This is a genomic window from Levilactobacillus paucivorans (assembly GCF_001437125.1).
Classification (GTDB): Bacteria; Bacillota; Bacilli; order Lactobacillales; family Lactobacillaceae; genus Levilactobacillus; species Levilactobacillus paucivorans.
Window position 1 is genome coordinate 1 of record NZ_JQCA01000024.1, and the last position, 86,562, is coordinate 86,562.

The window sequence follows — 86,562 nt, forward strand, 5'->3', positions numbered from 1 at the left end:
ACCACTTCTAAGAATAGATTCTTAGTGTTGCACTTGATTTGACAATTGAGGCTTTTAAAAAAAGTCAACAATCTCACAAAAAAATTGGTTCCTCAGCGAGGAACCAATTCTTGCTATTTGTTCATCAAACTCATGGTAATTAAGCGATACCGCTGATCCTCATTGATCGTTGAAGTATGTTTGTGCTTACCGTATTTAAGCGTAACCTTTAGCCGCCCCTTAATCGTGACTTTCTGAATCTTGGTCACGACTAACTTGGTATTCGGATTCAGGAGATACTCGTATTCCCCATCATATTCGGAGATTGGATCCAGATACGCCCCGTGGTAGCCGGCCGGCATATTAATCTTCAATAAATCTTTCGACATAAAGTCAGTTCCCACGGACTTACTCAGCGTGGTCGAGGCAAAACCTGGATCCCGGTAAACGGCTCCCGGCTTTAACTTCTTTCCTCCTAGCGACAGATTCACAATCCAGTCCGAGGTGCCGCGGTAGACAGTCATCGGTTGCTTGAGTTTAAACGTCTTGAGAGCCGCTCTCAGGTCCTTAACGCGTTGCCGCGACTTAGTGGTGGACCGCTTCTTAGGCTTCCGTAGAACGTTGTTAATGGCGTCTGAGCCCTCCCCGGTATAGCGACCGAGTACCTTGTGTTGCCGCTTACTGAGTGTCTTATACCACTTGCGAGACTGCCGATTCAGGTTCTTTCTCACCTGCTTGGAAACCGTGATTTTCTGGGTGCTGTAGGTAACTGCGGCTAAGTTGTTCACCCACAAGGGCTCGTTACTATCGCCCACCGCAACCTTAGTGTGGCCCTCACGATGACTCATGATCGTCAACGCTGTATTCTTGGGAATTGTGACCACCTCATCGGTGGTGGCCGATCGGGCGTTAACATCTCGGTCTGTCACAACCTGCGTGGTTCCCGGCGTAGTCGTTTGACTCGTCCGGTCAGTAATTGTGTAAACCTTAGATTTAGCGCTGGCTGTCTCTACTCCTAGGACACCACCGCCTAAGGTGAGGCCCACCATAGTTAAGGCCACAAAGCGTTTGTATGTATTCACTTCTAACTCCTCCTCCGAACCCCCCACTTCTTGCAACGTTTCAGCCACTTGAAGTTAAATTAAGTATACCACCATCGGGCTTGGGTTAAACGGTTTAATCCATCATTATTTAAGCCTGTCTTAAGGCCTTGCGGACAACGTTACAGATGGTTTGACTGGCGTTACAAAAATAAGGAACTGTACCGGTTTGGTACGGTTCCTTTGTATTTACATTGTCGAAACGTGTGAAAAAGGGCAGTCAGCTCCGCTTAACACTGATAGTCAAATAATCCAAGCCCGAGATTATCCGACTATCACCGTTAATGCTCACTGACTAACCGCCCTTTTTCACACTCTTCTACTAATAAAGTCCAACAACCTTGCCATAACCAAAAAGTTCTCGGCTGGAATCGGGAAGTCTGCCACGTCTTGGGCCGTTTGGTTGAGAACCGATCCCCGGACGTAGTCGCCATCGTTGACGACCATGGTGTAGACGTTGTCCTCCATGACCTCGAGGTGGAACTGGAGACCGATGACGTTGCCATTGACCAGTAACCCCTGATTATCGATCTGGTCACTTTCAAATAATCGAATTGCACCAGCTGGGAGGTCAAAACGGTCTTGGTGCCAGTGAAGCACGGTCAGACTCTTGGGAATACCCGGAATCACCGTCGTCAAGCGTCTGACTGGCGCCCAACCGACTTCCTTTGCTGGGGCCGGACTGACCTTGGCTCCCATAAGCTTGGCAATCTGTTGGGCCCCAAAACAGGCGCCAAAGATCGGCTTGTGGGCGGCCATCATCTGTCGCATCAGCTCGCGTTCCGCGGCAATCCAAGGTGCCGAATCATTGGGACTGATCGGCCCACCTAAGACGACCAGCAAATCAGTTTCATCCACCGTTGGTAACTTCCCGTGTTGCGCTGGATGGTAGACGAAGACCTTGTGTCCCCGGTCGTGAGCCCAGATTCGAATCGCACCGGGACCTTCCTCCGGTGTGTGTTGCAAAATATTGACGCGCATGGCACTCACATCCCTCCAAATGAATCGACCGGATTGTACCACTTGAAACTGGCCACTGCTTCTCACCGGGCTTCGTTTGATTGGTCACCCACTCTACTCTGAACAGGAAAATCAAATTTCCAACATAAAGCGCTTGCAAAAAGTAAGCCTTTTGCTTAACGTTAGAGGTGTTGTTATTTCTATATTAAAGGATGGTATTGATTTATGGACTATCTCCTTCTTTTACGAGGGATCAACGTCGGCGGTCATCACCGCGTGCCGATGGCTCAGCTCAGAGACCAACTCACCGCAACGGGCTTCACGAATGTCCGTTCCTATATCAACAGTGGCAATCTCTTTGTCACCAGTATGGAACCATTTGTGACTTGTGCGGCCAAAATCCAGGCATTACTGGCCACCGAATTCGATTTTCCGATCGACTTTCGCTTGATCAGCCGCCCGGAATTTCTGGCCGATCTGGGCTTGGCTCCGAACTGGTGGGGAGCCGACCCCGCATTGCGTCACAACGCCTTGTTCAAGCTCAATACTTACGAACCCAGCAACGACAACTGGCTAACCGAGCATGTCACCAGTGACTACGACCGAATACTTATAACGCCCAATCTGATTTTTTGGACGTCCACCCTCAAGGTTCATTTCAGCCGGTCATTTTATAGCAAGATTCTCGGGACTCCCCTGTATCGCCAGACCAGTGCCCGTAACTTCAATACCACAACGAAACTCAAAAAAATTTTGGAGGAATTCTCATGATTAGAAATTTAGTTCACGATCCAGCTCGCTTACAAACGCAGTCGACCCCCGCTACCGAACTCGATGGCCAAGTGGTGACTGACCTTCTCGATACCCTGAAGGCCCACAGTGTCAATGGTATTGGTATGGCTGCCAACATGATTGGGGTCAACAAGCGCATCATCGTGATTAACCTGGGGATGATTCCAATTGCCATGCTCAACCCACAGATCGTTAAGATTTCCGGTGAATTCAAGACTGAGGAAGGTTGCCTGTCACTCAAGGGAACTCGGCCAACGACGCGGTACAAAGCCATTACCGTTCGCTTCATGGACCAGAACTTCAAGCCTCACGAACAGGTCTTTGCCGGTCTGGTCGCCCAAGCCATTCAACATGAGGTTGACCACTGTAATGGAATTTTGATCTAGGAGATCTTGCCATGACTGAAGAAGAAAAGATGTTGGCCGGCAAGCTCTACGACCCGACTGACGCCAAACTAACCGCGCGCCTGCACTACGCGCATCACTTATCCCAGGAGTACAGCCAAACCTTTGATGATGAATCTGATAAACGGGAAGCCATTCTGGAAAAACTACTCCCTAATCGGAAACCTGGCATGTACTTGCAAGGACCAATCTTCTTCGACTATGGGTGTTACACCACCTTTGGCGAGAACTTCTATGCCAACGCTAATTTTACGGTGTTGGACTGCGGCCCCGTCACTATCGGCAATAGCTGCTGGTTCGGTCCTAATGTCACGTTGGTCACCCCGATGCATCCTCTCCGCTACCAAGATCGCAACGCCCGCTATCGTGCAGACGGCAGCAAATACAACCTTGAGTACGACCGGCCAATCACCATTGGCGACAACTGCTGGTTTGGCAGTAACGTGACCGTGATCGGCGGTGTGACCATTGGGAGTGGCTGTGTCATCGGTGCCGGCAGCGTCGTCACCAAGGACATCCCTGACAACTCACTTGCCGTCGGGAATCCGTGCCACGTCTTGCGAACCATTACTGAAGAAGACGCCATCAATTTCCATCAGGAACTTCTCTAAGGTCGATTGAGCCAACCCGGAGAATCCACGACGCTGTATCGTGTTATCATAAGAGCATCGGAAAGGTAGATGAGCAGTATGACTCATCGTTCAAAAAAATGGCTGAAATGGTTCTTGCCAACACTTGTCTTACTTCTATTGCTTCTCACGTTTACACCATTTGTGCCCAGTAATGCTGTCAGACTGTGCATTCTGAAAAATGGTCATCCATTTGCGGCGCTTTTGTCCGGTCCCAGTAAACTCTCTAAATCAGAAATTAAGGATTACAGCGGGAGTAAGCGGCAACAGCACTATCAAATCAATGTGCCCTTCCCTACAGATAGCGCGGACGTCGACGTGTTAGTTGTCCGTAAGGTTGCTAAGAACCATTTCTACAATAAGTATCTTGCGACGCCTTCCTACGCGCTGGGGCCATAAAGTTAGGGATAAAACTGAACTCTTTGTTCCATAAATTGAACCCTCAAAGTTGGATTTTTTCCAACCTTGAGGGCTCAATTTTTTTGCCTGTAAGATCAGCTAGGCTAACTACCGATGCCGCCACCAAAGCCGATACCCACCCCAAACAATCAGTCCTAAATCTAGCATCATCAAAATCGCCCAGAGCCAAAGAAAATCCGCCATCAGTGGGGAACGCTGCGTCTGCCAAAGGTCGATGGCCATCCCAATCACGAGGCAGCCATTGATAGCCAGCCCCCACTCCTTGGTCCGACGGTGTTTAGCCAAAGCTGTGACCCCAATCACCACCAGAATGGTAGCGACAAGCCACAGGTCGCGTGGCCGCCACGTCAATTCCAAGTCAAGATCCGTAGTGGTTGGCATCATCGACATCAACCACAGAAAATACAGACTCGTGAGCGCACTCAACATCGGCACATACCGGTAGAGCTTCTGCATGGCCCTCACCTCCCGTTTTGACTTCACCCGTACTGTAGGACGGTTAGAACTGAAAGGTAAACAAAAGCGGCTCGACTTACCCCCAATGGTAATTCGAGCCGCTTTACTGTCTTCATCTTGATTGCTTTTAAGCCAGGGCTTCCTTCAAAGCCGCCTCGAAAAGTGGTTTTGGCCGAGCGCCAACCAACCGGTTGATGACCTGGCCATCCTTCTTAATTAAGAACGTTGGAATTCCCTGAACTTGGAACTGACTGGCGATCTGCTTGTCATGGTCGATGTTGATCGACGTAAACGTCACCTTGTCCTTGAAGTCTTCACTCTCGGAAAGCTTCCGTAAAATCGGATCCATCATCTTACAAGGTGGACACCAGTCGGCGCGAAAGTCGACCACGGTGACCCCAGTATTCGTTTCTTTTTCAAAGTCCTGGTCGTGGATTTCCTTAATCATGCTCATTCTCCTCTAGACTCCCCATAGGGATTATTTAGGGTCGCCACCCTCGGCTAAGAGCGAATCCAACCCTCTGTTAAATTCATAAAAAATTTCAGTGGCGACCTTTGATGTTCTCAATATACCCCAATAGGTATAACGGAGCAACCTTTTTGCTTCTATTGGCAAATATGATCGATCCAGTCAAAGAGGCCTGGCAGGTCGTAATCCCCGTCGTGTGGCCGTCCCCAAGGAAATGCTAGGTCAACATCTCGGCCCTGATTTTTAAGTAACGTTGCCAGAATAAAGGGAATCGCAAATGAGGTCTCTCGGTCGGAGGCCCCATGCCGAATCCGCCAATGTTGGGCAACCTGACTTTGGTTGGTCTGTAAATAACTCACCGGATTGACCGCGGCAACGAGATCCGGATCGGCCTGTCGCGCCGCTACGGTGCTGTGTTTCTGAGCAAACGATGTAAAGTGTCCGGCCGCAAACAACCGGCTCCCAAACAGACTGGTCTCCGGACTACTGAGGTCCAAAGCGTCAAACGCCGGAACCGATTTCTGTCGTGTAAGCCCCCTGAGGTATTGTCGCCAATCTAACTGCGTCACATAGCCGGCCTGAATCGTCAACCCTCGTTGGGTAGTCACATCATCTCCGGCATCTAAGGCCTGCTGGGCCGACCACTTAAGTTCATTGATAATGGCTTGCTGGAAAGGCCCCTGTCCTTGCTCATCTAACGTCAATGGCGCTTTCTGGTCGTTCTGTAAATGAAGCGAATTGACATAAGCTGGAAAGGTGGCCTTCACCTGGTCCGATAATGCCTGTTCCTTGGCGGTAAGCTTGCCAGCCACCGGCGTCACCTGCATACGATCCCCTACTCGCGTAAGCTGTTGGCTGTGCCAGGTGTTCAGACCGTTGAACTGCCATTCATAAGCCGCATCGGCATGTTCTAAGTCAGAGATTGGGCAGTAGGTCGATACGGCAAAAACATCATCGGTAGCCGGCACCGCACCGAGTTCCGCTAAGGGGGTCGCAAAGAAGTCGGCGTTGCCACTAGCCCCCGCTAACGCCGAGGCGGCCCCACCGGCACTGGTTCCGTTGGTGATGATCTTTTCGGTATCACCGGGAATCCAGCCGGCATTGAACTTCACGTAACGAATGGCGGCCTTCAGATCCACAATAAATGCCGGAGCCTTGCCAACGAATTCGCCCCCATTCTGCGTCGTTCGCCCACGAACACCGGCGGAAACCACGACATACCCGCGGGCTAACGCCTGGAGAATCGTTGCGCCGCGGCTAAATGGTGCCGAGTTGCCTGGAAAATCTCGGGGTCCCGGCAAGTAGCCCCCCACGGTATTGGGCATGAAGATGGGGGCCGTGACTCGACTGTAGCCGTTAACCCGACCCTGATTAAAGTATGGCTCCGGCACAAAGACATTGAGTCGCTGCTCCTCCGCGACAGGCATCATCAGATAGTCCAGATCTAAAAAAGCCCGGTATGTGACCCGTCGACCACTCACCACCACCGTTTGGCGTTCAAATTTCTTTTCGTTAAACCGCAAGGGTGTCATTGCCACTCCTCCATTTCACAACTCTTTCCCCTAACCATAGTGGAAATATTGAGCCAGGGCAATCATTTTGATGGGCCATCTTTACCGACTGTTGCTGATGTTGCCCCTGAATGGTTATTCCCCTAATCGCTTGTGAATTTTCAGAGTCACTTTCATTGTTGCAAACGCTATCATTCAGTAGAATGGGAACCATAATTTCACAAGTATTCGAAAATCTACTCAATGAAAGTGAGCCATCATCATGCAGAATTTAACCCGCCATATTTCATTTCCGCGGCTCCTGATTCTGGGGGCCTCAAGTGTCATTGGAAGTAGTTGGATTTATACCAATGGGATTTTTTTCTCCAAGTACGGCGCTGGGGGCGAAATCTTCGGCTTTGTTCTGGCCATGGCCATCACCGTCCTAGCTTCGCTGGCCTTCGCCGAGCTCTCCTCAATCTTTCCTCGAAGTGGCGGACCCGTCGTCTACAGCTACCTGGCCTTTGGTAAACGTTGGGGCTTTGCGACCGGCTGGGCCATTCTCGGAGCTTACCTGAGTGCCCTATCGTTCTACGTCACCGCCAGTAGCATGCTCCTGGCCACCATCTGGCCGCAGATCAGCCAAGGCCCGGGCTACACAATTGCCGGGGCCCACGTCTCGCTGATGGAACTCGCAATTGGCGTCGCCTTCACCCTTTTTATCTTCGCCCTCAATATCCGGGGAACCCGCCTCACCGCTGGCGTTCAAGCCGTGTTGTTCGGCGGTCTTGTCATCTTGGGTGGCGCCCTCATCGTGACCGGCTTCTCCCAAGGGAGTCCGAAGAACTTCTGGCCAGCCTTCGCCACCGGCAGTGACCCCCTGTTAAATATCGTGCGATTCGTGCTCCCCGCCATGACCTTCTTAACCGGTTGGGAAGTCGTCACCATCCTGGCAGAAGAGGCTGACATGCCACCGGCTAAAATTGGGAAGGCCGTGGTTGGGGCCATCGTCCTCGCCGCCAGCTACTACATCATCGTCCTCCTTGCCAGTGCCTGGGTTTATCCTTGGCAGAAGACGGCGACTTTCGAAATGGGGTCGATTACGGCATTTACGAAGGCCGGCTTCCCGCTACTGGGGCAAGCCGCCTTCCTCATTGCCTTTCTGGGACTCTTTACCAGCTTCATCGGCCTCTTCACCGCAGCGCCTCGGCTGATTCTCTCGCTGGCCCGGGCCGGCCTCTTACCACCGCGATTCGCTCGTTTGAGCGAAAAACATGGAACGCCTCTCAACGCCACGGTTCTCGTGCTCCTCTTCGCCATCGGTTTCGGGTGGTTGGGGAAAGGTGCCATGACCTACTTCCTCGATCTCGGGGGCTTCTTCGTGGCGATGGCTTGGGCTATCACGGCGATGTCCCTGTGGCGTATCCGCCGTGACTACCCCGACCTCAACGGTGGCTTTCGTCTACATCGCCTGTGGCCCAGTATGCTCGGTGGCTTCCTCGCGGTGGTTATTGCCATTGGGACCCTGTATCCCAAGTCTCCGGTCGCTCTGGCCTGGCCCACGGAATACATCATGCTGGCCGTCTGGATTGGACTTGGCCTACTCTTCTATTGGCTAGGACGTTCGGAACATCAAGACAACGACACGGCCTTGCATCACCTGCTGGGTGACAAGGAGTATCAACGATTGGCAGAAGTTAAGCGTCAGGATAGAAAGGATGACGACTAAGCTTTGACCACATATGTAAAGCTGTTTAATCCTAAACATTGTGATCCTAAATTTTAGTCGTCCAGACAAAAATCGATAGACACTGACAACTACTAGTCAACGTCTATCGATTTTTCTACTGGATCTATATAGAAAAGACCAGTTTAAGCAGGCGGAGATCAGAGATTCCTACTGTAGAATGCTTAGAACCCATTCCATCCAAGCCCGCACGGTACTGACGCGCCGATTGATCGTGGTGGCATTGAGATCGGGAATATTGGCCTGCATCACTCGACGAATTTCGTCCAGCTCCAACCGTTGGTCATTGGCCATCGTGGCTTCAAAGATCAGTTTAAACGTGCGATGTGCCAACAACTGTTTCAAGAGTAACTGGTTTCGCTGATCACCGTTGGGTAACGTCCGGACGTGCTGACCAAGATCGGTTAACGTGAACTGGTGGGCAACCTTCGTGGCCAGTCCCAGGTACACGAGGGCGTTTCCGTAGTAGTCCCCCTGCCGCGCATTTAATCCTAATTCAGCGGCCAATTCTGGGCCAGTCAGGGGTGTTTCCAGGCTTGCCAGGCTACCCAAGACCCGACTAAAACTGTTGGCTTGCGGATAAATACCTTGCTCAGGTGAATTGGGACTCTGCGCCGCAATCTCCCGCGCCACCGCCACCGGCGTCCCCCAGGTTGTATTCAGGACAAAGTTCACCTGGCGCACCTCGCGAATACTCGAGTAGTTCATGGGATCCGTGAATTCATAAATATGAAAGGCATAGACCTGATCCACATAAGTAAAGTAGATCGGAACGACCGTCTTACCTGTTTGTAAGCTCTGATAGAGTCGATAAGGATAATACAACTGGCGAATCATGAAGTCTTGTGGCAACTTGCGTTTGGCTTCAATGACCGCTAGTTTATCCTGATTCTCGTAACCGGCATCAATTTCCACCTGACTGTTAGCGACCGCAAAATCGAACTGCTGACCCTTGGTTGTCGCAATCTGATAGGTTAAATGCCCGCTTTTAACTCGTCCCGTCAGGGTGTCCACCGCCGCCGGATCACCCGGCTGACGGTCCAGAACGTCATCGATCATCCCCGACGCCTGGGCCACATTCAACGCCATACTCTCTGAGGTGATCGGAAAGTGGTCAAATGAATGAACGAAATTAGGCAACTGTTTCAAAATTGGCCGCAACTCCCGATGGACCAAAGGTTGGTAGGCCTTGAATGGACCAATCTTGTAAGTTCCCCGACTGTCTGGCAGAATGGCCAGCTTATGGGCCTGAAAAATCTGGGGTAAACTGCTCGACCAGTCATACTTGGTGACCAACAGTGGTTCATAGAATTCCTTGATCTGATTGGCCGTAATTTCAAAGATGCCGTCACGTTCGATGGCCGCCAAGATATCGTACTTGGCAAATAATTGTTCCCAGACACGGTCGCGAATGTTTTCCTTGGCCATTGTGGTCCTTCCCCTCCGAAGTTAAGTTAGGTCTATTTTACCAAATCACCTGCTGGCCGCGCGCCTTTTACAGAAATAGTATTGGTCTTTTAGAGTCGTTTTCTTTATACTTGAGACAATATGCTTCAAGACAGTTATGGAAGGACCTGACCACATGGCCGAAAAAATCGAAAATCCAATTCAAATCACGCCAATCATCAAGTGGGCGGGCGGTAAGAAACGCCTAGCACCCACCATCGAGGCCCTCACCACCCAACAGGTCGCCTTCGAAAATATCGACACCTACGTTGAACCCTTTTCCGGGGGCGCCGCCTTCTTTCTCTACCTGGCAACGCGCTATCGCTTCAAGCATCAGGTTATCATGGACGTAAACGCCGAGCTTATCAACCTCTACACTCAGGTCAGAGACCACCTGGCAGACCTCATCGCCGAACTTGGGAAGCTGGAGACGGCGTATAACACACTCCCTGAAGACGATGACTTTACCGCCAAGAAGGCCTACTTCTATGACATGCGGACGACCTTCAACAATGGCATTACCCAGTCGGTGACGGACGAAGCCGTGACCGAGATTCCCACGCTGGTTCGTCAAGCCGCCCTGTTCGTCTTTCTCAACAAGACCGACTTTAATGGCCTCTACCGAGTCAACGCCAAAGGCACCTTCAACGTGCCCTTCGGCCGTCGGAAGATCGTCTCATTGGTCGACCAAACCAACCTACAAAACTTCAGCGATCTCTTACAGAATACGACAATTTTACAAGGTGATTACCATCAGTCCCAGCAATTTGCTGGCGACCGCACCTTCTTCTACTTTGATCCCCCCTATCGGCCCCTCACGGATTCGGCTAGCTTCACCAGCTATACCAAATCCAGTTTCAACGATGATGCCCAGGTGGCCCTGGCCGACTTCACCCACGTGTTAGCCGCGGCTGGCGCTCACTTTGCCCTCAGTAACTCGGACCCCCACCAGAGTGATCCGACCGATGATTTCTTCGATACCCTTTATCAAGATTTCACGATCAATCGTCTCACGGCGGCTCGCATGATTTCAGCACGCAGCAAGGGCCGTGGCAATGTTTCCGAACTGTTGATCGTTCACTAAGACAGGAGGCCTACGTATGACCCTCATCACCGATTATATTGACCAGGCACCGGCCGAGACGCAGCCACAACTCACGGCGATGTATCAGTTATTGAAAGGCCTCTTGCCCGACGCCACCGAGAAGTTCAGTTATGGCATGCCAGCATTTGCCCTGAAGAAGCCTGTGGTTTACTTTGCGGCGATGAAACACCATCTGGGATTCTATCCCACGCCGGGACCTATTGAGGCGTTCGAAGACGATCTGCTGGGCCACTACAAGTATTCCAAAGGCGCGGTACAATTTGCCTACGACCAGCCACTTCCGGTCGACCTTATTACGAAAATGGTGAAATTCCGATTGGATGAAATGTCGGATTAATGGGCTATTGGTCGCCTACGGCTGTCAGGAATTCCGCCTGCTGTGGGGACGCTTCAGCCCTTTGGGCTTCTCGCTCGATTTGAAGCCTCGTCAGAAACACGAGTCTTCAAAGTCGCCCAGAATGTAAGGCCGAGACAAACCACTCGGTCTAACATTCTCACCACGGCCGGCTCCACCCCTGGCCTCCTCCGGCTAAGACTGTCGGTTTAATACAACATAACCCAACCATTCTCAAAACATTAAAAAGTGTCGAACAACTATCTCTAAGGTAATTGTTCGACACTTTTCATTTGTTAGCTAAACTTCAAATTGATCATAATTGCGAAACCCAATAACTGAATGACACCTATCAACACTAAACGCTAATGTCAGCCGCAGGGCTGGTGAAAATGAGCCCAGCCGTGGGAGTTCCCTTAGTGACGGTCTGTGTCGCTTAGGGAACTGCTAGGTTTGAGACGCGTCAGAGGCTCGAACCTAAGCGTGGAGACCGCTCTTTGGCTCCGCGCGTGCGCCCACAGCGTTCCGGCCTCATTTTCACCAGCCCGGAGGCGCTGCCAACGATCTATCTGTTTTTAGTCTTCGCTACCCATTAACCGAGCTACAAAGGCTGCCAGAATAGCGCCAACTTCGGGTGCGACAATGTAGAGCCACAGGTGTGACAAGGCGCTCCCACCAGCAAAGATGGCTGGGCCAAATGACCGTGCTGGGTTCAAAGAACCACCAGTCAGGTTCAAGGCCACAATGATCAGAAAGGCCAAGGTAATCCCAATCGTCAAACCGGCAAAGTCACCATTACCATGACGGTCGCTGGTAACATTTAAGATGACCATCAAAAAGAGGAACGTGACCAAAGTCTCGACAACGAAGGCTAACCCCGTCGAGATCTTCGGAAAGTCCGTCTGGCCTAATTGCGTGGTTGCTAAGCCCAAACCGCCCACAAAGAGTCGCATGCAAGCTGAAGCCACCGTAGCCCCTAAGAACTGAGCGACGATGTAACCCGCGGCATCACGGCCGTCAATCCGGCGATTAATCAACATAGCTGTCGTAACGGCTGGGTTGAAATGCCCACCCGAGATGCCACCGAAGGCATAAGCCGAGATCGTAATCGCTAACCCGAAGGCCAACCCAATTGTCAGGGTATTTCCGGCGGCCACTGTCACGGCTCCGGTTCCCAAGAACACCAACATGAAAGTGCCCATAAATTCTGCTGCATATTTTTGCATCATAAGTCCTCCCATCAATTTCACTATTATACAAATCCTATTATAGAATAATCCGACACGTATGGGACTAATTATGATGAAATTTATAAACAGGCCGTGACGCCTTTTTAAGTAAAATGCCCGTCAAATCAGGACTTGTTACCCCTTACTAATTTCGATAAAGTTCACTCACCGTCTAAGCAGGAGCGTCTGACTGGCTCTCGACGGGGGCAGTGACAATCGCGGTAATCGCTGCCGTAATTCCCTTGACATCGTCGGCCAAGGACAGCGAAGGCTGACCATTCTTGCCAACCACCTGACTAGGCAAGAATGGAATATGAAGAAAACCGGCCCGTAACTCCGGAAATTCCGTCGCCCGCAAATACTGAACCCGATACATCAGGTCGTTGCAGACGTAGGTTCCCGCAGTCGTCGAGAGCTGAGACGGAATTCCTGCCGCTCGAATGGCGTGAACCATCGCTTTCACTGGTAATTGCGTGAAATAGGCCGCCGCCCCGGTCGGTTCAATCAGTTCGTCTGTCGGCTGGTAACCCGCATTGTCTGCGATACGGCCATCGGCGAGATTAATCGCCACACGTTCCGGCGTTAAGCCAAGTCGACCGCCAGCCTGACCAATACTGAGCACCACATCGGGATGTTCTGTTTCAATGGCTGACCGTACGACCGTCGCACAACGTTTGAACTCAGTCGGTACCACCAATGGCACGATCTGAGCACCTGCAATCGTGGCTGGTAGACGCTTGACCGCAGACATCGCTGGATTAGTGGTCTCCCCACCAAAGGGATCGAAGCCCGTAACTAAAATTTTCATAATCCCAACCTCCTCGACCTAAAATTAGGTTTATTATACGCCAATCTCACGCTGAGATGCCCCCATAATCTATGCTTACACAGATGTTATGAAAAAGACGTTTCTGGACAGCGCGCCCGTCACATGATATGATAAATCTCTTTGATTGTGGAACACGCACGTTTCGTTTTTGTAAATCTAACCACTCTAAGCGATAGAAAGGCGGCACTTAACTTATGCCCTTAACGCAACTCAATCTTGGCTCCGAACTCGGCGTCGAAATTTTACATCACCGTTGGTACGCCCTGGTCCTCTACCAACTCACCGAAGACCCCACTGAATTCATGGACCTGCGCCAATCAATCCGCGGGATCTCCACGTTTAACCTCTTTACAACCCTCCACAAACTGGAAGACTGGGACCTCGTCGACGCCTTTGAAGACGACAATTACCACTACCAGCTTACCAGCAACGGCGCTATGTTTCACCGTATTCTCCACGACTTCGAGTCCTGGGGAAATCATGAACTGACTAACAATTTAGCTATCTAACCATTTGGAGCCTTCTTGAGAAAGCTCTTTTTTATTACGATCATCATGAAAACGGCGTCCTTATTAGCTTTTCAATGATGAATATTGAGAAATAAAACGGAACGTAATAGTTTCGTATGGTTTCCGTATTGCTTTGCCTAAGCCTGCTGACAAGGGGATCAAACTCCCTTATGATAGTCATGTAACAGCTATGAAAACGCACCTCAACTTTGAAAGGTAGGTTATTTTCATGAAAAACAGACATCGTCATTGGGCCCGTAAAGCGGCCACGGCACTTTCTCTGGTTGCCGTCACCTTACCCCTGGTTACGACCGTAACCACGGCTCACGCCAGCCACAAGGCTAAGCAGCCCGACCTCGCCAAGCTCATCGCTCCGCATAAGGCTGGCTACGGCTACTTCGTCGACAAATATCAACAAAACACTGGCGACTTCACGACCCCCACGACCAACCCCGTGATCGGCCTGGTTGACGAATTCTCTACATATTGGACCCACCATCAAGAACCGCTCAACAAGCCCCTGCTCGACCTCAACATTGAAAAGTCCGCGGCGATTACCCGTAACCGGACTGCTGTCGACGCCGAACGGTCATTTCTGACCGACCAACGGGATAACCGTTACGCCGTCATCCAAGCCCTCGGGCCTTACGCGCCAGCATTTATCCGCAATGCCAACGCGCAAACCGAAACAGATTCGATGCCAAGTGAGCCACTTCCCGTTGGCTTCAAGAAGAAGCACGTTGAATGGGCGTCCGCAACGTCAACGTTAGGCCCCGTCGTTCAATTAATGAACCTCACCAAACAGATGCCTTACTCTGGAACCAACACCGTCAAGCACTACTACGAGTTCGTCCGGCCATATCGGATCAGCCCTTCAGTCTTACCATTACCGGCCTTAAAGAACAGTATGGCAACCGCCGCTAAGGACTCCTACGACTTCCCAAGTGGCCATACCACTGGTGGCTTTGAAAGTGGTCTGTCCCTGGCCTACGCCTTCCCAGAACGGTTCCAAGAACTCGCCACGCGTTCTTCTGAAGTCGGCTACGACCGCGTTATTGCCGGCCGCCACTCACCACTCGCCGTCATGGGTGGCCGTATGGTTGGTTCAGCCATTACCGCCGCAACACTTTACGACCACAATAACCAATCGCTCATGAAGGATGCCTTAGCAGCCGCTCATTCCAGTGCCTTATTAGGGAGCAAAGACACCTCCGTTCACGATGATTACGGTGACTACGAAACCAACCGTGCCGCCTACCGTTACCGGATGACTTACGGCTTTGACCAAACTGGTGACACTCACCAAGAAATGCGCGTTCCTAAGGGCGCTGAGACGCTCCTGGGTAGTCGTCTGCCTTACCTGAGTGCCAACCAACGTCGGGCCGTCATCTTCACGACAGGGATGCCTTCTGGCTATCCTGTGATGGACGACGCCGAGGGTTGGGGTCGAATCGACCTCTTCTCCGCAGCCAATGGTTACGGGGCCTTCCTCACCAACACCAAGGTCACCATGGATGCCAAGAAGGGTGGCTTCAACACCAAAGATAACTGGCGTAACAAGATCACCGGTGCCGGCAAGTTCACCAAGGCTGGAACTGGTGCCCTGACGCTGAGTGGGGCCAACCGCTACACCGGTGGAACGGTCGTTCAAGGCGGGACACTCCAACTCGCTAACAAGTCGGCCTTCGGAACTGGTAACGTACAACTTAAGAAGGGAACCATTACCCTTTCTGCCAAAACGGTTGCCGTCAAAGGTCGATTCGAAACTGCCAAGGCTGGTAAGCTGACGATGAGTCGTGCCGGTCATCTGACGGTTAAGAAGAACGCCAAATTCAACGGTACCCTGAAGTTAACTAAGGGTGACCTGAAGAAGGGTGCCAAATTAATCACCTACAAGCAACACAGTGGCAAGTTCCGTCACGTTTCCGGCCTGCCTAAGGGTTGGCACGTCGTTTACACGAAGCATGCGCTTAAATTAGCTAAGTAGCCTTAGCTACTAGAAAGGGTTGGAATCAATTACTGATTCCAGCCCTTTTTGGCGTTCTTATGAGATTGTGAGAATAGCACTTATTCCTTGAATTGAATCTTGACGTAGTCGCGGTACAGCGGCAATTTGTCCATCAATTCTTGATGGTTCCCATTTCCACTAACGTGACCATTTTCGATAAAGTAAATGTTGTCGGCATCCACGATAGTACTCAGTCGATGCGCGATAATCAAGGTTGTCCGCCCCTTCATCAACTCGCCGAGTGCCTGTTGAACCATGGCTTCGGATTCGGAATCCAGGCTGGCCGTGGCTTCATCCAAGAGGAGAATCTTAGGATCGCGGAGGAAGGCGCGAGCAATCGCCAAACGTTGGCGTTGCCCTCCACTGACCTTGACCCCACGTTCACCAACCTGGGTGTCCAGACCAGCTGACATGTTGTGCACAAACTCATCGGCTGACGCTAATTTCAAGACGTGCCACAGCTCGTCATCTGAATAGCTGCGATCGGCGCCGTAGGTCAAGTTGTGACGAATGGTTCCCGCCATAATTGCGGAATCCTGACTGACATAACCAATCTGGGAGCGCCAATCGCTGAGGTTAAAGTCGTTAACGTCCTCGCCACCAATCGTCACTCGACCATTCTGTGGGCGATAGTAACGTTCGATAAGGCCGAAGATCGTAGACTTCCCACCGCCAGAAGGTCCGGCAAAGGCCACCACCGTATTCGGTTCTGCGGTGAAGTTCACATCGTGGAGGACCGGTTGCCCGTCATCCTCATAGGCAAAGTCCACGTGTTCCATGGCTAAGGCCTGATCGGTAACGGATTGGGTTGGTCCTTGTGCCAATAATTCTTCCGGTTCGGCCAACAGTTCACGAACGCGAGCCGTTGAGCCACTAGCCTTCGCCGTATCGGTGAAGAACCGCGCCAACGTCCCCGCGGGTCCAATGATTTGGAACAGATACATCAGGAATGAGAACATCATGCCTAGACTCATAGTCCCGGCAGAAACTCGTACGGCCGCGTAAGCCAAGACCCCCACGAAGACGGCCAACATGCTCGCGGTCATGGCTGGACCGGCAATAGAGTCGTAGATGGCTTCCTTGAGGCCAATCTGATACAAATCCTGAATTTGGGCGGAACCCGTTTGTGTTTCGTAATGTTCGGCGTTGGAAGACTTCACCAAGCGAATCTCACTCAGCGTTTCATCGGTCTGCCCACTGAAGGTGGCCATGGCATCTTGCCGTTGCCGACCAATCTTCCGAGATTTAATCATGATTGGAAACATGACTAACATCACCAGTGGTACCGCGACAAACATGATCATCGTCATCCGCCAGTCCATCAGGAGCATGATGACCAAGGCCCCTGCCAACTGTAGCAACGACGTAACCATTTGCGGAAACGAGTTGGCCAAGAGATTCTTGATTTGCATGGTGTCGTTGACCAGTCGAGAAGTCATCTCACCCGTCTTGACGTTGTCAAAATAACTCACACGGAGCCGGATTAACTTCTGCCACAGCGTTTCTCGTAAACGGGCCACGACATTTTCACCGAAGAATCCCAGTAAGGCCCCTGACCCGGCACTGACTAGGGCACTCACAATAAATAACGCGATAACCATAATCAATAGCGGCTGGTTCATCGCATGTCCCAGCCCGTTAATCAAGGACTGGGCTAACTTTGGCACGGCCAGTTGCGCGCCGGTCGCCAGCATCCCTAGGAATAGACCTACCCACAGTTGCCAGTACTTCGGCTTGGTTTGGCGAATCAACGCCAAGAAGCCCTTAAAATCAAATTTCTCTGCGGACCGTTTCCCAGCGGTCCGCGGTGTTGCTAATCTGTGTTCCATCTCTTATGCCTCCGGTGAATCAAAATTAGAAGCGGGGGCGGCCCATCCCATGGTGGGGCCAGCCGTGTCCGCGTTGCATGAAGTCATCCCAATCCAGATCAGCAATCTGGTGATTTAACTTCGTTAGTAGTTCTTCAAGTTGTGTCTGTTCGGCCGCCGTTAAGCCGCCAAATAATTGATCGGCGACTTCATGGCTACGCTCGTCATATTGGGCAAATAAATCGCGTCCACGGTCACTCAAACGAACGATCACGGCCCGCTTATCCGTGGCACTCGGCACGCGTTCAACGAATCCGGCGTCCACCAACCGGCTGATCGTGGCGCTGACCGAACTGGGACGAATGTCCAAAATCTCAGCAATCTCCGCGTTAGTCAAGCCATCTGGCGATTGGGCCAAAATCTTTAGCAGGCGTCCTTGTCCCCGATGACCGCCCCGGCCACCCATTCCAGGATGTGGACCGACTGCCATTAGGAACATGCGATTTGTCATCAATTTCCCAAAACTCTGAAGTAAGTCGCGACTTTCGTCTGTCATATCAAATTCCTCCTGTTTTCTTGATGGGATAAGATTAGCACCTTAGTTAGCTTTTGTAAACTAAAACTAACTAAAAACTAACCAATTATTTTATTTCAGCTGAAGAGTACTTGTGTGAATCCCTTTGTTGACACGGCTTTTCAACGTTAAAATCAATTTTTAAAAAAGAGCAACTTGGACGTCTATTTAACCATTCAGCAGACCAAAAAACTCGTAAAGTCTCACCAATCTAAATTTTCCTATTACTCTTACTAACGAAATTCACCCGAATTTTTTCGCATAAAATCGTCAATTAGACAAAAAAATCGACCAGACCCCCTAAAAGGATCTAGCCGATACCTATTTTCAAAAAATTAATCTAAGCTGCTTGGGATACAACGCCAGTCGCCAAACTCTTAGTCAGTCAGCCATGCGTTCTGCGCCACTTGAGATTATCATGCTGTTCCGTAGCGGCGACTTGTGTCGTCACTTGCGAAGCACTATTCGAGACCGATTGGGAACGTTTAGAGGCACCGTCCCAGCCATCCAATTGTACCATCACACACTTTGCGGAACCATTCTTGGTAAATACGAGCGGTTGACCATCCATTAACGTATTGATCACCCGTTGAAACCGATCGTGTAGACTCATTGTGGGTCTCGAAATTCTCATCATGTTGCATCGCCACCTTTTGGGTCACTATACCACAGACCACCCCCGATGGAAAGCGAATTCAGGAATTTTTTACCACCCAATTTAAATTGGGTCGTTGACCCGCATAACCCCGCTATTTTGCTTGACCCACCGCAAAGTAATTTCCTTCGGGATCACGGAAATTAAAGGCGCGCGTGCCATTGTTATCAACGATATCGCCGGCCGTTATCAGGCGATCATGCAAGGCCTCAAAATCCTTAGTGAAGAACATGAGAGATGGCGTACTCCCTAAAACTTCTGGTGAGTATTGCCGAACGTAAGCCTTGCTGAAAAATGACAACTCCGCCCCCGGTGCAATAGTGATAACGATGTTATTGGACTCGTCAGACAGGACATTCACTTCAACTACCGTTGCCCCGAGGTTATCTTGCCACCACTGGGCCGTCTCTTCCACATCATCGACATACAACATTGTCCGCATCTTTTCCATCGTCGTCACCCCATAATTTAGTTGTTATCCACATCCTACCACGCTACTTAATTAAAGCAATTCAAAATTTAGCTGGCTATTCTGTTAAATGTCGCGTATGATAGGCAATGCAGGTTTGCACCTGCCCAGTTGCTCTGTACATTCCAGATGCATCCTATGGATCAACTGGTTGCTCTCATCTCGGATTGATGAGGGCATTTTTTGTGTCTAAATTTGTCAGAAAATAAAACGGGAGTTGACCAAGCGGCCAGCTCCCGTTTTTTTAATTTAATTTGGTACCGTTTCGACCCACTTCTTTAGCAGGAAGACACTGGCAGCCGATTCGATGACAATCACCAAAACCATGCCAGCGATGGGCAACCAGAGGTTCATCAGGCCACCGCCAATTGAAAACGAACTCGTGACCTTCGAGAACAAGACAATCAGGAAGGCTGCGACCCGCACAACGAGGAAGATAACCACGATGTAGAGCACGAAGTTCACCAGCCGCTTGCTAGCACTTGGCAGGAAGTTCGAGGTCGCACTGACCACCAGGTGAACGAAGGTAATCGTCGTCCACATCAGGATAAGCACAACCAACAGGAGTAAGGCAATAATCATGGCCACCTTGGCAATGTCCCAAGGACTATTGGGTCCCAGGTCTACCGGATGGGCACTGAAGATACTACCCATGTCCTTCCGTAACGCATTCCAGCCAATGCCGATGCCGGCCAGATGCAGAAGGACTTCAACGCCCACTATGTAAAAGAACATCACGAATGATGATAGTAGGTTGCCCAGGTACAAGCGGGTCTCCTCCACTGGAATCAGCCGAAAGGTATCTTGCGTGTAGGCCTGTTCCGAACGTCGGGCGATCAGGTAAAACCCAACCACGTAGGTTACGCCGGCCCAACTGCTGACGGCCTGAAGTAAGCTGGTGGTGGATAGCGTCCCCGTGATCAGAATCCACACCAGACTTACTGCAATGGCAATCAATTGAATTAAAAGTAGTAAATTTGCCTCACGGAATTTGCTCCGTGTCAGGACTTTGAAAATCCGCCCAAAGCTAGTCATAGTCGTTCCCCTTTTCGTATAAACTCTCGTAGTAGGCTTCAATCCCCACATCATACTTCTCCCGAATCGTGTCAGTCGCTTCATGGGTAAAGATCGTTTGGTCCTTAACGACTACGATTTCATCCAGAATGGCCGCAACCTCTGAGACGTAGTGGTCACTGATAACCATGATGGCATCGTCTGGCTTCCACTGGAGAATACTGTTGATAATCCGCTTACGACTCATGCTGTCGATCCCGCTGAAGGGTTCGTCCAACAAGTAAAGGTCCGTGCGCCGTGAGAGGGTCAGCGCGATGATCAGCTTCTCCTTCATCCCCTTGGAGAGGCTCGTCAACTTCAGCGAGCCATCAATCTGTAAGAAGGTTTCCATATCTTGGTAACGCTGAAAATCAAAGTCCCCATAAACGTCGCGATAGAAACGTACAACCTGATCAACGCGAGTTTCACGGGCAAATCCCCGTAATTGTTCCGTGAAACTCACGTGTTGTTTCCGATCGCCAACCACCGTGGCGTCATTAATGGCGATTGTGCCTTTCCCCTTGGCACTCCCCGTAATGAGCCGCATCAGGGTCGTCTTACCGGCCCCATTTTCCCCTAACAAACCAATGATCTTGCCCGGCGTGATGGTCAGGTCAACGTCGTGAAGAATCGTCTTCATGCCGTGTCGGTACTGCACGCCCTGTAAAGTTAATCCTACAGTCATTCCACGTTCCCCCTCTGTGTCATGTAGTGCTTAAGACTGTTTAGAATCTCTTCGTCACTCAAGTTCAAGGCGTGAAGCTGTTGATAAGCTCGCGCCACCTGTTCCGTAATCAATTGGGTTTTTAAATCTGTAATCTTGGTTTCATCCATCGTCACAAAATTCCCCTTACCTCGTTTAGAGTCAATTATCCCCGCCGCAATCATCTCACTCAACGCGCGTTGAACCGTATTAACGTTGGCCGTCACGTCCAGCGCCAGCTGTCGAACTGATGGCAGCTTCTCGCCCGGCTGTAACGTCCCCATGATGATCTCGTGATAAATGTTGGTCTTAATCTGATAATAGATTGGAATCTTATCGTCGAAATGCATATCGTCCCACCTCACTAGTGTTCTATTTCTCTATTACACTATTACTATAACATCACCCTGGGGTATTAGCAACCCCCGTTGACTTCTTTTTCTGTATCCGGCACACTTAACTTAACTCAAACGGAGGAGACGTTTTGATGACTTGGTTACTGATTTTGACTTTTGGCCTCTTAGCCGGCCTGGTTCAGGGCCTGACTGGCTTTGGATCCGCGATTATTATGATGATTGTGCTACCAGTGGTGATGCCGATCGCTCAGGGAGCTGGGGTGGCGACTTTGATCATGGCGGCCAGTGTGGTCACCTTGACCATTCGCTATCGTCATGACATTCATTTACGACGTGTCATCCTGCCTTTCATCGTCTACGCGGCCATGGCCACCTGGTCCGTTCATCTGGGACAGCACTTGGACCTTCAACTCCTCCGCCACTTGTTAGGGATGCTGTTGGTCGCGTTAGCCCTCTACTTCACCCTGGCACCCAAAGCCGGTAGCCATCCTTATCCACTGTTCGTCGCGATTGGGTTCATGCTCATCTCAGGCTTCTTCAATGGCCTCTTCGGGATCGGCGGCCCACTGATGGCGCTGTACTTCTTAACCCTCTCGTCAACAACCGAAGAATACGTGGCAACGGTCCAGACCTTCTTCCTAATTGATATTTTTTACATCACAACCCTACGCATTAGTCAGGGCATTCTCACTGTCAGCAACATTCCTGCTATCTTGATCGGCATGTAGGTGCACTCGTTGGCACGGTCATTGCCGCCCACCTACTCAATCGCTTGAATATGTCCGCCGTGAAACGGTTGATTTACCTGTTCATTGGATTGAGCGGACTGTACTATCTCTTTTTATAAAGAGTGGGGCACCAGGTGGTTAACCGGAGCCTGTTGTCTAGTGACGCACGTTTCAACTAGATAACCTGATACGAAAAAAGTTTGGAATAAATTGAGAGCTAACTCAATTTATTCCAAACTTTTTTAGCTCAACCAGCTGTCCATCCAAAACTTCTTTGCCTGAATAACCGCGCCCACAGTCGCTGCCAACTGTTGCGTCGCTTTAAGGCCGGAGTTGGTAGCCAATCGATCAGCAAATACTGCCTCCAAACTGGGCAATTCACGGTCACTGATAAGCCAATGTAACGCGTCCTGTTGGGCCAAGATCAACCAGAGATTGACCAAGCCTGGGTTGTCTTGTCGCTCACGAATCGTCGCAATCAACTCATCGAGGACCCGCTGACGGCTGGCCGGTTGGGGCACTGCGATCACATGCGGCTTCAGGTTGTTTTGAAAGACTTGTGGGGTGACGTCTCCTTGTTTCTGGAGTTTTGCCATGATGCCATCGTATAGTGCATTGGCAATCGTCCAACTGGTCACCAATTTTAGCGAGTCTTCTGCTGTCTCGGCTTTGGGTAAATCTGTCAGTAACCGATCACACAGCGGTTTCAAGAATTGGGGCTGGGTCGTCAGAATCTCTGACTCTGCCAATGCCAATCGGCCGTCCACTATCCGTAACCCACCCTGTTGAAGCAGATCAAGGACTGCCCCAAAGACAAAATAGGCCTGTGTCGTGAAGCGCGTTCGCAGGACCGGCTTCTGCCCAATATGTTCGGTAACCAATAAGTAATCTTCCGCTGTGGTTAATGCCATCCAATCGTCTCCTATTCAGGTGTTAATTGTGGGTCAGTATACCACTGGCGACTGAATCGTAACAGGTGAATCTGTGGCACTTAAAAAGCGATTGGCCAGGAGTTAGTCACGGCCAATCGCTTCACACATATTCCGTTAATTTATCAATCTTTAGTCTTCCGCGACATTACCTAATGCGGCAATAATCGTTGGTTCCAAACTTTCTGGTGGCGTCCCTGGGGCGAAGCGTCCCAAGACTTCACCGTCACGCCCTACGAGGAACTTAGTGAAGTTCCATTCGATTGGACCGTGGCCGGCTTGAGACTTCAGATACGTGTACAAACCGTCTTCACCCTCACCGTTGACCTTAACGTGCTTGGTCATCGGGAAGGTCACACCAAAGTGCATTTGGCAGAAGTTGTGGGTCGCTTCATCGGAGTCGAGTTCTTGGTTGAATTGATTGGAAGGCAGACCCAGGACTTCAAATCCCTTGTCCTTGTACTGCTTGTAAAGGGCTTCCAGGCCAGTTAATTGCGGCGTGAACCCACATTTGCTGGCGGTGTTCACAATCAGAACAACCTTCCCCTTGTAATCGTTAAAATCAATGGGCTGGTTACTCATTTCGGTTTCTGTGAAATCGTAAACTGTCGTCATTTTCTCCCATCCTTTCGGTAATTTCGCTGCTATTCAGCGGTGGGGGTAGTCAAAATCCGTTAACAACTGACACTATCATACAACAGTTACCGAAATTCTGCCTTCAATCTGCTTGTTCGAAAAGGAACAGCAGCGCTGGTGATCGCGCTAGTAAGTTTGTATAGTCAACCAATATATATTTAAATCATTTTGTGTTACTATCAATAGTATAGTAAACGTGACTTCGATTGGTAAGCATACTAGGACTAGGATACTAGGTTTCACCCAACCGATAGTCTGACAGGAGCAATTCACATGTTTAGACATGGAAACCAGTTCCACCGAACCACACCGCACACGCACTACAAGCTTTACAAGGCTGGCAAGCTCTGGCTGACAGCCGCCATCACTACCGTTGCCATTACTGGTGGGGCTATTGTGACCGCTCAGGCCGCAACAACTCCGACCGATGGTTCAACACCACAGGCGACAGAAACAGCCGACAAATCACAATCCAATCAACCGGTCGTGACTGACACAAGTGATAACAACGCCACGCAAAATGAACCCAACTCTGAGTCGACACCACCGGATGAAACGACTGATGATGACCAGTCTAACAGTGACGAAGACCTTTCTGAACAAGATAAACCGTTAAGCGATACTGACGAAGAGACGCATTCAAACGACTTGTCGAACGAAGAAAAACCGGATGAACAACCAAAAGAAACGACGGAGACTACTTCCGACAGTATAGAGAAGTCTGTTCCAGATGACTCAAAACTCAACACCGATAAGATAAGTGCCTTATCTATGACCGTGCCACGCCAAGCACGTGAAGTAGCAGCAACCGCACCAACCGCGGTGCCACTAACTATAGTGCCCAAAGTATCTAACTTCTACGTTGATATTACGAACGGCATGGTGACAACGTATGGTGCCTACGCCCCAATCTTACTGATGCCCTACTTTTTCGGTGGGTCAAATGGATTAGCCGTCAACGATCCCCTCTACGGCTTTTACGTGGTGATGCCTGCTGGCACTTCTGCTACGCTCGATGATTTTAAAACGGGGGCCGCACAATACGTCACGGCCATTCAAAAGTATTCTGATATCCAATCACTTGATGTCTTCCAATTGGGGAACACTTTAGACGGGCGTCAGGTCTTCTACTTCCGGCCCAATGATGGCGCCAAAGTCACCTATGCGGACTCCACTGCAAAGTACAAGGATCAAACTAAGATGATCTTGCCGATTAAGACAACCTCGGACCGCTCCTATACGAGTGTCTCTGCGAATGCGGGTAACCTCGACGAAGTGTCGCAAACTGGGGTCCTCTTCGCCGGTATTGGCGACTTAACCAAGTCCCTATCCGGCGGTTACGTCTCTATTCCTGTTTCTTCACTGGGAGACAACATTGGCGCACCCGATGCAAACATTGAAGGGATCGCCTTAACTTCTGGTGGAACCAGTATGAAACGAGTCGTGAACTACGTCGAGTCCGACATTACCGACACCTACACGGTTTACGATTCATCCAACGGAAATCAACTACTCACTTCAAGTCCGGTTCCCGTGACTGGACACTCGGGAACTTCCTATCAGGTCACCCTGGCCGATCTTGGTCTGAGCACTACCGACTACTGGGAACCATCCCTAAAAATGGCAGATGGCTCGCCAGTTTGTATGATCACTCGGACGGCCTCACAGATTGAATACAAGGCGCCAACTGCCGGTGCCGCGCTAACCGCAACTGGTGGTCAAGCCTATACAGTCTATGTCAGTCACATTCAAACGGCCCTGACACCGAAAAACAGCACTTTGGTCGCTGGTCCCAAAGCCAAGTGGGATCCCAACACAAACTTGGAAAGTGCGATCGGTCCCGATGGCACGCCGCTACAGGCCAGTGACCTCACCATTAATGGTAAGGTCGATACCACACAACCCGGAACGTATACGGTCACTTTCAGCTATCTCGATGCCCAAGGAAACACAACGACTAGTGCGCCAGCCACCATAACCGTGAATCTCAGTCCACTAGCGATTCAAACGGATACATCCCCCGTAACCTTACCTTCCGGGTCATCCTGGACGACAGGCACTGGTATCACCGGTTTAACTGGTAGTGATGGTCAACCTATTTCGGTGTCGGATGCCGTTAGTCGCCAGGCACTAACCGCCACGATTCAGGATGCCAATGGGCAACCCGTGACCGCGATCGATTCTGCCAAAGCAGGCACCTACATCGTCACCTATACGTATACCGATGATCTCGGAAATACGGTAACTGCGACGGTCCCGGTGACCGTTTCTGCCCCAGCAACGACCGATCCTGGGGATGGTTCTGGAAGCACGACTCCAGGCAACGGGACTGGCACAACAAATCCAACCAATCCTAATCCGGGGACTGATCCAACAGGCCCTACGACGCCACCAACTCGTCCAACTGATCCCCAACCTGGCAAAACACCACAAGCGGTAACCAAACCGACAACTGGTCAAAGACCAGGAACAATCAGCTTAAAGCCCCATTATCGTCCGGCTATCCGGGCTAAAGCGCCACGCCATCTGACGTCTGGTTATGTGAAGTCATCGTCTACAAAGGCCTCGACAACGGCCAAAGCCACAAATACGCTGCCACAGACCAACGAACAGTCAACCTGGTGGGCGGCATTAGGTGCACTCCTCCTGTCGATCACGAGTGTTCTTGGATTCCGACGTCGTTGGTAATTCCGATCTGACTAATCAAACTTAAAACAAGTGACCCCCTAACCAGAGACGATAATGTCTTTGGTTAGGGGGTCACTTGTTTTCATTTCTTATGTAAACGGTCGACTTTCTTCTGATAATCCGCCCTTAACGTCGCTAAAGACGCGTCATCCACAAAGAAGGTCACTTGCCCCGTCTCAAGATCGACATCGGCGTTTACGGTGACCAGGTTACCAAGGAACATGTTGGATGCCTTACGGCGAAGTCGGAGTGGCGCATTGTAGGCCACCGTTCGATATTGCTCATGCATGGCTAAGTCCTCCCCAGGATAGTCGCTTTATTTGAAATGACTAGTCAGGCCCCGCACCCCTGGCGTGACCTTTTTTTCTGATGGATCAGGTGTGGCGTAGTGCTCGGTCGCAATGGGTTCCGCGTAACTTTTATGCAGCTGAAGGCCCAAGATGACACAGATCCCCACCATCAATGTCGACGACAGGTAACTGAACTTAATCCCCACCAGCTGACTGTTCATCGACCAATGAAATTGGCCACTGGCCGTGATGCTGATGATGGCCACCAGCAGCGCTGTCCCAAAGGAAGCCGCCACCTGACGTAGCGTGTTGTATACCGCAACCCCATCCGGAATCATCGGGGTTGGCAACATGGACCAGGCGTGGGTCTGGATCGGGATCAGAACCAAGACAAGTCCTAATTGCCGAATCGTCTGACCCAAAATGACAAACCCAATTGACGCCCCTGGTCCGGTCGAACTCAGCAGTAGAGACCCCGTCATGTCGATGCACAGCCCACTAATCACCATCCGCCGGAAGTTATACCGGTCATAGAACCGGCCGCTTAGCGGTGAAATGATGGCCGTTAGCACGGACCCCGGAAGTAGCGTCAAGCCAGAAATCACGGCACTGCGATGGAAGACATTTTGGACGAGAACCGGGATGATGACGGAATTCCCATACATCGTCACCATCAGTAACATGTTGATGATCAGTGGCAAATTGAACTGTCGGTAACGAAAGACATGAAGGTTAAGTAGCGGGTAGTCACGCGTCCACTGACACTTGACGAACCAGGCCAACAACACCGCTCCCACGACCAAAGGGACAATCCCCTTAAATGACAGAAATGCCGTCTCACCAACGTTTGAGAAGCTATAGAGTGCTAGCGCTAATCCTAAACCAGACAGCACCAAGCCTTTCCGATCCAGGGGTTGTTGGCGCTGTTCACCGACGTCCTTTAGGAAACGCCATGCTAACAAGGCATCCAGTAACATCAACGGTAGCGTTAACCCAAATAGGTAACGCCAACTCAACTTAACCAGAATCACGCCTGATACGGTCGGCCCCAGGACCGGCGCTAAGTTTAATGCCAGACCCACGACCCCCATGGCCGCCCCGCGTTCAGTGGGCTTGGTGGACATCATGACAACCACATTAACCAGTGGAATCACGATACCCGCACCCAGGGCTTGAATCATCCGCCCGACAATCAGCACGGGATAGACGGTGGCGATGGCGCCAATCAGCGACCCCACAATGAAGATGAGACTCGCCGTTAGATACAACTGACGCGTCGTAAACCGCTTGATCAGGTACGCCGTCGTGGGAATCATTAGCGCATTAATCAACAGGTACCCGTTATTGAGCCACTGTCCCTGAGCGGTAGTGATGTGAAACGCCCGCATAATGCCGGGTAAGGCCGTTGACATCAACGTCTGGTTTAATACGCTGAGGAAAGCCCCCACCATGATGAGGGCAAAGGAGAAACGATTTTTATTCATGACAGGCAAACGACCCTCAATATGTATTTTAGTTGACAAAAGCAACTGTAATTAGCATAATAGCGATAGTTGCTTTTGTCAACAATAGAAGGAGCATTCCCATGAATAGTCAAGACATCCATCAAATTAGAGCATTCGATCGTTTCTACACCCAAACCCTGCACCTCACCGATAAATATCACCTGCAAACAACTCTGACCTTAGTCGAGGCCCGCCTCCTACTGGAGATCGGCGAGAATGGCCGCAATACCGCCATTCAGTTAGTTCAAGAACTCCGTTTAGACAAAGGTTACCTCAGCCGACTCATCACGCGCCTGGAAACTAACGGCCTCCTGCAACGAACCCCCGACAAACGGGACAAACGGGCCAAGGTTCTCTCACTCACCGCCGCCGGTCGCGACCAATTGGCTCTCATCAATCGACGAGCGGACGACCAGATTCGACGGCTCTTCGTCGATTTGACACCGGCAGAAACTCATCGGGTCATCGCCGCCATGCAAGTCATCGAAGGCCACGTGGCCGTTGACCCCCAACTCAAAACACCCAACCAGCAATAACACCTGGTTGGGTGTTTTTTTCAGAAAGTTTTAAACGAAAGCCAATACGGCGAAGTTAATCACGAACAGTGCCGAGACAATCCAAATCAACGGATGAACCTCGCGACCCTTGCCCGCAACCGTCTTGACGATGCAGTAGAAGATAAACCCAGCGGCAATCCCGTAGGTAATATTGTAGGCGAAAGCCATGATGAAGGACGTCATGAACGCGGGAATAGCCTCGTCCAGATCGTGCCAAGGAATCTGACTGAAGGAACTCATCATCATAATCCCAACCAGAATCAGGGAAGGCGCAATCGCAGCCGTCGGAATAATCGACAGCAGTGGTGACGCCAAGGCGCTCAGAGCAAAGAGCACGGCCACAACCACACTGGTCAAGCCGGTCCGACCACCGGCCCCGATCCCCGCCGAACTTTCCACATAGGTGGTCAGGTTAGAGGTCCCAAAGATGGACCCCACCCCGGTGGCGATGGAATCGGCGAACAAGGCCTTATCTAATTTGGATTTGAATCCCGGTTCCTGTTCTAAGGCCAATTCTTTTTCACCGGCAAAGATCCCGGTTTGACGCCCGGTTCCAATGAAGGTTCCCAGCGAGTCAAAGGTGTCAGAGAGACTGAACGACAGAATCGTCATCAGCACCAAGATAATTCGGTTGTGCTCGGAGAAGAGTGACCCCATCCCCTGGGCGGAAAAGGCGGCGAGGAACGTCGTCCCCAACTGATGAACCGAGGCCCCAATTGAGTAATCACTAGCTAGATGCAAGTTGGTGACACCCATCGGAATCCCAATAATCGTCGTCAGTAAAATCCCAATCAACAGAGCCCCAGGAATTTTACGAACCTTCAGGATGACTGTGACGACCAGACCGATCAAGGCCAACACCAAGGCTGGTGAGTTGAAGATTGCCAGCGCTGGGGTAATGCCCCCGCCAGTCATCACCGTACCAATCCCGTGCTTAAAGGTTTCCTGAGTGGCATTGAAGGCTTTGCCATTCACTGAAAGGATGTTGCCGGCGTTACTCGTGAATTCGAGGAAGTTGGCATTCTTCAATCCAACGTAGGCGATGAAGGCCCCAATCCCCCCACTAATGGCAAGTTGTAGATTCATTGGAATAGCCGAGATTAACATTTTACGAATCTTAGTTGCCGTAATGATGATATTAATAATGCCACAGAAGAACACGAGAGCCAGCGCTTCTTGCCAGCTAAAGCCCAGTCCCAAGACAACGGTGTATGTGAAGAAGGCGTTCAATCCCATCCCCGGTGCCAAGGCATAGGGCACATTAGCGAAGAGTCCCATGACCAAGGTCCCAGCAACAGAAGCAATGATGGTGGCCAAGAAGACAGCTTGTTGGGGCATCCCCGTTTGCCCTAAGATTTGCGGGTTGACGAAGAGGATATACGACATGGCAAAGAAGGTCGTGATGCCGGCACCGATTTCGGTGCCTACGTTAGTTCCTGATTCCTTTAGCTTAAAAAATCGATCCACGGTTAAGCCCTCCTATTCAAAATACGAACATTATAAGTCTAACAACAATTAATCGTTAGCTGTTTCAACATGACTATAACAGATCGTCATCAGTAATGGAAGAACAAAGATAATAGACGAACATCGCAATATTATGCCTTTATATGAAGAACCGTAATTTAGGGTCAATGATAATCACCATTATTCGTCAGTTTTACCGTTTTGCGGCGGTTCGTTAACTAACTGGTCGATGACTTGGCATCAATTTTTTAATAGCAAATTGCCCTTTAAGCAAAAAAATCAGTCGTCAGATGATCAACAGCTGAAATTACTTTATTCGATACTCGTGACCAATAATCGATTCAACCATCAGCCCAATCCCAGTCCGGGCGCGGCTTCATCAAAACGTTTACATAATTAAATAAATCCAATCTTTACACGATCTATATACCTTTTTTGCGAGCGATTTACATGAGTCCGCTAATATACACCTCGTAACTAAAACAGAAGGAGTGTTGATTTGATGTTTAACAAACGTAATTTGGTGGTAGCGGCTGCGGCCCTCACAATGGTCTCAACTCTAGCAGGATGCTCAACCAAGAAGGCTGAAGGAACTTCCGACGACTGGAAGACTATTGAAAAACAAGCCAAGAAGGAAGGCAAGGTTGCTTCCGTAGGGATGCCTGACACCTGGGCCAACTGGATTGGCAGCTGGCAAGACATTAAGTCCAAGTACGGCATCTCCCATACTGATACGGACATGTCTAGTGCGCAGGAACTCCAAAAGTTCAAGACTGCCAAGGGTGACGACGCACCTGACATTGGTGATGTTGGTCTGAACGTCGCGCCAACCGCCGTTCAACAGAACCTGCTGGCTTCTTACAAGACCAAGTACTGGAACGAGATTCCTAGCTGGGCTAAGGATAAGAAGGGTTACTACTCTGCTGGTTACTCTGGTTCTATGGTCTTCATCACCGACACCAAGAACGTTAAAGCCGCTGACGCTCCTAAGTCTTGGGCTGACTTGGCCAAGGGTAACTACAAGATTTCCCTGGGTGACGTTGCCATTGCGGCGCAACCACAATACGCGGTTCTGAACGCGGCCTACGTTAACGGCGGAAGCGAAGACAACCTGGAACCAGGTTTGAAGTACTTTGCTAAATTACAAAAACAAAAACGGATTTCTACGGTTGACCCATCCGTTCAAAACCTGCAAAAGGGTGAAATTCAAGTTTCAATTATGTGGGACTTCAACGCCCTCAACTACGCTCACCAAGTTGATTCAAAGCGTTTCAAGGTGACGGTTCCAACTGATGGGACGGTAACCAGTGGTTACGCTGAAATCATTAACAAGAACGCCGCTCATCCAAATGCTGCTAAGTTGGCCCGTGACTTCATCCTTTCCGACCAAGGTCAAATCAACCTGGCAAAGGGTTATGCTCGTCCAATCCGTAGCAGTGTGAAGTTACCAGCAGATGTGAAGAAGAAGTTACTGCCACAAAGTGACTACAAGAAGGTCTTCCACGTGAAGAGCAACGACGTTTGGAACAAGGCAACCGTTAAGTTAGGCCAACAATGGCAAAATGAAGTTCTTGGAGCTAAGTAACAGCCATGAAAACGCGACTGAAAGTATTTTTTCCACTTGGCTTGCTAGTCGTCTTAGTTCTCTTGTTGCCAATTACGGTTATGATTATTGCGAGTTTTCAATCGGCCGACGGTAGCTTCAGTCTTGAAAATTATCATCAAGTCGTCTCTACGCGCTACTACACCGAAGCCATTCGCAACAGTTTGGCAATCTCACTGGTTGCTTCTGTCATCTCGCTAATCATTGCGATCATTGGTGCCTGGGCCTTAACGCGTCTGGCTCCTAAGACCAAGAATATCCTGATCTCACTGTTCAATATGTCCTCCAGTTTTGCTGGGGTTCCCCTGGCTTTCTCGTTAATCATCTTATTCGGGAACGCCGGTATCTGGCAGGCCTTGATGACAGCCCTACACTTGCCCCGCACGTTTGAGATTTATTCTCTAAGCGGGACTACCTTGGCCTACACCTTCTTCGAAGTTCCACTGGGCATCATGTTTCTTTTCCCAGTCTTCGAGGAACTGAATCCCGAATGGAAGGAAATCTCTTCCGTCCTCGGTGCCAAGCCCATGTTTTTCTTTAAGAAAGTCATCTTTCCGGTCGTGTTACCCAACATCGTCGAAGTCTTTACCTTACTCTTCGCCAATGCCATGGGCACTTACGAAACGACCTTCGCTTTGACTGGAAACAGCCTGGTCACCATTCCAACACTGATTGGAACCTTAATTGATGGTGGATTGACCGCCAACGTTCCACTGGCTTGTACCTTCGCCACCCTGTTTGCTCTGGTCATGACGGCTATCGTTTGGCTGGGTAACCGGGTGACCCGCAGTAAACGGGAGGTGAAAGCCTAATGAGTCCAAAAGCTAGTACCCGCGTTGCTCGCGGGATCATTGCCTTTCTCTTTGTCTACCTGGCAACGCCTATCGTGGTCACCATGATTTATTCGTTCTCGACTTCTTGGGTGAAGACCATCTTACCTAACGGCCTGACCCTAAAATGGTACAGCGAATTAGTGGCTAGTCCTGAGTTCATGGCGGTTCTGTTACGGTCATTTTGTCTTGGCTTACTGACGACGTTGATTGCCATGGCCTGTTTCCTACCCGTTGTGTTCTATGCCAACGTCTACAATCCCAAAGTGAAGTCGCACCTGCGTTTCATCACGGTGCTGCCCTTTACGATTCCTGGGATCATCCTGGTGACGGGGCTGATTCAGTTATACGCAGAACTGCCAATTCCTAAGATTATCATCCTAGTGTTGGCCATCTCGTTGCTAAGTCTGCCCCTCACCTACCAGGCACTAGACAACGCGTTCATCGGTCGCGACTTCCGGGCCATGTTTGAACAAGCGCTAGTTTTAGGCGACTCGCCTTTTAAAGCCTTCGTCAAGGTGATCATCCCCAACATTCGTGCCGGTGTCCTGGTCGCCATGCTCTTGACCTTCACCAGTGCCTTTGGAGAATACGTCCTGACGAACCTCCTCTTAGGGGGAAACTTCGAGACCCTCAAGATCTATATGTACCGGTTGATGCGTAGTAACGGTCAGGCCAGCAGCGTGCTGACAACCATCTACTTCATCTTCCTCGCGTTCATCTCATTGATCTTGATTCTCATCATGCAACACTACTCGGCACCACACAAATCCACCAAGGAGGGCGCAAAGAAATAATGCAGTCAGACTTCTTACAGATTCAAGGCTTAGGGATTACCCTTTCCGGCAATAACATCATCAAGGACATGTCCTTCAAGGTTCGCCGGAACACCCTGACAACCTTTCTCGGCCCTAGCGGGAGCGGGAAGACCACCGTTTTACGGGCAATTGCCGGACTCAACACTGAAGTTAGCGGCAAAATTCTACTGGATGGCGAAGAGATTCAAAGCCGTTCCGCTAACCAACGAAACATCGGCATGGTCTTCCAGTCCTACGCGCTCTTTCCCAACATGTCCATCTTTGACAACGTGGCCTACGGGTTACGCGTTCAAAAGAAGAGTAACGACGTCATCAACAAGGAAGTCATGGCGATGCTTCAAACGGTCAGTCTGACCAACAAGAAGGATGCCTACCCAGACCAACTCTCTGGGGGCCAGAAACAACGAGTAGCCATTGCGCGAGCCATGGTGCTCAAGCCGAAACTCCTGTTGCTTGATGAGCCACTGAGTGCCTTAGATGCGAAGATACGAGTTAGCTTGCGCGAACAAATCCGCGAGTACCAACAAAAGCTCGGTATCACCATGCTCTTCGTCACCCATGATCAAGGTGAAGCCATGGCAATCTCCGATGATATCGTGGTCATGAACGAAGGTAAGGTGCAACAACAGGGCTCACCAATGGCCATCTACGCCCAACCAGAGAATGTCTTCATGGCGCAGTTCATCGGGAATCACAACCTCCTGATGGGCACGCAACTTCAACAATTGGGACTGACCACAGCTGGTGGTCAAACCCTGGTTGCCGACACCCACTACGTCGTTCGGCCGGAACTCTTCTCGCCAGAAGCCACGCCGGAAGCTACGGCGATTGCCGGTCAAATGACAGCCTGCAGCATGTTGGGTGACCGGGTGCAATATCACTTCATGAGTGACACCAAGTTACCCCTCAAGGTCGAGCTATTGAACCACTCGGAACCGCTGAAAATTGGCGTTCCCCTCACGCTCTACCTTGACCCTGCCGCCGTGCATCCAGTAGGTCCCGCCAATGCTGAGTAAGACGAGCCTTGGTGCTATTGACCGCCACACCTGGAGTGGCCACAACCACACGGAGTTTTGCCCCCACGGTTCCGGTGAGGACGTCGAGGCCTTCATCCGTCAGGCCATTCTGAGTGGCTTCAAAACCTATTCCATCACGGAACATTTCCCCCTGCCACCGGCCTTCTACGACCGACCAGCGGGGTCCCGACATGCTGTCTACACCGCCTCATTTGGCTTGATTGAACTGCCGGCCTATCTGGAAAAGATGGAACGGCTCAAATACAAGTATCGCGACCAAATTCGAATTCTCGTAGGATTTGAGGTCGACTACTTCCCGGAATACGCAGACTGGACTGCCGCCCAACTGGCTCACTACGGTGACCAGATTGACGACGCCCTCCTCTCCGTGCACTTCCTACCAACGAAGACCGGCTTGCGGGCCATCGATGACACAGCAGCCGACTTCAAAGACGGCGTGGTGGCGGCTTACGGTTCACCCTTGACGGTGGCTAACGCCTACCTGGAGCGCGTCCAAGCGGCTATTGATTGGGAGACCCCTAACAAACCTGCGCGTTACGGGCACATCATGTTGTACCGCAAGTGGCGCAACACTTTCCCCGCGATTACCGCTTGGGAAGATGCCACTACCCGAACACTCTTGACCCACATCCTAGATACGGTGGCCGATCGCGGTGACCTCCTAGACTGCAACATGGCGGGACTCTTCCGGCCAACCCAAACGGAATTCACCCCCACCTTACCGTGGATTCAGGCCGCACAACAGCGCCAGATTCCGTTGGTCTTTGGTGCTGATGCGCACAGTGTCGCTGCCGTTGACCAAGGGTACAACACGTATCTTGAAAATCACTTCGATGCCTAGAAAGGAGTCCGCGTCATGCGTCTCGAAACGACCGGCCAAAAGGCCTTTAAGATTTGCCAGTTAACGGATATTCATTTGAGTGACACGCCCCTAAACGAGGCTAGTCAGAAATCCCTAACGGCCATTGATAAGATGCTTCAAGCCAATGACTTCGACCTCATCATGATTACCGGGGACCTTCTCTGGGGCAAACAAGCCTCGAAGCCAGCAGAAACGCTGGGTGCCCTGTATGACGTCTTGAATCGCTACCCGGTTCCAGTAGCCATCACGTATGGCAATCACGACGCCGAAGGTAACCTCGACAGAGCCGGCTTACGTCAGTTAGAAGCTGGCTTAGCCCACCCCGCCGATAAGCATCACGCGGCCGTCGTTGACGACCGTGAAAGCTACACGTTAGAGGTGACACGAGATGGTAAACTCGCCCACGTCTTGTACGTCTGGGACAGCGGCGACTATTCTCACTGGCCAGCCGACGAACAGTACGCGGCCATTGAACCGGAACAAATTGAGTGGTTTACCCGCTTGCCTTACGCTCGGACCCAGGCGCAAACTGATCTTGGGTTTCTACACATTCCCTTACCGGAATACACGCAAGCTGGTCAAGCGATTCTCACGGGTGAACAAGGTGAGGCTGTCTGCTCACCCGTCACCAACTCAGGTTTGTTCTACACCCTGTTGAAGTCACAAAACGTCAAGGCCCTCTTTGCCGGCCACGACCACGACAACAACTTCACGGCCAACTACCGCGGTATTGGTTTGAACTACGGTAACCCGACCGGATACAACAGCTACGGGACACTCCCACGGGGTGCCCGCGTCATTTCCCTGTTGCCCGACGGTTACGAAACAGAAATTCTCAACTTCTAGGTCACTCCTGGCCGCCACACTTTCATTACTGAAGATGTGGCGGCTTTTCTTGTCCAAATACCCATTTTCTATTAACAAACCTGTTACTTACACAAAAACAGCACGCCGCCAAGAAATTGGCAGACGTGCTGCTGAATCATATGTCTTGTTTAGTTGTGACGCTTGTTCCGGAATCCGGCTAACCCTAAGGTGGCAACTAAGACCGCCATCCCTGCGGCAATCCAGCTCGTAGAAGAAGCTTCGTTGGTTTGTGGCAAAGTAGTCTTGGTCGTCTGCTGTGCAGCTGCCGTGTTCTCGTGACTAGCTAACATCGTGGCATGACCAGCCTGAGCTTTCGCCGCTTGACCACCCTTGTTGGCAACAGTATTAACAACCTTATCGCCGTCACCACCGTTAACAATCTCACCATGTCCGGTTTCAGGCTTTGCGGCTGGTTCTTCAATCGTTGCGCCATCTCCGCCTTGAGCCAATGAACTGTAGGTGAAGGTGACCGTTGATCCGGCCGTCGTGTAAGTTCCAGTGACGAAACTTGGACTCGTCAATTGGTAGCCATCTAATTCTGGTGCGGTGATCGTGTAGCTATCTCCGACCGTTCCAGTTTCAACGTGTTGACTGATAACATTTCCATCTTCATCGACGTTAACCACCGTGACCGTCCCAGTCGTGACACCTGGGGTTGGGTCAACTGGTGTGACGGGGTCGACGGGATCCTCACCATTGACGATGTTGAAGGTCAGGTAACCGAAGTAACAATTGTCACTCGTGTTGTAGTTAGCATTTTCCAAGAAGAGTGTGTAAGACCCATCTGGAACATCGCCAACAGCTGTCATGGTAAAACCTAATGGATTGTCCGCGTCGGCACTGAACTTAAAGAGTGAAGAGGCATCGGTCTGTGTCCGAGCCCAGCCATCAACAGCGGCACCTTTCATACCAGGTGTTGGGGCCCCAGCAACGACCGTCGCGCCAGAAGAGAACCGCAGTGGAACAATCGCATCAGTCTGATCCAGCTTGCCATCGGCACCTTGGATCCCGACCACGACATCCGTCAGAGGATCGAAGTTTTGAACCTTTGGCGTCAATTTGTAGGTCTTACCAGTAACAGTTTCATAATAAACCGCCACATAACTTAACCCACTGCCAAAGTGGTTTTCCATTCCCCAGAACTTTCCATTGTACCCACTGAAGTCTGGCAGAACGCCACTCAACTGGTTGTCCTGAACATCGAGCTGAGTCAGTCCAGCCCAGGTACTTGGAGCAGGTAATTCCCCAGTCAATTGGTTATCAGAAACATGCAAACCAGTTAATTTCGACAGCTTCGTTGCTGGCGTCAAGTCCCCTGTCAGCTGGTTCCCCATCAGATGCAATCCATTCAAATCTTGGTAGGCTTCAATGCCATCCAAAGTTCCAGTGAGACCGGCATGACTAACCACTAACTCTTGTAACTTAAGATTCTGTTTCAAGTACGTGTTTAAGAAGGTTGCCAGACTCATGTTGAGATTCATGGCATGACCTGAGCTATCAAGCTGATAATCAACCAAGTTGGGGGCAAAGCTCATATCGATTAAGCCATTGTCAGGTAAGGCATTGTCCCAGTGAAAAGACTTCATGTTGGTAAAGTACTGTAGTCCTGTGAGATCTTGAATCTTACCGTAACCGGCCGAATCAGTACTCAGATACGCGAAGTTAATACCATCTGAAACGTACTGATAGAGATTAGCAGGAGTCACAAAAGCATAAGCATTGTGATTAACATTCGCTTCAAATTGTTTAACCGCATAAATTACCCAGTTCTGAGTCGCTTTGTCTGGCATCCATTCATCAGCGCTTTGCCCCACAATAGATGGGGCTTCCTTTACCAAGTTTGCTCGACTCATCCGTAACTTCTGTAAAGTCTGTGCTGACTGTTCGTCTTGGTTCGTTTTACCTGGTGTCTGGACGTCAGAAATAACATTCTCTTTTCCAGATTGAACGTCGTCTTGAACGGGTTCTTTATCCTGCTGAACATCCTTTTCGGGATCAGGTTCATCGGACTCAGGAGCTTCGGGTTTCTGATTCTGATCAACGTCACTTAACTTATCTGACTGAACGTCATCTTTATCAACTTCCGATTTAACATTTTCCTTAACTTCAGGCTGCTTACTGGAATCATCCTTAGCAACCTCAGTCGTTGCGGGATCTGCTGCTGGTGTGACATCCGCCTGTGCCGTCGTGATTCCCGTCAGACCTAAGCCCAACGCAATAACGGTAATACTAGCGTAAACCCAGCGTTTGCCAGCCTTGTAACTCTTGTAGTGTTCCTTGGCTTGTCCCATCATTGGTGTTCTCATGATTGCTTCCTCCTTGTGAAGTAAACCTGCCCTAGTCATTCTTTTATGTATTCGTTTTCACTTTCATCTAAATAAAAAACAAATCTCGTTGTTGCATCCTCACACATTTTCCAATGTGAGTAATTTCTCTTACAAACCTATTATAACTGAATAGGAAAGCTTTTCAAGGGCTAATCGTCAATTACGTTGACTAATCTGAAGTTGAACGTTTTACTTTAAAGAATCCTTTTATATCGGGCAATTAACAATCATTCCTAGATACCGATAGAAACGTATACCATCCACATTCGTGTCGATGGGTAAGGACATCCTAAAAATAGATGTCAGCTAGTTATGACACTTTACTTTCTATTTTTAAGACACCCTTTTCACCTTTTATCCGGGTATAAATGAGATCTAATTCTACCAAAAAATTAAAAGGGACGACGCCCAACGGTATCGTCCCTAACAACTATGTCGTTTTAATTCAGTCGCGCACTGAGTTTCCCCGCCTAATTATGACGTTTGTTTCGAAAACCAGCTAACCCTATGGTGGCAACTAAGACAGCCATCCCCGCAACAAGCCAACTCGTAGAAGAAGCTTCATCAGTTTGCGGTAAAGTCGTCTGGATAGCCTGTTGGCTAACTGCCGAATTCTCATGGCTGGCTAAGGTTGCGACGTGCCCAGTTTGAGCCTTTGCGGTTTGACCGCCATGCTTGACAACCTTATCGGCGTTCCCATCGTTAGTAATCACGCCATGCCCAGTTTCAGGCTTTGCGCCTGGCTCGCCAATCGCCGCACTATCCCCATCCTGGTCTGACGTTTTATACGTAAAGGTAACGGTCGAGCCAGCTGTCGTGTAAATCCCAGTCACTGAACTTGGACTCGTTAATTCGTAACCATCCAATTTGGGCGCGGTAACTGTGTAGCTGTCCCCGACTGTCCCGGTCTCGACGTGTTGGCTAATGACATTGCCATTCTCATCAACATTAACTACCGTCACGGTTCCGGTCGTGATACCCGGCGTTGGATCCACTGGGGTAACGGGATCGACGGGGTCTTGCCCATTAACGATGTTGAACGTCACGTAACCTAGATAAGTGTGTCCAGCACCATACTTGGAGCTGTAAACATAAATACTGTAAGTGCCATCCGGGACATCCCCATTGGCTGTCAGCTTGAAACCTAAGGCGTTGTCTGGGTCGGCACTAACCGTGAACAATGATGAATCATCTTGCTGGGTCTGCGCCCAAGCATCAAAGGTGGACCCCTTCACGTCAGCCGTTGGCGTTCCCGAAACGATGGTCCAGCCATTACCAAAGCGTGATAGTGCAAAGGTATTGTCCGGGTCCATCTGACCGGTGGCATCCTGAACCCCATTGACAACATCTGTGATGGGGTCAAAGCTCGTCTTAGTTGGCGTCAGCGTGTAAGTCTTGCCGCCAACTGTCTGGTAGAAAACCGATTGGGTACTGTAGGTTCCCGTACTGAAGTGATTATCATCTGCCCAGAAGCTCCCGGTGAACCCGGTAAAGTCTGGCAAATCACCACTCAACTGATTATTTTGAACGTTGACTTGTGCCAAATTAGTCCAGTTTGCTGGCGCTGGTAACTTACCCGTTAACTGATTACCATCCACAAACAATTGGGTCAAATTTGGCAATTGCGTCAGCGAAGAAAGATCTCCCGTCAATTGATTGTCAGAGACCCGCAACTGCGTCAAATCCTGGTAGGCCGCGAAGCCGTCCACTGAACCGGTCAGTCCGGTATCGGTTAAGTCTAATTGTGTCAGCTTGGTGTTTTGGCCCAGATAAGTGCTCATGAAAGTCTCGGGACTCATTTGCATATTAATCTTCACGGTCCCCGAAAAATCACTCCCGATCAGCATGTAAGTCTCAAGGTCTGGGGCAAAACTCATATCGATCAGCCCATTGGTGGGAACATTGTAGGCCCACTCAAAGGCGGTCAGCTTGGTAAAATACTGGAGCCCCGTCAGATCATGAATTTCACCGAAAGTGTTAACGTCGGTCTTTTGATAACTCAAGAACAGTGGTGCACTGACATATTGGTAAAGGTTAGAGGCATCAATTGTCAGAAATTGATTATGTTCTGCCTGTTTAACTGCGGCGATCACCCAACCCTGAGTTGCCTTGTCTGGCATCCACTCATCAGCATTCTTGCCTACGATGGATGGGGCTTCTTTAACCAATGCGTTGGGACCCATCATCCGTGAACTTTTTAGCTTCTGCGATGTCGGTTGTTCGTCGTGGGTCGCCTTGTCTTGTTCCTTAACATCCGAAACGACATCGGACTTTTCTACAGATTGATGGGGTGCTTGACCCGGTTGTTCATCCGGCTTGACATCCTGCACAGGACCTGGCGTCTCGGATGGGTGTTGTAACTTGTCAGCGTCAGCTAGTTTGCCTGCCTGGTCGTCATCCTTTGTGGCCTCCGGTTTAACGTCATCCTTAACTTCCGGCTGATCAGGTTGGTCCTTAGCAACCTCCGTCGTGGTGGGGTCAGCAACTGGGATGACATCCGCCTGCGCCGTCGTGATCCCTGTCAAGCCTAAGCCCAACGCAATAACAGTAATGCTAGCGTAAACCCAGTGCTTGCCAGCCTTGTAGCTCTTGTAGTGTTCCTTGGCTTGTCCCATCATTGATGTTCTCATGATTGCTTCCTCCTCGTGAAGTAAAACCTGCCCTAGTCAGTTCGTCCGTGTATGCGCTTTCAATTTAATTTAAGTCATCAAGCAACATGCATTATTAATTCATTTATTCGCCACATATTTTAAAATGTGGATAATCGTCTCTACAACTGTATTATAACTGAACTGGAAGGCATTTCAAGGATTAATCGTTAATCAGGTTCACTAGTCCCTGGGTTAAACGTTTTATCACGAATAAGGCCTGTCATCATTGCTATCACGCGATTCATTCAAGATCGATTCAGACCGTGATTTTAGCTGATCGGCCTATTCACCGCCGACGATCGATCTGTCCTAGTTACCTCAATTTACTTTCTATCATCCACACTTTTGAACCTGGTATGAACGAGTTCAACCTTCTATTTACAAAAAGGGCGACACCCGCAGGCATCGTCCCCATACAATTTATCAATTTAATTAAGGTCGTTGATCAACAATCTCACTGCCAGTAAACCGATAGACCAGCTGGTCGTCGATGGTCCGAACTAGCGGATCAATCATCTCCGCCCACAGCGGATTGGTCGACCCATCCGCCAAGATCCGTTCGGTTCGCCGGAAGTAAACCCGCGCGCCCTTGGCCGGCTGAAGTGCCACTAATTCTGGCAAATCTAACACGGCCGCTCGATTACGTTTGTTAATCTGGATATAGTTAATCAAGGCCTTGGCCAGATCACCTTGAATATCCACGATGTGCTTGTTCGCACCCAGAGGCAGGAAGGAATTCTCCGGATCACCCACCAACGTGACATAGCTCTGCCAGTCGTTGTGCACCGGCCAATCATGCCCGGGATTCTTACTCAACAACCGACGCGTTGGCGTGTCAATGTATGGCAAGTGATTTTCAATTGCCTGTCCGTCACCTAAGTAAGCTGGCGTCTCCTGAAATTGTTGCTGGAGGGCCGCCAACGTTAACGGTGGATTGTCCAACTGCCATTTCACCTGGGCCTGAACCGTCATCACGGTATCAATCTGCACGTGAGTGGCATTCTTCCACGACGGCCGTCCCTTCTCTGGGGCCGGTAAGGCCAGGAAAATGATCACCGACCCCACTGGCACATCCTCCAGTAACGATCCCTGATAGCGATTGCCGTGGGCGTGACAGAACGTGTAAAGAAAGTTTGGCGCCCAGACATAGGGATCTTCATTGTCACCACCGACAGCGTCCACGCCAATGGTCAGATCGGTCTCGGCCACGTGCACCGGGACCTCCTGGCGGACATTGTGTGGGACTAGGAACACCCGTGGGGCATCCGCCAGTAGTTCCGTTAAAGTCCTCTGTTGTTTCATCTTTCCTAACCCCACTTTCTTAACTGACCTATGGTAACAAATATTTAGCGTCGCGTTCGTGGTCAAATGACGTCAAAATCTTTGGCCCATCTTCGGTCACAACTAAGGTGTGCTCGTACTGACAGCTCAGGCTGCCATCGACCGTGTGAATCGTCCAGCCATCGTCATCCGGGCCGGAACATTCATAGGAACCTACGTTAATCATGGGTTCAATGGTAATGGTCATCCCCGCCTTGAGACGCTTGCCGTGGCCGGCCTTACCGTAATGTGGCACATCAGGCCGTTCGTGCATCGTCGGTCCAATGCCATGGCCGATGTAATCCCGAACCACGCCGTAACCCAACTGGTTTTCCGCATAGTCTTGAATAGCAAACCCAATATCCCCGATACGATTACCCACGACTGCTTGGTCAATCCCTAGGTAGAGGGCCTTGCGCGTCACGTCCATCAACTTCTGAACCTCTGGAGACGCCTTGCCCACCACGATGGCATGGCAAGCGTCGCTCAGGTACCCTTTGTAATCAATCACCGTGTCGAGCTTGATGAGATCGCCATTTTTAACGATGATGTCCTTGCTGGGACAACCATGACAGATGACATCGTTGACGCTGATACAGGTCGAGTATTTGTACCCTTCGAAGTTCAGTTCACCGGGTGTGGCCCCGTGACCCACGATGTATTTGTAGGAAAAATGGTCGATGTCCCAGGTGCTCATCCCTGGCTTAATGTAGTCTTCTAGTTCGTGAAACAGGCCAGCTAAAATGTCGCCCGCAGCCTGCATTCCCGCGATTTCGCGGTCTGATTTTAAAGTAATCATGTGTCCTCCTGTAAAATAGAAATGATTACCTTTCAGTATACGCTTGCGATCGCCTAGCGCCAAAGGAAAAATGGACTGGATAACTACTGGCATACTTTCATACACGCCTTACATTACGCCAATACCATTACTGGTTTCAACATCGGCGATGATGAGTTAATACCCATACTTAGTCGAAGCAATCCCTGGCAACCGCAGACGCCCAATTGAGGTGACCCATAGTTAACGCCTCAATTCGTTGACTTTTCAAGGGTGAGATGGTTTGATAGGACTATCTTGAACCACTAAGGAGTCTTATTGATGGATGATTTAACGTTACCTACTGCGATTACGGCCTTCATCAACACCACGAACGCCAGCGATTCTGCCGGGTTTGTCGCCTTATTTACCGCCGATGCCGTTTTAAATGACTGGGGCACCGAGTACCATGGCACAGACGGAATTGCTTCCTGGAACCAGACCGACAATATTGGCAAACAATCGCACTTCGAACTCGCCGACTTTCGTCAGACTGATCCCCGAACCTGGATCGTCGACCTAGTGGTCACTGGCAATGGCTTCAACGGCACGAGTCCGTTCCAATTCACCGTGAGCGAAGACCACCTCCAAGAAGTTAAAATCCTACCAGATTAAACCTGAAGTTTAGGCGAGCACGCGATGCTCGTCTTTTTATTTGCCGGTAACAGCCGTCAAGGCCTGTGACATGGGCTAACTCACAAACTTTTAGTTAGTAAATAACGCCATATAGGCAAGATGTTTTTAGCCCGTTGAAGCCTATTCAATCGCCGTATTAAAGTCTTGTTATCCGGCTAAAATCCCCCCACTTATTTAACAGTTCGATAGACACCACGCCTGTAAAACACGGGATTACTTTTATGGTTTAATCAATGTGTAAATAAATAGTTTTGTGGTAACATTACCCCTATAAGAAACCATTCGACCGCAGCGTTCTCCTCGGGTTTTTCAACCGTCAGCTGCACGGCTAAAATGAGTGAGGAGAAATCACGATGAACATCCGCAAATTTGAGGACCATTCACAAACCACTAAGCTTCATTTCAAACTTTATAAAGCAGGAAAATTATGGCTGGTGGGCGCCATTGCATCAGGCGTTCTCGTTGCGGGATTAAGTGTCTCAACCACTGCCAACGCCGCTACAAATGAAGACGGTGACGATGCTGCTGAAGTAGCAGATTCAGGAACAGTTACCGCGAAATCGGTGAAGCTAGTAACTTCATCCGCGGCTCCGGCTACATCTACTGCTGAACCAGCTCACTCTGTGGCTGCTCCGGCTACACCTACTGCTGAGCCAGCCCATTCTGTGGCTAGTCCGGCTCCGTCTGCCGCTGAACCAGCTCATTCTGTGGCTAGTCTGGCTTCGTCTGCCGCTGAACCGGCTCATTCTGTGGCTAGTTTGGGTTCGTCTGTCGCTGAACCAACACCAGCCTTTGCTGCCCCGATGGCGCTTTCAGCGATCGCACCACTCCCGGCATCCGATCCAACCATTCAAACAGATTCGGACAGCGATGGAAAGCCGATCGCTGGAACTACCATCTCAACTGTACCTAGTTTGGGAAACTTCTACGTCAACGTAGGGGATAGTAATGTCATCCCCTATGACTCAAAAGCCTACGTTGGACTAGTTCCCTATGATGCCGAAAATATGAATACTTTTCCACAAGATGTTTTTGGCTTTTATGTTGTTCTACCAGCCTCAATTACGGCTAAACTAACTGATGTTCAGGACGCTGCAGATGCCTATGTTTCTGCTTTAAAAGCTGATGTCGATTCTGATGGGAAACCTTATGTCAGTATCGACACACTGAAGGTCTACCGTTTGGAGAATACGAAAGACGGCCGTTATGTCTTCTACTTCCAACCAAACAAGGGTGCTTCGTTTCAAAAAAAACCACTGAACAGTACTGGCACCGACAAGCGTACCGGCTACGGTAGTCAGGTTCATATGTACACCTTGGTCTCAACAGCCAATTCAGATGATGAGGGTCCAGAACCTACTTCTGTCGTCATTAACAATCCCAATGGAAAAAACGGTGAGATTCCAACCTCAGACATCCTGTTCATGGGAATCGGTGATCAAACCTACCCTGGCGGCAACGACTACCAAGCTTACAGTGCCACGGATATCTCTGGAACAAGTGATTGGCCCGATGATAACGTTGTGGGTATCTACGCCGACAATGGGGCCAAGACTCTGACCTACGTTAACATTAGTATTGCAGAAAAATATACAATCCGCGTGGCGGACACGAATGCGACCATCATAGGAAACACCAAGTTTCTTCCCGATTCAGTTTCAACGAAACCCGGGACGACCTACAACCCTAGTGATTATTTAACTCATGCGTTCTTGTCGAGCAAATTGAGTCACTCCGCATACTGGTATCCTTCTATTCAGTATGTCGGCAACTCGACTAATCCGACACCGCAGACACTACCGGACACTGTTACTCTTGAGCCAAGTAAACTAGATATGACCGATAGCACTACCGGCTCGGACATCACCGGAAATATCTTCACCTTCCAAGTTTCACGAATCAAGACTAAACTCTCTGCGACCAATGCCACTTACTATGCTGGCACCACTAACGCCTGGAAACCTGAAGACACCCTCGGAGGGACCGCCCCAGATGGGACAGAACTTGACGTTGCCCAAGCTATCAAAGGTAATACCCCAACTTTGGGATCGATCGTGATGACCATCACTGATCAAAACGGGAAAACCGTCCAAACCACAGAGCTGAATATTTCCGGCACATACACAGTGACATACAAGTATGACGACGCGCAAGGAAACACGAGCAGCGCCACATCGACAATCACAGTCAAACCAGCTGCCAGCACCTTAACCGTAGCGGACCAAGCCATCACAGCCGGCACTAAATGGACGCCAACCGATGCCATCACTGGCCAAACGGCCGTCGATGGGACTGCCATTACCACGCCATCGATGGGCACCGCAGCCGATGGTTCTAAACTTGCGGTTACTATCACGGATAGTGATAACAACACGATCGACCCAGCCACCTTTGACGCTAGCACGCCGGGGACTTATACCCTGACCTACACGTACACGGATGCCAATGGTAATGTCGTGACCCCTGATGCGGTTACGCTGACTGTCAACCCACGCTCAATTCCCGATAATGGTGGCAATACCACGACAGGAAACACTGGCACAGACAATCCAGCAACCGATCCCGGGTCGACGGGTACTGGCACGACAAAGCCAGGTAAACCGACGATGCCTTCTAAACCAACGACACCCACAAAGCCAATATTGAAGGCCGTTCACGCCCCTCAAGTTACACCTGTACCCAAACAACTCGTTGAACACCCAATGGCCAAGGGTACCGCACCAGCAAAGGGCGTTCAACCGACCGGTGGTCATGCGATGACGACTGTTGGTCAATTAGCTAAAAACGACACGCTGCCACAAACTGGTGAACAGAACACACCGTGGTTAACTGAATTGGGGCTTGTGCTCTTGGCTTTGAGCCAAACTCTAGTAGTTCGCCGGAAACAAGATTAACTGAACAGAATTTCTAACGCGTTGCGGTCATCAGACTGTGACGCGTTTTTCTTGTAAGATTACTGTAATCACCTTATATTGGCACAAGAGGTGCCATATGAAATCCATAAAAAAGCAAAACTTAACTGGCGAAACTGTTCTGCCAATTCCTAAGGAAATTGAAGCTAACGCTGACTACTACGATGTCTATTCCGGTCGAAACAAAGCCATTGTCTATTTGCCTAAAGTTCTTAATCCCTTTAACAACGCTGAATTTATTAAAACCCATCAACATGCCTTGCTTCAAGATGACCGACTTAAACCTCATTTACGACATAATGAATTCTAACTGTCTATCGAAAGTCACTCCCCCTACTAGTACTAACGAAATCCGCCGCCAGTTTTTCGCATATTTTTCAAAAACTTTTTTCAAACTGTGAAAACTCTTAGAACAACGGGACTTTGGTCACGATTTCATAAGAAAATTACTCATTTCTTTTTAATTTTCCTGTTTACAAATCAAAAAAAGATGCTAGTATAGGTTTCACAAGATAAAAAACGGAGGAAAGACAAGTAAGATTCGTCAACCTGCCAGTGAGTTGGGAGCTAGTGAAAACCCAATCAGCGTTGACCTATCCGAATAACACTTTCTTAGTTGCTGACCGAACCAACCTTGGTTGAAGTAAGTTAAGCCGTGACCGATACGTTACCATCGGTGGAGTATGATTGTACTCCAATTGAGCTGGTCTATTTTAGATAGACAACTTGGGTGGTACCGCGAAAGTAGCCTTTCGTCCCTTGATTTTCTGAGGGGACGGAAGGCTTTTTCTTTTGTCTTAATCCAACACGTAAAGGAGAAATGGACCATGCATTTAATTATTCCAGAATCATACGAACCAAAGCTGTCGGTTAAAGAAACGCAAAAGGCTATCCGGTACATCCGTGAAACCTTCCAAGACGAATTCGGTGACCAATTAAATCTGTCACGGCTGTCCGCACCTATGTTTGTCGACAAGGCCACTGGGCTGAACGATAACTTGAACGGGGTTGAAAAGCCAGTCTCCTTTACCATGGCTGACATGGGCGACGCTCAGATTGAAATCGTCCACTCTTTAGCCAAATGGAAACGGGTTGCCTTGAAGCGTTACGGCTTTGACCTACACGAAGGCCTCTACACCAACATGAACGCCATTCGTAAGGACGAAGACCTGGACAACTACCACTCCGCTTACGTTGACCAATGGGATTGGGAAAAGGTCATCACCAGAGAAGAACGGACGCTTGACACGTTGAAGCAGACTGTTCGGACTATCTTCAAAGTAATCAAGCACATGGAACACGAAGTTTGGTACAAGTTCCCCCAAGCTGTTCACCACTTACCCGATGAAATTCACTTCATCACGACGCAAGAATTGGAAGACCGTTACCCTAAGTTCACCCCTAAGGAACGGGAAAACGCCATTACCAAGGAACTTGGCTGTGTCTTCTTAATGAAGATCGGTGGCGAATTAAAGAGTGGCAAACGTCATGATGGCCGGGCCCCTGACTACGATGACTGGGAATTAAACGGTGACATTCTCTTCTGGTACGAACCTTTGAACCAGGCCATGGAAATCTCCAGCATGGGGATTCGGGTCGACGCCGACTCACTGCGTAAGCAACTTAAGTTAGCTGACGCCGAGGACCGGCTGACCTTGCCTTATCACCAAATGGTCTTAAACGAAGAAGTCCCATTCACTATCGGTGGTGGGATTGGCCAATCCCGGCTGTGCATGTTGTTACTGGGTAAGGCTCACGTGGGCGAAGTGCAAGCTTCCCTCTGGCCACAAGAAATGATCGACAAATGCGAAGCTGCTAACATTCATTTACTGTAAACAAATAGCCACGACTCGCCTTTACTTGGCGGTCGTGGCTTTTATTTTGTGCTAAATAAAGAGATGGGAGGCCGCCTGCGGCTGCCAGGGATTACGCCTGCTGTGGGGACGCTTCAGCCTAAAAACCAGGCTTCTCGCTCGCTTTGAAGCCACGAAGACCACGCGTCTTCAAAGTCGCCCGTGACCTCCTCCGGCTACACTGTTTTTTGCCAAATAAACGACCACAACCCAACTTCACGGCTTCACCATCAATACATTATTCTTTACTCTCAGTTGAATTCGTCAACTTTGATAAACTGTCTTTCCAGCTTGAAAAGGATTCAAACGTTTCTCCAATGCCACTTTTACTTTCCTGCATTGCCTTCCTAGTTTCTTCTTTTAGTTTCCGTTTCCCTTTTTCTTCAGAAATATCTCGTTTTCTATCCACCTAATACCTCCTTATCGACCTGAGTTTCTTCAATATAGGCAGTATACCGCTAACGTATATCGATGTACTTCAATTGAACTTACACAAATACTTCTTTCTATCCCACTAAATTCATCCCATTTACCAACATTTTACACAACCGCAATCCCACCTTTACACCAATTCGATACGATGAACCCTAACCGCTGTCACCTTGTGGCAGACTTACTCGTTCTAGAAAGAAGGACCTTGCGTGTTAGAAATCATTAAAGCGGTCATCTTGGGTATCATCGAAGGGATTACGGAATTTCTACCGATTAGTTCCACCGGCCACCTTTATCTAGCCGATGCCTTCGTGAAACTCAACGAACCCACGGCCTTTATCAATATGTTTATGGTGGTTATCCAACTAGGCGCTATCTTGGCGGTGGTCGTGATCTACTTCAATAAACTTAATCCCTGGGCCCAGCGAAAAACTAATCTGGAACGTCACCAGACCTGGGTACTCTGGGCCAAAGTCATCATTGCAGTTCTGCCAGCGATCATTGTAGGCTTGCCGTTAAACGACTGGATGGACGCGCACCTCACGAGTTGGCAAGTCATTGCGGGAACCCTGATTGTCTACGGTATCCTGTTCATTGTGATTGAAGCCTACAATAAGACAAAGCGGCCCCGTTATGCCGATCTCAACCAACTCCCCATCACGATGGCCGTCCTGATCGGCCTCTGCCAAGTGCTGGCCATGGTCCCCGGAACCTCACGCTCTGGCGCCACCATCTTGGGTGCCATCTTACTGGGAACCTCGCGTTACGCAGCCACCGAATTTTCCTTTTTCCTAGCCATCCCCACCATGCTGGGTGCTTCCAGTCTAAAGGTTTTGAAATACCTCATCCACGGCAACCACTTCACTGGCATGCAACTAGCCGTGCTGACAACTGGAACCGTGGTGTCCTTTCTCGTGGCCTATCTGGCCATTAAGTTCCTTCTCAGCTACATTCGTAACAATGATTTCAAGGTCTTCGGGTGGTATCGAATTGCCCTTGGAACACTGGTAATTGCTTATTTTGGGTTACTCAACTAATTATCTGACCCCAATATTGCCAGTTTGTTACAAGTTATGTGACAGCCGTTTGTAATATTTGAATGGCTGTTTTTTGATTTCTTAAGAACTTATTAAGCCCGGTATCATAGGATCCTCAAGGAATTGAAGGTCCAACACTAATCAGGGCCAACTCTAACTCCCCAGATGTTGTGAAGTCCTTTTAACTGCCCGGTAACCGGCTGTTAACATGTTTGCAACATTTCTCCGGTATACTGCAATTAGCAATTAAGGGATGAGGAAGTTATCGAAATGTCAAAATTTAAAATTAAAATCGCAACATTATTATTACTATTTGGCTTCTCCTTCGGGACTCTTACCGATGTGACGGCCAACCTCATGCCTGAAACCACGACTACGGCTCAGGCATCGAGCAAGGTCTCCAAGAGCCAGGCAAAGAAAATCGCCGAAATCAATAAGAATCTTTCGAAGAAACAAAAAGCTGCTAAGAAATGGATCGCTAAGCGCGAATCCGGCTACAACTACTCCGCTCGTAATGGTCGTTGTTACGGTCGTTACCAATTACTGAAGTCTTACCTGCACGGTGATTACTCACCTGCTAACCAAGAACGGGTTGCCAACAACTACGTCAGTGGTCGTTACGGCACTTGGACGAAGGCTAAGCGTTTCTGGCAGAGTCATCACTGGTACTAGAATAGCGTCGGCTGTTCGTACCTTATCGCTACATAGCACAAATCACCAGGGTTCTTGTTTGGACATAGAATTGACTGAGTAACTGACCGACTAGCTGGGGCTAGCCGGTTTTTTATTTTGCGCATTTAGTCCTTAACGACTAAACTAGAAATCATAATCATTCTGAGAAAGGATCAGCCAATGTCTAAGAAAATCTGGGCCACCAGTCTAATGGCCATTCTGGCCAGCTTCACGTTGACGGCCTGTGGGGCTAAATCAACTGTCACAACCCATCAACCCCAGCCAACGACCACTAAACCGAAAATAAAGCCCCTGACCGTCTCGGAACTGCAGCACGATAAGTCACTGACCTATGCCACCATTATTTACTTTGCCATTCATCACACCAAACTGCCACGCTGGCAAGAGGTGGCCGACATGCAGGCCGGCTGGCAGGTCGAGATCTATCCTCACAGAGGTAGTCGCAAGTATCTGGTCTGGCCGGATCAACACATTACCAGCGCCCAGAAGAATCTGGCTCCCAACTGGTTTACCATGAAGAACCAACAAGTCATCTACGACAGCTTCATCGTCCACTCCTTTCGCAAGGATCAGACAGCCACGACGACGTTAACCAAGATCGTCAAACAGATCAATCACGACCACGCCGAGAAGAAAGTTCGGCACATGCCACACAATCTGGCAATCATCAATCATGCAAAATAACCAAAACAGACACACCGAGAAATTCTGCGGTGTGCCTGCTTTAATTTTTAGCTAGCGACGATCTGGGCGAGGCGAGTCAGATTCTGATAAAAGGCGCGCTTCGCAATCGGCGCCATCAATTTGATCGGCAGCCCGGTATGATCTGGCACATACAAAGCCTCTCGGATCCGTGTTCCCGCTTCCTGCGCCGTCAGGGTAAAGACCAGCCGGTAAGCCAACCGTCCCTGAGTACTCTCGTAAGTTACCTGGCCAGCCGTCGCCGTAACCGTGATTCGTTCATGTTGATTCAGGGCCGCGTCTTGCCGAGTTACCTCGAAGGCATTCGCCCCCGCTGCCACGGTCGTAATATCTGGGACCCACTTCAATAGTGCCTGCGGGTCGGCCAGAACCTTCTGGCTATCTGCGACCGTCGCCTGGGCTAAAACCTCATTGGTAAAGACTGCTGTGTTTGTCATACTAAGAACCTCCTCTAGATGATGACCCCATTCTAGCGGGTTCCTCTAAAGGGTTAAAATCAGTATCCTGATATTTAGAAACGGTCGTATATTTTTTCGTGAAAGAGTTGGGCGAGTAACTTCTCGGATTGGCGATAGTCCTCGCCTGCCAAGCGTTCACTGCGTTCCGCGATCATGGCCAAGAGATGGTAATCATTAGCTAATAGGTAATGGGAGTTATGGTCAGTCGCAAACTGAATTCCTGCCACAAGCAGTTGCATGGCCGCGTTGTCCCGCTGGGCTTCAAAATCAAAGAGGGCCGCCAAGTAGAACAGAATATTCAGATTTTCCTCATAGGAACTGTTGGCCAGATCGGCCAACGCCGTAGTCACCAGCTTCTGAGCGTCTACCTGCCGATGCTGGCGCCCTCGCACCAAAGCCAGCGACATCTGGGCGATTCGGGTCAGTGTCGTGGGGCGACCACTCACCGCACTCGCTAGACTCAACTGGAAGCTCTGTTCTGCGGCAACGAGGTCGGGGCCCAGCTGAATATCCGTGACTCCCAGATAATAGTAATAGGCCTGGGTCTGTTCGTCGGAAGCAATCGCCGCTATCACCTCGCCTTGCTGCAGAAAGGCCTGAAGTTCTGCATAGCGATGCTGGTTACAGAGGACCTCAACGCGCTGGTTAAACGCCACCTGCGGCCCCACATCGAAGTTCTGAGCCAGACTAATCTCACTTAGACTGATTGCCAGTCGTTCACATAACCGCATCAGAAGCGTCGCATTGGGCGTATAACGGTCGTTTTCAATTGCCGACAACATGGACTGGGCACAGATATTCTGGGCCGCCTCACGCTGGGTGAGATGGCGCTGCTGGCGAACCTGTTTGAGTGTCGTGCCTAAACTCATCGTGGTCCCCTCCTTACTCGTTGCTTTGATTATACCGAACTGAAGCCTCTTGCCAATGATTAACCACCATACGACGAAAATCAATCTAACGCGGGATAAACGATTAAACATCGATTAAGACCGCTAGCTCATCATTTTAGACCTAAGAATATCTTGTTAGACTAGAGTAAAGTCCCCGCGTGACCTATCCGTGCCGAGAAAGAAGTCTGTCCGCATGAAACACCAACTAGTCAAAATAATCACATTGATCGGTCTACTAACCCTCACCCTAGCCGGTTGCCAGTTGCCATCCACTACCTCGGGCTATCAACCCGGCCACACCATCAAAGTCGGTCAACGCCGCGAGACCACCTTCGCCTTGGTTGCAAGTGCCGAAAATTCCACCACCAATTATCACCGCCAATACGGCTATCTCGAAGACATTGGGGATGGGCGTGGCTACACTGCCGGGATCATTGGGTTCACCACGGCCAACGGCGATCTCCGCCAAGTCATCCAACGTTACGTTCACTTGAAGCCCCAACATAATGGACTCAAGCCTTACCTGCCCGCTCTCAAGGCCGCAGTGGGGTCGGCTACTCATCATGGACTCGGCCACCCGTTTATCCAAGCCTGGCATCAGGCGGCCAAGGACCCCAAGCTCATTCATGCCGAAAACTACATTTTAGACACCGAGTACCTGAATCCCGTGTTGCGCGCGGCCAAAAAAGATAATCTGAGTCCACTGGGACAATACATCTACTACGATGCCATGGTGGTTCACGGTCCCGGCAACGACAAGAGTAGCTTCGGTGGCATTCGTCGTCAAGCCAAGCGACTAGCTAAGACACCTCGTCAAGGCGGTAATGAGACCCATTATCTCCAAGCCTTTCTCAAGGCCCGCACACCCATCATGCGCCAAGAGGCTGCCCATCACGACCTCTCTCGGCTGAACGCCCAGCGTCAGTTTATTCGCGACAAAAACTTTCAGCTCCAGCGCCCCTTAAGATGGCAAATGTATGGCGACCGTTACCATCTCAACTGACCACAAAGGACCGTTCCCCTCAATCGGAAACGGTCCTTTCATTTCATTCATATTCAAAAAATTTCATCACAGTCTAAGACACACTGTTGGTCAACGTCCAAGTAATCGTCCCGGAATAACTATCAGCAACTACACTACCAGAAGCCTTCAGGATTAGGCCGTTACTGGTCGTCCACCCACTTGAGATATCCACTGGCAAATGATCCCCGGTGGTATGGGTCAACACTGGCGTGGCCGTATTTCCAATCGTCGTCGCAATCCCGTTATTCTGGTAGGCCACGGTTGCGGCCAATTGTTTCCCGGTATTAACACCTGTAAACCCAGAATCACCGAGTTGGGCCATCAAGGTCCATTGGGACCCTAGACTCCGATTATCCTGAACCGCCAAGCTTTGACTAGCAGTCGCCGAATACGTCGTGGCAATTCCTGTCAAAACGTGGGTTCCAAAGTCAACACTACCTGGGGTATTGCTGAAGAACAGCTCACCTTGATAAACGTAGGTAACTGTGGCGGCCGTACTGCTGAATTTACCTGTCGCATTAGCTGGCGTCTGACTCAGCGTATAACCACTGAAGGTCTTCGGCGTGGTCGTGTAAGCCGTCCCAGTATCACCGGTTAAGACCTCATCACTCGCTAGACTAGTGCCATCGGTATCGACATACCGGACGGTCACGCGACCTTCCTGGCCCCAATTATATTGACCAGCCATCGTGCTGCCATCATACGTCGTCATCAGGTCTGTCGCACTGTAGGACGGGCCATCGGTACCTAATTGCCATTTACCACTATACGGACTCACCGCAGACGCCGCTGGTAACCCCCAAGCCGTACTGCCGTGGAAATCAAAGGTCTTGCCTAACGTCAGGTGTTGTAACTTAGAATCCTGCTGGAAGACCCCCGTGTAACTCGTGACCTTACTCGTATCCCAATTGCTGAGGTCCAATGAGGTTAATTGCTTACAGCCAAGGAAGGCGTAATCCAACGCCGTAACTTTACTCGTATCCCAACCACTTACCGGCAAAGCCGTCAGTCCGGCATCACCATTAAAGACATAATCCATTTTGGTCACAGCACTCGTATCCCACTTGGAAACATCGAGACTGGTCAATGATGGACAAGTAGAAAACGCGTTTTTTAGCGTTGTCACCTTGCTCGTGTCCCATTTGGCAACGTCCACACTGGATAATTTTAAACAATTAGAGAAGAGGTAGTCCATCAACTGAACCTGACTGGTATTCCAATCGGCAACATCCAAGCTGGTCAGCGCCCGACAATTACCAAAAGTATTGGACATCACCGTAACGCCCGACGTATCCCAGTTACCAACTGATAAGCCATTAATCACCGTGCAATTATAGAAAAGATAACCGATATTCGTCGCCTGGCTGGTATCCCAATTTGCGACATCAACTGTGGCTAACTTACTGTCACCCAGAAACAAACTATTGAAATTCTGAACTGACGACGTATTCCACTTACCCGTTTCTAGGGTCGTCAGCGAACTACAGTTGGCAAAGGTCCGCGACAACGACGTCACATTTCCCAGTTGCCAATCGGCCGTCGTGACGGTAGTTAACGCCGAACAACCATCAAACATGCTAGTCATACTAGTCACCTGACCATCCTGCCAACCCGTGGTAGTCACGTTCGTCAACGCCGAACAACCATAGAACATCTGCTGCATGGATGTCACTTTGCTGACATTCCAATTGGACATATCTAGACTAGTCAGGCTAGTATCACCTCGAAACATCTGGGTAAATAATTTGTTGGCACTGAAATCGGCGTTGGGCATTTGAACCGAACTCAGATTTGTATCGTCTTGAAACATACTACTGGCGTTGGTAACACTTGAGAAATCATTATTGCTAAAACTGACACTGGTCAGGTTGGTATCACCTTGAAACATCCAACTGGTGTCGGTGTCACTTGAGAAATCATTATTGCCAAAATTGACACTGGTCAGGCTGGTATCACCTTTGAACATGGCCATCGACGTCGTCGCCCCCGCCATATTCAACTTGTCCAACCCAGTGACCGTGGTTACGTTGGGCAAACCAGCGAAGAGAAAACTGTACTGGGTAGTCTTCGCCGTCGTGGTAATCTCACCTTCGACACTGATCGCAGTGATAGCTGCAGCATAGTTGCCACCAATATTAGCTGGTATCGTAGAATCCTTATCATTCGCCCAAGGCGAAAACGCGGCTGGTAAATACTCGAAAGACCCCCCGCTGAGATGCAACACCCCGGCACTGTCAATCCGCCAGGTGACGGAACCATTAGTGCCACTGGCGATATCCGTGGTAGTCGTCGCTCGTGCCAGTGAAGCCTTGGTCACCGATGTTGGCGCACTACTGCCAGTCGTGTTAGTGGAACTGCTCGTCGCTTGCAAATCGCCTGAGACCGCAGAGGCGTTGTTCGCTACGAGCTGATCCAAAGTCGAACTGCCTGTGGTTGATGCGGCAACCGGGAGCGACGGCGTCATCAAAAGAATGCCAATGACTGGGGTCAAGCCCATCACTAACGCTGTTAAGATACCTAGCCATTTAAACTGCCATTTGCGCAACATTCTTGACCCCTCTATTCATAACCAACCATTTTTATACTTATAATTTTGTCATATCGACCATTTGTTATTAAAAAAGTTTTCTACCATTACTTCTTTATCCTATCATTTTTTGGAAGCGATGACACGTTTTGAATACAACTTTTACTGACTGATATCTCGCCTTTTCCAGTGTTGTTTTGAACCCTAACTTTCCATTTAATTTCTTATCCCATCGAAGGAAGACGACCTCTCGGCTGCCATCATTTAACAAATTTTCAAATTACTCCAAACGAAATAACTGTGGCAGTGATTAGTTAAGACCCTCTCTCCTGCCAAAATAGCATTCAAAAAAGCCAGCCGCAAATTTTGCGACTGGCTCACTTGTATCTAATTATTTTCCCTATTTTGAACAATCTCACCCGCTGTTCCAGTGTTGATCAGATTTTCAATCCGATCCAGCAGCATCAGCAGCCACCCAAAAGCCAGGACAAACGCCATCATCTCGAAGGCCGTCAGGGAGAAGTAGCCCACCCAGCGGAAGAGAACTTCCGCCACGAACAAGGCCGCCCCGACGCCATAGGACAGATATAAGAATTCCTGAGTCACCCGTGGTAACAGCCAGCGTACCCCGACAATCAGAGCCATGATGAGGTAGACCAGAAAGGTTGCCACCTGGTCATGCAGGGCGTGGGACGACACGTTGTTGGGAAAGACCCCGACGAGTCCCAGATCCACCGCCGTCAACGTTAACAAGATTCGGAGAACTAACAGCCGACGCGATTTGGGGAAGAACTCTTGGAGACTGACGAAGAGGTAGTCGATGAGGGCAATCATCAGTAACGCCGCAAAGATCAGTGTGGCATTGAATTGCCACCCACTCGAAGAGGCATTGTTCGTCCCCAAAAAACTCAGGTTATGTTGCCACCAATACCGTTGGTTGTTGACGGCCATCGCAATCACGACGCCGCTAATAATCACCAGAGTTAACACCGTGGTCAGCACACCCACATCCACCATCAAGGCAAAATACACCATGACGAGGTTCACGACCGCACTGAAGACCATGAAGATCACACTGGCCGTGAAGATATCAAAGATGGCGCCTTTGAAAAGAGTGCCGAGAAGCCACATACTGCCACTCAACATGAGCACCACAATTAGGGCAAAGGACAGCACAATCACCGGGAAGTTTCGCCAATAGATGTTCTGAGTGAAGTGGTTGTGCGGATTGTTGCGGTCGCGGATGAAGAATCCCGCAAACAACAAAGTGCCAACCACCGTTCCAATCACAATGATACCGGTCGCCAGTGAGTTGTCCCCGACTAATCGAACCGCATGCAGTCCCTGACTGAGACAGTAGATAAAGTAGCCGATAGCTGACAGCAAAGCTAAGGCTAACGGCCATACCAACACGCGCCCTTGAAAAATCTGAAGCCGCGGTTCGGCGAACTGCACCACGAGGCGGTCCCGCTTCACCACCAATTTCACTGGTGTATCCTGGTCCAACTTGAGTTGATCACTCACATCGGCTGGTAACTTCAATTGATACTCGTCTTTCTTCATGCTTTCCCCCATTAACATCGTTATACAATGATCCTTATTATAACAAAGACCCCCAACAATGGCGTGGCAGATTTAGGGACACACCAAAAAGGAACTGAGATAGATTCCCAGTCCCCATGTGTGTCTCCAAAATTAACTAACCGAAACGTGTGACACAATTTTCTAGTCGTTGGCGTGAACGTCAAAAGCTTTCAACAACATGTCTTGAACACCTGGGGCGTCAGGATCATGCATCCCCTGGCCCTTATCCAACGCAACCAGACTAGCCATCTCATCAGCGGTCAACGTGAAGTCAAAGATATCCAGATTACTCTTAATCCGCGCCGCGTGAACCGACTTCGGGAAGACAATGATCCCCAACTGATTTTCAAAGCGGAGGATAACCTGACCGACATCCTTGCCATACTTTTTGGCCAATGCCGTGATCACGGGATCCGTCAACAGGGATTGATTACCCTGACCCAGGGGTGCCCAGGCTTCTACCTTGACGTCAGCAGGGTCTAGCAAGCCGCGTAAGGCCTTCTGCTGGGTATAGGGGTTCCATTCTACCTGGTTAACGGCCGGCATCGTGGTGAAGCTGGGAACGAACTTCTGCCAGATCTTCGGCGTCATGTTGGAAACCCCGATGGACCGAATCTTGCCAACCTTTTGGGCTTCTTCCATGGCTCGCCAAGCACCCGGTACATCGCCGTAGGGTTGGTGAATCAGGTAAAGATCGATATAGTCCATCCCCAACTTCTTCAGGGAAACATCGATGGCTTTCTTGGCTGGTTCATAGCCGAAGTCCTGAAGCCAGAGCTTGCTGGTCACCCAGACATCTTCGCGGGCCACGTCACTGTCGGCGATGGCTTGGCCAACTTCATTTTCATTAAAGTAAGCCACGGCTGTATCAATGTGCCGATACCCGGCCTTTAAGGCTTCCGTGACGGCCTTGTAGGTTGACCCATCGGCGGGAATTTGATAGGTTCCAAAGCCAACTGCAGGGATCTCATGGCCATCATTTAATTTAATTGTAGGGGTTGTCATTAGTCGTTGCTTCCTTTCTTCAATTGAGCCAGACTAGATCCAAAGATCTGTTCGATCGTGACCGGATCACGGTGATCGAAGAATTGGCTCTCGTTGCGGTCCAGACTTGTCATCAGTTTCATTTCAGCGGGTGTCAATTCAAAGTCAAACACATCCATATTCTCAATCATCCGTTCACGATTGACGGACTTGGGAATAACGGTGATGCCGCGTTGGAGCAGCCACCGCAAGATAACCTGCCCCGTGGCCTTACCGTGCGCCTGAGCAATTTTAGCAATGGTGTCATTGGTAAAGATGTCATGCTTGCCCTCAGCAAATGGGGCCCAGGCTTCAACCCGAACGTCTTCGCCTTGGTTAAAGGTCACCTCAGTGGGCTGTTGATACCAGGGGTTCACTTCGATCTGATTAATGACCGGTTGCACATCCATGGTTAACTCTAGATTCTTCAATTTGTCGGCATAGAAGTTCGACACACCAATCGCCCGAATCTTACCGGCGTGGTAGGCCTCTTCCAACGCGCGCCAAGCCCCCATGGTGTCCCCATAAGGTTGGTGCAACAGGTAGAGATCCAAGTAATCCAGGCCCAAGCGTTCCAAGGAAGCGTCGATACCAGCCTTAGCCCGTTCGTAAGTGAACTCGGAGACCCACAATTTAGAGGTAATAAATAACTCTTTTCGGTCAATGCCACTCTTCTTAATGGCCCGGCCCACGGCCTCTTCGTTTTGGTAGGCGGTGGCCGTGTCAATCAGCCGATAGCCAACCTCTAACGCATTGGTGACAGCTTCCTCACAGTCTTTCAAATCAGGCACTTGGAACACACCGAACCCGAGTTGGGGCATCTTCACGCCATTTTTCAAGGTAATCATTGGTACAGTCATGTGAACAGTCCTTTCCGTTTAACTGATGCCCTAACTATAGGCCCAAACCAATCGGTTGAAAATTACCAGATAAGCATGCTAGTATACGAGTAGCGTATACTAGGAGCTGAGCACATGCTAGATAACTACTTATTAGAAGAATTGGCGACCTTTGCGGCCACGGGTACCCTAGCGGAAACCGCCGCCAAATTGAATGTCACCCAACCCACTGTGACCCGGGGGATGCAAAAACTGGAAGATGATCTGGGTGTCCAGCTCTTCATCCGCCAACCCAACCGGATCACACTGACGCCTACGGGTGAGCTGGCTGCCAAGGAGGCCCAACAGTTAATCTCCGCCAACCATGCGGCCGTTGCGCGTATCCGCCACTTTGAACAGAGTCAGCGATCCTTGCGACTAGCCGCGACGGTTCCAGGACCCCTGATCTTATTAGACACACTCGCCGAAGAATTACCAACAACGGTGTCGCTTGAACAACAACTTCTGCCGACCGCTTCGCCACAACTCTTACTACACAATAACTACGACCTCATCTTTACCACGAGTCCCCTCAAGAATTCAGCAATCGCAACGCAACGCATTGGCGTCGAGCGACTGGCGGTCGCCCTCAATCGTTTCATGATTCAGGCCAATCAACCCACGGTCACTTTCGCCGATCTGGCTGGACTCAGCTTCGTGGTCGCCAGTGATATCGGGATGTGGCGCGACATCATTCAAAGTGAGATTCCGCATGCCAAGTTTTTCTATCAGGAACAACGATCGGCCTTGGCCGAAATCACCAAGTATTCAGACTTCCCGTACTTCACCTCTAACCTCGGCGGAACGGACATCAGCCTACCAGCTCCCGATAACGACAGTGATGACGATAACCGGGTTCGCCGTCCCATCTCCGATGACAGCGCTCAGCAACCCATCTATGCCGCCTATCTCCGGGGTAACGAATCCCGGGTGCGCCCCGTCCTGACCACTTTGAAAGCGCATTGGCCAGCCGACTAGTCCTCATCGTGTGGGGTGAACATCCTTTACTTGGTTCACGAAAAACTTTAATATTTAGACTGGAAACACTTTAAGGAGGAAATTTATCTATGAAATCTACTGTCTTTATGGAACCAGGTAAAGTCGCTGTTGAAAACATCGACAAGCCTACGCTCCAAGCCGACGACGATGTCATCATTCACGTCGTTCGGACCTGTGTCTGTGGCTCCGACCTGTGGGCCTACCGTGGACTAGAAGATAAGGCTAAGCACTCCGAAAATACCGGGCACGAAGCCATCGGGATCGTCGAAGAAGTTGGCTCTGCCATCACCACGGTGGTTCCCGGCGACTTTGTGATCGCCCCATTTACCCACGGTTGTGGCCACTGTGCCGCTTGTCGTGCCGGCTTCGATGGCGATTGCCAGAACCACACCGATAACTTTAGTGTCGGGATTCAAGCCGAATACATTCGCTACCAACACGGTGAGTGGGCCCTCATCAAGATCCCTGGGAAACCAGCCGATTACTCCGAGGACATGCTGGATTCTCTGTTAACCTTGGCCGATGTCATGGCAACGGGTTATCACGCCGCTCGGGTTGCCAACGTTAAGACGGGTGACACGGTGGTCGTTGTCGGTGACGGTGCCGTTGGTCTGTGTGGGGTTATTGCCGCTCAGATGCGTGGTGCCAAGCGGATCATTGCCATGAGTCGTCACGAAGACCGGCAAAAGCTGGCCATCGAATTTGGCGCAACGGATATCGTGGCTGAACGTGGTGACGACGCTGTTGCCAAAGTAATGGCCATGACCAACAACGCCGGTGCCGACGCCGTCCTCGAATGTGTTGGGACGGAACAGTCTAACGACACCGCGATGAAGGTTGCTCGTCCCGGTGCCATTGTTGGCCGGGTTGGTCTCCCTCACGAACCTAAGATGGACATGACCAACTCCTTCTACAGCAACACGATCATCGCCGGTGGCCCCGCTTCAGTGACCACCTACGTCAAGCAAGTTCTGTTGAAGGCTGTCTTGGATGGCGACATTCACCCTGGCAAGGTCTTCACGCAATCCTTTAGCCTCGATGATATCGACGACGGTTACCAAGCCATGACTGACCGTAAGGCAATCAAGGCCTTAATCAAGGTCGACTAGAGTCCTAATATTTTAAAATGTGCAAACGAAGGCACCGCACCAGTCTCTTAAGTGAGATTGATGTGGTGCCTTTTGATCAAACGTTAGCAGTTAAAAACCAAGAAAATTAGTGTTTCCGAACGCGTAAACCCACAACTCCCGCAAGCAAGCTACCCGCCAACAAAACTAACCCGACCAAACGGAATTCGGTGGCCGTGTGGCGTTCACCAGTCTGTGGCAAGGTTGTGCTAGACTTTGTCATCAAGCTTGGACGCATTGTGCTAGCGCTCCCAGATTGGCTCGTCGCAGAACTAGTCACTGGTGTTGCCGATTGTCCACCATTGTGAACCGGTGTGGTGACACTTGGGTGGCTAGGTGTCGTGACACTTGGGTGGCTAGGTGTCGTGACACTAGGATGCTGTGGTGTTTCCGGAATTTGAGTCCCGGGTTCCTCAACGCCAGGAACTTCGGGGTGCCCAGGTTCTTCAACCCCAGGAGTTTCAGGGTAAGGTTCTTCACCTGGGTATTCTGGATGTGGATATTCTGGGTGGGGTTCCTCGACGCCAGGAACTTCAGGGTAAGGTTCTTCGCCTGGTTCTTCGGTTCCAGGTTCTTCAGGGTAAGGTTCTTCGCCCGGTTCTTCGATTCCAGGTTTCTCAGGATAAGGCTCTTCGCCTGGTTCTTCAACCCCAGGTTTCTCTGGATAAGGTTCTTCACCTGGTTCTTCAACCCCAGGTTCTTCAGTTCCTGGTTCTTCAGGATAAGGTTCTTCAACCCCTGGTTCTTCAGTTCCGGGTTCCTCAGGATAAGGTTCCTCGATACCTGGTTCTTCGGTTCCAGGCTCTTCGGGATAAGGTTCCTCGACACCTGGTTCTTCGGTTCCAGGCTCCTCAGGATAAGGTTCCTCAGTCCCAGGTTCTTCTGGTCCAGGCTCAGTAACAGGGGGTTGAGTGCCCTCTTGCTCATCGTGCGTGCCATAGGCTTCAACGTTGATAAACCCTTTCTTGCTAATGCCTTGCGAAGAAAAGTAATTGTTGAAGACCACTCGCCCAGTCAGCGAGTCCTTAGTAACGAAGATTTCCCCGACTGTTCCGATCCCAATATTTGACCCCATTGCAAACGAACGTGTGCGCGTTATCCGAACATTAGCCGGAAAGTAAAAGTACATATAGTCGCCACTATTAATTCGAATATCATTGCTGACGGACCACTTGTATTCCACTCGGTAGCCTTCGTCCAGCGGCAATTCCGCCGTGTGTGAATACACCGTTTTATCCGGATAATGGACAATTTTGGCATCGGCAGCCGAAACGCCACTGGCCCTAATTTCCTTAGCCTTAGCCTGAGCCGTTGCGCCTCCTAAGAAAGCAAACGCTGCCAGTCCAGAGGCAATTAACAAGCCAATCTTCTTTAAATTACCTCTCATTTTGCAAACCTCCTCTTTCAACTTCTCATTGACCCTGCCGAACGCCCCAAACTTAGCACCTTTATACGCGAGGTGTTATTCATACGGCCGATTAGTAAGTCTTGTTGGCATACGTTTCCAACCTGAGAGGCTTTTGTTAATCGCCTGGACTAGTCCAAAGAAAAAACGTGAGACCTTAACGATCTCACGTTTTTATTGGTTTCTATTCAATTCTCAGTCGTGTTGCCCTAGTCAAGTCCACGGCTATTTTAAAACAGCGAAGCCACCGGTCCAGCCAATTTGTTCGCTGGCAGCCAAGGTCATTTGTAAGAAACCAAAGCTTTCGAGTTCACGAGCCCGCTTCAATGAACCGGCGTTCACGAAGGCCACACCACTGTCAGTCAAGGCGTCTGCCAATTGTTGCTTAGCCGCGTCGTCATCCCCGGCAGCCATCACCGTCGTTTGTTCCTTGTCGCTAACCTTGCGGCTCATTAAGGTGCCGGCGAAGGTCGTGTTGAAGGCCTTGATAACCTTTGAATCTGGCAATAAGCCAGCCAATTGAGCGGCAGCTGAACTGTCAGCAGAAACTTCTAGACTGTCCCAAGTTTCAAAGTTCAGAGGGTTGGAAATGTCGACAACGACCTTACCGGCTAAAGCATCCTTGTTAGCCTTAGCAATACTCAATGCGGCGTTGTAAGGAACGGCCAAGACCACGATGTCACCTAAGTTCTCAACGGGATCCTTGGAGTCGATGAAAGCGACCTGATTGCCACCTTGTTTGAAAACGTCACCGATTGCTGAACCCATGTTACCTTTACCAAAAATCGTAATTGCTGCCATAATGCATACCCCCTGATTTGTTTTTTATTTTTTGTATTATTTTTAAGTACACTTTAGAGAATAAATCATTTTAGATTTAAAGTCAATCCTTTTGTATTCGCTTTGTCGATCTTTTTGAAAGCCTACTTGTAAATGCCCTATCCTCAGCATTTAGGTCTTGATGGTTGCCCAAGAACACTATTTAGAAAATATTAGTCATTTAAAGATCAATCTAAAGAATTAAAAATAAATCATCTTTTTACCTGACATTTGGTCAAAACTGTTATAGAATATGATACAGAAATGAATAATTAACGCACATCCAACGTGTCCGTTAGTTATTTGACACGATTTAACTCACTAAAAAAGGAGGTCGCTCATGGCGAACACCCAGTTCAGCGATACCATTCACGTCTTGGTCTACGTCGCCTACTTCGAAGGGAAGAAGATGACCAGCCAAGAGATTGCCAGCAGTCTCGAGACATCCCCGAGCCTCATTCGCAAAATCATGGCCAACCTGAAGCACCACGGCTTGTTGGCTCCAACTCACGGTCCCACCCAGCTGGCGTTGGCCCATGACCCAGCGACCATCACCCTGCGCGACATTTACGCAACGCTTCCCAACCAAGCGCCACTCCTAAATGTCGACTCCCATACCTCAAAGAATTGTCCCGTGGGCCAGACCGTTCCACCGGTTCTCACTCACTACTATCAAGAAATCCAGGCAGCCGCCGAAGCCAAGATGGCCAAGATTTCTCTTCAGGACGTCCTCAACGACGTCACCCTCATGCAACGCCTAGCAGAATAGAACGTCCCACCCGAAGTGCTGACAATTGTCGGCGCTTCTTTTTTTGGCAAATTTCAACTACGACACAGGAGAAAATAAACGGGCCACTCTGGCCTCGGCAGTGAAGCTGAGGAACTCCTGCTATGGGAAAACTTAGTATAAGCAACTTTCAACTAAAGTGATGGCAACCACCCATCTTAGCCGGAGGAGGCCAGGGATGGAGCCAGCCGTGGTGAGAATGTTAGACCGAGTGATTTTCTCGGCCTTACATTCTGGGCGACTTTGAAGACTCGTGCTTCTGGCGAGGCTTCAAATCGAGCGAGAAGCCCGGTCCCCAGGCTGAAGCGTCCCCACAGCAGGCGGAATCCCTGGCAGCCGCAGGCGGCCATCATGTCTCCCCACATCCATTTAATTGTTGAACAATCCAACTTTTACCAGTTAGTATACGGAATTTCTTAAGCACACCCTTTTGATACTTGCTTAGCCTGACCCCTGCTAGGATAAGGTTGCCGCCAAGAGAATGGGTCCGAATCCAGACCTAAAGAAGTTGTCACTGCAGTTATTTTTTCGTATAGATTGGAGGTAAATACCATGCGTGTCATGAAATTAGTGAGTGGTGTCGGGAGTAGCGTTGCGATTACAATGCTCGCCTTAGCCCTCACCCCTTTAGTTGCGCTCGCCTCGGGTCCTGGGACTTCTACCAGCAACCTGACGAACGTTTCTAGTGGTTATGTGGCAGACAGCACGGGAGGTGCCGAGGCGACGTCCAACGCCGAATTTACCGTTACACCCGGACCTCTGAGTTTGAATCAGGTGCCTAACATCGTCTTTGGAAGTGTTGGCGTCAAAGACATTTCGTCTGCGGATACCAACATCCCCATCTCGACAGGTACCCCAACTGGGGGCACTGCTTACGATGGCAATAACGCAGGTGCATTGAACGTTACCGACTACCGAGGCGACCATGACGGCTGGTCTCTAACCGTTGGCATGAGTCCTTTCACTTCGGGAACCAACAGCATCACCAATGCGCAACTGACGCTCGACGAAACGGCGGGGACTTTGGACAACACCGCCACCGCCGCACCTATGAGCGTCACACTGCCACAATCCACCGTGACGAATGACTGGATCAGCAGTCCTAAGACTTTATGGAACGCTGCCGCAAAATCCGGTGAAGGTAGCAACAGCGCTACTACTGCGGCTTCTAGCAAATTAACGATTTCAAAACAACCAGACGTCTCCGCTGGGACCTACAACGCCACGCTGTACTGGGCATTACAGAATGCCCCAGCAGCCACGACGCCAGCCCAATAAGATAGACGCCTAGCTGTCGATGAAGGTGGGGCTGACTATGAAATTAAAATGGTTTAACTGGTGCCTCCTGGTCTTAGCTGTGGTGGCTGGGAGCTTCGTAGGTGTCCCTGCGTTGGGTAAAGCCGCGCAGACGCCACCCACGAACTTATTTGCGACCCCACTGCTACCCAAGAACCAACTCACCACCAAAGCGGGATATTTTGATTTAAAGGTGATGCCTGGAACGACTCAGAATTTGAAATTGGCCGTCACTAACCCCGGTAATACGCAGAAAACGTTACGGGTCATCCCCATTAACGCTACGACTGCTGACTCGGGCAACGCCGTTTACGTGCCATCCAATCGGACCGACCGTTCGGCGCAAACGACCTTTACCAAGATGACTTCAGGTGCCGTGACTGTCACGCTCGCCCCTCATCAGGGGAAAACCGTGACCTTTAAAACCACCATTCCCACCAACGGTTTCCAAGGTGAGGTCTTGGGTGGTCTCTTTGTGACGGACCCGCAAGCGAGTGCCGCCGCAATCAAGAACGGTGGCTCCTCCAGCTTCCGCCTGCATAACCGCTATGCCGTGGTTACCGCAGTTGCACTGTGGTGCCACCCAAACCAACGTCTAACCACGATGCTGAAGCTAGGAAAAGTCGCCATCGCCAATCCCGACACGAACCCTATGGTCCAGGCACAGATTCGTAACCTCACCCCGGCACTCTTCGGGGACTTGCAGGGAACCGCACGAATTACCAGTGCTCAGACGGGAAAACAGGTGGCACGTCAGGACTTGAAGAATGGGTCTATGGCACCTAATAGTTGGTTCAACTATGGGGTACCGCTGGGAAACAAACCCCTTGCAGCTGGTCGGTACACACTCAATCTTCACCTGACCAGTGGCAAGCGGGTCTGGAACTTCAGCCATTCCTTCTCCTTAACTAAGAAGGAAGCCCATGAACACAACACCATCATTCGCCCCGAACACAGCGTTGACTGGTGGTTCTGGCTTCTCCTGGCACTCTTACTAGCTTTGTTAATCTTCGGTGCTTACTGGTTAGGCAAGCGACGTTCTCGTTCGTAACTTCGGGAGGTGTTGGACGATGCGTAATTGGAAACGATTACTAAAAATGGGGCTACTGGGCCTGATCGTTTTTATTGGGTCTCTGAGTCTCTGGGTTCCCGCCCGAGCGGCATCTTCCGCCCCACAAACACCAACGTCATCTCCCGTGTCAATTATGGGTATCAACTTAGCCGGTGGCTTCACCCAACAACCTTTGGATTCCAATCAGATCTCTGGTCACAGTGTGACGCTAGCCGCTAAAGGAACGCGGAACATTTTGGAAGCGGCCACCAACCCCTTTGGGAGTCGGAAGTACGTTTGGTGGGAATCGACAGATGACGGTGACACGTATACGACGGTTGGGTCAAATAGCACAACCTACACCTTCACCGCCCCTAACGTCACCCAGCCAACCGAACTGCTCTTCCAAGTCGAGTATGACTTTACCGGAATTGGGCTCTTCTACAACGAGTGGTCACGGATTGCAGCCGTCGAAGTCGAACCCAGCCGGGTACCTGCCACGGCCATCAAGGTCACAGCTGACAAGACTTACCTGAATAACAGCGATACGACCTTGGTCCACGCGGCCCTGACGCCAAGTAATTCCACCGACCAGGTCACTTGGACCAGTAGTGATCCAAGCCTGGCCACGGTTGATGAGTACGGCGACGTCACGGCAACCAGTGTCTCTAGTAAAACCGATGGCACCGCGCATGACCACGGCACCGTCACGATTACCGGGGAAGCTAACGGCCACAGTGATAGCGTCAAGATTGCCATTGGGGCCCTTCAAGATGTCACGACAGTCGAGGGCAAGGCGGCAACATTTAGTCTCAAGGACTTACCGGACGGGGTTACAGTCAATAATTGGTATCGCGTAGAGGACGGCCAGAGTACCGCACTGAATACGACCGATACCAGCTACACCATTAATAATCCCACCCAGGCCGGCGATGATGGGACGTCCTACTACGCCGTGTTAAACTACACGGTCAATGGTAGTACAAAGACCATCACCACGAACTCCGCGCGACTGAGTGTCGAAAAGAGTGGCTTGATCTCTTTAACTGCCGTGCCCGACTTCAACTTTGGTGATATTGATCTCCTCGATCTTAGTCAAGGACTCACGCTCAACAACCTCGATGCTTTGGCCGATGGCCCGGCCTATGATGGAAATAGCAACGGTTCCCTATCGGTCATGGATAGTCGCGATACCGGCGGATCTTGGACACTTACCGCCGCCCTCCAGCCATTTGGCTTTGTTGGAAGCAACGGTGGTCAACTGGGATCCACTAGCCTGGACCTCTATGATCCGAACAACCGGTTAGATATCACGATTCCGGACAACGACCAGGCCACGTCAATCTACACCTCCAGCGACTACGATGGTCAAGACTGGGATGTCAGCAATAGCCAACTCGATATGGGACCTAGTCCCCTGGCGAGTGCCGGTAATTACGAGAGTACCGTGACCTGGACGTTAACGGTCGCGCCAAGCTAAGTGGTCACCTAAAAAAACCAGGAGCACGCCTGTCATGGACATGCTCCTGGTTTTCTTTTGCCTAATTCTACCAAATAAATCCCTCTTTTCGGGCCATCAGTGCTATTCTAATCTCTGTAAACAGGATTCTAGAAAACTGAGGGCACCCATTTCCCCTCCAAAGAAGGTTATCACATGAACGAAGCTGAACAGGAACGGACTGACCACGCTAAGAAGACACGGGTCATCAGTCCCGAACACTGGCAATCGGAACGCGTCCGGAAAGAAGTCTTTACGGATAGCCACCAGAATCAATCGACCGTCATCATTCACGAGCCCAACTACGTCCCCGCCAAGGGACTTATTATTGACTTTCACGGGAGTGGCTTCGTCCACCTGCACAACGACAATGACACTTATTTCTGTAAACGCATCGGCAATGCCACCGATTATACGGTGCTCGACTTTGACTACCCCTTAGCGCCGGAACACCCCTTCCCCGCAGCCTTAGACGCCTGTGACCAATTCGTGCAACACGTCCAGGCCAACTATCAAGACTACTGTGAAGACCCCCAGCAACAGTTGGTACTCATCGGTCACAGTGCTGGCGGTAACCTGGTGATCGGCACGCAAATGCGGGCACTGTCACGGCAACAACCCGTGGCTACGCTAGCTATTCTGGACTACCCGGCATTGGATTTGGACACCGATCCCGATGACAAGTCTTACCCCGAGGGGCCGTCATTCCCGCCGAAGTCGCCAAGCGTTTTAACCGTTTCTATCGGGCCAATGTTCCGCTAGGTAACCCCTACGTATCGCCGGTTCTGGCTAAGCGTGAGGCGCTAATCGGTTTCCCACCGACGGTCATTCACACCGCCGATCACGATACCTTAGCCGATGAAGCCGAAAGTTTTGGTCAGCACCTCATCGCGGCTAATGTCACGGTCACCATGCATCGCTATCTGAACTCCCTCCATGGGTTTACGGTTGGCGAAACTGGTGAGGGTCACGCCTCATTTCTAGCAATGGTTCATCATATTCGACAACTTAACTTAGGCTAATCAAAAGGCGTCAATTCCGTTCATTGGAATTGACGCCTTCTTGCTAGATTAATTTATTTTGCTAGGCCACGGTAATCCGCATCCGTCCGTGTCGCTTGGAGTGATACAAGTTGCGGTCCACCCGATTGTAGAAGTCCATCGGTGATTGGTCATCTCTGACCACTGCCGAGACCCCAACCGAAATGGTCACATTGAACTTATGCTCGCCAGATTGAATCTCGAGGTGATTGATGGCTTCGAAAATTTCGTCGACCACTGGCTTCACATCACCGACCTCGGTCCCCGGGAAGAGCACGTTAAACTCCTCACCCCCGGTCCGGTAAAAGGTTGCTGGTAAGGGATTGGCATCGAGCACCGTCTGCACGGTTGACGCCACCTCGCGCAAGACCAGGTCACCTACAGAATGGCCGTAGGTATCATTGAATTGCTTAAAGTGATCGATATCAAACATCATCATCGACAACGGCTGATTGTCCGATCTGCTGCGGTGGAAGTAGTCATCCATGGCATCGGTATACGCCGCAAAGTTCTCGGTCTGAGTTAGCGCATCGTGGCTGGCAAAGCGCGCCAACCGAACCTTGAGTTCGCTATCGTGTGCTAGCATCGTGACGTAGAGGTACAGGAGCACTTCAAAGATCAGGAGGTAGATCCATTCCTGACCAAAGACGATCCAGGAGAAATTAAACTTCAGCTTCATCCAGAACCACAGTAACCCGCCAAAGGGGATGGTGACCAGCAAGTACAACAGAATTGAATCGCGTTTTGTGTGGCATTTGATTCGGGTCTCATTGAGAACCCAGAAGAACGTCATCAGGGTAATCGCATGGGCCCAGGACTGCCAATAGCCAAGCGAACCATTAAAGAGCATGTAAATTAAGCTAATCGGGATAAAGTAGTAATAAGAAACGCGAATATTTAGGAAGTAAGCACAGAACACGACGTCATCGGCTATCTTAAGGCGTCGCTGATGGACCCAGGAGACTAGCCAGTTATACGTAACCCAATAGAGTGTCAACACCCCAAGGATAAAGAATACGCCCGTGACGAAAGGTGGAACCTGCCAGTGGGACCATGTCATTGCTAAAACCCTTCTTCTTTTAGAATAATCCGGTCATTTCAGCCGGATCGTCCGCCAATAAGGCGCACTTATATAGTAATATAAGCGCTCTGCAAGAAGAAAACCATAACCAGAATGGGGTAAGTGTTGTGAGCTGTGAATATTCTGATGGGAATATTGGGTTAGCAGGTTAACCATGCTGATCTTTGAGGTACTCGCCCGCTCTTTTCCTTACTTGGGCTGTACGCCCCCCAGGTTCTGGCTAAACACCACCAGACAGAACCCTGCTAATGCCGTCACCGAGGCGGTCGTATCGGATAAAAAGAACCCACCGACCATCGTCACGATCCCGATCCCAATAAATACTGTTCCCAATAGCCTGTGTCGTTGCATGCTGCTCGCCCTCCCACAATCTGTCTTTTAATTATTGGTCCAACTTTAACAGATGAGGCGGACGGAATAAACCAAAATGGCTTACAAATGCTGTTATATCAACGTTTACCTAACATTTACACAATTCATATCAAAGCACAACATTAATTGGGACTAATCTGCAAAGCGGATCAGGACTTTCCCTTTAGAGTGCCCATGTAAAACCAAATCTAGGGCCTGGTTAATCTCCGCTAAAGTGAATTCAGTGGGGTCAATGGCTGGGGACAGTTGCTTGTCAGCAACGACCTTAGAAACTGCCTTAAGTTGCTCGCCAGAGCTTTGCACGAAGATAAAGCGGTAAGAGGCCCCAATTTTCTTGGTTTGACGGTCTAAACGGAGACCGGCAAAGGTAAATAACAACCGTTTGAACGCTGACAACTGATGGTCAACCGCGAATTGCCGGTTAGGCCCCATGACCAGTGAAAGTAACCGGCCACCCGGCTTGAGAACGGCCAACTCGTGGTCCAGTTCCTTAGGTCCGATTGTATCAATCACGTAATCCACCTTACCCAAGGTTTCCCAGTAGTTTTCCTGCCGGTAATCGAAGTACTGGTCCGCACCCAATTCGAGGGCCGCTTCCCGTCCGCGAGCATTTCCGCTGACCGCAACGGTTAATCCCATCGCCTTAGCCAATGGAATCGCCATCTGACCAAAGGAACCCGATCCCCCGGGAATCATAACCGATTCCCCAGCATGGGCGTCTAAGACGTCGTGAAGGGCTTGATAAGCGGTGAGCCCCGTCAAGGGAACCGCAGCCCCATGGGCGAAGTCTAAACCGTCTGGCATCACGGCCAAAGCGTTCTGGTCGATAGCCACGTACTCGGCAAACGCCCCAATCTTAGCCAGTGGCAGCCGGGCATAAACCCGTTGGCCAACCTTAAAGGCGGTCACAGCCGACCCAACAGCACTGATGACCCCGGAGAACTCATTGCCCAGTGTGACAGGCTTAGCGTAATCCTGAATCAATTTGACACTCCCCGTACCAATCAGGCCATCCACCGGATTGACGGCGGCGACTTTAACCTTGACGAGAACGTCATTGGCACCAACAGTTGGCATTGGTACATCGTGAACCTGGAGTTTGAAATCTTTATGGTAGGCGCGTAATTGGGCTGCTTGCATGGGACACCATCCTTTTAATATTTTAAATTTATTCTACCGCCTCAAGTTACAAAAGTCAACAAAAGTAACCTAATGTGGTACACTAGACTTAAATCTAAATCAGGAAGGAGTCCCCACCATGCCACAAACGACCCGTGAACGCATCCTCATCGCCGCCGAACACCTCATCATGCAGACCGGACACGCCAAAGTCACGCTGTCCGAGATCGCCCAACAACTGGGGATGACCCACGCCGCCCTTTACAAGCATTTCAAGAATAAACAAGACCTCTGGGCCGCCGTCGCCACCGCGTGGTTCAACCGCGACATTCTCAGTCAGATTCAAGTGGCACCCCAGCAACCACAGAAGGACCAACTTCACGACTGGCTGTGGGCCTTTGTCTCCGCCAAGAAGCAGGCCGCCACTTCCAATCCGCAGATGTTTGCGCTCAACACCCGTTACGTCGACAACCACCCGCAGGTCTTGCGGCAAGTTCTCACCAAGGCTTACCGTGAGATCGACCGAATCATGGGCTATCACGATCCTCATTACGCCCGTGCCGAGACTATTCTGGCAACCTTCACCGTGTTTACATTGCCGGCCTTCAGAGACACCTGGAAGACACCGGATTATCAACAACGTTTCGAATTGATCTGGTCTCTCATTGAGAATGGTCTTTGAGCCAACACTGATCACCAAAAAAGGCCCCACTCATTGCTGAGCGGGGCCTTTTTGTGATTACATTTTAATTAAAGAGAATTACTTCTTTAATGGCGTCCATTGCCACTTCGTAAATTCTTCAATATCGCGACCTTCGTCACGGGTAACCTTGAAATGCTTAGCTAAGATGTCATCCATCTTCTTGTCGAAGGCCTTACCGGCAGCTTCGTCAATAACGCCCTTGGCGATCAAGGTGTTAACAGCATCCTTGGCTTGGTGGAAACGGTCTAATTCGGAGTATACACGCATGTCGTAAGCAGTCGTGATATCCCCATCTTCACGGTAACCGTGAACATGTAAGCCTAAGTGTTGACGTTCGTAGAATACGGATTCGATTAAGTCTTCGTACCCATGGAACCCAAAGACAACTGGGGTGCCGGATTCGCCGAACAGTGAAGTGAACTTGTCATCAGACAAGGCACGTTCTGCGTTCAGAGGGCCGTTCTTCTTTTGCAGACGTTGTAATTCAACAACGTTGACGTAACGCATCTTAACAGCTGGGAAGGCTTCGTTGATCAAGTCAACAGTAGCCAAGGTTTCGATGGTTGGTTCAACACCAGCGGAAGCAAAGACGATATCTGCATCTTCACCTTCAGCAACAGTGGAAGCCCAGTCGATTGCCTTGATACCTTCAGTAGCTAATTCTTCTGCTTCGTCTACTGAGAACCATTGTTGACGAGGTTGCTTAGAAGCCACGATGTGGTTAAGCTTTTGACGGTCAGTAAATGCCCGGTCAAAGACAGCCAATAACGTGTTCCCATCGGCTGGAAGGTACTGACGGATAAAGTCAGACTTCTTTTCAGCCAAGTGAGTCAACATACCAGGATCTTGGTGGGTGTAACCGTTGTGGTCTTGTTGGAACACCGTTGAAGTTGAGATTAAGTTCAATGATGGGTAGTCATTCCGCCATGGTTCTGCAGCGGCTTGACGAATCCACTTGAAGTGTTGCGTGGTCATTGAATCAACAACTCGTAAGAAGGATTCGTATGACGTGAACACACCGGTACGACCAGTTAAGGTGTAACCTTCAAGCCAACCTTCAGCTTGGTGTTCTGATAATTGGGCATCCAAGATACGGCCTTCTGGAGCTTCGTATTGGTCATTTGGTTCTTCGACCTTACTCATCCATTGACGGTTCGTAATCTTGAACATTTCCCAAAGACGGTTAGACATGGTTTCATCAGGTCCGAAGATCCGGAATGATGAAGGGTTCTTCGTGGCAACACCAGCAAAGAAGGTTGACAGAACGTTCATATCCATGTTCCGGTTGCCATCTGGCAAGTTCGTTCCACGGTTAGAATCGTTGATGTCGTTAGCGTAGTCTTTCCAGTTAGGTAAGTCTAACGTTTCTGGCTTTTCGCCACGAGCGCGACCACCGTTAGCAACTGGGTTAGCAGCCATCCGCTTGTCACCCTTAGGTGCAAAGTCAGCGACTTCTGCCTTCAAAGTACCGTCAGCGTTGAATAATTCGGCTGGCTTGTATGAGTTCATCCATTCTTCGAACTCTGGCAGTTCATCGAAGTTGTTTTGGCTCAAGCCAAGTGGAACTTGGTGAGCACGGAAAGAGTTTTCGATTGGTTCGCCGGCTGGGTTGTGCTTAGGACCACCCCAACCCTTTGGTAAGCGAGCGATAACAACTGGCCAAGCTGGGATAGTCCCATCTTCATACTTGCCGTTTTCGCGGGCGTCTTTTTGGATTTGTTGGATATCAGCAATTGCCTTATCGAATAAAGCAGCAGCTTTTTCATGGTAAGTCATGTAGTCATGGATGTCGTCGTTTTCGAGGAAACGAGGTGACCAGCCCAAGCCTTCGAAGAACTTGGCAATCTTGTCATCGCTCATCCGTGAGAAGATGGTTGGGTTAGAAATCTTGAAGCCGTTAACGTCCAAGATTGGTAATACGGCACCATCGTTCTTAGGGTTCAAGAACTTGATTGAGTTCCATGCAGTCATTGCAGGACCAGTTTCAACTTCCCCATCACCAACAACAGTGAAGGCAATTTCGTCTGGGTTGTCTAAGACAGCACCAGTTGCGTGGGAAAGTGAGTAACCGAGTTCTCCACCTTCGTGAAGGGAACCTGGCGTTTGGGCCGTCATGTGGGAACCAATTCCACCAGGGAATGAGAACCGCTTGTAAAGACGAGCCATACCTTCGAGGTCCTGAGTAATTTCAGGGTAAGCATCCGTGTAGGTGCCATCCAAGTATGAGTTCGTAACCATAACTTGGCCACCATGACCGGGACCACCGATATAGAACATGTTCAAGCCGTACTTGTTGATTAAACGGTTGGCGTGGGCATACAGGAAGGTTTGTCCTGAAATGGTACCCCAGTGCCCGATAGGCTTAACCTTAACGTCTTCTTTTTTGATAGGTGTATTGGTTACTGAGAACAGTGGGTTGTCCTTCAGAAAAATCATTCCACCGGAGAGGTACGTGGTAGCACGCCACCAGGCGTCAACTTTTTCCAAGTATGACTTGGAATCGTAATCTACTGTCATGAATTTTACACTCCTTCGTCTTGGTCACAAACTTCTACTAGAATTAACCCGAGTTATTAGAGGTCAATTTATGTTCTTAATGATACCAATATTTTTCAAAAAGTCAACCTTTTTGAAAATTGATACGATCCAATTATGAAATAGTTGGATTTCAGCCGGTTTTAACCGCCGTCTGGCGCGTCTTTCATCCCCACTAAAATTGATGTAATTGAAATGGAAGAATCGCGTAGGACTTCAATTGCCCTCAACCTGACTCGGAAGCTAACCCGTCAGTTGGCCGTTAGATTCCCGACTTGACAGTCCTGAATGTCGTCACCGACACCCAAGACCACTAACCGATTATTAACAACCAACTTGTGCACAGTATACCAGAAGCGAGCCGGTTCTCGCAGTAGTTTGCCTTGCCGTCATCAACCTTTCATAGATTAGGGTCAGGTGCGGAAGCGAAGGCTTCGAGTGGTGCTTAGCGGCATTGCTAGTTACGCTAGACGGTAAATGCCAAGACATTCAAAAACAAATGTCTTGGTTTCGCAAAATTTCAGCCAACCAACACTAATATCCAACTGACTTAGCCACCTCGATTTTGGCGAGTCATCGTCCTAACCAAGATGACTTGTTTAGGAGAATCCGGAGACCCCCGCTATACTTGACCCACGACAGTAAAGGAGTGTGTTCACTCATGAAAATAACGCTATTTTACGCCCCGGGTGCGAGTTCGCTGGCGCCTCATATCTTGTTAGAGGAACTCGGATTGCCCTATCATTTGGAAAAGGTGGATTTAGACGAAAAGACCTGGTCGCAAGGCAACTACAATCAGTTGAATCCAAAATCCTACGTGCCAGCTCTACAGATCGATGACCGCCCCCTGCTAACGGAGTGTGCCGTCATCTTAGAAGTCATTGGCACGTTGGCCACGCCATCCCCGCTTCCACCGTACAATACGGCGGAATACTGGGAACAACGGGTCTGGCTAAACTACATTGCCACCGAACTCCACAAGAATTTCATCTCTCCGGCGCGCTATGGCAACTGGCTGCCCAACACGCCTGAAACCAAGGCTCAGGTCTGGACACGGGTAAAACCGCGTCTGGCCTACGTTGAAAAAGTTCTGGCGGATCGCGGTCCTTACCTGCTCGGCTGGGAATTCTCTGTTGCCGATCCTTACCTATTCGTGATGACTAATTGGATGCAACGCCTGAACTATTCCTTCGATGATTTTCCTTGGCTGAAGGCCTTCGATGCTACCATGCGTGAGCGGCCAGCCGTCCAGCGGGTCCTGCAACAGGAAGGCCGACCACACTCGCTGGAAGCTAAAAAGGACTAACCGCAGTATTTGCGATCAGTCCTCAACATATAACAACGATTAGAGGGGTCTACTCATAGTGACGCCATGCCGAATATATTTTAACAATCTTATTTATTTCATCACCCAGATGACTGTCTGGGCAAATTATAGAGAATCCCAATCAATATGATCGACATCCGCGTAGCCATGATCTTCTTTAGCCTCTCGCTCACGAACCTTAGCCATTACGCCAACATTCCCTAGGTCAATTGTCTCTTGGATAGAGTCCCAATCACTTTTGCTAACAAGGACAACTGCTTCAGTTTTATCATCACTCGCCGATTCAATCGTAATCGGCCTTTTTTGACGATTAGCATCCTTGAGTAACCTGTAAAGATTCTTGCGAGCCTTGGCAGGTGTGTACGTATCCATAGCGTCTCTCCTCTCAGCTAACTCCCACTATCGTACAGCGACCGTCATGCTTTGCAATAATAAAGTCCTGGCCAACTTTTTGGTCAGGACTTTTTAAGCATTATTCATTTCGGTAAGTGAAACGTCAACTCTTCCGCCGTATAAGGCCGGTCTGTCCGAGCGGGTTCAAAAGCACTATCTTGCACCTTGATGCCACAAGCGCGTGCCGCCACAATCGCAAATTCCCGGAAAAATTGAAAACTGGAGGTGATGATCCCGTTATCGGAAACCACCGGTTCGCGAATCAAATTTTCCTTAGGAATAAATGAGTTCAGCTCATAGGTCTCTTCAAACAGGCCACCAGTGAATTTCGTGTGATCCAACAACCCGGCCTTAGCCAAGAGAACTGGCGAAGACGACATGGCCGCAATGATCGGCCGTTTGGTCGACACATTCAGCTGGGCCAGAAAGGCTGCGTTGCGTGGATCCTCTAGGGGAATATGGTAGTTGTCGATGCCCGGCAGGATCAGCAGATCATAATCCAACGGGTTTACCTCGGTGAAATCCTTTTGGGCCATGACTTGCAGGTGATCCTCCCCTTCATAGAGCTGGCGATCGGCTCCAACCGTCGTTAGCGACCAGTCGCCCTCTTGAAAAGCTAGAATTTCGGTTAACGCCGAGATTTCAAAGTTACAGAATCCCGGGTACAACATGACTAGGGAACGCTTCATAAATAACACCTCCAGTTAGATGTGATTATACGCGGTTTCCCCAATTCAATCGAGGTTTAATGACGTTTGTAAGTAAATGGCAACAGTAACCCCGACAACAGAATTGCGCCAAGAATAGCTAGGAAACTCTCATCCTTTTGACTCGTTTGCGGCAAGGTCATCTGCTTGCGGCTAGCCTGAATGGACTGCCATTGTTTAGCATGACGCATCACCGTATGCCCTGGTTGTTTCATGCTGTGGGTCTGCCGAGACTCGGCTCTTAATGGATTCGTGTGGTGACGAATCTCGTCGCTATCGTTGATCCCATCGCCGTCCGTATCAGGCTTCAATGGATTGGTGTGGTTCTTCAGTTCTTCGCCATCGCTTAAGCCGTCACCATCTGTGTCAGCTTTCAATGGATTTGTGCCAAGCTTGATTTCTTCTCCGTCACTTACACCGTCGCCATCCGTGTCGGCTTTCAATGGATTTGTGCCGAGTTTGATTTCTTCTCCGTCACTTACACCATCGCCATCCGTATCAGCTTTCAGGGGATCAGTGCCAGCCTTCACTTCATCACCATCGCTCACACCGTCGCCGTCCGTGTCGGCAGACAGTGGATCAGTCCCGGCCTTCAGCTCGTCACCATCACTTACACCGTCCCCATCTGTATCCGCAGACAGTGGATCAGTCCCGGCCTTCAGCTCGTCACCGTCACTCACACCATCGCCGTCCGTGTCGGCAGACAGTGGATCAGTCCCGGCCTTCAGTTCATCACCATCGCTGACGCCATCCCCGTCCGTGTCTGCACTCAGTGGATTGGTCCCAGCTTTCAGTTCGTCACCATCACTTACACCATCTCCATCCGTGTCTGCACTCAGTGGATTAGTTCCGGCCTTCAGTTCATCGCCATCGCTCACACCATCTCCATCCGTGTCAGCGGATGTGGGATTGGTTCCAGCCTTCAATTCATCTTCACTCGAGATGCCATCATGATCGGGATCGGGTCCGTAATGCGTAAAGTCAGGCATGTCGGTGTCATTAAAGGTGATGACCGTGGCCCCACCATTCCCATCTGGCAAGGTGGCGCTCGTTTCAGAAGACGCAATCTTTTGTGGAATATCTGACCGGCCACTCTTGATGTCCGATTCTGTCACCGTTTTTATTCCCGTATCGGGGTCAAACGTATAAACAGTTTGTTTCCCATCGGGCCACTGCTTCGTGACCTTAATAACGTGGCTTTCCTGGTCCTTTTCGACAATCGTAACGGTACCATCTTTGGCAACATCCTTACCCAAAACCGTCAATGTTCCAGGCAGTACCGTCACGTCATAATTAGGATTGGCGCTCGTGGCGTCAATCTTCGTCACACCGACTGCTGGCTCCGGATCTTCCGTATAGGTCAGGTCAAGTAAATCGCCTGTTTTTAACGGCTTACTCGTTGGCACAACCGTCATGGCATTCTCCGGATTCTGATCTCCCGCATACTTTTCCTGTGGGGTAATTTGAATCGTCACTGGCCGTTTGTTGACGGTCAATGTTGCCCAATTTGGATTGGTGAAGGTATAGTTTGGATTGTTGTCACTCAGTGTCTTTTGCGCGGTAGCCGTGAGCTGAATCCGATACTTTCCACCAGCCTGGACATCGTGGGCGGAAACAACTTGATTATTCGCAAGATTCAGAACTTCAAAGTAACCCTGATGATCATCAAAACTACTCGTCCCTCCAGCGTTAAGTGTCCCCTTAAAGACTGGCATATCACCATAAGTTGCAGTGACATCGTTAATCGTCACACTACCAGACGCTGGGGTCACACTGAAGGTGCTACCTTCTACAGTCACCTTGTAATTCTTATCATTCAAAGCAGTACCCGTAATATCATAATCACCAACATTTTCGCCAGCTTGACGAGTCAGACTAACACCAAGACTGGATGCTGCATCACCTCGTGGTAATTCCCCTCCATCGGATAAAATGGTGAACGACAGCTGTGGATCCTTATCACCAAAGATCTTTGTGGCTTTGTTAATCTGTACCGTTACTTGTCGCTGGTTAATCTTCAAGTTGCCGAGGTTAGCTGCGATTGTATAGTTTTTGTTCAAAGCATCCTGATCAGCAATCATGATGGCATACGTGCCAACATTTTCACCTTTATTCCGGGTGAGCGTGATCCTCAAATCTGTTGCCTTATCGCTATTACCCAAAGTTGTTGGATCCATTGTCCAATTCCAAGCGGGATCATTGTCACCGTATGTTTTATCGATACTTTGAATATTTACGGTCACTGGCCGTGGATCCACAATTAGCTTGGCTGGTCCAATTGACGTGAAATGATAATTTGGATTGGCCTTGGCCAATGCCGTCTGAGCTGCGGCCGTCAGTTGAATCCGATACTGCCCATTGACCTGAACCTTTTCGGCCGTCACTGCCTTCTTAGTCGCCTCATCAATAATTTCAAAATCACCCTGTGACAAGCCATCAAGTTTTGGTCCTGCTACAGCGGCCGTAACCGTGAATGTCGGATAGCCATCGCCATAAACCATCTTAGCCGCGACTACTGAAACGGCTCTATCAGCCTGAGAAATCGTGAGCGTTCCCTTTTCCACGGTCACTTGATAGTTCTTAGAATCGGCCGTCCCCGTGATGTCATGGCTTCCAACATTGGTTTCAGTGGCAGGGGTCAACGTCACACCTAAACTATCGGGTGTGTCTTCGCCAACCAAACCTTTGTCCGTGAGAATACTAAACGTTGGCTTAGGAGCTAGAGCACCAAAAATAATGTTGTCATCCTTAATCTTTACAGTGATGGCTTTCTTATTAATGGTGAGAAACTCCGGGTTAACCTTAATTTGGTAGTTCGAATTCAGACCAGATTGACCATCAAGGTCAATCTTGTACATCCCAACGTCCTCGCCAGTTTTCCGTGCAAGCTTTATTCCGAGATCGGCTGCTTGATCGCCATTTCCAAGTGTCGTTGTTGGATCAATGGTCCAGCTCAAAGTAGGATCATCATCGCCATACGTTTTCTCGGCACTGGTTACATTCATCGTCACTGGACGTTGTGTCACCGTCAATTGGCCATTATTAAATGACGTGAAGTGATAGTTAGGATTATTTGTAGCTAACTTTACTTGTGCATCCGCCGTCAAACTAATGTCATAGGTACCCTTGGCCTGAACTTGATCCGCTGTGACAATTTTTTTGGCAACCGTATCATAGATTTCAAAATCAGTCTGTTTAAGCGCGTCGATCTTTGGACCAGCCACGTTCGTCTTCGCCGAAAACGTTGGTGTCTCGCCATAGACCATCGTGACGTTGTCCGCAGTTACACTGGCATCAGCAGCCGTAATGGTATCTACGCCATCTTCAAAGGTCACGTGATAATTACTATCATCCGCACCTGTTCCAGTGATCGCGTGTTGGCCAACGTTTTCACTGGCCTCCTGATCTTCATCAGCCGCACGAGTTAAAGTCACCTTTAAAGCATCTGAAGTCTCTCCAGATGCTGTCTCGTTGTCATGACCATCTACCGTCGTGGGAATACTAAATGTCAGATCGGGATCCGGCGTGCCATAAGTACGGGTATCACTGCCGATTTGGACCGTAATATTCTTTTTGGCAATAGTAAACGTTCCTGGAGTGACCGTCACAGTGTAATTAGTTGTATCGGCATGGTCGAGGCTAATCTGGTAGGTCCCGGCATTTTCGTCATCCACTCGTTTCAGAGTCACCTTTAGATCAGCAATCTGATCACCGTTGACCAATCCGAGACTCGAATCCGTCGTTAAGTCCAGTTGGGGATCTTTATCACCATAAGTCTTAACTTTGGGGCTTGCTGTCACCGTAATTGCCCGTCGTGTCACCATCAGTTTGCCAGTTCCGAATGGTGCAAAAGTGTAGTTTGCATCTGCCGACAGTTGATCCTGAGCACCCTTGGTGTATCGAATAGTATAGGTGCCACCTGCCTGCAGTTTATTGACTGAAACAGTAGCCCCAGTACTATCAACCACCTCAAAATCTGTCTGACTGAATGTATGATCAGCCGCTGCGTTACCTAAACTACCAGTAAACGTTGGCAATTGGCCCTTGTCACCACCATAGACCATCGTGGCGTCATTCACGGTCTCGGTCGTGGCTAGGGGATTAATTGTCAACATAGCCGATACATAGAGTCCCGCATTAGCGCTACCACTCAATCCCTTGAGATATTTCCGACCCTGTTCCGTTAAATTAAAGAGATACTTCCCAGCATTTTTCGGCGTTTGCACCTGAATATCTGGGTTCCTAGCATCTACATAGTAATAATAAGCAGGATTGTTGAGTCCCTTTAAGGCGTCATCCGCAACCGCCCCAAAATCTGGTCCAAAGGTCACCTTTGGAAAACCAAGCGAATCCCCATAGGTTTGGGTCCAGGAGTCAAACGTTGCCAAGCTATCTTGAGCATCCTTATTTGTCGTGGTTAAATTCGTGAGGTCCCCTTCAAAGGAAACCAATAAGTTCTTGACCGCTTCCAATGAGGCATACCCATCCTGTCCATCTTGGTAAATCGTCGCCGGAACAGTCTCCGCCTCGGCACTCTCAAAGGAGGCCTTGGCCTTGGCGTTGGTATCGGATATTTGGGTATAAATGTCAACGACAGACGCAAGAAGCTTATCCGCTGAGGCCTTTTGGGCATCGGTCAATCCAGACAACCCGACAAAACCGTCATATAATTTTTGCGCTCGCGTGCGATAACTCTCAGCCGTGTTTTGGTTCACCGTGGCTTGGTTATCCCAGTAGGCTAAGGTTGCTTGGGTGGGAACTAGAACACTCCCACTAGCTTGGGCGGCATTAGCATCCGTGGCATCGGTTGCCGCAGCATTACCCACGGTTGACCAGGTATAATCGGCACTATCAATGCCGGTCTTGCCACCACTCGTAATGGCCTTGCCACCGTTTGTCAGTCCTTGGGCATTGAGGGCATCGGCAATCGATTCCCCAGTCCCAACTTTCACAGTCACACTGACAGGCTGGCCATCAACGGTCGTTCCTGTCGCGGTATAGTAATGGCCAATCGGATTGGCCTCATCAGTCGTGGTCGTTGAGGTATCTCCAGTCTTCGCCACGTTAATCGGTAAATTGGCCTCGGCCTCCGCCTGACCATCAGTTGGCGCGGCAATCACCATCTGTGTCGGTGTATACCCGGGGAAAGAAACCAACACGGGTTCTCCATCAACGGCAACCACCGTCACGGGAGCAACTCCCTCGATCGGCTGTTTCGTCGTGGCATCGATTGGCGTCACCTTCGCCGTGAACGCCAACCGGACTGGAACGGTCATCGATTGACCATCCCCATCTTGAACGGTATAGCTATAGTACGTGCTATCGGCAACGGTCTTGCCGCTGGCATCCGCAATGGTGTGAACCGTGCCGTTATTGTTGGCAACCACTTGACCACCATCGATCACGTAAACATTTCCCGCTGAATCGCTCGGAATGATGGCAATCAAGGATGGATCAAGGGTTGGATCGGCTGCCACTGCCCGCTTGGCCGCATCTTGGGTGGAGAAAATGGAAATTGTATCCCCAATGTTTGCGATCGCATTCACGTTAACATTGTTTAATCCAGCGGCGGATTCGCCTTTCGCTTCATCCACCAAATTTACTGCCAATGGAATCGTCTTGGGTGTATAACTGAATTTATCAATTTTAGCAGAATAATCGTTTAATTGGCCTCCAGTCGAAGCCGATACGGACAGCGAATAACCCGTAGATATATCAGTAATTTTACGTGATAGGGTTAAATCAGGACGGTTATTTAATTCCACGGTTAACATTTGTGTTCCTGCATCATAGTTCATGACAAATGAGTTGTCCGGTGTTGACGTTCGGCTCAATCCGAACTTACTGGCCGCGACCCAGTCAGAACTGCTGGCCGACTGTAAGTCACCACTAGCATCGGTGTAACGCCACCCAATGTAAGGACTGCTACTCGGATCGTTGAAATTGCTATTGTAGTATTCGTCAAAGATGAACCCAAAAGCGTTATCCAAACCTTTCAAACCCAGTTGACCACCGGAACCACCCTGAGTAGCCTTAGCCGGATCACCTGGCGCAAAAATAAACCCCACGCTATCGGCACCACTACTGGTATTACTCCCAGCTCCTAAGGCCCCTGACATCGAAAAGTTATGACTAAAATCAATTTCATGTTCAAATGAAACGTGCGCTGCCTGATGACCCGTGACGTTGGTTGAATGACCTGCCGATGAATAATACTCATGGCTACCCATAGTGGTCAGCGTCACACTGCCATCGCTCCCAATTGTCTGGGTATGGGTGTTGTCCTTCGGATCAGAATCGTTGTCACTCCCATCTCGATCTTCCACGGTCGCCGTAAAGTGGTTGGCAATTTGATCCGCACTCAAGTCAACCTGGGTTGTGTCCGCCCCAACATTAATACTCTGATTCTGTGACAAAACTGGATAGTCCCCTGACTTATCAGCAGTATCAACGGCTGCCGATTCAGCTACTGGTGTCGTCTTTGCGGCCGGTTGGGCATCCGCCACGATCGACGCTGTAACTGGCTTGGTATCTGCTGTAGCCGAAACTGTGGTTGGCTTCGGTGTCGCCGGCTGACTGGCTGCCGGTTTCTGCTGAACTGAACTCGTCGCTGTTTCTGGTGTCGCGGCATGCGCTTCGGTGACACCCGTACTCTGCGCGATTGCTACGGCGGAAAGACTGATTAACAGGCTTCCAAATACTCGCGTCTTCACCTTCCAACCCGTATGGCCCTTATACATCGCGATTGGTTGCTTGATAGTTTGATTTGCTGCTTTTTGTCTCAAGACCTGATCCCCTTTTATTGGCACAGGCTCTTTGGCCGAGTGTCATCATTGTCAAAGCTCAGTTATCAATTAATGTCGTGCGGATCGGCGATAACCAAATCCGCCAAAAGCCTGATGGCTGAACACGTTGTTCGTGGTTTTAAAAGCATATGTAAACATGAACTGCCTCCTGACATTTAGACCGTAGACCCACACACTCTATGTCACAATTTGACCGTCGACTTATCGAAAACCCGTCGTAACGGTCGTGAGCCTGCTAAAATTATTTTCCCCCAGAATCCAGATTGACCGTCCCGTAAAGGATCTCTCCAATTCAACCAGAATACGTCAAGTCATCTGGGAGAAGCGATCCCACGATCGCCACCCGTCAGATTTTCTCTAACAATATGATTTTAGTTGTTAATTAGTGACCCTGTCAGTCACCAACCTTTTTACCGTTTTCCCACCAAATCATCGGTAAATCAGCTTAACTATACAATCTTTTATGGATCAATTAAGTCAAACCTGCCCCTCATGATTTGCTTTCATAGCCAGCTAAAGCCGTCGAACATGGGATTACAAGAATTCATGAACGCGGATATCCGCGCTTTTTAAAAATGTCCGTTTTCCCTGTTAGCCTTGATATGACAGCCTTTACGGTACCCACATTATAATTTGACCCGACAAAACATTCAAGACATTTACACTTAACATCTATTCAATGTCACGCCTTATATTATATGTAACATGAACTTTATGCATTAAGTGTGCGAATCACTGTATAAACGTCTAGTGCTGGATGAGATCAAAAAAAGGCTAGGGCTCCTTTGAAAGGGCCCCTAGCCTTGATCACATATCAACTTTATCGCTCACATCTTACTTAGCAGCCACCAGCGCCGCAATATCAATCTTCTTCATCTGCATCATCGCCTGAACCTGCGCGGGTGTCTGCGTCAATTCGGCCATGTTAGCTGGCACGATTTGCCAAGAAATCCCGAATTTATCTTTAGCCCAGCCACACTGTTCGGCTTCAGGGACGTGGGATAATTTCTCCCAGTAATAGTCGATCTCGGACTGATCAGCACATTCAATCGTGAAAGAAATGGCTTCATTAATCCGGAAAGCTGGCCCGCCATCGAGCGCCAGGAACTTCTGCCCATTCAGATGGAATGACGCATTAAGAATCTTACCCGCCATCCCCTCAAAATGCTTGTCTAGCTTAGCTTCAGGATAGTAAGTAACCTCGTCGATCGTCGAATTAGGAAAGACCTTCAGGTAATAATGAATAGCCTCGTTACAGTTATTATCAGCAAACCATAGACTTGGTACAATTTTATTCATAATAGCCTCCTCGATAGCCTTATTGGGCTTAATTTTACGGTTCTAAAATAACTGTTGTTGGTAATCAAGATTATTTCTTGCCTCGATTTAAAA

The 86,562-nt window shown here is 49.9% G+C and carries 76 protein-coding genes and 1 pseudogene; 36 read left to right on the forward strand and 41 right to left on the reverse strand.

Annotated features, from left to right (window positions below):
* Nucleotides 1-113: 113 nt before the first annotated feature.
* Together IV54_RS01495 and IV54_RS01500 are read right to left on the reverse strand one after the other, a co-directional pair.
* A complete protein-coding gene (locus IV54_RS01495) occupies nucleotides 114-1,061 on the reverse strand; it encodes an ADP-ribosyltransferase (protein WP_057877632.1) in 948 nt (315 codons plus the stop codon).
* Between the two features lie 327 nt (nucleotides 1,062-1,388).
* Nucleotides 1,389-2,060, reverse strand: a complete 672-nt coding sequence (locus IV54_RS01500; RefSeq protein ID WP_057877633.1) for a type 1 glutamine amidotransferase — start codon at nucleotides 2,058-2,060, stop codon at nucleotides 1,389-1,391.
* A gap of 204 nt (nucleotides 2,061-2,264) precedes the next feature.
* Between IV54_RS01500 and IV54_RS01505 the strand changes: the two genes are divergently transcribed.
* The 4 genes from IV54_RS01505 (at nucleotide 2,265) to IV54_RS01520 (ending at nucleotide 4,263) form a co-directional block, all read left to right on the forward strand.
* Nucleotides 2,265-2,810, forward strand: coding sequence for a DUF1697 domain-containing protein (locus tag IV54_RS01505; RefSeq protein WP_057877634.1), 546 nt, complete (start codon nucleotides 2,265-2,267; stop codon nucleotides 2,808-2,810).
* The gene (locus IV54_RS01510) at nucleotides 2,807-3,217 is read left to right on the forward strand and encodes a peptide deformylase (RefSeq protein WP_057877635.1); all 411 of its coding nucleotides are present in this window, start codon (nucleotides 2,807-2,809) and stop codon (nucleotides 3,215-3,217) included. Before IV54_RS01505 ends, IV54_RS01510 begins: the two co-directional genes overlap by 4 nt.
* An 11-nt stretch (nucleotides 3,218-3,228) precedes the next feature.
* Nucleotides 3,229-3,846 carry a sugar O-acetyltransferase gene (locus IV54_RS01515; protein WP_057877636.1) on the forward strand — a complete coding sequence of 206 codons (618 nt, stop codon included), beginning with the start codon at nucleotides 3,229-3,231 and terminating at the stop codon, nucleotides 3,844-3,846.
* Nucleotides 3,847-3,915: 69 nt separating this feature from the next.
* Complete coding sequence (locus IV54_RS01520; RefSeq protein WP_237756645.1) at nucleotides 3,916-4,263, forward strand: hypothetical protein; 348 nt, start codon at nucleotides 3,916-3,918, stop codon at nucleotides 4,261-4,263.
* Between the two features lie 108 nt (nucleotides 4,264-4,371).
* Here IV54_RS01520 and IV54_RS01525 read toward each other — a convergent pair whose 3' ends face one another.
* The 3 genes from IV54_RS01525 to IV54_RS01535 form a co-directional block, all read right to left on the reverse strand.
* Entirely contained in the window at nucleotides 4,372-4,740 is a 369-nt protein-coding gene (locus IV54_RS01525) for a hypothetical protein (RefSeq protein ID WP_057877638.1), read from the reverse strand.
* A gap of 127 nt (nucleotides 4,741-4,867) precedes the next feature.
* Nucleotides 4,868-5,188 carry a thioredoxin family protein gene (locus IV54_RS01530; protein WP_057877639.1) on the reverse strand — a complete coding sequence of 107 codons (321 nt, stop codon included), beginning with the start codon at nucleotides 5,186-5,188 and terminating at the stop codon, nucleotides 4,868-4,870.
* 158 nt (nucleotides 5,189-5,346) lie between these two features.
* Nucleotides 5,347-6,741 carry a subtype B tannase gene (locus IV54_RS01535; protein WP_083488466.1) on the reverse strand — a complete coding sequence of 465 codons (1,395 nt, stop codon included), beginning with the start codon at nucleotides 6,739-6,741 and terminating at the stop codon, nucleotides 5,347-5,349.
* A 241-nt stretch (nucleotides 6,742-6,982) separates the two neighbouring features.
* Between IV54_RS01535 and IV54_RS01540 the strand changes: the two genes are divergently transcribed.
* Nucleotides 6,983-8,428, forward strand: coding sequence for an APC family permease (locus tag IV54_RS01540; protein ID WP_057877640.1), 1,446 nt, complete (start codon nucleotides 6,983-6,985; stop codon nucleotides 8,426-8,428).
* Nucleotides 8,429-8,596: 168 nt separating this feature from the next.
* On the opposite strand, the gene IV54_RS01545 is transcribed toward IV54_RS01540, so the two are convergent.
* Nucleotides 8,597-9,874 (reverse strand): type II restriction enzyme, encoded by a 1,278-nt coding sequence (locus tag IV54_RS01545; RefSeq protein ID WP_057877641.1) that lies wholly within the window; start codon nucleotides 9,872-9,874, stop codon nucleotides 8,597-8,599.
* A 154-nt stretch (nucleotides 9,875-10,028) separates the two neighbouring features.
* Here IV54_RS01545 and IV54_RS01550 point away from each other — a divergent pair, with 154 nt between their 5' ends.
* Together IV54_RS01550 and IV54_RS01555 are read left to right on the forward strand one after the other, a co-directional pair.
* The gene (locus tag IV54_RS01550) at nucleotides 10,029-10,976 is read left to right on the forward strand and encodes a DNA adenine methylase (RefSeq protein WP_057877642.1); all 948 of its coding nucleotides are present in this window, start codon (nucleotides 10,029-10,031) and stop codon (nucleotides 10,974-10,976) included.
* A gap of 16 nt (nucleotides 10,977-10,992) precedes the next feature.
* Complete coding sequence (locus IV54_RS01555) at nucleotides 10,993-11,334, forward strand: iron chaperone (RefSeq protein WP_057877643.1); 342 nt, start codon at nucleotides 10,993-10,995, stop codon at nucleotides 11,332-11,334.
* Nucleotides 11,335-11,906: 572 nt separating this feature from the next.
* On the opposite strand, the gene IV54_RS01560 is transcribed toward IV54_RS01555, so the two are convergent.
* Complete coding sequence (locus tag IV54_RS01560; protein ID WP_057877644.1) at nucleotides 11,907-12,557, reverse strand: MIP/aquaporin family protein; 651 nt, start codon at nucleotides 12,555-12,557, stop codon at nucleotides 11,907-11,909.
* A gap of 175 nt (nucleotides 12,558-12,732) precedes the next feature.
* Nucleotides 12,733-13,368 carry a pyroglutamyl-peptidase I gene (gene pcp / locus IV54_RS01565; RefSeq protein ID WP_057877645.1) on the reverse strand — a complete coding sequence of 212 codons (636 nt, stop codon included), beginning with the start codon at nucleotides 13,366-13,368 and terminating at the stop codon, nucleotides 12,733-12,735.
* 215 nt (nucleotides 13,369-13,583) lie between these two features.
* Here pcp and IV54_RS01570 point away from each other — a divergent pair, with 215 nt between their 5' ends.
* Together IV54_RS01570 and IV54_RS01575 are read left to right on the forward strand one after the other, a co-directional pair.
* Nucleotides 13,584-13,898 carry a winged helix-turn-helix transcriptional regulator gene (locus IV54_RS01570; RefSeq protein ID WP_057877646.1) on the forward strand — a complete coding sequence of 105 codons (315 nt, stop codon included), beginning with the start codon at nucleotides 13,584-13,586 and terminating at the stop codon, nucleotides 13,896-13,898.
* 229 nt (nucleotides 13,899-14,127) lie between these two features.
* Complete coding sequence (locus IV54_RS01575; RefSeq protein ID WP_057877647.1) at nucleotides 14,128-15,885, forward strand: phosphatase PAP2 family protein; 1,758 nt, start codon at nucleotides 14,128-14,130, stop codon at nucleotides 15,883-15,885.
* A gap of 80 nt (nucleotides 15,886-15,965) precedes the next feature.
* Here the strand turns inward: IV54_RS01575 and IV54_RS01580 are convergent, their stop codons facing one another.
* From IV54_RS01580 to IV54_RS01610, 7 genes are all read right to left on the reverse strand, one after another.
* Nucleotides 15,966-17,735 (reverse strand): ABC transporter ATP-binding protein, encoded by a 1,770-nt coding sequence (locus IV54_RS01580; protein WP_057877648.1) that lies wholly within the window; start codon nucleotides 17,733-17,735, stop codon nucleotides 15,966-15,968.
* A gap of 25 nt (nucleotides 17,736-17,760) precedes the next feature.
* The gene (locus IV54_RS01585) at nucleotides 17,761-18,270 is read right to left on the reverse strand and encodes a MarR family winged helix-turn-helix transcriptional regulator (protein WP_057877649.1); all 510 of its coding nucleotides are present in this window, start codon (nucleotides 18,268-18,270) and stop codon (nucleotides 17,761-17,763) included.
* Between the two features lie 403 nt (nucleotides 18,271-18,673).
* Nucleotides 18,674-18,925, reverse strand: a complete 252-nt coding sequence (locus IV54_RS01590; RefSeq protein ID WP_157054323.1) for a hypothetical protein — start codon at nucleotides 18,923-18,925, stop codon at nucleotides 18,674-18,676.
* A 112-nt stretch (nucleotides 18,926-19,037) separates the two neighbouring features.
* Nucleotides 19,038-19,394, reverse strand: a complete 357-nt coding sequence (locus IV54_RS01595; protein WP_057877651.1) for a VOC family protein — start codon at nucleotides 19,392-19,394, stop codon at nucleotides 19,038-19,040.
* Nucleotides 19,395-19,661: 267 nt separating this feature from the next.
* Complete coding sequence (locus IV54_RS01600; RefSeq protein ID WP_057877652.1) at nucleotides 19,662-20,447, reverse strand: hypothetical protein; 786 nt, start codon at nucleotides 20,445-20,447, stop codon at nucleotides 19,662-19,664.
* Nucleotides 20,440-21,150, reverse strand: coding sequence for an ATP-binding cassette domain-containing protein (locus tag IV54_RS01605; RefSeq protein ID WP_057877653.1), 711 nt, complete (start codon nucleotides 21,148-21,150; stop codon nucleotides 20,440-20,442). The genes IV54_RS01600 and IV54_RS01605 overlap by 8 nt, the downstream gene beginning before the upstream one ends.
* Nucleotides 21,147-21,518, reverse strand: coding sequence for a GntR family transcriptional regulator (locus IV54_RS01610; RefSeq protein WP_057877654.1), 372 nt, complete (start codon nucleotides 21,516-21,518; stop codon nucleotides 21,147-21,149). Before IV54_RS01610 ends, IV54_RS01605 begins: the two co-directional genes overlap by 4 nt.
* 137 nt (nucleotides 21,519-21,655) lie before the next feature.
* On the opposite strand from IV54_RS01610, the pseudogene IV54_RS01615 reads away from it, so the two are divergent.
* Nucleotides 21,656-22,371: pseudogene (locus IV54_RS01615) on the forward strand (sulfite exporter TauE/SafE family protein).
* Between the two features lie 123 nt (nucleotides 22,372-22,494).
* Here IV54_RS01615 and IV54_RS01620 read toward each other — a convergent pair.
* Nucleotides 22,495-23,163: a hypothetical protein gene (locus IV54_RS01620; protein WP_057877655.1), complete on the reverse strand. Its 669-nt coding sequence runs from the start codon at nucleotides 23,161-23,163 to the stop codon at nucleotides 22,495-22,497.
* 150 nt (nucleotides 23,164-23,313) lie between these two features.
* Nucleotides 23,314-23,796, reverse strand: coding sequence for a glutathione peroxidase (locus tag IV54_RS01625; protein ID WP_057877656.1), 483 nt, complete (start codon nucleotides 23,794-23,796; stop codon nucleotides 23,314-23,316).
* A 294-nt stretch (nucleotides 23,797-24,090) separates the two neighbouring features.
* Between IV54_RS01625 and IV54_RS11960 the strand changes: the two genes are divergently transcribed.
* Nucleotides 24,091-26,505, forward strand: coding sequence for a bacterial Ig-like domain-containing protein (locus tag IV54_RS11960; protein WP_057877657.1), 2,415 nt, complete (start codon nucleotides 24,091-24,093; stop codon nucleotides 26,503-26,505).
* A gap of 82 nt (nucleotides 26,506-26,587) precedes the next feature.
* On the opposite strand, the gene IV54_RS01635 is transcribed toward IV54_RS11960, so the two are convergent.
* Complete coding sequence (locus IV54_RS01635) at nucleotides 26,588-26,794, reverse strand: hypothetical protein (RefSeq protein ID WP_057877658.1); 207 nt, start codon at nucleotides 26,792-26,794, stop codon at nucleotides 26,588-26,590.
* A gap of 27 nt (nucleotides 26,795-26,821) precedes the next feature.
* Nucleotides 26,822-28,279 (reverse strand): MDR family MFS transporter, encoded by a 1,458-nt coding sequence (locus IV54_RS01640; RefSeq protein WP_083488468.1) that lies wholly within the window; start codon nucleotides 28,277-28,279, stop codon nucleotides 26,822-26,824.
* Nucleotides 28,280-28,380: 101 nt separating this feature from the next.
* Here IV54_RS01640 and IV54_RS01645 point away from each other — a divergent pair, with 101 nt between their 5' ends.
* Nucleotides 28,381-28,836, forward strand: a complete 456-nt coding sequence (locus tag IV54_RS01645) for a MarR family winged helix-turn-helix transcriptional regulator (RefSeq protein WP_057877659.1) — start codon at nucleotides 28,381-28,383, stop codon at nucleotides 28,834-28,836.
* Between the two features lie 30 nt (nucleotides 28,837-28,866).
* On the opposite strand, the gene IV54_RS01650 is transcribed toward IV54_RS01645, so the two are convergent.
* Entirely contained in the window at nucleotides 28,867-30,324 is a 1,458-nt protein-coding gene (locus tag IV54_RS01650; protein ID WP_057877660.1) for an NCS2 family permease, read from the reverse strand.
* A gap of 502 nt (nucleotides 30,325-30,826) precedes the next feature.
* Here IV54_RS01650 and IV54_RS01655 point away from each other — a divergent pair.
* Genes IV54_RS01655 through IV54_RS01680 form a run of 6 tightly spaced genes read left to right on the forward strand, consistent with a single transcriptional unit; the run spans nucleotide 30,827 to nucleotide 36,320 of the window.
* On the forward strand, nucleotides 30,827-31,909 hold the full coding sequence (locus IV54_RS01655; RefSeq protein ID WP_057877661.1) for an ABC transporter substrate-binding protein: 1,083 nt from the start codon (nucleotides 30,827-30,829) through the stop codon (nucleotides 31,907-31,909).
* Nucleotides 31,910-31,950: 41 nt separating this feature from the next.
* Nucleotides 31,951-32,739 (forward strand): ABC transporter permease, encoded by a 789-nt coding sequence (locus IV54_RS01660; protein ID WP_237756646.1) that lies wholly within the window; start codon nucleotides 31,951-31,953, stop codon nucleotides 32,737-32,739.
* Entirely contained in the window at nucleotides 32,739-33,554 is an 816-nt protein-coding gene (locus IV54_RS01665; protein WP_057877663.1) for an ABC transporter permease, read from the forward strand. The genes IV54_RS01660 and IV54_RS01665 overlap by 1 nt, the downstream gene beginning before the upstream one ends.
* Nucleotides 33,554-34,591 (forward strand): ABC transporter ATP-binding protein, encoded by a 1,038-nt coding sequence (locus IV54_RS01670; RefSeq protein WP_057877664.1) that lies wholly within the window; start codon nucleotides 33,554-33,556, stop codon nucleotides 34,589-34,591. Before IV54_RS01665 ends, IV54_RS01670 begins: the two co-directional genes overlap by 1 nt.
* Nucleotides 34,581-35,453: a histidinol-phosphatase HisJ gene (gene hisJ, locus IV54_RS01675; protein ID WP_057877665.1), complete on the forward strand. Its 873-nt coding sequence runs from the start codon at nucleotides 34,581-34,583 to the stop codon at nucleotides 35,451-35,453. Before IV54_RS01670 ends, hisJ begins: the two co-directional genes overlap by 11 nt.
* Nucleotides 35,454-35,468: 15 nt before the next feature.
* Nucleotides 35,469-36,320: a metallophosphoesterase gene (locus IV54_RS01680; RefSeq protein ID WP_057877666.1), complete on the forward strand. Its 852-nt coding sequence runs from the start codon at nucleotides 35,469-35,471 to the stop codon at nucleotides 36,318-36,320.
* Between the two features lie 149 nt (nucleotides 36,321-36,469).
* Here IV54_RS01680 and IV54_RS01685 read toward each other — a convergent pair whose 3' ends face one another.
* The 4 genes from IV54_RS01685 to map form a co-directional block, all read right to left on the reverse strand.
* The gene (locus IV54_RS01685) at nucleotides 36,470-38,647 is read right to left on the reverse strand and encodes a MucBP domain-containing protein (RefSeq protein ID WP_057877667.1); all 2,178 of its coding nucleotides are present in this window, start codon (nucleotides 38,645-38,647) and stop codon (nucleotides 36,470-36,472) included.
* Between the two features lie 491 nt (nucleotides 38,648-39,138).
* A complete protein-coding gene (locus IV54_RS11965) occupies nucleotides 39,139-41,298 on the reverse strand; it encodes a MucBP domain-containing protein (protein WP_057877668.1) in 2,160 nt (719 codons plus the stop codon).
* Nucleotides 41,299-41,751: 453 nt separating this feature from the next.
* Entirely contained in the window at nucleotides 41,752-42,621 is an 870-nt protein-coding gene (locus IV54_RS01695) for a hypothetical protein (protein WP_157054324.1), read from the reverse strand.
* A 28-nt stretch (nucleotides 42,622-42,649) separates the two neighbouring features.
* Complete coding sequence (map, locus tag IV54_RS01700; RefSeq protein ID WP_057877670.1) at nucleotides 42,650-43,438, reverse strand: type I methionyl aminopeptidase; 789 nt, start codon at nucleotides 43,436-43,438, stop codon at nucleotides 42,650-42,652.
* 300 nt (nucleotides 43,439-43,738) lie between these two features.
* Between map and IV54_RS01705 the strand changes: the two genes are divergently transcribed.
* The 4 genes from IV54_RS01705 to asnA all read left to right on the forward strand — a co-directional run bounded on the left by IV54_RS01705 (nucleotide 43,739) and on the right by asnA (nucleotide 48,839).
* Nucleotides 43,739-44,071 carry a nuclear transport factor 2 family protein gene (locus tag IV54_RS01705; RefSeq protein ID WP_057877671.1) on the forward strand — a complete coding sequence of 111 codons (333 nt, stop codon included), beginning with the start codon at nucleotides 43,739-43,741 and terminating at the stop codon, nucleotides 44,069-44,071.
* Between the two features lie 374 nt (nucleotides 44,072-44,445).
* The gene (locus tag IV54_RS01710; RefSeq protein ID WP_057877672.1) at nucleotides 44,446-46,986 is read left to right on the forward strand and encodes a KxYKxGKxW signal peptide domain-containing protein; all 2,541 of its coding nucleotides are present in this window, start codon (nucleotides 44,446-44,448) and stop codon (nucleotides 46,984-46,986) included.
* 97 nt (nucleotides 46,987-47,083) lie between these two features.
* A complete protein-coding gene (locus IV54_RS01715; protein ID WP_057877673.1) occupies nucleotides 47,084-47,314 on the forward strand; it encodes a hypothetical protein in 231 nt (76 codons plus the stop codon).
* 517 nt (nucleotides 47,315-47,831) lie between these two features.
* The gene (gene asnA, locus IV54_RS01720) at nucleotides 47,832-48,839 is read left to right on the forward strand and encodes an aspartate--ammonia ligase (RefSeq protein ID WP_057877674.1); all 1,008 of its coding nucleotides are present in this window, start codon (nucleotides 47,832-47,834) and stop codon (nucleotides 48,837-48,839) included.
* Between the two features lie 256 nt (nucleotides 48,840-49,095).
* Here the strand turns inward: asnA and IV54_RS11660 are convergent, their stop codons facing one another.
* Nucleotides 49,096-49,266 carry a hypothetical protein gene (locus IV54_RS11660; protein ID WP_157054325.1) on the reverse strand — a complete coding sequence of 57 codons (171 nt, stop codon included), beginning with the start codon at nucleotides 49,264-49,266 and terminating at the stop codon, nucleotides 49,096-49,098.
* 232 nt (nucleotides 49,267-49,498) lie between these two features.
* On the opposite strand from IV54_RS11660, the gene IV54_RS01725 reads away from it, so the two are divergent.
* From IV54_RS01725 to IV54_RS01735, 3 genes are all read left to right on the forward strand, one after another.
* Nucleotides 49,499-50,326, forward strand: coding sequence for an undecaprenyl-diphosphate phosphatase (locus tag IV54_RS01725; RefSeq protein ID WP_057877675.1), 828 nt, complete (start codon nucleotides 49,499-49,501; stop codon nucleotides 50,324-50,326).
* Between the two features lie 270 nt (nucleotides 50,327-50,596).
* Complete coding sequence (locus IV54_RS01730) at nucleotides 50,597-50,998, forward strand: aggregation-promoting factor C-terminal-like domain-containing protein (RefSeq protein WP_057877676.1); 402 nt, start codon at nucleotides 50,597-50,599, stop codon at nucleotides 50,996-50,998.
* Between the two features lie 180 nt (nucleotides 50,999-51,178).
* Entirely contained in the window at nucleotides 51,179-51,703 is a 525-nt protein-coding gene (locus IV54_RS01735; RefSeq protein ID WP_157054326.1) for a hypothetical protein, read from the forward strand.
* Between the two features lie 47 nt (nucleotides 51,704-51,750).
* Here IV54_RS01735 and IV54_RS01740 read toward each other — a convergent pair whose 3' ends face one another.
* Together IV54_RS01740 and IV54_RS01745 are read right to left on the reverse strand one after the other, a co-directional pair.
* Entirely contained in the window at nucleotides 51,751-52,158 is a 408-nt protein-coding gene (locus IV54_RS01740) for an SRPBCC family protein (protein WP_057877677.1), read from the reverse strand.
* Nucleotides 52,159-52,232: 74 nt separating this feature from the next.
* Nucleotides 52,233-53,048 (reverse strand): helix-turn-helix transcriptional regulator, encoded by an 816-nt coding sequence (locus IV54_RS01745; protein WP_057877678.1) that lies wholly within the window; start codon nucleotides 53,046-53,048, stop codon nucleotides 52,233-52,235.
* 214 nt (nucleotides 53,049-53,262) lie between these two features.
* On the opposite strand from IV54_RS01745, the gene IV54_RS01750 reads away from it, so the two are divergent.
* Nucleotides 53,263-54,072 carry a chitosanase gene (locus tag IV54_RS01750; protein ID WP_057877679.1) on the forward strand — a complete coding sequence of 270 codons (810 nt, stop codon included), beginning with the start codon at nucleotides 53,263-53,265 and terminating at the stop codon, nucleotides 54,070-54,072.
* Nucleotides 54,073-54,145: 73 nt separating this feature from the next.
* Here the strand turns inward: IV54_RS01750 and IV54_RS01755 are convergent, their stop codons facing one another.
* From IV54_RS01755 to IV54_RS01770, 4 genes are all read right to left on the reverse strand, one after another.
* Nucleotides 54,146-56,638, reverse strand: coding sequence for a BspA family leucine-rich repeat surface protein (locus IV54_RS01755; RefSeq protein WP_162259310.1), 2,493 nt, complete (start codon nucleotides 56,636-56,638; stop codon nucleotides 54,146-54,148).
* A 369-nt stretch (nucleotides 56,639-57,007) separates the two neighbouring features.
* Nucleotides 57,008-58,183, reverse strand: coding sequence for a DUF998 domain-containing protein (locus IV54_RS01760; protein ID WP_057877681.1), 1,176 nt, complete (start codon nucleotides 58,181-58,183; stop codon nucleotides 57,008-57,010).
* A gap of 162 nt (nucleotides 58,184-58,345) precedes the next feature.
* A complete protein-coding gene (locus IV54_RS01765; protein ID WP_057877682.1) occupies nucleotides 58,346-59,209 on the reverse strand; it encodes an aldo/keto reductase in 864 nt (287 codons plus the stop codon).
* Nucleotides 59,209-60,087 carry an aldo/keto reductase gene (locus IV54_RS01770; RefSeq protein ID WP_057877683.1) on the reverse strand — a complete coding sequence of 293 codons (879 nt, stop codon included), beginning with the start codon at nucleotides 60,085-60,087 and terminating at the stop codon, nucleotides 59,209-59,211. Before IV54_RS01770 ends, IV54_RS01765 begins: the two co-directional genes overlap by 1 nt.
* 114 nt (nucleotides 60,088-60,201) lie before the next feature.
* On the opposite strand from IV54_RS01770, the gene IV54_RS01775 reads away from it, so the two are divergent.
* On the forward strand, nucleotides 60,202-61,083 hold the full coding sequence (locus IV54_RS01775; protein WP_057877684.1) for a LysR family transcriptional regulator: 882 nt from the start codon (nucleotides 60,202-60,204) through the stop codon (nucleotides 61,081-61,083).
* Nucleotides 61,084-61,172: 89 nt separating this feature from the next.
* On the forward strand, nucleotides 61,173-62,213 hold the full coding sequence (locus IV54_RS01780) for a zinc-binding dehydrogenase (RefSeq protein WP_057877685.1): 1,041 nt from the start codon (nucleotides 61,173-61,175) through the stop codon (nucleotides 62,211-62,213).
* 106 nt (nucleotides 62,214-62,319) lie between these two features.
* Here the strand turns inward: IV54_RS01780 and IV54_RS01785 are convergent, their stop codons facing one another.
* Both IV54_RS01785 and IV54_RS01790 read right to left on the reverse strand, forming a co-directional pair.
* Nucleotides 62,320-63,618 carry an Ig-like domain-containing protein gene (locus IV54_RS01785; RefSeq protein WP_057877686.1) on the reverse strand — a complete coding sequence of 433 codons (1,299 nt, stop codon included), beginning with the start codon at nucleotides 63,616-63,618 and terminating at the stop codon, nucleotides 62,320-62,322.
* A gap of 243 nt (nucleotides 63,619-63,861) precedes the next feature.
* Complete coding sequence (locus IV54_RS01790) at nucleotides 63,862-64,437, reverse strand: NADPH-dependent F420 reductase (protein WP_057877687.1); 576 nt, start codon at nucleotides 64,435-64,437, stop codon at nucleotides 63,862-63,864.
* Between the two features lie 358 nt (nucleotides 64,438-64,795).
* Between IV54_RS01790 and IV54_RS01795 the strand changes: the two genes are divergently transcribed.
* The 6 genes from IV54_RS01795 to IV54_RS12260 all read left to right on the forward strand — a co-directional run bounded on the left by IV54_RS01795 (nucleotide 64,796) and on the right by IV54_RS12260 (nucleotide 70,109).
* Nucleotides 64,796-65,224 carry an Rrf2 family transcriptional regulator gene (locus tag IV54_RS01795; RefSeq protein WP_057877688.1) on the forward strand — a complete coding sequence of 143 codons (429 nt, stop codon included), beginning with the start codon at nucleotides 64,796-64,798 and terminating at the stop codon, nucleotides 65,222-65,224.
* A 570-nt stretch (nucleotides 65,225-65,794) separates the two neighbouring features.
* Nucleotides 65,795-66,520 (forward strand): WxL domain-containing protein, encoded by a 726-nt coding sequence (locus IV54_RS01800; RefSeq protein WP_057877689.1) that lies wholly within the window; start codon nucleotides 65,795-65,797, stop codon nucleotides 66,518-66,520.
* A gap of 37 nt (nucleotides 66,521-66,557) precedes the next feature.
* Nucleotides 66,558-67,589: a WxLIP family cell surface protein gene (locus IV54_RS01805; protein ID WP_157054327.1), complete on the forward strand. Its 1,032-nt coding sequence runs from the start codon at nucleotides 66,558-66,560 to the stop codon at nucleotides 67,587-67,589.
* A 19-nt stretch (nucleotides 67,590-67,608) separates the two neighbouring features.
* Nucleotides 67,609-69,069, forward strand: a complete 1,461-nt coding sequence (locus IV54_RS01810; RefSeq protein ID WP_057877690.1) for an Ig-like domain-containing protein — start codon at nucleotides 67,609-67,611, stop codon at nucleotides 69,067-69,069.
* A gap of 174 nt (nucleotides 69,070-69,243) precedes the next feature.
* Complete coding sequence (locus IV54_RS01815; protein WP_057877691.1) at nucleotides 69,244-69,849, forward strand: alpha/beta hydrolase; 606 nt, start codon at nucleotides 69,244-69,246, stop codon at nucleotides 69,847-69,849.
* Complete coding sequence (locus IV54_RS12260; RefSeq protein ID WP_083488471.1) at nucleotides 69,792-70,109, forward strand: alpha/beta hydrolase fold domain-containing protein; 318 nt, start codon at nucleotides 69,792-69,794, stop codon at nucleotides 70,107-70,109. Before IV54_RS01815 ends, IV54_RS12260 begins: the two co-directional genes overlap by 58 nt.
* A gap of 61 nt (nucleotides 70,110-70,170) precedes the next feature.
* Here IV54_RS12260 and IV54_RS01820 read toward each other — a convergent pair whose 3' ends face one another.
* From IV54_RS01820 to IV54_RS01825, 3 genes are all read right to left on the reverse strand, one after another.
* Entirely contained in the window at nucleotides 70,171-71,187 is a 1,017-nt protein-coding gene (locus tag IV54_RS01820; protein ID WP_057877692.1) for a GGDEF domain-containing protein, read from the reverse strand.
* A 210-nt stretch (nucleotides 71,188-71,397) separates the two neighbouring features.
* Entirely contained in the window at nucleotides 71,398-71,559 is a 162-nt protein-coding gene (locus tag IV54_RS11665; RefSeq protein WP_157054328.1) for a hypothetical protein, read from the reverse strand.
* Between the two features lie 153 nt (nucleotides 71,560-71,712).
* Entirely contained in the window at nucleotides 71,713-72,720 is a 1,008-nt protein-coding gene (locus IV54_RS01825; RefSeq protein ID WP_057877693.1) for an NADP-dependent oxidoreductase, read from the reverse strand.
* A 118-nt stretch (nucleotides 72,721-72,838) separates the two neighbouring features.
* Here IV54_RS01825 and IV54_RS01830 point away from each other — a divergent pair, with 118 nt between their 5' ends.
* A complete protein-coding gene (locus IV54_RS01830; RefSeq protein ID WP_057877694.1) occupies nucleotides 72,839-73,381 on the forward strand; it encodes a TetR/AcrR family transcriptional regulator in 543 nt (180 codons plus the stop codon).
* A 78-nt stretch (nucleotides 73,382-73,459) separates the two neighbouring features.
* Here IV54_RS01830 and IV54_RS01835 read toward each other — a convergent pair whose 3' ends face one another.
* Nucleotides 73,460-75,919, reverse strand: a complete 2,460-nt coding sequence (locus IV54_RS01835; RefSeq protein ID WP_057877695.1) for a phosphoketolase family protein — start codon at nucleotides 75,917-75,919, stop codon at nucleotides 73,460-73,462.
* A 679-nt stretch (nucleotides 75,920-76,598) separates the two neighbouring features.
* Here IV54_RS01835 and IV54_RS01840 point away from each other — a divergent pair.
* Complete coding sequence (locus tag IV54_RS01840) at nucleotides 76,599-77,243, forward strand: glutathione S-transferase family protein (protein ID WP_057877696.1); 645 nt, start codon at nucleotides 76,599-76,601, stop codon at nucleotides 77,241-77,243.
* A 126-nt stretch (nucleotides 77,244-77,369) separates the two neighbouring features.
* Here IV54_RS01840 and IV54_RS01845 read toward each other — a convergent pair whose 3' ends face one another.
* The 4 genes from IV54_RS01845 to IV54_RS01860 all read right to left on the reverse strand — a co-directional run bounded on the left by IV54_RS01845 (nucleotide 77,370) and on the right by IV54_RS01860 (nucleotide 86,469).
* Nucleotides 77,370-77,636: a type II toxin-antitoxin system Phd/YefM family antitoxin gene (locus IV54_RS01845; RefSeq protein ID WP_057877697.1), complete on the reverse strand. Its 267-nt coding sequence runs from the start codon at nucleotides 77,634-77,636 to the stop codon at nucleotides 77,370-77,372.
* A gap of 104 nt (nucleotides 77,637-77,740) precedes the next feature.
* Nucleotides 77,741-78,346, reverse strand: coding sequence for a DJ-1/PfpI family protein (locus tag IV54_RS01850; protein ID WP_057877698.1), 606 nt, complete (start codon nucleotides 78,344-78,346; stop codon nucleotides 77,741-77,743).
* A 56-nt stretch (nucleotides 78,347-78,402) separates the two neighbouring features.
* Nucleotides 78,403-85,149, reverse strand: a complete 6,747-nt coding sequence (locus IV54_RS01855) for an MBG domain-containing protein (protein WP_057877699.1) — start codon at nucleotides 85,147-85,149, stop codon at nucleotides 78,403-78,405.
* An 855-nt stretch (nucleotides 85,150-86,004) separates the two neighbouring features.
* A complete protein-coding gene (locus IV54_RS01860) occupies nucleotides 86,005-86,469 on the reverse strand; it encodes a VOC family protein (protein WP_057877700.1) in 465 nt (154 codons plus the stop codon).
* Nucleotides 86,470-86,562: the final 93 nt, after the last annotated feature.

Excerpts from the sequence above, each read along its gene's own strand:
- IV54_RS01500 (WP_057877633.1), bottom strand. The coding sequence starts at position 2,060 with ATGCGCGTCAATATTTTGCAACACACACCGGAGGAAGGTCCCGGTGCG.
- IV54_RS01505 (WP_057877634.1), top strand. The coding sequence starts at position 2,265 with ATGGACTATCTCCTTCTTTTACGAGGGATCAACGTCGGCGGTCATCAC.
- IV54_RS01510 (WP_057877635.1), top strand. The coding sequence starts at position 2,807 with ATGATTAGAAATTTAGTTCACGATCCAGCTCGCTTACAAACGCAGTCG.
- IV54_RS01515 (WP_057877636.1), top strand. The coding sequence starts at position 3,229 with ATGACTGAAGAAGAAAAGATGTTGGCCGGCAAGCTCTACGACCCGACT.
- IV54_RS01520 (WP_237756645.1), top strand. The coding sequence starts at position 3,916 with ATGAGCAGTATGACTCATCGTTCAAAAAAATGGCTGAAATGGTTCTTG.
- IV54_RS01525 (WP_057877638.1), bottom strand. The coding sequence starts at position 4,740 with ATGCAGAAGCTCTACCGGTATGTGCCGATGTTGAGTGCGCTCACGAGT.
- IV54_RS01530 (WP_057877639.1), bottom strand. The coding sequence starts at position 5,188 with ATGATTAAGGAAATCCACGACCAGGACTTTGAAAAAGAAACGAATACT.
- IV54_RS01535 (WP_083488466.1), bottom strand. The coding sequence starts at position 6,741 with ATGACACCCTTGCGGTTTAACGAAAAGAAATTTGAACGCCAAACGGTG.
- IV54_RS01540 (WP_057877640.1), top strand. The coding sequence starts at position 6,983 with ATGCAGAATTTAACCCGCCATATTTCATTTCCGCGGCTCCTGATTCTG.
- IV54_RS01545 (WP_057877641.1), bottom strand. The coding sequence starts at position 9,874 with ATGGCCAAGGAAAACATTCGCGACCGTGTCTGGGAACAATTATTTGCC.
- IV54_RS01550 (WP_057877642.1), top strand. The coding sequence starts at position 10,029 with ATGGCCGAAAAAATCGAAAATCCAATTCAAATCACGCCAATCATCAAG.
- IV54_RS01555 (WP_057877643.1), top strand. The coding sequence starts at position 10,993 with ATGACCCTCATCACCGATTATATTGACCAGGCACCGGCCGAGACGCAG.
- IV54_RS01560 (WP_057877644.1), bottom strand. The coding sequence starts at position 12,557 with ATGCAAAAATATGCAGCAGAATTTATGGGCACTTTCATGTTGGTGTTC.
- pcp (WP_057877645.1), bottom strand. The coding sequence starts at position 13,368 with ATGAAAATTTTAGTTACGGGCTTCGATCCCTTTGGTGGGGAGACCACT.
- IV54_RS01570 (WP_057877646.1), top strand. The coding sequence starts at position 13,584 with ATGCCCTTAACGCAACTCAATCTTGGCTCCGAACTCGGCGTCGAAATT.
- IV54_RS01575 (WP_057877647.1), top strand. The coding sequence starts at position 14,128 with ATGAAAAACAGACATCGTCATTGGGCCCGTAAAGCGGCCACGGCACTT.
- IV54_RS01580 (WP_057877648.1), bottom strand. The coding sequence starts at position 17,735 with ATGGAACACAGATTAGCAACACCGCGGACCGCTGGGAAACGGTCCGCA.
- IV54_RS01585 (WP_057877649.1), bottom strand. The coding sequence starts at position 18,270 with ATGACAGACGAAAGTCGCGACTTACTTCAGAGTTTTGGGAAATTGATG.
- IV54_RS01590 (WP_157054323.1), bottom strand. The coding sequence starts at position 18,925 with ATGATGAGAATTTCGAGACCCACAATGAGTCTACACGATCGGTTTCAA.
- IV54_RS01595 (WP_057877651.1), bottom strand. The coding sequence starts at position 19,394 with ATGGAAAAGATGCGGACAATGTTGTATGTCGATGATGTGGAAGAGACG.
- IV54_RS01600 (WP_057877652.1), bottom strand. The coding sequence starts at position 20,447 with ATGACTAGCTTTGGGCGGATTTTCAAAGTCCTGACACGGAGCAAATTC.
- IV54_RS01605 (WP_057877653.1), bottom strand. The coding sequence starts at position 21,150 with ATGACTGTAGGATTAACTTTACAGGGCGTGCAGTACCGACACGGCATG.
- IV54_RS01610 (WP_057877654.1), bottom strand. The coding sequence starts at position 21,518 with ATGCATTTCGACGATAAGATTCCAATCTATTATCAGATTAAGACCAAC.
- IV54_RS01620 (WP_057877655.1), bottom strand. The coding sequence starts at position 23,163 with ATGGCATTAACCACAGCGGAAGATTACTTATTGGTTACCGAACATATT.
- IV54_RS01625 (WP_057877656.1), bottom strand. The coding sequence starts at position 23,796 with ATGACGACAGTTTACGATTTCACAGAAACCGAAATGAGTAACCAGCCC.
- IV54_RS11960 (WP_057877657.1), top strand. The coding sequence starts at position 24,091 with ATGTTTAGACATGGAAACCAGTTCCACCGAACCACACCGCACACGCAC.
- IV54_RS01635 (WP_057877658.1), bottom strand. The coding sequence starts at position 26,794 with ATGCATGAGCAATATCGAACGGTGGCCTACAATGCGCCACTCCGACTT.
- IV54_RS01640 (WP_083488468.1), bottom strand. The coding sequence starts at position 28,279 with ATGAATAAAAATCGTTTCTCCTTTGCCCTCATCATGGTGGGGGCTTTC.
- IV54_RS01645 (WP_057877659.1), top strand. The coding sequence starts at position 28,381 with ATGAATAGTCAAGACATCCATCAAATTAGAGCATTCGATCGTTTCTAC.
- IV54_RS01655 (WP_057877661.1), top strand. The coding sequence starts at position 30,827 with ATGTTTAACAAACGTAATTTGGTGGTAGCGGCTGCGGCCCTCACAATG.
- IV54_RS01665 (WP_057877663.1), top strand. The coding sequence starts at position 32,739 with ATGAGTCCAAAAGCTAGTACCCGCGTTGCTCGCGGGATCATTGCCTTT.
- IV54_RS01670 (WP_057877664.1), top strand. The coding sequence starts at position 33,554 with ATGCAGTCAGACTTCTTACAGATTCAAGGCTTAGGGATTACCCTTTCC.
- hisJ (WP_057877665.1), top strand. The coding sequence starts at position 34,581 with ATGCTGAGTAAGACGAGCCTTGGTGCTATTGACCGCCACACCTGGAGT.
- IV54_RS01680 (WP_057877666.1), top strand. The coding sequence starts at position 35,469 with ATGCGTCTCGAAACGACCGGCCAAAAGGCCTTTAAGATTTGCCAGTTA.
- IV54_RS01685 (WP_057877667.1), bottom strand. The coding sequence starts at position 38,647 with ATGAGAACACCAATGATGGGACAAGCCAAGGAACACTACAAGAGTTAC.
- IV54_RS11965 (WP_057877668.1), bottom strand. The coding sequence starts at position 41,298 with ATGAGAACATCAATGATGGGACAAGCCAAGGAACACTACAAGAGCTAC.
- IV54_RS01695 (WP_157054324.1), bottom strand. The coding sequence starts at position 42,621 with ATGAAACAACAGAGGACTTTAACGGAACTACTGGCGGATGCCCCACGG.
- map (WP_057877670.1), bottom strand. The coding sequence starts at position 43,438 with ATGATTACTTTAAAATCAGACCGCGAAATCGCGGGAATGCAGGCTGCG.
- IV54_RS01705 (WP_057877671.1), top strand. The coding sequence starts at position 43,739 with ATGGATGATTTAACGTTACCTACTGCGATTACGGCCTTCATCAACACC.
- IV54_RS01710 (WP_057877672.1), top strand. The coding sequence starts at position 44,446 with ATGAACATCCGCAAATTTGAGGACCATTCACAAACCACTAAGCTTCAT.
- IV54_RS01715 (WP_057877673.1), top strand. The coding sequence starts at position 47,084 with ATGAAATCCATAAAAAAGCAAAACTTAACTGGCGAAACTGTTCTGCCA.
- asnA (WP_057877674.1), top strand. The coding sequence starts at position 47,832 with ATGCATTTAATTATTCCAGAATCATACGAACCAAAGCTGTCGGTTAAA.
- IV54_RS01730 (WP_057877676.1), top strand. The coding sequence starts at position 50,597 with ATGTCAAAATTTAAAATTAAAATCGCAACATTATTATTACTATTTGGC.
- IV54_RS01735 (WP_157054326.1), top strand. The coding sequence starts at position 51,179 with ATGTCTAAGAAAATCTGGGCCACCAGTCTAATGGCCATTCTGGCCAGC.
- IV54_RS01740 (WP_057877677.1), bottom strand. The coding sequence starts at position 52,158 with ATGACAAACACAGCAGTCTTTACCAATGAGGTTTTAGCCCAGGCGACG.
- IV54_RS01745 (WP_057877678.1), bottom strand. The coding sequence starts at position 53,048 with ATGAGTTTAGGCACGACACTCAAACAGGTTCGCCAGCAGCGCCATCTC.
- IV54_RS01750 (WP_057877679.1), top strand. The coding sequence starts at position 53,263 with ATGAAACACCAACTAGTCAAAATAATCACATTGATCGGTCTACTAACC.
- IV54_RS01760 (WP_057877681.1), bottom strand. The coding sequence starts at position 58,183 with ATGAAGAAAGACGAGTATCAATTGAAGTTACCAGCCGATGTGAGTGAT.
- IV54_RS01765 (WP_057877682.1), bottom strand. The coding sequence starts at position 59,209 with ATGACAACCCCTACAATTAAATTAAATGATGGCCATGAGATCCCTGCA.
- IV54_RS01770 (WP_057877683.1), bottom strand. The coding sequence starts at position 60,087 with ATGACTGTACCAATGATTACCTTGAAAAATGGCGTGAAGATGCCCCAA.
- IV54_RS01775 (WP_057877684.1), top strand. The coding sequence starts at position 60,202 with ATGCTAGATAACTACTTATTAGAAGAATTGGCGACCTTTGCGGCCACG.
- IV54_RS01780 (WP_057877685.1), top strand. The coding sequence starts at position 61,173 with ATGAAATCTACTGTCTTTATGGAACCAGGTAAAGTCGCTGTTGAAAAC.
- IV54_RS01785 (WP_057877686.1), bottom strand. The coding sequence starts at position 63,618 with ATGAGAGGTAATTTAAAGAAGATTGGCTTGTTAATTGCCTCTGGACTG.
- IV54_RS01790 (WP_057877687.1), bottom strand. The coding sequence starts at position 64,437 with ATGGCAGCAATTACGATTTTTGGTAAAGGTAACATGGGTTCAGCAATC.
- IV54_RS01795 (WP_057877688.1), top strand. The coding sequence starts at position 64,796 with ATGGCGAACACCCAGTTCAGCGATACCATTCACGTCTTGGTCTACGTC.
- IV54_RS01800 (WP_057877689.1), top strand. The coding sequence starts at position 65,795 with ATGCGTGTCATGAAATTAGTGAGTGGTGTCGGGAGTAGCGTTGCGATT.
- IV54_RS01805 (WP_157054327.1), top strand. The coding sequence starts at position 66,558 with ATGAAATTAAAATGGTTTAACTGGTGCCTCCTGGTCTTAGCTGTGGTG.
- IV54_RS01810 (WP_057877690.1), top strand. The coding sequence starts at position 67,609 with ATGCGTAATTGGAAACGATTACTAAAAATGGGGCTACTGGGCCTGATC.
- IV54_RS01815 (WP_057877691.1), top strand. The coding sequence starts at position 69,244 with ATGAACGAAGCTGAACAGGAACGGACTGACCACGCTAAGAAGACACGG.
- IV54_RS01820 (WP_057877692.1), bottom strand. The coding sequence starts at position 71,187 with ATGACATGGTCCCACTGGCAGGTTCCACCTTTCGTCACGGGCGTATTC.
- IV54_RS11665 (WP_157054328.1), bottom strand. The coding sequence starts at position 71,559 with ATGCAACGACACAGGCTATTGGGAACAGTATTTATTGGGATCGGGATC.
- IV54_RS01825 (WP_057877693.1), bottom strand. The coding sequence starts at position 72,720 with ATGCAAGCAGCCCAATTACGCGCCTACCATAAAGATTTCAAACTCCAG.
- IV54_RS01830 (WP_057877694.1), top strand. The coding sequence starts at position 72,839 with ATGCCACAAACGACCCGTGAACGCATCCTCATCGCCGCCGAACACCTC.
- IV54_RS01835 (WP_057877695.1), bottom strand. The coding sequence starts at position 75,919 with ATGACAGTAGATTACGATTCCAAGTCATACTTGGAAAAAGTTGACGCC.
- IV54_RS01840 (WP_057877696.1), top strand. The coding sequence starts at position 76,599 with ATGAAAATAACGCTATTTTACGCCCCGGGTGCGAGTTCGCTGGCGCCT.
- IV54_RS01845 (WP_057877697.1), bottom strand. The coding sequence starts at position 77,636 with ATGGATACGTACACACCTGCCAAGGCTCGCAAGAATCTTTACAGGTTA.
- IV54_RS01850 (WP_057877698.1), bottom strand. The coding sequence starts at position 78,346 with ATGAAGCGTTCCCTAGTCATGTTGTACCCGGGATTCTGTAACTTTGAA.
- IV54_RS01860 (WP_057877700.1), bottom strand. The coding sequence starts at position 86,469 with ATGAATAAAATTGTACCAAGTCTATGGTTTGCTGATAATAACTGTAAC.